Source organism: Micromonospora sp. MGP-C2 (assembly GCF_057766525.1).
The window spans coordinates 4,992,489-5,106,048 of sequence record NZ_JBYMEN010000002.1; the positions used below are offsets into that span (position 1 = coordinate 4,992,489).

The 113,560-nt window shown below is 71.4% G+C and carries 101 protein-coding genes, 2 tRNA genes and 3 pseudogenes (1 of these 106 running past the window's edge); 57 read left to right on the plus strand and 49 right to left on the minus strand.

Going from position 1 to position 113,560, the window contains the following annotated elements; translation table 11 throughout:
* Positions 1–335 precede the first annotated feature (335 nt).
* Positions 336–412, plus strand: a tRNA-Ala gene (locus tag AC3CF1_RS23020).
* On the opposite strand, the gene AC3CF1_RS23025 is transcribed toward AC3CF1_RS23020, so the two are convergent.
* The 3 genes from AC3CF1_RS23025 to AC3CF1_RS23035 form a co-directional block, all read right to left on the minus strand.
* The gene (locus AC3CF1_RS23025; RefSeq protein WP_354983632.1) at positions 391–660 is read right to left on the minus strand and encodes a hypothetical protein; all 270 of its coding nucleotides are present in this window, start codon (positions 658–660) and stop codon (positions 391–393) included. The genes AC3CF1_RS23020 and AC3CF1_RS23025 overlap by 22 nt on opposite strands.
* Before the next feature lie 145 nt (positions 661–805).
* Positions 806–1,369: an NADPH-dependent FMN reductase gene (locus tag AC3CF1_RS23030; protein WP_354983598.1), complete on the minus strand. Its 564-nt coding sequence runs from the start codon at positions 1,367–1,369 to the stop codon at positions 806–808.
* A gap of 85 nt (positions 1,370–1,454) precedes the next feature.
* Positions 1,455–1,943, minus strand: a complete 489-nt coding sequence (locus AC3CF1_RS23035) for an SRPBCC domain-containing protein (protein WP_354983599.1) — start codon at positions 1,941–1,943, stop codon at positions 1,455–1,457.
* 124 nt (positions 1,944–2,067) lie between these two features.
* Between AC3CF1_RS23035 and AC3CF1_RS23040 the strand changes: the two genes are divergently transcribed.
* Entirely contained in the window at positions 2,068–2,508 is a 441-nt protein-coding gene (locus AC3CF1_RS23040; RefSeq protein ID WP_355160781.1) for a winged helix-turn-helix transcriptional regulator, read from the plus strand.
* Between the two features lie 183 nt (positions 2,509–2,691).
* Here AC3CF1_RS23040 and AC3CF1_RS23045 read toward each other — a convergent pair whose 3' ends face one another.
* The 3 genes from AC3CF1_RS23045 to AC3CF1_RS23055 form a co-directional block, all read right to left on the minus strand.
* Positions 2,692–3,432: a hypothetical protein gene (locus tag AC3CF1_RS23045; protein ID WP_488451243.1), complete on the minus strand. Its 741-nt coding sequence runs from the start codon at positions 3,430–3,432 to the stop codon at positions 2,692–2,694.
* A gap of 267 nt (positions 3,433–3,699) precedes the next feature.
* On the minus strand, positions 3,700–4,086 hold the full coding sequence (locus AC3CF1_RS23050; RefSeq protein WP_355160783.1) for a hypothetical protein: 387 nt from the start codon (positions 4,084–4,086) through the stop codon (positions 3,700–3,702).
* A 3-nt stretch (positions 4,087–4,089) separates the two neighbouring features.
* On the minus strand, positions 4,090–4,389 hold the full coding sequence (locus AC3CF1_RS23055) for a hypothetical protein (RefSeq protein WP_488451244.1): 300 nt from the start codon (positions 4,387–4,389) through the stop codon (positions 4,090–4,092).
* 505 nt (positions 4,390–4,894) lie between these two features.
* On the opposite strand from AC3CF1_RS23055, the gene AC3CF1_RS23060 reads away from it, so the two are divergent.
* The 3 genes from AC3CF1_RS23060 to AC3CF1_RS23070 all read left to right on the plus strand — a co-directional run bounded on the left by AC3CF1_RS23060 (position 4,895) and on the right by AC3CF1_RS23070 (position 8,445).
* Positions 4,895–5,980 (plus strand): Gfo/Idh/MocA family protein, encoded by a 1,086-nt coding sequence (locus tag AC3CF1_RS23060; RefSeq protein WP_488451245.1) that lies wholly within the window; start codon positions 4,895–4,897, stop codon positions 5,978–5,980.
* A gap of 32 nt (positions 5,981–6,012) precedes the next feature.
* On the plus strand, positions 6,013–7,293 hold the full coding sequence (locus AC3CF1_RS23065; protein WP_488451246.1) for a ferritin-like domain-containing protein: 1,281 nt from the start codon (positions 6,013–6,015) through the stop codon (positions 7,291–7,293).
* A gap of 132 nt (positions 7,294–7,425) precedes the next feature.
* Entirely contained in the window at positions 7,426–8,445 is a 1,020-nt protein-coding gene (locus AC3CF1_RS23070) for a hypothetical protein (RefSeq protein ID WP_355160787.1), read from the plus strand.
* Positions 8,446–8,508: 63 nt separating this feature from the next.
* Here the strand turns inward: AC3CF1_RS23070 and AC3CF1_RS23075 are convergent, their stop codons facing one another.
* On the minus strand, positions 8,509–9,396 hold the full coding sequence (locus tag AC3CF1_RS23075) for a DUF4352 domain-containing protein (protein ID WP_354983607.1): 888 nt from the start codon (positions 9,394–9,396) through the stop codon (positions 8,509–8,511).
* Between the two features lie 148 nt (positions 9,397–9,544).
* Positions 9,545–10,201, minus strand: coding sequence for a 4'-phosphopantetheinyl transferase family protein (locus AC3CF1_RS23080; protein WP_354983608.1), 657 nt, complete (start codon positions 10,199–10,201; stop codon positions 9,545–9,547).
* A 202-nt stretch (positions 10,202–10,403) separates the two neighbouring features.
* On the opposite strand from AC3CF1_RS23080, the gene AC3CF1_RS23085 reads away from it, so the two are divergent.
* Positions 10,404–10,673, plus strand: coding sequence for a hypothetical protein (locus tag AC3CF1_RS23085; protein ID WP_099850366.1), 270 nt, complete (start codon positions 10,404–10,406; stop codon positions 10,671–10,673).
* Positions 10,674–10,718: 45 nt separating this feature from the next.
* Here the strand turns inward: AC3CF1_RS23085 and AC3CF1_RS23090 are convergent, their stop codons facing one another.
* The 3 genes from AC3CF1_RS23090 to AC3CF1_RS23100 form a co-directional block, all read right to left on the minus strand.
* Positions 10,719–11,501, minus strand: coding sequence for a peptidase (locus tag AC3CF1_RS23090; protein ID WP_488451247.1), 783 nt, complete (start codon positions 11,499–11,501; stop codon positions 10,719–10,721).
* The gene (locus tag AC3CF1_RS23095; RefSeq protein ID WP_355160789.1) at positions 11,501–12,784 is read right to left on the minus strand and encodes a VWA domain-containing protein; all 1,284 of its coding nucleotides are present in this window, start codon (positions 12,782–12,784) and stop codon (positions 11,501–11,503) included. The genes AC3CF1_RS23090 and AC3CF1_RS23095 overlap by 1 nt, the downstream gene beginning before the upstream one ends.
* 402 nt (positions 12,785–13,186) lie before the next feature.
* Positions 13,187–14,848, minus strand: coding sequence for a dolichyl-phosphate-mannose--protein mannosyltransferase (locus AC3CF1_RS23100; protein ID WP_435794870.1), 1,662 nt, complete (start codon positions 14,846–14,848; stop codon positions 13,187–13,189).
* Positions 14,849–14,980: 132 nt separating this feature from the next.
* Between AC3CF1_RS23100 and rsmI the strand changes: the two genes are divergently transcribed.
* Entirely contained in the window at positions 14,981–15,829 is an 849-nt protein-coding gene (rsmI, locus tag AC3CF1_RS23105) for a 16S rRNA (cytidine(1402)-2'-O)-methyltransferase (protein ID WP_354983612.1), read from the plus strand.
* A gap of 41 nt (positions 15,830–15,870) precedes the next feature.
* Here the strand turns inward: rsmI and AC3CF1_RS23110 are convergent, their stop codons facing one another.
* A complete protein-coding gene (locus tag AC3CF1_RS23110; protein WP_488451248.1) occupies positions 15,871–16,602 on the minus strand; it encodes a hypothetical protein in 732 nt (243 codons plus the stop codon).
* 581 nt (positions 16,603–17,183) lie between these two features.
* Here AC3CF1_RS23110 and metG point away from each other — a divergent pair.
* Positions 17,184–18,986 (plus strand): methionine--tRNA ligase, encoded by a 1,803-nt coding sequence (gene metG, locus AC3CF1_RS23115; protein WP_099856996.1) that lies wholly within the window; start codon positions 17,184–17,186, stop codon positions 18,984–18,986.
* A 45-nt stretch (positions 18,987–19,031) separates the two neighbouring features.
* On the opposite strand, the gene AC3CF1_RS23120 is transcribed toward metG, so the two are convergent.
* Complete coding sequence (locus tag AC3CF1_RS23120) at positions 19,032–20,279, minus strand: hypothetical protein (RefSeq protein WP_488451249.1); 1,248 nt, start codon at positions 20,277–20,279, stop codon at positions 19,032–19,034.
* A gap of 235 nt (positions 20,280–20,514) precedes the next feature.
* Here AC3CF1_RS23120 and AC3CF1_RS23125 point away from each other — a divergent pair, with 235 nt between their 5' ends.
* The 6 genes and pseudogenes from AC3CF1_RS23125 to AC3CF1_RS23150 all read left to right on the plus strand — a co-directional run bounded on the left by AC3CF1_RS23125 (position 20,515) and on the right by AC3CF1_RS23150 (position 26,544).
* Positions 20,515–21,414 (plus strand): TatD family hydrolase, encoded by a 900-nt coding sequence (locus tag AC3CF1_RS23125; RefSeq protein WP_488451250.1) that lies wholly within the window; start codon positions 20,515–20,517, stop codon positions 21,412–21,414.
* A 46-nt stretch (positions 21,415–21,460) separates the two neighbouring features.
* Positions 21,461–22,330, plus strand: a complete 870-nt coding sequence (gene rsmA / locus AC3CF1_RS23130) for a 16S rRNA (adenine(1518)-N(6)/adenine(1519)-N(6))-dimethyltransferase RsmA (protein WP_099850378.1) — start codon at positions 21,461–21,463, stop codon at positions 22,328–22,330.
* 87 nt (positions 22,331–22,417) lie between these two features.
* On the plus strand, positions 22,418–23,368 hold the full coding sequence (locus tag AC3CF1_RS23135; RefSeq protein ID WP_354983615.1) for a 4-(cytidine 5'-diphospho)-2-C-methyl-D-erythritol kinase: 951 nt from the start codon (positions 22,418–22,420) through the stop codon (positions 23,366–23,368).
* 120 nt (positions 23,369–23,488) lie between these two features.
* Complete coding sequence (locus AC3CF1_RS23140) at positions 23,489–25,297, plus strand: ABC-F family ATP-binding cassette domain-containing protein (RefSeq protein ID WP_488451251.1); 1,809 nt, start codon at positions 23,489–23,491, stop codon at positions 25,295–25,297.
* Between the two features lie 100 nt (positions 25,298–25,397).
* The gene (locus AC3CF1_RS23145; protein WP_088951422.1) at positions 25,398–25,853 is read left to right on the plus strand and encodes a DUF4383 domain-containing protein; all 456 of its coding nucleotides are present in this window, start codon (positions 25,398–25,400) and stop codon (positions 25,851–25,853) included.
* 213 nt (positions 25,854–26,066) lie between these two features.
* Positions 26,067–26,544 (plus strand): annotated as a pseudogene (locus tag AC3CF1_RS23150) (DUF4383 domain-containing protein).
* A 32-nt stretch (positions 26,545–26,576) separates the two neighbouring features.
* Here AC3CF1_RS23150 and AC3CF1_RS23155 read toward each other — a convergent pair.
* Positions 26,577–27,284 (minus strand): TetR family transcriptional regulator, encoded by a 708-nt coding sequence (locus AC3CF1_RS23155; protein ID WP_354983633.1) that lies wholly within the window; start codon positions 27,282–27,284, stop codon positions 26,577–26,579.
* A 224-nt stretch (positions 27,285–27,508) separates the two neighbouring features.
* Complete coding sequence (locus tag AC3CF1_RS23160; protein ID WP_088951424.1) at positions 27,509–28,474, minus strand: acyl-CoA desaturase; 966 nt, start codon at positions 28,472–28,474, stop codon at positions 27,509–27,511.
* Between the two features lie 370 nt (positions 28,475–28,844).
* On the opposite strand from AC3CF1_RS23160, the gene AC3CF1_RS23165 reads away from it, so the two are divergent.
* From AC3CF1_RS23165 to AC3CF1_RS23200, 8 genes are all read left to right on the plus strand, one after another.
* Positions 28,845–28,916, plus strand: a tRNA-Gln gene (locus AC3CF1_RS23165).
* Between the two features lie 110 nt (positions 28,917–29,026).
* Positions 29,027–30,586 carry a bifunctional UDP-N-acetylglucosamine diphosphorylase/glucosamine-1-phosphate N-acetyltransferase GlmU gene (glmU, locus tag AC3CF1_RS23170; protein WP_354983616.1) on the plus strand — a complete coding sequence of 520 codons (1,560 nt, stop codon included), beginning with the start codon at positions 29,027–29,029 and terminating at the stop codon, positions 30,584–30,586.
* 58 nt (positions 30,587–30,644) lie between these two features.
* A complete protein-coding gene (locus tag AC3CF1_RS23175) occupies positions 30,645–31,625 on the plus strand; it encodes a ribose-phosphate diphosphokinase (protein ID WP_030329105.1) in 981 nt (326 codons plus the stop codon).
* Positions 31,626–31,969: 344 nt separating this feature from the next.
* Positions 31,970–32,653 (plus strand): 50S ribosomal protein L25/general stress protein Ctc, encoded by a 684-nt coding sequence (locus AC3CF1_RS23180; RefSeq protein WP_099850390.1) that lies wholly within the window; start codon positions 31,970–31,972, stop codon positions 32,651–32,653.
* A 71-nt stretch (positions 32,654–32,724) separates the two neighbouring features.
* On the plus strand, positions 32,725–33,339 hold the full coding sequence (pth, locus tag AC3CF1_RS23185) for an aminoacyl-tRNA hydrolase (protein ID WP_488451252.1): 615 nt from the start codon (positions 32,725–32,727) through the stop codon (positions 33,337–33,339).
* 135 nt (positions 33,340–33,474) lie between these two features.
* A complete protein-coding gene (locus AC3CF1_RS23190) occupies positions 33,475–34,305 on the plus strand; it encodes an inositol monophosphatase family protein (protein WP_099850392.1) in 831 nt (276 codons plus the stop codon).
* A 75-nt stretch (positions 34,306–34,380) separates the two neighbouring features.
* Positions 34,381–35,292, plus strand: coding sequence for a sulfate adenylyltransferase subunit CysD (cysD, locus tag AC3CF1_RS23195; protein ID WP_354983618.1), 912 nt, complete (start codon positions 34,381–34,383; stop codon positions 35,290–35,292).
* On the plus strand, positions 35,292–36,620 hold the full coding sequence (locus AC3CF1_RS23200) for a sulfate adenylyltransferase subunit 1 (RefSeq protein WP_435794867.1): 1,329 nt from the start codon (positions 35,292–35,294) through the stop codon (positions 36,618–36,620). Before cysD ends, AC3CF1_RS23200 begins: the two co-directional genes overlap by 1 nt.
* Before the next feature lie 151 nt (positions 36,621–36,771).
* Here the strand turns inward: AC3CF1_RS23200 and galK are convergent, their stop codons facing one another.
* Entirely contained in the window at positions 36,772–37,941 is a 1,170-nt protein-coding gene (gene galK / locus AC3CF1_RS23205; RefSeq protein WP_488451253.1) for a galactokinase, read from the minus strand.
* Positions 37,938–38,920 (minus strand): annotated as a pseudogene (gene galE / locus AC3CF1_RS23210) (UDP-glucose 4-epimerase GalE). The gene galK and the pseudogene galE overlap by 4 nt, the downstream one beginning before the upstream one ends.
* Positions 38,921–39,115: 195 nt before the next feature.
* On the opposite strand from galE, the pseudogene AC3CF1_RS23215 reads away from it, so the two are divergent.
* From AC3CF1_RS23215 to AC3CF1_RS23240, 6 genes and pseudogenes are all read left to right on the plus strand, one after another.
* A pseudogene (locus AC3CF1_RS23215) lies at positions 39,116–40,090 on the plus strand (hemolysin family protein); the annotation flags it as partial.
* Positions 40,091–40,342: 252 nt separating this feature from the next.
* Positions 40,343–41,368 (plus strand): tryptophan--tRNA ligase, encoded by a 1,026-nt coding sequence (gene trpS / locus AC3CF1_RS23220; RefSeq protein WP_088951433.1) that lies wholly within the window; start codon positions 40,343–40,345, stop codon positions 41,366–41,368.
* A 24-nt stretch (positions 41,369–41,392) separates the two neighbouring features.
* A complete protein-coding gene (locus AC3CF1_RS23225; protein WP_172862155.1) occupies positions 41,393–41,962 on the plus strand; it encodes a 2'-5' RNA ligase family protein in 570 nt (189 codons plus the stop codon).
* 79 nt (positions 41,963–42,041) lie between these two features.
* Positions 42,042–42,968 carry a YhjD/YihY/BrkB family envelope integrity protein gene (locus AC3CF1_RS23230; RefSeq protein ID WP_179782083.1) on the plus strand — a complete coding sequence of 309 codons (927 nt, stop codon included), beginning with the start codon at positions 42,042–42,044 and terminating at the stop codon, positions 42,966–42,968.
* Entirely contained in the window at positions 42,968–43,354 is a 387-nt protein-coding gene (locus AC3CF1_RS23235; RefSeq protein ID WP_099850400.1) for a GntR family transcriptional regulator, read from the plus strand. Before AC3CF1_RS23230 ends, AC3CF1_RS23235 begins: the two co-directional genes overlap by 1 nt.
* An 81-nt stretch (positions 43,355–43,435) precedes the next feature.
* A complete protein-coding gene (locus tag AC3CF1_RS23240; RefSeq protein WP_030486628.1) occupies positions 43,436–43,873 on the plus strand; it encodes a hypothetical protein in 438 nt (145 codons plus the stop codon).
* 43 nt (positions 43,874–43,916) lie between these two features.
* Here the strand turns inward: AC3CF1_RS23240 and AC3CF1_RS23245 are convergent, their stop codons facing one another.
* The 3 genes from AC3CF1_RS23245 to AC3CF1_RS23255 all read right to left on the minus strand — a co-directional run bounded on the left by AC3CF1_RS23245 (position 43,917) and on the right by AC3CF1_RS23255 (position 47,184).
* Positions 43,917–44,288 (minus strand): VOC family protein, encoded by a 372-nt coding sequence (locus AC3CF1_RS23245; protein WP_354983621.1) that lies wholly within the window; start codon positions 44,286–44,288, stop codon positions 43,917–43,919.
* A 182-nt stretch (positions 44,289–44,470) separates the two neighbouring features.
* A complete protein-coding gene (locus AC3CF1_RS23250) occupies positions 44,471–46,105 on the minus strand; it encodes a glycoside hydrolase family 13 protein (protein WP_488451254.1) in 1,635 nt (544 codons plus the stop codon).
* 32 nt (positions 46,106–46,137) lie between these two features.
* Positions 46,138–47,184, minus strand: a complete 1,047-nt coding sequence (locus AC3CF1_RS23255; protein ID WP_141907846.1) for a LacI family DNA-binding transcriptional regulator — start codon at positions 47,182–47,184, stop codon at positions 46,138–46,140.
* 199 nt (positions 47,185–47,383) lie between these two features.
* Between AC3CF1_RS23255 and AC3CF1_RS23260 the strand changes: the two genes are divergently transcribed.
* From AC3CF1_RS23260 to AC3CF1_RS23295, 8 genes are all read left to right on the plus strand, one after another.
* A complete protein-coding gene (locus AC3CF1_RS23260) occupies positions 47,384–48,631 on the plus strand; it encodes a sugar ABC transporter substrate-binding protein (protein WP_328849358.1) in 1,248 nt (415 codons plus the stop codon).
* On the plus strand, positions 48,631–50,274 hold the full coding sequence (locus tag AC3CF1_RS23265; protein WP_488451255.1) for an ABC transporter permease subunit: 1,644 nt from the start codon (positions 48,631–48,633) through the stop codon (positions 50,272–50,274). Before AC3CF1_RS23260 ends, AC3CF1_RS23265 begins: the two co-directional genes overlap by 1 nt.
* Before the next feature lie 52 nt (positions 50,275–50,326).
* A complete protein-coding gene (locus AC3CF1_RS23270) occupies positions 50,327–51,214 on the plus strand; it encodes a sugar ABC transporter permease (RefSeq protein ID WP_088951442.1) in 888 nt (295 codons plus the stop codon).
* A 79-nt stretch (positions 51,215–51,293) separates the two neighbouring features.
* A complete protein-coding gene (locus tag AC3CF1_RS23275; protein WP_210795406.1) occupies positions 51,294–51,635 on the plus strand; it encodes a hypothetical protein in 342 nt (113 codons plus the stop codon).
* A gap of 277 nt (positions 51,636–51,912) precedes the next feature.
* Positions 51,913–52,980 (plus strand): BMP family lipoprotein, encoded by a 1,068-nt coding sequence (locus tag AC3CF1_RS23280; RefSeq protein WP_088951443.1) that lies wholly within the window; start codon positions 51,913–51,915, stop codon positions 52,978–52,980.
* Positions 52,981–53,229: 249 nt separating this feature from the next.
* Positions 53,230–54,777, plus strand: coding sequence for an ABC transporter ATP-binding protein (locus tag AC3CF1_RS23285; protein WP_307871553.1), 1,548 nt, complete (start codon positions 53,230–53,232; stop codon positions 54,775–54,777).
* Entirely contained in the window at positions 54,774–56,144 is a 1,371-nt protein-coding gene (locus AC3CF1_RS23290; RefSeq protein WP_088951444.1) for an ABC transporter permease, read from the plus strand. The genes AC3CF1_RS23285 and AC3CF1_RS23290 overlap by 4 nt, the downstream gene beginning before the upstream one ends.
* A gap of 3 nt (positions 56,145–56,147) precedes the next feature.
* Positions 56,148–57,428 (plus strand): ABC transporter permease, encoded by a 1,281-nt coding sequence (locus AC3CF1_RS23295; RefSeq protein ID WP_099850414.1) that lies wholly within the window; start codon positions 56,148–56,150, stop codon positions 57,426–57,428.
* 54 nt (positions 57,429–57,482) lie between these two features.
* On the opposite strand, the gene AC3CF1_RS23300 is transcribed toward AC3CF1_RS23295, so the two are convergent.
* Positions 57,483–57,977, minus strand: coding sequence for a nitroreductase/quinone reductase family protein (locus AC3CF1_RS23300; protein WP_488451256.1), 495 nt, complete (start codon positions 57,975–57,977; stop codon positions 57,483–57,485).
* Positions 57,978–58,224: 247 nt separating this feature from the next.
* Here AC3CF1_RS23300 and AC3CF1_RS23305 point away from each other — a divergent pair, with 247 nt between their 5' ends.
* From AC3CF1_RS23305 to AC3CF1_RS23315, 3 genes are all read left to right on the plus strand, one after another.
* Entirely contained in the window at positions 58,225–58,929 is a 705-nt protein-coding gene (locus AC3CF1_RS23305) for a cytidine deaminase (protein ID WP_354983626.1), read from the plus strand.
* 137 nt (positions 58,930–59,066) lie between these two features.
* Entirely contained in the window at positions 59,067–60,347 is a 1,281-nt protein-coding gene (locus AC3CF1_RS23310) for a thymidine phosphorylase (protein ID WP_354983627.1), read from the plus strand.
* Positions 60,348–60,457: 110 nt separating this feature from the next.
* The gene (locus tag AC3CF1_RS23315) at positions 60,458–61,138 is read left to right on the plus strand and encodes a DUF4272 domain-containing protein (protein ID WP_088951449.1); all 681 of its coding nucleotides are present in this window, start codon (positions 60,458–60,460) and stop codon (positions 61,136–61,138) included.
* Between the two features lie 2 nt (positions 61,139–61,140).
* Here the strand turns inward: AC3CF1_RS23315 and AC3CF1_RS23320 are convergent, their stop codons facing one another.
* Positions 61,141–62,010, minus strand: a complete 870-nt coding sequence (locus tag AC3CF1_RS23320; RefSeq protein WP_355160777.1) for a putative RNA methyltransferase — start codon at positions 62,008–62,010, stop codon at positions 61,141–61,143.
* Positions 62,011–62,114: 104 nt separating this feature from the next.
* On the opposite strand from AC3CF1_RS23320, the gene AC3CF1_RS23325 reads away from it, so the two are divergent.
* The gene (locus tag AC3CF1_RS23325) at positions 62,115–63,188 is read left to right on the plus strand and encodes an adenosine deaminase (RefSeq protein ID WP_088951450.1); all 1,074 of its coding nucleotides are present in this window, start codon (positions 62,115–62,117) and stop codon (positions 63,186–63,188) included.
* A gap of 24 nt (positions 63,189–63,212) precedes the next feature.
* Here the strand turns inward: AC3CF1_RS23325 and AC3CF1_RS23330 are convergent, their stop codons facing one another.
* Positions 63,213–63,506 (minus strand): hypothetical protein, encoded by a 294-nt coding sequence (locus AC3CF1_RS23330; RefSeq protein WP_231927210.1) that lies wholly within the window; start codon positions 63,504–63,506, stop codon positions 63,213–63,215.
* Between the two features lie 502 nt (positions 63,507–64,008).
* Between AC3CF1_RS23330 and AC3CF1_RS23335 the strand changes: the two genes are divergently transcribed.
* The 4 genes from AC3CF1_RS23335 (at position 64,009) to AC3CF1_RS23350 (ending at position 69,092) form a co-directional block, all read left to right on the plus strand.
* Complete coding sequence (locus tag AC3CF1_RS23335) at positions 64,009–67,620, plus strand: sensor histidine kinase (RefSeq protein ID WP_488451257.1); 3,612 nt, start codon at positions 64,009–64,011, stop codon at positions 67,618–67,620.
* Positions 67,617–68,021 carry a roadblock/LC7 domain-containing protein gene (locus AC3CF1_RS23340; protein WP_030329023.1) on the plus strand — a complete coding sequence of 135 codons (405 nt, stop codon included), beginning with the start codon at positions 67,617–67,619 and terminating at the stop codon, positions 68,019–68,021. Before AC3CF1_RS23335 ends, AC3CF1_RS23340 begins: the two co-directional genes overlap by 4 nt.
* A gap of 101 nt (positions 68,022–68,122) precedes the next feature.
* Positions 68,123–68,497, plus strand: a complete 375-nt coding sequence (locus AC3CF1_RS23345; protein ID WP_354983630.1) for a DUF742 domain-containing protein — start codon at positions 68,123–68,125, stop codon at positions 68,495–68,497.
* Position 68,498: 1 nt separating this feature from the next.
* Positions 68,499–69,092, plus strand: a complete 594-nt coding sequence (locus AC3CF1_RS23350; RefSeq protein WP_007455465.1) for a GTP-binding protein — start codon at positions 68,499–68,501, stop codon at positions 69,090–69,092.
* A 243-nt stretch (positions 69,093–69,335) separates the two neighbouring features.
* On the opposite strand, the gene AC3CF1_RS23355 is transcribed toward AC3CF1_RS23350, so the two are convergent.
* Complete coding sequence (locus AC3CF1_RS23355; protein ID WP_488452121.1) at positions 69,336–71,906, minus strand: transposase; 2,571 nt, start codon at positions 71,904–71,906, stop codon at positions 69,336–69,338.
* A 39-nt stretch (positions 71,907–71,945) separates the two neighbouring features.
* Positions 71,946–72,902 carry a DNA primase gene (locus AC3CF1_RS23360; protein ID WP_488451258.1) on the minus strand — a complete coding sequence of 319 codons (957 nt, stop codon included), beginning with the start codon at positions 72,900–72,902 and terminating at the stop codon, positions 71,946–71,948.
* Between the two features lie 160 nt (positions 72,903–73,062).
* On the opposite strand from AC3CF1_RS23360, the gene AC3CF1_RS23365 reads away from it, so the two are divergent.
* Positions 73,063–73,404 (plus strand): PadR family transcriptional regulator, encoded by a 342-nt coding sequence (locus AC3CF1_RS23365; RefSeq protein ID WP_488451259.1) that lies wholly within the window; start codon positions 73,063–73,065, stop codon positions 73,402–73,404.
* 51 nt (positions 73,405–73,455) lie between these two features.
* Here AC3CF1_RS23365 and AC3CF1_RS23370 read toward each other — a convergent pair whose 3' ends face one another.
* The 10 genes from AC3CF1_RS23370 to deoC form a co-directional block, all read right to left on the minus strand.
* The gene (locus AC3CF1_RS23370; RefSeq protein ID WP_488451260.1) at positions 73,456–74,160 is read right to left on the minus strand and encodes a permease prefix domain 1-containing protein; all 705 of its coding nucleotides are present in this window, start codon (positions 74,158–74,160) and stop codon (positions 73,456–73,458) included.
* A 69-nt stretch (positions 74,161–74,229) separates the two neighbouring features.
* Entirely contained in the window at positions 74,230–76,020 is a 1,791-nt protein-coding gene (cydC, locus tag AC3CF1_RS23375) for a thiol reductant ABC exporter subunit CydC (protein WP_488451261.1), read from the minus strand.
* Positions 76,017–77,693, minus strand: coding sequence for a thiol reductant ABC exporter subunit CydD (gene cydD, locus AC3CF1_RS23380; protein ID WP_354983430.1), 1,677 nt, complete (start codon positions 77,691–77,693; stop codon positions 76,017–76,019). Before cydD ends, cydC begins: the two co-directional genes overlap by 4 nt.
* A 145-nt stretch (positions 77,694–77,838) precedes the next feature.
* On the minus strand, positions 77,839–78,696 hold the full coding sequence (locus AC3CF1_RS23385; protein WP_488451262.1) for a cytochrome d ubiquinol oxidase subunit II: 858 nt from the start codon (positions 78,694–78,696) through the stop codon (positions 77,839–77,841).
* Positions 78,697–78,714: 18 nt separating this feature from the next.
* On the minus strand, positions 78,715–79,968 hold the full coding sequence (locus AC3CF1_RS23390; protein ID WP_354983432.1) for a cytochrome ubiquinol oxidase subunit I: 1,254 nt from the start codon (positions 79,966–79,968) through the stop codon (positions 78,715–78,717).
* Between the two features lie 201 nt (positions 79,969–80,169).
* The gene (locus tag AC3CF1_RS23395; protein ID WP_099850442.1) at positions 80,170–81,075 is read right to left on the minus strand and encodes a M56 family metallopeptidase; all 906 of its coding nucleotides are present in this window, start codon (positions 81,073–81,075) and stop codon (positions 80,170–80,172) included.
* Between the two features lie 10 nt (positions 81,076–81,085).
* A complete protein-coding gene (locus tag AC3CF1_RS23400; RefSeq protein WP_488451263.1) occupies positions 81,086–81,556 on the minus strand; it encodes a BlaI/MecI/CopY family transcriptional regulator in 471 nt (156 codons plus the stop codon).
* 337 nt (positions 81,557–81,893) lie between these two features.
* Positions 81,894–82,718: an aldehyde dehydrogenase family protein gene (locus AC3CF1_RS23405; RefSeq protein WP_088946159.1), complete on the minus strand. Its 825-nt coding sequence runs from the start codon at positions 82,716–82,718 to the stop codon at positions 81,894–81,896.
* On the minus strand, positions 82,711–84,141 hold the full coding sequence (locus AC3CF1_RS23410; RefSeq protein WP_088946160.1) for an aldehyde dehydrogenase family protein: 1,431 nt from the start codon (positions 84,139–84,141) through the stop codon (positions 82,711–82,713). The genes AC3CF1_RS23405 and AC3CF1_RS23410 overlap by 8 nt, the downstream gene beginning before the upstream one ends.
* Positions 84,142–84,147: 6 nt before the next feature.
* Positions 84,148–85,107: a deoxyribose-phosphate aldolase gene (gene deoC / locus AC3CF1_RS23415; RefSeq protein WP_088946161.1), complete on the minus strand. Its 960-nt coding sequence runs from the start codon at positions 85,105–85,107 to the stop codon at positions 84,148–84,150.
* Positions 85,108–85,230: 123 nt separating this feature from the next.
* On the opposite strand from deoC, the gene upp reads away from it, so the two are divergent.
* Positions 85,231–85,863: a uracil phosphoribosyltransferase gene (upp, locus tag AC3CF1_RS23420; protein WP_088946162.1), complete on the plus strand. Its 633-nt coding sequence runs from the start codon at positions 85,231–85,233 to the stop codon at positions 85,861–85,863.
* A gap of 74 nt (positions 85,864–85,937) precedes the next feature.
* Positions 85,938–86,615, plus strand: a complete 678-nt coding sequence (locus AC3CF1_RS23425) for a GOLPH3/VPS74 family protein (RefSeq protein ID WP_088946163.1) — start codon at positions 85,938–85,940, stop codon at positions 86,613–86,615.
* 162 nt (positions 86,616–86,777) lie between these two features.
* Here the strand turns inward: AC3CF1_RS23425 and AC3CF1_RS23430 are convergent, their stop codons facing one another.
* A complete protein-coding gene (locus AC3CF1_RS23430; RefSeq protein WP_488451264.1) occupies positions 86,778–88,445 on the minus strand; it encodes a phospho-sugar mutase in 1,668 nt (555 codons plus the stop codon).
* A 48-nt stretch (positions 88,446–88,493) separates the two neighbouring features.
* On the minus strand, positions 88,494–90,563 hold the full coding sequence (locus AC3CF1_RS23435; RefSeq protein ID WP_354983435.1) for a serine/threonine-protein kinase: 2,070 nt from the start codon (positions 90,561–90,563) through the stop codon (positions 88,494–88,496).
* A 206-nt stretch (positions 90,564–90,769) separates the two neighbouring features.
* On the opposite strand from AC3CF1_RS23435, the gene AC3CF1_RS23440 reads away from it, so the two are divergent.
* Together AC3CF1_RS23440 and AC3CF1_RS23445 are read left to right on the plus strand one after the other, a co-directional pair.
* Entirely contained in the window at positions 90,770–92,353 is a 1,584-nt protein-coding gene (locus tag AC3CF1_RS23440; protein WP_088946165.1) for an acyl-CoA mutase large subunit family protein, read from the plus strand.
* A gap of 439 nt (positions 92,354–92,792) precedes the next feature.
* The gene (locus AC3CF1_RS23445; protein WP_088946166.1) at positions 92,793–94,052 is read left to right on the plus strand and encodes an amidohydrolase; all 1,260 of its coding nucleotides are present in this window, start codon (positions 92,793–92,795) and stop codon (positions 94,050–94,052) included.
* Here the strand turns inward: AC3CF1_RS23445 and AC3CF1_RS23450 are convergent.
* Positions 94,009–94,971 (minus strand): DUF4349 domain-containing protein, encoded by a 963-nt coding sequence (locus AC3CF1_RS23450; protein WP_488451265.1) that lies wholly within the window; start codon positions 94,969–94,971, stop codon positions 94,009–94,011. The genes AC3CF1_RS23445 and AC3CF1_RS23450 overlap by 44 nt on opposite strands.
* A gap of 93 nt (positions 94,972–95,064) precedes the next feature.
* On the opposite strand from AC3CF1_RS23450, the gene AC3CF1_RS23455 reads away from it, so the two are divergent.
* The 4 genes from AC3CF1_RS23455 to AC3CF1_RS23470 all read left to right on the plus strand — a co-directional run bounded on the left by AC3CF1_RS23455 (position 95,065) and on the right by AC3CF1_RS23470 (position 98,589).
* A complete protein-coding gene (locus AC3CF1_RS23455) occupies positions 95,065–95,697 on the plus strand; it encodes an MBL fold metallo-hydrolase (RefSeq protein WP_088946168.1) in 633 nt (210 codons plus the stop codon).
* Between the two features lie 4 nt (positions 95,698–95,701).
* A complete protein-coding gene (locus tag AC3CF1_RS23460; protein WP_488451266.1) occupies positions 95,702–96,730 on the plus strand; it encodes a hypothetical protein in 1,029 nt (342 codons plus the stop codon).
* Between the two features lie 104 nt (positions 96,731–96,834).
* Positions 96,835–97,569 carry an SCO6745 family protein gene (locus AC3CF1_RS23465; protein ID WP_488451267.1) on the plus strand — a complete coding sequence of 245 codons (735 nt, stop codon included), beginning with the start codon at positions 96,835–96,837 and terminating at the stop codon, positions 97,567–97,569.
* A 108-nt stretch (positions 97,570–97,677) separates the two neighbouring features.
* Entirely contained in the window at positions 97,678–98,589 is a 912-nt protein-coding gene (locus AC3CF1_RS23470; RefSeq protein WP_354983440.1) for a GNAT family N-acetyltransferase, read from the plus strand.
* A 75-nt stretch (positions 98,590–98,664) separates the two neighbouring features.
* Here AC3CF1_RS23470 and AC3CF1_RS23475 read toward each other — a convergent pair whose 3' ends face one another.
* A complete protein-coding gene (locus AC3CF1_RS23475) occupies positions 98,665–99,120 on the minus strand; it encodes a gamma-glutamylcyclotransferase family protein (protein ID WP_088946172.1) in 456 nt (151 codons plus the stop codon).
* 106 nt (positions 99,121–99,226) lie between these two features.
* On the opposite strand from AC3CF1_RS23475, the gene AC3CF1_RS23480 reads away from it, so the two are divergent.
* Positions 99,227–100,630: an NAD(P)H-quinone dehydrogenase gene (locus AC3CF1_RS23480; protein WP_354983441.1), complete on the plus strand. Its 1,404-nt coding sequence runs from the start codon at positions 99,227–99,229 to the stop codon at positions 100,628–100,630.
* On the opposite strand, the gene AC3CF1_RS23485 is transcribed toward AC3CF1_RS23480, so the two are convergent.
* The 3 genes from AC3CF1_RS23485 to AC3CF1_RS23495 form a co-directional block, all read right to left on the minus strand.
* Positions 100,587–101,228, minus strand: coding sequence for a DUF998 domain-containing protein (locus AC3CF1_RS23485; protein ID WP_354983442.1), 642 nt, complete (start codon positions 101,226–101,228; stop codon positions 100,587–100,589). The genes AC3CF1_RS23480 and AC3CF1_RS23485 overlap by 44 nt on opposite strands.
* Before the next feature lie 140 nt (positions 101,229–101,368).
* On the minus strand, positions 101,369–101,701 hold the full coding sequence (locus tag AC3CF1_RS23490; protein WP_141907871.1) for a helix-turn-helix domain-containing protein: 333 nt from the start codon (positions 101,699–101,701) through the stop codon (positions 101,369–101,371).
* 121 nt (positions 101,702–101,822) lie between these two features.
* Positions 101,823–102,446, minus strand: a complete 624-nt coding sequence (locus AC3CF1_RS23495) for a DedA family protein (RefSeq protein WP_088946175.1) — start codon at positions 102,444–102,446, stop codon at positions 101,823–101,825.
* Between the two features lie 523 nt (positions 102,447–102,969).
* Between AC3CF1_RS23495 and thrS the strand changes: the two genes are divergently transcribed.
* Complete coding sequence (gene thrS, locus AC3CF1_RS23500) at positions 102,970–104,187, plus strand: threonine--tRNA ligase (protein ID WP_488451268.1); 1,218 nt, start codon at positions 102,970–102,972, stop codon at positions 104,185–104,187.
* Positions 104,188–104,226: 39 nt separating this feature from the next.
* Here the strand turns inward: thrS and AC3CF1_RS23505 are convergent, their stop codons facing one another.
* The 4 genes from AC3CF1_RS23505 to AC3CF1_RS23520 all read right to left on the minus strand — a co-directional run bounded on the left by AC3CF1_RS23505 (position 104,227) and on the right by AC3CF1_RS23520 (position 109,034).
* Positions 104,227–106,152 (minus strand): ABC transporter ATP-binding protein, encoded by a 1,926-nt coding sequence (locus AC3CF1_RS23505; protein WP_488452122.1) that lies wholly within the window; start codon positions 106,150–106,152, stop codon positions 104,227–104,229.
* 200 nt (positions 106,153–106,352) lie between these two features.
* Positions 106,353–108,086 carry an ABC transporter ATP-binding protein gene (locus tag AC3CF1_RS23510; RefSeq protein WP_488451269.1) on the minus strand — a complete coding sequence of 578 codons (1,734 nt, stop codon included), beginning with the start codon at positions 108,084–108,086 and terminating at the stop codon, positions 106,353–106,355.
* Positions 108,080–108,562 carry a MarR family winged helix-turn-helix transcriptional regulator gene (locus AC3CF1_RS23515; protein ID WP_088946177.1) on the minus strand — a complete coding sequence of 161 codons (483 nt, stop codon included), beginning with the start codon at positions 108,560–108,562 and terminating at the stop codon, positions 108,080–108,082. Before AC3CF1_RS23515 ends, AC3CF1_RS23510 begins: the two co-directional genes overlap by 7 nt.
* A gap of 25 nt (positions 108,563–108,587) precedes the next feature.
* The gene (locus AC3CF1_RS23520; RefSeq protein ID WP_488451270.1) at positions 108,588–109,034 is read right to left on the minus strand and encodes a DoxX family protein; all 447 of its coding nucleotides are present in this window, start codon (positions 109,032–109,034) and stop codon (positions 108,588–108,590) included.
* A gap of 83 nt (positions 109,035–109,117) precedes the next feature.
* Here AC3CF1_RS23520 and AC3CF1_RS23525 point away from each other — a divergent pair, with 83 nt between their 5' ends.
* Positions 109,118–109,675 (plus strand): TetR/AcrR family transcriptional regulator, encoded by a 558-nt coding sequence (locus AC3CF1_RS23525; protein WP_488451271.1) that lies wholly within the window; start codon positions 109,118–109,120, stop codon positions 109,673–109,675.
* A 114-nt stretch (positions 109,676–109,789) separates the two neighbouring features.
* Here the strand turns inward: AC3CF1_RS23525 and AC3CF1_RS23530 are convergent, their stop codons facing one another.
* Together AC3CF1_RS23530 and AC3CF1_RS23535 are read right to left on the minus strand one after the other, a co-directional pair.
* Positions 109,790–111,229: a GuaB1 family IMP dehydrogenase-related protein gene (locus AC3CF1_RS23530; RefSeq protein WP_099850479.1), complete on the minus strand. Its 1,440-nt coding sequence runs from the start codon at positions 111,227–111,229 to the stop codon at positions 109,790–109,792.
* An 82-nt stretch (positions 111,230–111,311) separates the two neighbouring features.
* Positions 111,312–111,908, minus strand: a complete 597-nt coding sequence (locus AC3CF1_RS23535) for a LysE/ArgO family amino acid transporter (protein ID WP_099850481.1) — start codon at positions 111,906–111,908, stop codon at positions 111,312–111,314.
* A gap of 69 nt (positions 111,909–111,977) precedes the next feature.
* On the opposite strand from AC3CF1_RS23535, the gene AC3CF1_RS23540 reads away from it, so the two are divergent.
* A complete protein-coding gene (locus AC3CF1_RS23540; protein WP_354983447.1) occupies positions 111,978–112,871 on the plus strand; it encodes a LysR family transcriptional regulator ArgP in 894 nt (297 codons plus the stop codon).
* A gap of 75 nt (positions 112,872–112,946) precedes the next feature.
* Here the strand turns inward: AC3CF1_RS23540 and AC3CF1_RS23545 are convergent, their stop codons facing one another.
* Positions 112,947–113,560, minus strand: the final stretch of a protein-coding gene (locus AC3CF1_RS23545) for an acetyl/propionyl/methylcrotonyl-CoA carboxylase subunit alpha (RefSeq protein WP_210793275.1). Its footprint extends 1,138 nt past the window's final position; only the last 614 of its 1,752 coding nucleotides appear in the window; the start codon falls outside the window, past its right edge; the stop codon is at positions 112,947–112,949.

The window sequence follows — 113,560 nt, forward strand, 5'->3', positions numbered from 1 at the left end:
CGTGCGCGGCGTGGCCTGGCCTGCTGTGGTCGGGCGCGGCCTGGCGTGGGCGGGCCTGGCGTGGCCTGGTCGGGCGTGGCGTGGCGTGGTCGGGCGCGGCCTGGCCCGACTCGGCCTGGTTCGGTCGTGCTCCCGGCTTGATCGACTTGGGTTTCTGGAAGTCGAGGTGTCGTGGCGTCCCGGATGCCCCGATTTTCGGGAAGGCGAGTGGATCAAGCCGGGGGGTCGGAGCGCCGTGCCGGGGGCGGATTCGCGGTGGGGACCGACGACCTGTTAGCCTTGCTGCCGGCCCGCCCGGTGTAAGCCGGGTGGGACCGAAGCCGGCTCGCCGGTGGGGGGCTGTGGCGCAGACTGGTAGCGCACCTCGTTCGCATCGAGGGGGTCAGGGGTTCAAATCCCCTCAGCTCCACCACGAAACAGCAGGTCAAACGGTGGGTTCTCGTTCAACGGGAACCCGCCGTTGATCGTTTGACCGTCGTTTGACCGCCGGACGGAGCCCCGGACCGTGGCACGGGGCAGTGTCGAACGACGCCGCGACTGGGCCAGGCCCAACTCGACGGTCAGGTCCACCTCCCGCGCCTCCCCGGCGGCGAGCCGCTGCACGATCCGCAGCCGGGTCTCATCCGCCAACGACCGGAACAGGGCCACGGCCGGGGTCATCCCGGCCACGACAATCGCGGTCACGCACTCTCCGTCATTCATCGCCCTGTTGGTCAAGCATCTGGATCCGTCTGCGGAGGCTGTCGGGACGGTCAGGCCATCGCCTGGGCGGCGGCCTGACCGTCATCGTGAGCGGTCTGAGTGGTCAGGGTCGGCGCAGTGGTGCGAGCGCGTCGGCCCAGGCGGTCACCTCGGTGAAGAGTTGGTGGAGCATGGTGTTGTGGCGGCCGTCGGGGGTGAACGTGGTGAAGCCGGCGAAGTCGGTGGCGAGTGACAGGCTGACCTGGGTGCGTACGCCAGCGAGTTGAAGACCTGCCGTGATGAGGCGCAGGTGTTCGACCGCGCGGGCGCCGCCGACGTTGCTGCCGTAGGAGACGAAGCCCACCGCCTTGTTGTTCCACTCGCCGTAGAGGTAGTCGATGGCGTTCTTCAGCGCCGCGGGGATCGATCGGTTGTACTCCGGGGTGACGAAGACGTATCCGTCGAACTCGGCGATCTTGTTGCTCCACTTCCTTGTGTGTGCGTGGGAGTAGGAGCCGAGTAGCGGTGACTGGGGCTCGTCGAAGATCGGCAGACCGTAGTCCTCGATGTCCACCAACTCGACATCGATGCCGTCGTGCTGGCCGCCCTGCTCAGCTACCCACTCGGCCACTTGGTGACCGACCCGGCCGGGCCGGGTACTGCCGAGGATGATCCCGATGTTCGTCATGCGTCGTCCGTTCCTGCTGATCCGATGATTACTGACGGTCGAGAACTTGTGTTGCGCGAATCAGTACCTCCATCCGACACGCGCTTCACTGCCGTTGCGGAGGCCGACGTCCGGATCGCAGCGCGGCGTCGAGGCCGTTCAGCCGCAGCACACTTGCGCCGCGCAGGTGCGCCAGGTCCACACTGCCGTCGCCCTCGTATCTGAGAAACGTCACCTGTTCGGTCCATTCCAGGCGGGTTCCGTCCGTTTCGGCGTCGAGCCGAACGGTGACCAGCGAGGTCCATCGCAGTTCGCCGTCGACGACGGCCTCGTAGCCGTAGACGATCCGGTGGGTGCCCTCGATGTCGATGTATCGCGACCGGTACTCCAGCCGTTCGGGCGCTGTGTCCAGCCCGGTGTAGGTGCTGCGCGCCGTCTCGCCTCCGCCCACCCGGAAGTCGTGTTCGTAGGAAGCTTCGCTGCCGGGAAGCCGAAACCACCGCCGCCTGATCGCGGTGTCGGCAAACGCGGTGAAGACCTCGCCCGGTGGAACGTCGAGGTGCCGCGAGATCGTGAAGGTGTCGTGCCGGACCATGCTGTCCTCCCGCTGTCACGACCACGAAGGGGTGGCCGCACGTCAGTTACGATCAGTAAGAAACGTGCGCCCACGGGTTTTAGTCCGGCTCTCCGATACGCACTTAAAAGTCAGGTACCGACGCATGAGGAACAAAGCCATGACGCGCTTGCGTGGTGCCGAACTCGCGCAGCGCGGGGTCGCGCCGGACTGCGTCCAGACGATCGAGCTCGTCCGCGACGTGCTGGCGCGGGTGGGCGACAAGTGGACGCTGCTGACCATTACGGTCCTGGCGTCCGGCCCGCTGCGCTTTACCGCGCTGCACGAGCAGGTCGCCGGCATCTCCCAGCGGATGCTCAGCCAGACACTGCGCGCCCTCACCCGCGACGGGTTGGTGACCAGGACCGCGTACCCGGAAGTACCTCCGAGGGTTGAATATGCCCTGACACCGCTCGGCGGCTCACTGAGCGAGGCCGTGGACGGACTCGTGCACTGGGTTCGTAGCCACCAGGGCGACATCGTCCGCAACCGCGACGATTTCGACCAGACGCCGGCCGCGAAGACAACCGCCTCGCCCCACGTATAGCCGCGACCTGACATTCGCGACCGCCGCATCGCGAATCCAGTCGACCGTTCGCATCGAGGGGTCAGGGGTTCAGATCCCCTCAGCTCCACCCCAGTTCAAAGGCCGTTTCCGCTAGTCGGAGACGGCCTTTGCCGATCTTGCGTGGCAACGGGTCGGCGGGTCGGGGCCATCCAGCTCGCCAGGTCAGGTCCACCTCAGCCTGGCGAGTTCTGCCCGGAACTCCTTCAGGCTGAAAGTCCCGCCCTCGGTGGGCGTCAGCCTCAGCGAGTACGTCACGTCCCCGACCTCCCACCGCACCTGCCAGGAGCGTTCCGGGCTGCCGGTGATGGTGCCCTCGCGTGAGCCGATGGAGACGGTGCCGACGGCTGCCGAGGATTCCCCTCCGACCGTTCGGCCCGCACCCGCGAACAGCGTCGAGCCGTTCGGGCCGTTGTAGCCCTGACACAAGCCCTCGTCGCATTGACTCGAATGTGGACTCCATCTCTTGTCGGAGGCCAGGTCCGGCAGCTCGCGTTCGGAGAAGGTCGGTGGTGGCAGCGCACTGGCGGCGTCGCGGAGGAGCCGACCGCCGAGGGGCTTCTGAAGCGACACGACGAGGGGCATCCTGGTGCCGCTGATCGAGCAGTCGGTGGCGTCGATGATGCGGCCGTTCACCGCGACGACGACCTGGGTGTCCGTCTGCTCGGTGACAGTGGCCTGTGGTTGCACGAGATCCTTGCAGCGTGTGTCGCCGAGGCTGGCGTACACGGTGATGGTGGTGTCGTCGCGGGCGACCAGCGCCGCATTCCAGCCGATGGCCGACGTCACGGGCGGCGCTGCGGCCGGCACCGTGTTCGCGCCCGGGGGTTGGGTCGTGGCCTGGTCGGGCACGCGGCGGCTGAGGAGGATGCCGCCAACGAGCGCGAGGGCGACGGTGACGCCCACCGCGGTGCCAACGACCCTCCGGTGACGGCCGACGTGATGCTCGCTGCCATTGCTCTTGGCGGGCCGTTCGTCGGTCTGCACAGCTTCCGTACCCCCCTGCCGGAACACGCGGAAACGGATCGTACGTGAGCATCCGCTGCTCCCGGGTCCCCTCGGATCGGCAGGTGGTCGACCACCCCTACTGTCGGCTCGGTGACCTGCGGAAGCTGTTGCTCGTGGCGGCCTGGATGGTCCCGGTGGTGGCCGTCCTGGGCGTCGTCACCGATATCAGGCCCTGCGCTCCATTGACACGTCGCGCGGCCACCCGCCGAGATGCGCGAACTGGCGAAGGTAGCGCTCGCACCTCTGGGCAAAGTCCCCCGACTCCGGTGGTAGTCGAGTCGCCGTGACCATATGGCGCGGGTGGGTGTGGCCTGGCCGCAGCAGCTGGATCTGGTCGTCGGTGAACTCGCCGCCGGTGAGGTCGGCGACGGCAAGTGCCATGGCCAGCGCTACCACGACACTCACACACGTGCGGTAGGGGCTGAAGACGGCCTCCGGGACACCGCCGGTCTCGGTCTCGTGGTCGATGACCAGGAGCCAGGCACCGTCCGCGAAGCCCGAGACACCGATCTCAAGGTGGATCGAGGCCGGCAGTCCGGTGGTCGGTGCCACGCGCTAGGAGAAGCGTTCGGTCGTCACGGGTATCAAGCCGTGCTGCCGTAGGACGTTGGTCAGGTCGCTCAGAGTCACGCCCACCGCCTCGGCCGCATCGGTGGTCAGCAGGACGGTCACGTCGAGACACCAGGCGAGGTGATGGCCGACCCGCCGCAGTTCCCAGGTGATCTGGTCCGCACCCTTGTCGAGACGACCGCTCGCGGCGGACGCGCTCGTGCCGCCCGCCGGTGTCCGCCAGGCTGTCCGCAGGCTCCTCAGCTGCTCGGCGTGGAGATCCTTGGCGAAGAGGACGCGGTACACCCGCCGCTCGTGGAAGCCGGCCGGCGGGTGTGCGGGGCCGAGCCCGCAGCGGTGGGGCGCTGGCTATCGGGTGATGGTCGAGAAAGTGCGTACGGAGCACCGACTCGTCCGGCAGTCGCGCACCACCGAGCGAGTGGTAGGCCTCCTCGGCCTCCCAGCGGGAGGTGGGGACCACCCGCGACAGCAGCTCGGGGTCGGTGCGCATGGCGCGGCTCAGCGCGGCGGATCTCCACCAGCCGGCCTCCGGCGTCCAGCCTGCGCTGTCCAGCCCCGTCGTGCTGAAGTCGTGGTGGCGGGTGAACTCCTCGACGAGGACGCCCTCCACAGCGGCCGTCGGTACGCGGCCGTCGGGTCGAGGTAGGACGAGGTAGTAATCCAGGGGCGGTCCCGCATCGGGCACCAGCACGGGTGCGGCGCGCAACGGGTCGATGGTCATCAGCACAACCGTAGCGAAGAAGGTGGCCCCGGAACGGTTAGCATCCGGACCTCTACGTGAGGAGCCCAGATGACTTCGGTGGCCCAGACCCGGTTCGGCGTCGTCGGCAGTGGCTGGCGCGGTGAGTTCTTCCTGCGACTGGCTCGACTGCTGCCCGATCGGATGCGGGTGACCGGGGTGGTGACGCGTACCGAATCGCGTGGTGCCGAGGTGGCGGCCGAGTGGGGCGTGCCGACCTTCCGCACGACGGCCGACCTGCTGGCCCACGAGCGACCGGACTTCGTCATCGTGTCGGTGCCCTGGCCGGTGACGCCCGACGTGACCCGCGAGCTGGTCGTGGCCGGCGTGCCGGTGCTCGCCGAGACGCCGCCCGCCCCCGACCTGGCCGGGCTGCGCTCACTCTGGGCGGACGTCGGCGGCAGCGGTCTGGTGCAGGTCGCCGAGCAGTACCTGCTGATGCCGGGGCACGCGGCCCGCCTGGCGGTGCTCCGTGCCGGGGTGCTCGGCGAGCCGACATCGGTGCAGATCTCCTCCACCCACCTGTACCACGCGGTGTCGCTGATCCGTGGCCTGCTCGGGGTTGGTCACGAGAGCGCCGAGGTCAGCGCGCGCGCCTTCGTCGCGCCGCTGGCCAACCCGCTGTCGCCGGCCGGCTGGAGTGGTGACGACACCCCGCAGCAGCTCTCCACGACCCTCGCGACAATCGACTTCGGCGGGCGGATGGGTTTGTACGACTTCACCGACAACCAGTGGTGGAACCCGCTGCGGACCCGCCGGTTGGTGGTGCGGGGTTCGCGCGGTGAGCTGGTGGACGACCGGGTCGTCCGCCTGGTCGACCCCACCACGCCGGTGGAGTCGTCGCTGAGCCGACGCCAGACCGGTCTCGACCTCAACCTGGAAGGGCTCGACCTGAAGCACATCAGCTTCGACGGCGACGTGGTCTATCGCAACCCGTTCGTCGGCAGTGGGATGTCCGACGACGACATCGCGGTGGCCGACATCGTGGCCCGCACCGGTGCGTGGACACGGGAGGAGGGCCCGGCCCCGTATCCCCTCGCCGAAGCCTGCCAGGACCACCTGATCAGCCTCGCCATCGAAGAATCCGTACGCACCGGCCGGCCGGTCGTCACCGACGCCGAGGCGTGGGGGCGGTAGCTCCACGATTGTGGAAGAACGGGGGAAGCGACATGGGATTCGAGACCTGGGTAAGCGAGTTCACCGAGAACGCCGAGCGTCGCCGAGAGGAGCCGGATCCACCGTGGGACGAGGGGAGTCCACTGTCGCGAGCACTCATTCGCAGCCTGCAGAGATTCCAGGCCGGAGAGGACGGCGACGGCGCGAACCTCATCCGGAAGAGCGCCCGTGCTGGTGATCCGAGCTACCTGGCGGCGGTGCGACTGTTCGTCGCCGAGGAGCAGAACCACGCCCGTCTCCTCAAGCAACTGCTGCTCAGCACGGGCGGGGATGTCATTGACGGTCACTGGACCGACCGGGTCTTCGTGGCGATTCGGCGCGCCCTGGGGTTGCGGCTGGAACTGATGACGCTGATGGTCGCCGAGGTGGTCGCGTTGCGCTACTACCGATCCGTTCGTCACGGTACGGCCGATCCGCTGCTCACGGACGTGGGCGCCCGCATCCTGACCGACGAGCAGAGGCACGTGCCGTTCCACACCGAGCGGTTACGCGAGGCATGGGACGGGCGCAGCCGACCGGTACGGGCGGCGTTGGCCGCAGGGTGGTGGGCGTTGCTGCTCGGCGCCGTCGTCGTGGTCGCTTACGGGCACGGCGCCGCGCTGCGTCTGCTCGGTGTCGGCCGGCTCCGGTTCATCGCCGATACCGCGACGCTGTTCCGGCCGGTCGTACGGGAGGTGCTGTTCGTTCCTCGCCGAGAGGTTCGCCTGACCACCCCCACGACCGAGGCCGAGCAGCCCGAGATGGCTTCGACGGTTCGGAGAACCAGGACGCGGCTCTGGCGTTGGGGCACGATCCTGCTGGTGATCGCCGGATTGGCGGTGGCGCTCTACCCGCCCGCGCACTTCTGGGGTCCGGGGCCCTATCGGCACCCGGACGGGCTGTTCGGTGTGACCCGGGGCGACTTCGAGGACGACATACTGCCGCACTACGAGGTCAGCCTGCCGTGTGACGTGGACGGCCTCCGGTACAGCAACGCCGAGGACATGACCGGACCGATGGGCCAGCTGTACCTGCACTTCACCACGTCCCAGGGATGCCTGGACCGGATCCTTGACGGCTGGGCCGCCGTACCGGCAGAGCCATCGACGATGGCGCCGACCGATCCGGGTTTCCCGCTTCCCGCCGCGGCAATTCCGGGCACGATCGGGTGGCGCTTCGACGCGCCGTCTTACCAGGTCTACCGACGCAAGGGGGACGTCGTGACCGGAGACGTGGTGGTGGTGCGCGACGGCAGGCAGCTCAGCGTGTACCTTCTCGCCCGCTACGCCTACTGAGGACGCCGGCGGCAGGTCCGGCGGCTCCACTTTGTCGCTTCGGCGACAGTGCGCAACCGTGAAGCCCATCCGGCTGTGCAACCCGTATCAGTCAACGCCCGGAAGCACTCGGGCCCATCACGGGGAGCAAGGATGAATCGAAGCACTCGACGCAGGATGCTCGCAGCCACCGCCACCGGTCTGCTGGCCGCCTCTCTCGGTGTAGCGGTCTCGGGGACGGCGACCGCCGCGCCCGGCGGGACGGCTTTCCGCGCCTGCAAGATCAGTACGCTGCCGTACCCGGCCGACACCTATCGCGCCGATGCGCACGCGGTCGACCCGACGGGTCGCTACGTCGCGGGCACCGCCCTTCGACGTGGCGAGATCGACAACCAGTACCTGCTGCTGTTCTGGGACAGGCAGCGGGTCACCGAAGTCGAGGTGCCGGCCATGGCTGAGCCGGTCGACATCAACGCCGACGGCGTTGTGATCGGCAACGGTTCGGCGCCGGGCACCGGCATCGGCCAGCCGTGGATCTATCGCGACGGCAAGCTCGAGCAGTTGCCGGTGCTGCCGTCCACCGGCATCGTCGTCTCCGCCATTAACGCTGCCGGTGACATCGTCGGCTACGGCTCGGACATCGTCGACGGGCAGTATGTCGGGTTGCGCTGGCCGGCTGCCCGTCCGGGCACGGTCGAGGTGCTCGACGCCCCGGTCGACGCCCAGCCCAGTGGGATCACGGACAACGGGACCATCGTCGGTAGCGCCGGGCCGTTCGGAGACTGGAACGGCTGGGTCCGCCGGCCGAACGGCCGGATCGACGCGCTCACGATCCCGGGTGCCGACTGGAGCTTGGCCAGCGCGGCGGCGGGCCGTTGGGCGATCGGCCAGGCGTGGCTGGACGACACCGGCTCGGCGAGGGTGCGGTGGGACCTCCGGAACGGCTCGTACACGTTGCTCGACCCGGAGATGTCGGCACTGACCGACGTCAACGCCAAGGGCGTCGTGGTGGGCGATGACCGCGTTGCCAGGGGTACCACCTCCCGGGTCCTGCCGGGCGGCGGCGAGGGGGTGGGCGTCGGTGCCCGATCCATCTCCGACAGTGGCACGATCGTCGGGTTCCGCAACGTCCTCGCCGACCGGGTGACCCCGGTGCGCTGGACCGGCTGCTGACCCACCGACTCGCGACAGCGTGAGGCCGGCCCGTCGGGGCCGGCCTCACGTCGTGTCAGCGCGTCACGGCTTCCAGGAGCCGGCGGTCTCGAACCTGTGCTGGTACTCCAGCACCCCCGAGGTGTCGGGTACGTCGAACACCACGCTGCCGGTGCGCCTGGTGCCGGCGGTCAGGTCGTCGGCGGGGGGCATCGGTTTGCCGCACCCGGAGAAAGCCCCGGCGATCGCGTTGGCCGCGGTGCCGTCGGCGGCCACCCACTCGAAGAAGAGCGGGTTCGCCGAAGCGGTGCCCTTGGTGACGGTCAGTGTCACGTCGGCGATCACGTACATGCCCTCGTCGGGCTTGAGGCCGTAGGGAGCGCACGGCTTGGTGGCGGTGCTGAACTTCGTCACGGTGATCTCGATGGTGCCGCCGTCACCATCGATGACCAGGGTGTCTCCGGGTGCCATGTTGCGAGTGTCGCCGCTGGCCGTCGACGAGGGAGCTTTGGCCGACGGCTGTGCGGTGCCCCGTGTCACCGCGGGGGTGGGACGTGCCTCGGTCACCTTGTCCGCGGCCCGGTTGGCGCCGATGACGACCGCCACGATGCCGCCGGCGCAGCTGAGGAGGGTGAAGACGGCTGCGGTGATGGCGACGGCCACGACTGTCCTCTTGGAGCCCTGCGTCGGCGCCGCCGGCGGTGCGAGGAGTGGATGACCCGGCCCGCCGGTTGCCGGGTGACCTCCGCCAGCGCCGACGTACCCACCGCCGGCCGTCGGGTACGCGGTGCCCGAGAACGGCGGCTGCGACGCGCTCCCCGCCGCGGACCACGGGCTGGGCGGCAGTGGTGTCTGCGAAACCGTCGACTCGACAGTGGACTGCGGCTGTGTCGCGGGGGACGGCTGCGTCGGTGGCTCCGGGTTCGGGTGCTGGGGGTCCTGCGGCCCGGTGGGGGGCTGGGGGTGGGTCACCGTACTCCTTGACGCCTCGGTACGTGCGGTTCGGGAACCCGCCGACGCTACCGTGCGTGGCCGATCGCCCGGTCGCCGCGCCGGATTCCGTCCCACCGTCGGCGGCGGCCCTCGCTTCGGTCCGGTCAGCCTGGACGGTGTCCGGGAATCAGCCCAGCGGGAGCACTGCGGCGGTGCGGACCAGCCCGCCGGCGACCACGAACCGGCCGACGATGGTCGTCGGCGGAGCCTCGACCGCCGCAGCGTCCACCCGGGCCGGTGCGATGCGGGCCGTGAACGTGCCGGCGTCCGGGTCGACGTCGAGCTGGGCGTCACGGAAGCCGAGCCACGTCCCGACCACCGGGTGCCACACCTTGTAGACGGTCTCCTTGGCGCTGAACAGGACGACCGGCCAGGAGATGCCGCCGGGCAGCCGTGCGCAGAGGGCCTCCTCCTCGGGCAGCAGCACCATTCTGCGTACTCCCGGATCGACCTCGTGGTGCTGCTCGGCGTCCATTCCGACGGATCGGACATCGGTGGTGAGCGCCGCCGCGGCGGCGCAGTAGCCGGTGGTGTGGGTGATGGTGCCGACCACCCCGGCCGGCCAGACGGGCGCGCGGTCGGGGGCGGCCGGCACGGCGGTCGGTGGCAGGCCGAGACCGGTCATGGCCCGACGGGCGCAGGCCCTCCCAGCGGCGAAGTCCCGCCGACGGGTCTGCACGGCCCGCTCGCTGAGGCACGCCTGCTCGGCGGGGAGCAGTTCGCCGACCCAGTCGTCCGGCCCGGCCACGGCCACGGCGACTGTCGACGGCAGCAGGTCACGCATCGCGGCAGCCTATTGGTCGGTGGGAGCAGCGGCTCCTGTCAACCGTCAGATTTCCGACTCCCACGACGGGAGAAGGTACCGCAAAGATGTAACACCGGAGGGACGTGCAGCGCGCCCTCCCTGATGGCTCCGGGGGGACCACCATCAAGAACTGGTCGGGCAGGGCAGCCGCCAGTCCCGTGGACATCTGGAAGGACGTGCGATGACCGATGGTGCGGAACGGTCGGGGGTGCGGGTGGACGATCACGCCCCGAAGACCCCCTGCTGGAGCTGCGGCTCCTGCGGCGACGAGTGGCCGTGCGCGACGAAGCGCAGCCGGCTGCTGGCGGAGTACGGGAGTGACCGCGCGATGCTCAGCGTCTATCTGGGTTCCTGTCTCGCCGCCGCCACGGAGGATCTGCGCGCCGCGCCGGTGATGTCGCTCCAGAATCGGTTCATCGGCTGGTTGCCACGCGGCTCCCGCCGGGGTTGACCCGCTGGTGGCCCCACCTTCGGTCGGGGCCACCAGCGGGGCGGTTCAGCGACGCCGGGGCCGCCTGGTCACCGCGAAGCCGACGACGCCGGCCACCGCGGCGAGCACGCCGCCGATGGCGGTCCAGACCCACCGCGAGCCGAGGTCCGGCAACCAGTCCGCCGGCGAGTCACCGTCGTCGCCAGCTTCCGGGTCCGCCACGGGTACGGCGTTGAGCACCGTGCCCGCCTTGGTGTTCGGCACCAGCGGCGCTGCCAGCTCACCGTCGTCGGCCGAGGCGCCCCGGTCGGCGACCGTGCCGACCAGCAGGTCCACGTCGATCGGTGCGCCCAGATCCGGCTCGGGCAGATCGATCACGGAGAGCCTGATGACGTACGTGCCGGGCAGTGGATCGGCCGACCAGGGCTCCGCCCACGGTCGTACCTCGCGCAACGTGCAGCCCAGCGCCACGCTCGACGCCTTCGCGTCCACGGTCGGGGTCTGTGCCCCGGCGGTGCACGCCTGCCGCCGGCGCAGCCCGTCGAACACGTCGACCGTCCAGGTGGAGGCGCCGCTGCGCCCCTTCGGGAAGGTGACGGTGGCGGTGATCTCGTGCACCTGGCCGGCTTTCGCCGGGAACGCCCAGTAGAGGTGGTCGCCGATCGACGCGTCCACCCGTACCGGTTGCCCCGCGGCGATCGGGGTGGCGCTGAGGAACGACGTGCCGGCCCGGTTCACCGGCGTGGCGCCCGGGGAAGGGCTCGGGGCGGCGACGGCCGAGGCGGGGAGCAGCGCGGCCCCGCCGGCGGCGAGCAGCGCCGCCAGCGATCGGTTCAGGGCGGTACGCATCAGTTCTCCCTCCAGGTGGCGACCCACCAGCGGGTGAGCAGTCCGGCGATCAGGCCGGTGAGCAGACCGGCGACGGTGAGCAGGGCGAGCAGCACCCAGCCTCGACCGAGGTCCGGGCCGTCCGGTGCGGGTGCGGCGGCGACCACGTCGATGGTCAACTCCACAGGCATGCCCGGGGTGGCCGCGGTGCCGGGGCGCGGGGCGAACGAGTTGCTCACCACCAGGCAGACGGTGGTGGGTTCGACGACCGGCGCGGAACTCTCCTCGGCCTTCGCGGCATCCTCGTCGTCGGCGCTGGCCGACCATCGCAGCCCGGCGGAGAGCACATCGGCCCGCCCGCTGCCGGCGTCAGCGCCGCGAACCAGTTCCCGGCCGTCCGCTGCGGTGGCCCTCAGCAGGACCCCGTAGTCCCGGTTCACTCCTCGGTCCAGCGCCATGCTCACCGACGCGCGCAGCTCCTGCCCGGGGCGTACCGGCACCCGGTAGTAGCGGTGCTCGGAGAAGGCCTCCCGGTCGGCGTAGACGCCGGGGGCGAGCAGCGGCGCCGAGTCGCAGACGCTCGTGCCGCCGACCACCGTCGGGGCGCGGGTGTTCGTGTCGCCGGCCCGCTCGACGAGCTGTTTGATCCGTCCGGTCAGCTCCTCGGCGCTCTGCGCGGCGGTGTAGGTGCCGCCGGTCGCGCTGGCGATGCAGAGCAGCTGCTTTCGGACCTTCTCGTCGGGGGCCAGACCGAGGGTGTCGACGACCAGGCTGGTGCCCTGGGCGGCCAGCTCCCGGGCCACCTCGCACGGGTCCGGCGGGGCGCAGGTGTCCTCACCGTCGGTGATCAGCACGATCCGTCGGGTGGTGGCCCCTTGGCCCAGGTCCTCCGCGGCGGAGCGCAATGCGAGGCCGACCGGTGTGAATCCGGTCGGCCGCAGCGTCGCCACCGCAGCCTTGGCCGCGGACCGGTCCACCGGGCCGACCGGCACGATCTGCTGAGTGTCCTGGCAGCCCACCTTCTTGTCCTTGCCGCGGTAGGTTGCGCCGAGCACCCGGATGCCGAGCTGGGTCTCCGCCGGCAGCGCGTCGACGACCTCGTTGAAGGCCTGCTGGGCAACGGAGATCCGGCTGCGCCCGTCGATGTCGGCGGCACGCATCGAGCCACTGACGTCGAGCACCAGCTCGACCCGGGGCGGCTCGGGCACCGGCTCCTCGTCGGCCTGCGCCGGGGCGGGCCCGGCCAGTGCGGTGGTCGCCAGCAGCCCGAGAAGGGCCGCCGTCGATCGTCTGAAGTTGATCACGGCCCGCAGTGTAGTGAGATCCACTTTGGATGATCGTCTGGGTGGGCGTGGATCGGACCCCGGCGCCTCCGGCCAGGTCGGTGACCGCCTCCGACCTTGCGTTTCCGCGCTCTGGGTCCACGCCAGGTCACCCTCGGTCAACTGCAGGCGGGTACTAGTCGGCCCGGCCACCATCCGTCGGAAATCTGACCCAAGTTGACCCGTTGTGCCGGTGGTGCGCGGTGGTTAAGCTCTTCATGCGCGCCCCAATCGCCCGCTTCCCCCGTGGCAGGCGATCGGGGCGCGCGTCTTTGTCGAAAGGCCCCGCACGGTCACAGTGCCCGCAGGGTCACAGAAGGGCCCGCACGCTTCGGCGTGCGGGCCCTTCTCCGTCGCGCTGTGCGGCGCGTCGCCTGTCGGTGCTTATATCCACCGACCGTCGAGCCACATCCGGGACAGCCAGTCCGAGTACGGAATCACCTTGCCGACGAAGATCGGATAGAAGTACGCGAAGCAGAGCCCCACCAGCAGCACGTACGCCCCGGCCGCGATGCTGCCCACCAGTCGACGTTCGTAGCTCGGGTCGCCGGGCACCAGCGGTGCCACCTCACCCACGTCACCCCCGGCGGGCGCGATCAGCGCGCCGAGCACGTACACCACGGCAAGCACCAGGAACGGCAGCGCCGGCGCGGCGTAGAACGAGAACATCGTGCGGCCGTCGAGGGCGAACCAGAACCAGGGCAGCAGCCCGGCCGCCACGGTCAGCAGGATCGCGCCGGCCCTCCAGTCGCGGCGGGCCAGACCCAGCCAGGCCAGCGCCGCCAGGGCGGGCAGGAACGACCACCAGAGCAGTGGGGTGCCGAGCAGCAGGATCTCGGAGGCGCAGGTCGGTGCGCCGCAGGCGCCGTCACCGGACCAGTGGAACGCCACCGGCCGGCCGAGCAGCAGCCACTGCCACGGCCACGACTGGTATTTGTGCGCGTCGTCGAGCTGGGCGTGGAAGCCGTACGCCGCGCGGTGGTATTCGAAGAGGTTGATCAGCGGCCCGATCACCGGGCGGTCGCTGAGCGGGGCGCTCGGGTAGGCCGACGCGAGCCGGTAGTAGCCGTCGTCGGTGAGCAGCCAGCCCGACCAGGTGGCGACATAGGTGGCCAGCATGAGCACACCGGCTAGGACCAGCCAGGGCAGCTCGTCGAGCACTGTGTCCCGCCAGGGCCGGCGGACCCCCGCCGAGCGGCGGACGCCGACCTCCCAGAGGATCACCAGCAGCGCGAAGACCGGCACGAAGTAAAGAGCGCTCCACTTGACCGCGCAGGCGCAGCCGATCAACACCCCGGCTGCCAGCCGCCACCACGGCCAGGTGCGCCAACCGGTCGGCGGCCGGCCGGCACGGCCCGGTTGGCTCGGGTCGAGCCCGTCGTCCAGGGCCCGCGCCCAGCGCCTGCGGCGGGCGTCCCGATCGAGCACCAACGCGCCGAACGCGGCCAGCACGAAGAAGAGCAGGAAGATGTCGAGCAGCGCCGCGCGGGACAGCACCAGGTGGAAGCCGTCCAGGGCGAGCAGCAGGCCGGCTGCGCAGCCGAGCACCGTCGAGCGGAACATCCGCCGACCGATGCGGACCAGCAGCAACACCGACAGGGTGCCGATCACGGCCGCCGAGAACCGCCAGCCGAACTCCGGCGCGGTGGTCATCAGGTGCCCGGGAACGGAGACCTTCGAATCCGCGTCCTGGTAGCCGAAGGCCCACTCGCCGAGGCCGATGAGCCACTTGCCCAGCGGCGGGTGCACCACGTACGACGGGACGTTGTCCTTGTAGTTCCACTCGACGCCGCGGGAGATCAGCCCGTAGCCGTCCTTGGCGTAGTAGGTCTCGTCGAAGATCTTGCCCTTCGGGCTGGACAGCCCGACGAAGCGCAGGATCGCCGCGATGGCCACCACCACCGCCGTGGCAAGCCAGGAGAACCGGTCCACCTGGCTGTCGACGGTGGCGAACCTTCGCCGGAGCGCGGCGGACGCGCCACCGCCACCGGCACTCGGTGCCGCCGGCTCCTGGTTGGGGCTGGGCTCGCCCGTCACCTCGACCATCTTGGCAGGCTCGGCGCTCGGGCTCTGCGCTGTCGACGCACTCGTCACCCGGCGATCGTAGGCTGCCAAGGTGTCCTGTGGCGCCCGTCGTCCCTGATACCGGTATTCGCTGTCGATGAAGGAGACGAATTCGTGGGTGAAAAGTCCGAAGCTGGGCGCCTGATCCTGCTCGGTGCCCCGCTCGGCAACCCCGCCGACGCCTCGGCCCGGCTCCGGGAGGTGCTGAGCACCGCCGACGTGGTCGCGGCCGAGGACACTCGCCGGCTGACCCGGCTGGCCCGCGACCTCGACATCACGGTCGGCGGCCGGATCGTCTCCTACTTCGAGGGCAACGAGGAGCGGCGAACCCCCGAGCTGGTCGAGGTCATCCTGAGCGGGTACGTGGTGGCGCTGGTCACCGACGGGGGGATGCCGAGCGTCTCCGACCCCGGCTACCGGCTGGTCCGGGCCGCACTGGACGTCGGGGCGCCGGTCACCGTCGCCCCCGGGCCCAGCGCGGTCACCACCGCGCTGGCGGTCTCCGGGTTGCCCTGTGACCGGTTCTGCTTCGAGGGCTTCCTGCCCCGCACCCCCGGCGCCCGGCGAACCCGCCTGCGCGCGCTCGCCGCCGAGGAACGCACGCTGGTCTTCTTCGAGGCCCCGCACCGGATCGGTGCGGCTCTCACCGACCTCGCCGACACGTTCGGCGCGGACCGGCCAGCCGCACTCTGCCGGGAGCTCACCAAGACCTACGAGGAGGTGCTCCGCCGTCCCCTCGGCGAGCTGGTTCGGTGGGCCGCCGAGGGAGACCCGCGCGGCGAGATCACTCTGGTGGTGGCCGGTGCGCCGGTGATCGCCCCGGAACGCCCCGACGACGACACCCTGCGCGCGGCCGTCGCCGAGCGGGAGGCCGCCGGCCGGTCCCGCCGGGACGCCATCACCGACGTCGCCACCGAGTACGCGCTGCGCCGGCGCGACGTCTACACCATCGTGCACAGCTGACCCGGGCGCCCGGCCGTGCCGGGGTTCACCGGGCGACGCGCTCACCAGGCGAAGGCCAGGAAGCCGACGGTGATCAGCACGGGGCCGGCGATGGCCGCTGTCACGGCCCAGCGACGGTGCCGACGGCCGGGCAGCCGGGCCGACCCGGTCCACCGGACGATGCCGGCCGTGCAGGCCAGCACCACCAGCAGACCGGGCAGCCAGAGCAGGTGCCGGCCCACGCCGGTGTCCGCGTACGCGGTGCCGGCGTCCGGGCCCGTCATCCGTGCCGGCACCGGCGTACCGCTCGCGTTCTCCCCGGCGGGTACGCCGCTGACCCGTACGCCGTGCGCGATGAACCGCCCGTCGTCGGCCGTGAACGTCCCCCGACACCGTTGGGTGAGCCCGTCACCGGTGCAGCCGTCGAGCACCACGGTGCCCACCCGGGCGTGCCCGACGGCGAGCCAGAACGGGCCGACGCTGACCCAGGCGAAGAAGGCCGCCACCAGGCTCAGCGTCACCAGCGCGGCCAGCCCGGGCAGCGGATCGGGCGGTGGGGCCGTACGGCTCGGTGCCCGGCGGCCCACCGGGCGGAAGCCGCGGTCCCCCGACGGCGCCGGGTCCTCCCGCACCGGGGTGCCGTCCCAGTGCACCTCCTCGATCGGCGCCCAGAAGGCAGCGACGTCGTCCGGCGTGTCACCGTCGGACCGGCCCTCCCGTTGCAGGCGGCTCTGCTGGCGGACGGGCACTCGACGCGGCACCGCGTCCACCGGCGCGCCGGTGGTGGGTTCCATCTCGACGGCCTCCGTGGCGGCGGGTGCCGAGCCGACCGGGGGGCCTGGTGAGCCGGGTCGGGCCGGGCTCGGTGCGGGTGCCGCCGGGGTCGGCCGGGCCGGCGTGGGTACCGGTGCGCCCGGCGTGGGCCGGGCCGGGGTGGCGGTGCGCTCCGCAGCCTCCTCCCGCCCCGATGTGACCGCCTGCCCCGACGGCCTGGCCTGCTGCTCCTCGGGCCGGTCGGCCCCGGGCCGCGGGGCGGGGCTCGGTCGCGGGCTGGGACTGGGGCGCGACGCGGAACCCGCGTCGGCTCCGGGCACCAACCGGGGCTGGGGTGCTACCCCGGCACTCCGAGTCGAGGCGGAGTCGGGGCCAGGGTCGTCGCCGACCGTCGGGCCGGTGCGAGGGTCCTCGTGGTCCCGTGCCGCTCGTCTGCCAGTCACGACGTTCATTGCACACCGGTCCGGGAGGCGGAACGGGCAGCTCGACCGCGTGTCGGCGACAAATCGGACCAATGGTGGAGGTGGTCCGGCCGGTCCGCCGGCCCGGCACCCCCCATTGGTTCGCGGTCGCCCCTGGCGGGTCACTAGGCTTGCTGCTCATGAGTCACGTTCTCGCGGCAGTGGCCTGGCCGTACGCCAACGGCCCCCGCCACATCGGCCACGTCTCCGGTTTCGGCGTTCCCTCCGACGTCTTCGCCCGGTACATGCGGATGGCCGGCCACGACGTGCTCATGGTCTCCGGCACCGACGAGCACGGCACCCCGATCCAGGTGCAGGCCGACGCCGACGGGGTGACCCCGCGCGAGCTGGCCGACCGGTACAACAGGGTGATCGTCGAGGACCTGCACGGCCTGGGTCTCTCCTACGACCTGTTCACCCGCACCACCACCCGCAACCACTACGCGGTGGTGCAGGAGTTGTTCGAGGGGATGTACCGCAACGGCTACATCGTGCCGAAGACCACCATGGGCGCGATCTCCCCGTCCACCGGCCGCACCCTGCCCGACCGTTACATCGAGGGCACCTGCCCGATCTGCGGGTACGACAGCGCCCGGGGCGACCAGTGCGACAACTGCGGCAACCAGCTCGACCCGATCGACCTGATCGACCCGAAGTCACGGATCAACGGGGAGACCCCGAAGTTCGTCGAGACCGAACACTTCTTCCTGGACCTGCCCGCGCTGGCCGAGGTGCTGCGGCAGTGGCTGGACACCCGGGAGGGGTGGCGGCCCAACGTGCTGCGGTTCTCCCGCAACCTGCTCGACGACCTCCAGCCCCGGGCGATCACCCGTGACCTGGAGTGGGGCGTTCCGATCCCGCTGGACGGCTGGCGGGACCGGCCGGACAAGCGGATCTACGTCTGGTTCGACGCGGTGATCGGCTACCTGTCCGCCTCGATCGAGTGGGCCCGCCGCTCCGGCGACCCGGAGGCGTGGCGGCAGTACTGGTCCGCCGACGGTGCCGGTAAGGACTCCCAGTCCTACTACTTCATGGGCAAGGACAACATCGTCTTCCACTCGGTCATCTGGCCGGCGCTGCTCTCCGGATACTCCGGCGAGGGCTCCCGCGACGGTGCTCCGGGCGAGCTGGGTCGGCTCAACCTGCCCACCGAGGTGGTGTCGAGCGAATACCTGACCATGGAGGGGCGCAAGTTCTCCTCGTCGCGCAAGGTGGTCATCTACGTTCGTGACTTCCTGGAGCGTTACGACGCCGACGCGCTGCGATACTTCATCGCCGCCGCCGGCCCGGAGAGCAACGACACCGACTTCACCTGGGCCGAGTTCCTGCGCCGCAACAACGACGAGCTGGTCGCCGGCTGGGGCAACCTGGTCAACCGGTGCGTCTCGATGGCGGCGAAGAACTTCGGCGAGATCCCGCCGGTCGACCCGGCCGGGCTCACCGAGGCCGACGAGGCGCTGCTCGCGACCTCTCGGGCCGGCTTCGCCACCGTGGGCGACCTGATCGGCCGGCACCGGCAGAAGCAGGCCATCGGTGAGGCCATGAGGGTGGTCGCCGAGGCCAACAGATACCTCTCCGAGCAGGCCCCGTGGAAGCTCAAGGGCGAGGCGGACAAGCCCCGGATGGGCACCATCCTGCACGTCGCCCTCCAGGTGATCAGCGACGCGAACACGCTGCTCACCCCGTTCCTGCCGCACTCGGCTCAGCAGGTGCACGAGTTGCTCGGCGGCACCGGTGTGCACGCGCCGATGCCCGTCATCGAGCAGGTCGACGACCTGGACGGCGGGCCGTCGTACCCGGTGCTCACCGGGGACTACACCGTCGGCGCGCGCTGGGAGTCGGTGTCGATCGAGGCGGGCCGGCCGCTGGCGGCGCCGAAGCCGGTGTTCCGCAAGCTCGACCCGTCGATCGTCGACGAGGAGCTGGCCCGACTGGCCGACTGAACGCACGACGCCCCCGGCGGCAGGGCATCCGGCCGCCGGGGGACGTCACGTCACGTACCGGGTGTCCATCACCTGGTCGTCGCTCACCTCGGCGCCCGGTGCCCAGGTCTCGTAGATGCCGCGGTCGTGACACTGCGCGCCGGTGGCGACCACGGTGTCCGGGTCCGGGAAGCGCAGCCGCAGCCGCAGCCAGCCGGCCTCCTCGCGCAGCACCAGGCACGGCACGCCCCGCCACTGGGCGAACCGGAGCCGGCGGGCCACCGCGTCCACCGGGTAGCGGGCCGCCCGGGTCATCGCCAACACCCGGAACCCGCCGGGCAGGTCGGCCACCGCCTCGTACTCGGTGTCGCCGTAGAGGCCCACCAACTGGGTGGAGCGCAGAGCGTCGCCGGTCGGCACGTACTCCTGGTCGGGGGAGAGGCCCGGCACCGCGGCGAGCAGGTGCCGCCACTGCGGACCCACCATCCGCAGCCAACCGCGCTGCTCCGCCTGGTACGTGTAGAGCACGACCTCCACCCCCTCGGCGGGGTAGGCGAGCAGGGTGGCGTTCGCCGGCATCGGCAGGTCGGCGAAGTCCCGGGTGATGAACTCGGGGATGAGCTGACCATTGCTCGGCACGAAGCCGGTGCCCAGCACCGGTGGGCCCAGCCGGTCCCGGGCAGCCAGCGCGGTCAGACCGCGGTGCGTCTCGCCCACCGGCACGTCGTAGTCGCCCGGGTCCGCGGCCCGCCAACGCAGCGCGTACGCGACGTCCGAGCCTTCCCGCCCAACGTCACCGTCGGTGCGCAGCACCGTGGTCGCGGTCGGCGTACGCAGGTGCGCCACGTCGTGTTCCCGGAAGCAGAAGCCGTGCGGCAGCCAGCCCCGCACGTACCCGGCGAGCTGCCGAGCGGAGAGCACCTTCACCATCCGGGTGCCCCTCCGCACCACCGCCGAGGCACGCACCGCGGTCAGGACGGGGTCGCCCGCCGCGGACGGCTGCTGGCTGAGCTGGTGTACGTGCGTCCAACCGCGTTCCCGGTGCGCCGGCATCATCAGCGGCGTCTCCGGCTCCTCGGCCGGCTCGGTCGCCCCGTGCACCGCGCTCGCCTCGGTGACGTGCACGAACCGGCGCCACGGCAGGGCGCTGCCCGGTCGGGGCGCCCGCTCGAAGCCGGCCACCTCCTCGGCGCTGAACAGCTCGTACGCGGCGCCCCGGGCGATCTCCTCGGCCGGGTACACGCCGCCGTCGAACGCCACGCGCAGCCCGGTACCTTCGCCGGCCGCGCCGCTCGCGTGAGGTGTGACGCTCACGCCACGGCCTCGCTGCGCTCGGCAGCGGCGTGAGACGCCTCGCTGCTGTGCCTCAGGGTTCGCTCGCTGCGCTCGCTCACGCCACCGCCTCGCTCCGCTCGGCAGCGGCATGAGACGCCACGCTGCTGTGCCTCAGGGTTCGCTCGCTGCGCTCGCTCACCCGGCGACGGTAGAGTCGCGCGGCGTAGTCGAGGTGAACGTCGGGTGGCGGGCAGATGGCCAGGCCCGGTGTGTGATGCTGTCGCTGATGAGCGAGCCCACTGAATCCCGCCGAGAGCGTGCCGCCCGGCGGGCCGGAGAGTTTCCGCCTGCCCCCGAGCCGCTGCCCCGGCCGGTGCTGGACAGCCACACCCACCTGGACATCACCGTCAGCGAGGCCGGCGTGCCCGGCGGCGGGCCATCCGACGACCCGGTGGGCACGGCGATCGCGCTGGCCACCAAGGTCGGCGTGGACCGGCTGGTCCAGGTGGGCGTGGATGTCGCCTCCTCACGGTGGGGCGCGGACGCCGCCGACCGGTACCCTGCGGTGCTGGCCACCGTCGCGCTGCACCCCAACGAGGCGCCCCGCCTCACCGACCTCGACGAGGCGCTGCGGCAGATCGAGTCGTTGGCCGCCCGCGACCGGGTCCGGGGGATCGGCGAGACCGGGATGGACTTCTTCCGGACCGGCGACGACGGGCGTGCCGCGCAGGAGCACAGCTTCCGGGCGCACATCGCCATCGCCAAGCGGTACGGCAAGGCGCTGGTCATCCACGACCGGGACGCGCACGCGGACGTGCTGCGGATCCTCGACGACGAGGGCGCTCCCGACCGGGTGGTGCTGCACTGCTTCTCCGGTGACGCCGACTTCGCCCGCGAGTGCGTCCGCCGGGGCTACCTGCTCAGCTTCGCCGGCACCGTCACCTTCGGCAGCGCCACCGCGCTGCGCGAGGCCGCAGCACTCACCCCGGTCGACCAGATCCTGGTGGAGACCGACGCCCCGTACCTCACCCCGACGCCGCACCGCGGCCGGCCGAACGCCTCGTACCTGATCCCGCTGACCGTCCGCGCGCTCGCCGCGACCACCGGCAGTGACCTGGACGAGCTGTGCGCGGCCATCTCCGCCACCGGCGACCGTGCCTTCGGGTCGTGGTGAGACCGGGCCGGCGGTCGGCGCCGACGTCGCCGCTACGCTGCCAGGCATGACCGGTCTCCTCGGCCCGGCGGAGATCCGGGAACTCGCCGCCCGGCTGGGCGTCGCGCCCACCAAGAAGCTGGGCCAGAACTTCGTGCACGACCCGAACACCGTGCGCCGGATCGTCACGGCCGCCGGGCTGACCCCCGACGACGTGGCCCTGGAGGTGGGCCCCGGCCTCGGTTCGCTGACCCTGGGGCTGCTGCCGGTCGCCGGGCACGTGCACGCCGTGGAGATCGACCCGGTGCTCGCCGGGGCGCTGCCGGAGACCGCCGCGCGACACGCCGGGGCGGACGCCGACCGGCTCACCGTGCACCGCGCGGACGCCCTGCGTATCCACGCCGCCGAGCTGGCCGATCCACCGCCGACCGCGCTGGTCGCGAACCTGCCCTACAACGTGGCAGTGCCCGTGGTGCTGCACCTGCTCGCCGTGCTGCCCACCCTGCGGCACGGCCTGGTCATGGTGCAGAAGGAGGTCGCCGACCGGCTGGTCGCCGGTCCCGGCTCCAAGGTGTACGGCATCCCGTCGGTCAAGCTTGCCTGGTACGCCCACGCCCGGGGCGCCGGCAAGGTGCCTCCGAACGTGTTCTGGCCGGTGCCCAACGTCGACTCCGGTCTGGTCGCCTTCACCTGCCACGAACCGCCCCGAACCGACGTACCCCGGGAACGGGTCTTCGCCGTGGTCGACGCGGCGTTCGCGCAGCGGCGCAAGACGCTGCGCGCCGCGCTCGCCGGTTGGGCCGGCAGCGCGGACCGTGCCGCCGCCGCGCTCACCGCGGCCGGCGTCGACCCCGGCGCCCGGGGGGAGTCACTGACCGTCGAGCAGTTCGCCGCCATCGCCGCGTCGGCTCCGGTCGGTACGCCGGCCGCGAAGTAGGCTGACGCCCGTGCCCGCCGAGGACGCCGAGGAGCAGATTGTGGCCAACCCCTTCGACATCCGCCTGCGCGTACGGGACCTCACCCCGTGACCGAGGCCTGGCGACCGGACGGCGAGGACGAGCGACGCGGGTCCATCGGGCCGGTGAAGGTCCGGGTGCCCGCGAAGGTCAATCTGCACCTCGGGGTGGGCCCGTTGCGCCGCGACGGCTACCACGAGCTGAACACGATCTACCACGCCATCTCGATCTACGACGAGCTGACGGCCCGTCGGGGTGACACCCTCGCCCTGACCATGGAGGGTGAGGGCACCGGCGAGCTGGCCCTGGACGACACCAACCTGGTGATCCGCGCGGCGCACGCCCTCGCCGGGTACGCGGGCGTCCTGCCACACGCTCGGCTGCACCTGCGCAAGCAGATCCCGCTCGCCGGTGGGTTGGCCGGCGGCAGCGCCGACGCCGCCGCCGCTCTGGTGGCCTGCGACGCGCTCTGGGGCACCGGGCTGTCCCGCGACGAGCTGGCCGGGATCGCCGCCGACCTCGGCTCCGACGTGCCGTTCCTGATCTACGGTGGCACCGCGTTGGGCACCGGCCGGGGCGAGGCGATCAGCCCCGTGCTGGCCCGCCCGACCTCCTGGCACTGGGTGGTGGCGATCGCCGACGGGGGCCTCTCCACTCCGGCCGCGTACCGCGAGTTGGACCGGCTGCGCGACTCCGGCGCCGCCGGCACCCCGCTGGGCTCCACCGACGCGTTGCTGGGCGCGCTGCGTCAGCGCGACCCCCGGGTGCTCGCCCGGACGCTCGGCAACGATCTTCAGGACGCCGCGCTGGCCATGCGCCCGGCGCTGGCCGACACCCTCAAGGCCGGCGAGGCGGCCGGCGCGCTCACCGGGATCGTCTCCGGTTCCGGCCCGACCTGTGTGTTCCTCACCGCCGACGCGGCCGACGCGGAGCGGATCGCCGCCGAGCTGAACGCCGCTGGTGTGTGCCGGGAGGCGCGGGTCGCGCACGGCCCGGTCGTCGGCGCCCGCGTCGGCTGACGGGTCGTCCCACCCGGCCTGCGGGCGCGCGGCGCGGGTGTCCGGGGCGTCCGCGTACCCTTGAGGCAGGCGTCCAGGTGCCCGCCGGCACCGGGACGCCTTGATCATGAAGGGTGGAACGTGGCGAACATCGTCAATCTGGACCGGGTCTCCAAGGGGTACGGCGCCGCCGGGCGGCTGCTCACGGACGTCTCGCTCGGTCTGGACGACGCCGACCGGATCGGCGTGGTCGGCCTCAACGGCGCCGGCAAGTCCACCCTGCTGCGGCTGCTCACCAAGCAGGAGGACCCCGACGACGGCCGGGTGACCCACCGCCGCGACCTGCGCGCGCTCTGGCTGCCGCAGCAGCTCACGCTCGCCCCCGACGCCACCGTCCGGGACGTCGTGCTCGGCACCGCCTGGCTCAACGAGGGCATGGGCGCCGAGCACGAGTGGGCCGGCGACGCCGGCGTCCGCGGCATCCTCGACGGCCTCGGCATGCCGCACCTCGGCCTCGACCAGCCGGTCGGCCCGATGTCCGGTGGCGAACGCCGCCGGGTGGCGCTCGCCGCGCTGCTCGTCCGCGACTCCGACCTGCTCATCCTCGACGAGCCCACCAACCACCTCGACGTCGGCGGTGTCGACTGGCTGGCCCGGCACCTGGTCGGCCGCAAGGGCGCCCTGGTCGTGGTCACCCACGACCGGTGGTTCCTGGACGCGGTCTGCACCAGCACCTGGGAGGTCGCCGACCAGACCGTTCGCGCCTACGAGGGTGGATTCGCCGCCTGGACCCTCGCCCGCGCCGAGCGCGAGCGCGTCGCCGCCGCCACCGAGGCCCGCCGGCAGAACCTGCTCCGCAAGGAGATCGCCTGGCTGCGCCGTGGCCCGCCGGCCCGGACGTCCAAGCCCCAGTTCCGCATCGACGCCGCGAACGCGTTGATCGCCGACGTGCCGCCGGCGCGGGACACCATGTCCCTGCAGCGTATGGCCACCTCGCGGCTCGGCAAGCAGGTGTACGACCTGGAGAACGTCGAGCTGCACGCCGGCCCCAAGGAGATCCTGCGCGACGTCACCTGGCTGGTCGGCCCCGGTGACCGGATCGCCATCCTCGGTGCCAACGGCGCCGGCAAGACCACGCTGTTGCGGATGCTCGCCGGCATCACCCGTCCCGACGGTGGCCGCCTCGGGACCGGCTCCACCGTGCGGCCCGCGTTCCTCTCCCAGGAGCTCACCGAGCTGCCCGGGCACCTGCGGGTGCTGGAAGCCGTCGAGGAGGTCGCCCGCCGGGTCCAGCTCGGTGACCGGGAGGTCTCCGCCGCGCAGCTCGCCGAGGTGTTCGGCTTCGACGACCGCCGACTCTGGACCCCGGTCAGTGACCTCTCCGGTGGGGAGCGCCGCCGGTTGCAGATGCTGCGGCTGCTCGCCGGCGAGCCCAACGTGCTGCTCTTCGACGAGCCCACCAACGACCTCGACACCGACACCCTCGCCTCGCTGGAGGACCTGCTCGACTCGTGGCCCGGCACGATCATCGTGGCGAGCCACGACCGCTACCTGATCGAGCGGGTCACCGACACGGCGTACGGGATGTTCGGCGACGGTCGCCTGGTGCACCTGCCGGGCGGGGTGGACGAGTACCTTGCCCGGACGGCCGAGCGGGCCGGCTCCGCCCCCCGGGTCGGCGTGAACCCGACCGCCGCGCCCACCGGCCCGAGCGCGGGTGGCATGTCCGCTGCCGAGGTCCGTCAGGCCCGCAAGGAGCTGAGCCGGCTGGAACGGCAGCTCGGCAAACTCGACCAGCGCGAGACGACGCTGCTCGGTCAGCTCGCGGCGGACGCCACCGACTATGCCCGGGTGGCCGAGTTGGACACACAGCTCAAGGATCTGCGCGCCGAGCGGGAGCGGATCGAGGAGAGCTGGATGACCCTCGCCGAGGACCTGCCGGAGAGCTGACCGGGCCGGGCACGCCGGGCGAGGACCGTGTGCGGCGTCACACCGCCACATGCGAGACAATCGTCGGTGACACCTACCCCACGGCGTTGGAGACACAGACATGGCACACACCCCCGTCAACCACCCCGCGCGGCCGATCTACCGGGCGATCGGCGGGCTGACCGGTCTGTACCTGGTGGTCTTCGGTGTGCTCGGCATCATCGCGAGCATGGGCGACGAGATCCTCGCGCAGGACGACACCCGGGTCCTCGGTCAGGGCACCAACCTCGGCTTCTCGCTGCTCAGCGTGCTGCTCGGGATCATCGTGCTGGTCGGCACGGCCCTCGGCCGCAACATCGACGTGGCGATCAACCAGTGGCTGGCGTACGCCCTGATGGTGATCGGCCTGGCTGGTCTCGCGTTCATCCGGACCGACGCCAACATCTTCAACTTCAGCATCACCACCGTGGTCGTGGTGCTGGCGGCGTCCCTGGTGCTGCTGATGGTCGGCATGTACGGCAAGGTCGGGTCCGAGGATGAGGCGGAGGCGTTCCAGAAGGCTCGTCTCGTTCTCTGAGCTTTCCCTGGTTGCGGTGGTGGTTTTCGCCGGAGCCCGAGCTGCTCCGGGCGGTCAGGCTTGATCCCTGCGCAGCTCGGTCTCCGGCGAAAACCTGACCTGGTCCAGCCTTTGGCGGACCCTTTCCGGCTTTGTGGTTCTTCGGACAGTCACCTCTGCCTTGGGTGACAATCCTCCTGAAACGGTCTAACTCGGGTGGACGGGGTCAGGAGCATGCCGCACTTTCCGGTGAACCATCCGGCACGGCCGCTCTACCGGGTCCTGTCCGGTCTGATCGGCGTCTACATCCTGGTCTTCGGCGTCTGGGGCGTCGCGGAGACGATCGGTGACCCGCTCTTCGCCCGGACCAGCACCTGGGCCCTCGGACTCCGGACCAACCTGGCCTTCTCGCTCGCCTCGGTGATCTTCGGTGTCGTCCTGATCATCGGGGCGTCGCGGCGCAGCAACCTCGGCCACTACATGAACCTCATCGCCGGTGTCGTGTTCCTGGTGACCAGCATCCTGATGATGTCCGTGCTCCAGACCGAGGCGAACTTCCTCAACTTCTCGATGTCGACAGTGGTGGTGTCGATGCTGTTCGGCCTGATCCTGCTCGGCACCGGCCTGTACGACAAGATCGGCCCACCGGAGCACGCGGAGGCGGAGCTGGAGCGCCGCAGAACACCCGGTGGCCGACGCGCACCGCCGCTGATCGGGCTCAACGGCGCCGGCCGTTCATCGGGCTCAGCGGCGCCGGCTGGTGATCAGCGTCGGCTTCGCCTCCAGGTGCGACAACCCGTTCCAGGCCAGGTTGACCAGGTGCGCTGCCACCGTCTCCTTGCGCGGCTTGCGGACCTCCAGCCACCAGCGCCCGGTCAGTGCCACCATGCCGACCAGCGCCTGCGAGTACAGCTCGGCGAGCTTCGGGTCGTACCCCCGGCTCTTGAACTCGGCGCCCAGGATGTGCTCGACCTGGTGGGCCACGTCGTTCATCACGCTGCTGAAGTTGGCAGTGCCGGCCATCAGCGGCGACTCGCGGACCAGCACCCGGAAGCCGCTGGCGTCCTCCTCGATGTAGCCCAGCAGGGCCAACGCCGCCTGCTCCAGGAGCTCTCGGGGGTGCCCGGCGGTCAACGCCGTGGTGATCCGGTCCAGCAGGGCGCGGACCTCGCGGTCCACCACCACCGCGTACAGGCCTTCCTTGCCGCCGAAGTGCTCGTATACCACCGGCTTGGAGACCTTGGCGCGGGCCGCCACCTCCTCGATCGAGGTGGCGTCGAACCCGCGCTCGGCGAAGAGCTGCCGGCCGGTCGCGATCAACTGCTCCCGCCGCTGGGCCGCCGACATGCGGACCCGGGAGGCGGGTTTGGCCTTGGGTGCCGCGGCCGGGGCCGGCGGCGTCACCCGTCGGCCGCCGGCACCGGCAGCATCGCCGTCACTGACCTCGGGCATGTCGCCGCCTCGCTGGCGCTCGGTGACGCCCTGCCGTGGAATGGTGCCTCCGCTGTGCCCGTTCACGTCGTCGCCTCACTGTCGGGCGGTGCGACCGCCCTGCCGCGCCGTCCGACCGTACCCGGATCGGGCCCGGCTCCCCGTCTGCCGAGCCGTCCGGTCCCCCCGCGTGGCTCGGTCACCCGGCCATCCTGCCAGGCGGCATGTCGGAGCACCGCCCGGTTTTAGTGGGGTGCGACCGGCTTCACCAGCTTCGCGGCGAGGCGCTCCGGCTTTGGCCAGCGCACCTGCGTCGCGGCGCCGACCTTCTCGAACAGCCAGATCACCCGGGCGGAGATGTCCACCTGACCCCGCAGGACACCGTGCCGGGCGCTGGTCGGGTCGGCGTGGTGCAGGTTGTGCCAGCTCTCGCCGAACGACAGGATCGCCAGCGGCCAGAAGTTGGATGCGCGGTCGCCCTGGCGCATCGCGAACGGGCGCTCGCCGTAGACGTGGCAGACCGAGTTGATCGCCCACGTGACGTGGTGCAGCAGACCGATCCGGACCAGCCCGGCCCAGAAGAACGCGGTCAGCGCGCCCTGCCACGACCAGGTCACCAGGCCGCCGATCAGCGCGGGGCCGAGCAGCGAGACGGCCACCAGCGCAGGGAAGAGCTTGTCGACCCGGCTGATGTCGCGGTCGGCGATGAGGTCCGGAGCGAAGCGCGCACGGTTGGACAGCTCCCGGCGGAACAGCCAGCCCACGTGTGCGTGGAACAGGCCTCGGGTCAACGCCCAGAAGCTGGTGCCGAAGCGCCACGGCGAGTGCGGGTCGCCCTCCATGTCGGAGAACGCGTGGTGTCGGCGGTGGTCGGCGACCCACTGGATGATCTCGCCCTGCACCGCCAGGGAACCGGCGACCGCCAGCGACACCCGCAGCCACCGCTTGGCCTTGAACGAGCCGTGGGTGAAGTAGCGGTGGAACCCGACGGTGATGCCGAGCCCGGAGACGACATACCAGACCAGGCCGATGACCACGTCGGTCCAGCCCAGCCAGCCACCCCAGGCCACCGGCACGGCGACCAGCAGGGCGACGAAGGGGATCACCACGAAAGCCCAGAGGGCGGCCAGGATGCCGGTGGACTGGCTGCCGTCGGTGAGTGGCTTGGGGCCGGATCCGGCGGTGTTGGGATCGAGCAGAGCAGTGGACATGGGACCTCGCAGGGGGATGGTTACGATCACAAAGCTACGCCTACGTCACCGTAACTTACGGCACCGTAGATCGCACGAGGAAGTTCGAAAGCTCCTCACGTGGCCGTCGAAAGCCGCAGGTCAGGTGCCGTCGGGCCGAGTGGGGCGGCGTCGTCCACCGACGCGACTCGCGTGCGCTGTCCCGGCACCCGCGAATCCCCGACATCCGGGGAACCGGGTTGATCAGCGCGCCCCCGTCGCAGGCTCTCACCCCGCGCTCCCGCGTCGCTCCCGCTCTGCGGCGGGATGAGCGATGGCGTCCGACGGCAGGGACGCTAAGGTGTAGCGGCGGGATGTTCATCCCCCTGATGCGACGTGCTCGCGTCGCTGATCGGCCGTGGTGTAATTGGCAACACCCGGGTCTTTGGTACCCGTATTTCAGGTTCGAACCCTGGCGGCCGAGCTGCCCATCTACGTCCTGTTTAAGGGCTGGTGGGGGTAAGAGGAAGACAGGCCGGGCCTCGCGGTTAGCATGACCGCGAGAGTGTCCGCCGTCCCGACGGGAGCCACGTCGTGCCCCAGCCCCACCTTCGTACCGTCGTCGTTCTCGCCGCCGGTGAGGGCAAGCGGATGAAGTCGACACTGCCCAAGGTGCTGCACCCGCTGCTCGGTCGGACGCTGCTCGGTCACGTGCTGAGCGCCGCCGCGCCGCTGGCCGCGGACCGCACAGTCGTCGTGGTGGGGCACGGCGCCGACCAGGTCCGGGCCCACCTGGGCGAGGTCGCCCCGGACGCCACGCCGGTGCTCCAGGCCGAGCAACTCGGCACCGGGCACGCCGTGCGGATCGCCCTGGACGCCGTCCCGGACGGCGCCGGCACCGTCGTGGTGATCAACGGGGACGTGCCACTGCTGCGACCCGAGACGGTGGGCGCGCTGGTGACCGCGCACGAGCAGGCCGCCGCGGCAGCCACAGTGCTGGCCGCCGAGGTGCCCGACCCGACCGGGCTCGGTCGGATCGTCCGAGACGCCGACGGCCGCCTGGAGCAGATCGTCGAGGAGCGCGACGCCGACGCGACGCAGCGTGCGATCCGGGAGATCAACGCCGGCATCTACGCGTTCGACGCGGTACGGCTGCGCGAGGCGCTGAGCAAGCTCTCCACCGACAACGACCAGGGCGAGGAATACCTGACCGACGTCTTCGGCCTGCTCCGGTCGGTCGGTGAGCCGGTCGCGGTGCACATGGCCGACGACCACGTCGAGACGTTGGGCTGCAACGACCGGGTGGAGCTGGCGACGCTGCGCCGGCTGCTGCGCGACCGGGTCAACGAGGCGTGGATGCGTACCGGGGTGAGCCTGCTCGACCCCGCGACCACCTGGATCGACGTGACGGTGGCTCTGGACCGCGACGCGGTGGTCGACCAGAACACCCAGCTGCGCGGCGGCACCGTGGTCGGCGAGGGCGCATTGATCGGGCCGGACGTCACGCTGGTCGACACGATCGTGGGCCCCGACGCATCGGTGGTCCGCAGCCACGCCGTCGGCGCCGAGATCGGCGCGGGCGCGAGCGTCGGGCCGTACGCGTACCTGCGGCCGGCGGCCCGGCTGGCCGAGAAGGCGAAGGTCGGCACGTTCGTCGAGGTGAAGAACTCGCAGATCGGCGCCGGCTCGAAGGTGCCGCACCTGACCTACGTGGGCGACGCGACGATCGGCGAGCAGACCAACATCGGCGCCGCGTCGGTCTTCGTGAACTACGACGGCGTCAACAAGTACCGGACCGTGATCGGCAGCCACGCGCGCACCGGTGCGGACAACATGTTCGTGGCGCCGGTCGAGGTCGGTGACGGGGCGTACACCGCCGCCGGCTCGGTGATCGTCGACGACGTCCCGGCAGGCGCGATGGGTGTGGCGCGCGCACGTCAGCGCAACATCGAGGGCTGGGTCGTGAAGCGTCGCGCCGGCACGGCTGCGGCCGAGGCGGCGCAGCGGGCCCAGGACGCGAAGGGCGCGCAGCCGAACGGCGACGCGAAGGGTGCGTCGGCTGCACCCGGCACCGCAAGCGACAGTGAGGCAATCCACGGGGTGACCGAGACGGTGGGCGGCGCATCCGGCACGGGAGATACTGCAACCGAATAGTCCCCGACCCACCACCACCGGGTCGGGTACCGCCGACAAAACGGGAGCAGACGGGCCCATGGGCAGCATCGTCGCCGAAAACCGCAAAAGCCTGATGCTCTTTTCCGGACGTGGCTTTCCGGAGTTGGCCAAGGAGATCGGCGAGGTGCTCGGCGTCGCGCCGACCCCGGCCGACGCGTACGAGTTCGCCAACGGCGAGATCTTCGTACGGTTCAAGGACTCGGTGCGTGGTTCGGACGCCTTCGTGGTGCAGTCCGTCACGCACGGGGTGAACACCTGGGTCATGGAAACCCTGATCATGGTGGACGCGCTGAAGCGGGGGTCGGCCAAGCGGATCACCGTGGTGCTGCCGTTCTACCCGTACGCGCGGCAGGACAAGAAGCACCGGGGTCGGGAGCCGATCTCGGCCCGGCTGGTGGCGGACCTGCTGAAGACCGCGGGCGCGAACCGCATCCTCACCGTCGACCTGCACACCGCACAGATCCAGGGCTTCTTCGACGGCCCGGTGGACCACCTCTTCGCCATGGACATCCTGGCCGAGTACGTGGAGCACAAGTACGCCGGCCGGCCGATGACCGTGGTGGCCCCAGACTCGGGCCGGGTGCGGGTGGCCGAGCGCTGGACCGACCGGCTGGGCGGCTGCCCGCTGGCGTTCATCCACAAGACCCGTGACCCGATGAAGCCGAACCAGGTCGTTGCGAACCGGGTGGTCGGCGAGGTCGAGGGCCGGGTCTGCCTGATCGTCGACGACATGATCGACACCGGTGGCACGATCGCCAAGGCCGCCGACATCCTGAAGGAGTCGGGGGCGGCGGAGATCGTGGTCGCGTCCACCCACGCGCTGCTGTCCGACCCGGCCACGGAGCGGCTGAAGAACAGCTCGATCAGCGAGATCGTGGTGACCAACACCCTGCCGCTTCCGCCGGAGAAGCAGTTGGACAAGCTGACCGTGCTGTCGATCGCGCCCCTGCTGGCGCGGGCGATCCGGGAGGTCTTCGACGACGGCTCGGTGACGACCCTCTTCGGCGGCCTGAGCTGAGCATCGCGCGTCGGTGAGCCCCGCTTCCGCCACTCGCCGCGCCGGTGGGAGCGGGGCTGTCAAACTGGTGGAAACGGGGCCGGCGCGCTGGTGGGAGCACCACCGGCGCGCCGGTCTGGAGCCGTGAACGGGGACTGCCGGAAACCCTGGAAACAGCTCGGGTAGACTGGTGCGGTTGCCACGGCGAGGGTGCCCGGCGGGCCGCTGAAAAGCGCCGCACGGAGGCACCGTCATCGACGCGGTGCTCCGGGCAGTCGTTCATGACGCATGAGCCCCAGCGAGCCCCTCGCCCCAGCACCGCAAGACGACAAGCCGCCGCAGCGAAAAGCATCAGGAGTTTCCCCGTGTCCGAGGTAAAGATCAGCGCCGAGCCCCGCACCGAGTTCGGCAAGGGTGGTGCCCGCCGTACCCGCCGGGCCGGCAAGGTGCCCGCAGTGCTGTACGGCCACGGCGAGAAGCCACAGCACATCTCGCTGCCGTCCCGGGAGTTCGCCGCCGCGATCCGCAAGGGCGGTGCCAACCAGCTCTTCGCTATCGACATCACCGACGGCACCCAGGTGCTCGCGCTGCCGAAGGCGATCCAGCGGGACCCGATCCGAGACACCTTCGAGCACGTCGACCTGATCCTGGTTCGTCGGGGCGAGCAGGTCACCGTCGACGTTCCGGTTCAGCTGACCGGCGAGGCCGCACGGGACACCCTGATCGTGCACGACCACGACACCCTCTCGGTGACCGCCGACGCCACCAAGGTTCCGGACCACCTCGAGGCCTCGATCGACGGCTTGGAGGCGGGCACCCTGGTGACCGCCGGTGACGTCAAGCTGCCGGCCGGCGTCGAGCTGGCCGTCGACTCGGACCTGACCGTCGCGTCGATCACCGCCGCCCCCACCGCCGAGCAGCTCGAGGCGACGCTGCCCGAGGTCGAGGTTGCCACCGACGAGGCCGAGGCCGAGGTCGGCGAGACCACCGAGGGCTCCGAGGGCGCGGACACCGCTGCCGAGACCACCGAGGCGCGCACCGAGGCCTGATCGGTTCGTACTGTGCGACAGGCGTCCCCGGATGTTCGGGGGCGCCTGTCGGCGTATCGGGAGTCGGTGGGATGGACGTCGGGAGGGGCAGGGTCGTGACGGACGAGGCGTGGCCGTGGTTGGTGGTCGGCCTGGGCAACCCCGGTCGGGAGTACGCCGGGAACCGGCACAACGTCGGGTTCATGGTGGCTGACCTGCTGGCCGGGCGGGTCGGCGCGCGGTTCGGGCGGCACAAGCGGGCGGTGGCCGAGGTGGCCGAGGCGCGGCTGGGGTTCGGTGGAGCGAAGCTGGTGCTGGTCAAGCCACTGACGTACATGAACCTGTCGGGTGGGCCGGTGGCGGCTCTGGCCCAGTTCTACAAGGTGCCGACGACGCAGGTGATCGCGGTGCACGACGAGCTGGACATCGAGTTCGGTCAGGTGCGGATCAAATTCGGCGGCGGTGAGGGCGGGCACAACGGCCTGCGTTCGATGTCGAAGTCGTTGGGCACGAAGGACTACGTCCGGGTGCGGTTCGGCGTCGGCCGACCGCCGGGGCGGCAGGATCCGGCGGACTACGTACTGTCGGATTTTGGCCCGGCAGAGCGCAAGGAAGTGGATTTCCTGGTGGACCGGGCCGCCGACGTGGTGGAGTCGGTGATCGTCAAGGGCGTGGAGCCGACGCAGAACCTCTACCACGGCAGCTGAGCCGGGCGGGGCGTACCGGATCGGAAACGGCGGGCCGGTAGTCTGCGCCTTTCGGCGTGCAGCGACCGGCGACGCGGGTCGCGGCGAATCGGTCCGTGCGGGCACGGGTCGCGGCGAGGCGACGGGAGCGGACAGATGACGAGTCCTCCGATGATCGATGGCGCGTTCGCCCGATGGTTGGCGTCGCGGGCCGGGCAGGCGTTGCTCGACCTGCGGACGGAGATGGGTTTCGCCGACGCCGGCGCGCTGAAGTCGGCCGGGGACAAGGTGTCGCACGACCTGATCCGCACGGAGCTGGCGAAGTGGCGGCCGGGTGACGCGGTGCTCTCCGAGGAGGACGAGGGCTCGCGGTTGGCCTGGGCGGCGGAGGTGAACACCGGAGCGGTGTCGCGGTTGACCGCGGACCGGGTGTGGATCATCGACCCGTTGGACGGCACCCGGGAGTTCTCCGAGGAGGGCCGCTCGGACTGGGCGGTGCACGTGGCGCTCTGGGCGCGCCGCGCGCCGAGCCCGCACGGGCTGGTCGCCGGGGCCGTGGGGCTGCCGGCGCAGCACCGGGTGCTGGGCACTGACTACCCGCCGGCGTACCCGCCGATGACGGTGGAGGCGGCGACGGCCGGCGAGCGGAAGATTCGGCTCGCGGCGAGCCGGAGCCGGCCGCCGGTCTTCCTCACCGATCTGGCCGAGGACGTCGGGGCGCACCTGGTGCCGATGGGCTCGGCCGGAGCGAAGATCGCCGCCGTCGTCACCGGTGAGGTGGACGCGTACATCCACGCCGGTGGGCAGTACGAGTGGGACTCGGCTGCCCCGGTGGCTGTGGCGACGGCCACCGGACTGCACGCTTCCCGGATCGACGGATCTGCGCTGAGATACAACGAGGCGGATCCGCGCCTGCCGGACCTCCTGGTCTGCCGCAAGGATCTCGCCACCCGGTTGCTTGCAGCGCTGCAGAGACATTCCGGGTAGCCTGAGCGCACTTTCTTGACATGCCCGACCGGAAAGGTCTGGAAATCGGATGAGCGAGCGAATCGAGCCGGCGGCATGACCACCCCCGCGGCGTACCGGGTCTCCCACCTGGACGCCCTGGAGGCGGAGAGCATCTTCGTGATGCGCGAGGTCGTGGCCGAGATGGAACGCCCGGTGCTGCTCTTCTCCGGCGGCAAGGACTCGATCGTCATGCTGCGCTTGGCGCAGAAGGCGTTCGCCCCGGCCAACATCCCCTTCCCCGTCATGCACGTCGACACCGGGCACAACTTCCCCGAGGTCCTCGAATACCGCGACCAGCGGGTCGCCGAGCTGGGGTTGCAGCTCGTAATCGCGAGCGTGCCGGAGGCCCTGGCGAACGGCATGGTCCGCGAGTCCGGCGACGGCATGCGCAACCGGATCCAGACACCGGTGCTGCTCGACGCGGTGGAGAAGCACCGCTTCGACGCCCTGTTCGGTGGCGCCCGCCGCGACGAGGAGAAGGCCCGGGCGAAGGAGCGGGTCTTCAGCTTCCGCGACGAGTTCGGCCAGTGGGACCCGAAGAACCAGCGACCGGAGCTGTGGTCGCTGTACAACGGCCGCCACCACCCCGGCGAGTCGATCCGGATCTTCCCGCTGTCCAACTGGACCGAGCTGGACGTCTGGCACTACATCGCCCGGGAACGCATCCCACTGCCCTCGATCTACTACGCGCACGAGCGTGAGGTGATCGAGCGGGACGGCATGTTCTACGCGGTCAATGAGTTCTTCCGACCCCGGGCGGGCGAGGAGCGGTTCAAGGCGCAGGTGCGCTATCGCACTGTGGGCGACGCCTCCTGCACCGCCGCTGTCCGATCCGACGCGGACACCGTGGAGAAGGTCATCGAGGAGGTGGCGGCCACCCGGATCACCGAGCGCGGCGCGACCCGTGGTGACGACCGGGTCAGCGAGGCCGCCATGGAGGACCGCAAGCGGGAGGGCTACTTCTGATGAGCACCGAGATCGTGGCGTCCGCGAATGCGGAGGCCCGGGCTGTTACCGGGGCCGGTCCGGAGGCCCGGGCTATGGACCTGCTGCGGTTCGCCACCGCGGGCAGCGTGGACGACGGGAAGTCGACCCTGATCGGCCGGCTCCTCTACGACACCAAGTCGCTCTTCACCGACCAGCTGGCGGCGGTCGAGGCGGTCAGCGCGGCCCGTGGCGACGAATACACCAACCTGGCCCTGCTCACCGACGGTCTGCGCGCCGAGCGGGAGCAGGGCATCACGATCGACGTGGCATACCGGTACTTCGCCACCCCGCGCCGCAAGTTCATCATTGCCGACACTCCGGGGCACATCCAGTACACCCGCAACATGGTCACCGGGGCGTCCACCGCCGACCTGGCGTTGATCCTGGTGGACGCGCGCAAGGGCCTGGTCGAGCAGTCCCGCCGGCACGCGTTCCTGTGCTCGCTGCTGCGGGTGCCGCACCTGGTCCTCTGTGTCAACAAGATGGACCTGGTGGACTGGTCGCAGGAGGTCTACGAGCGGATCGCCGACGAGTTCACCGCGTTCGCCGCGAAGCTCGACGTGCCGGACCTGACAGTGGTGCCGATTTCCGCGTTGCGCGGCGACAACATCGTCGCCCGCTCGGAGAACATGCCCTGGTACGAAGGCCCGTCGCTGCTGCACCACCTGGAGCGGGTGCACATCGCGAGCGACCGCAACCTGGTCGACGTCCGGTTCCCCGTGCAGTACGTGATCCGCCCGCAGTCGACAACTGTCACCGACTACCGCGGTTACGCCGGTCAGGTCGCCTCCGGCGTGCTCAAGCCGGGTGACGAGGTGATGGTGCTGCCGTCCGGCTTCACCAGCCGGATCGCCGCGGTGGAGACCGCGGACGGGCCGGTCGCGGAGGCCTTCCCGCCGATGTCGGTGACGGTACGACTGGCCGACGAGATCGACATCTCGCGGGGTGACCTGATCTGCCGCCCGAACAACGCGCCGGCGGTGGCCCAGGACATCGAGGCGATGGTCTGCTGGATGGACGAGACGACACCGCTGCGGGTCGGCGCCCGGTACGCGATCAAGCACACCACCCGGTCGGCGCGGGCCATCGTGCGCGGGCTGCACTACCGGTTGGACATCAACTCGCTGCACCGTGACGAGTCGGCCGACGAGTTGCGGCTCAACGAGATCGGCCGGGTGCGGCTGCGGACGACGGTGCCGCTGCTGGCCGACGAATACCGGCGTAACCGCACCACCGGGGGCTTCGTCATCATCGACGAGACCACCAACCGCACGGTGGGCGCCGCCATGATCGTCGAAGCCAGCTAACCGAACCCCACCCCACCCCACCCCATCCCCTGTCCATCCCGTCCGGTGATCAAGAGGTTTGCGTCAGAATCCGGGCCCGGACTGACGCAAACCTCTTGATCAACCCCGGCGGGGTGGGTGGGAGGGGGTGGGGAGGGGGTGGGGGTGGGGGTTAGGGGAGGCGGGTTGCGCCGGGGGCGGGGACGACCGTCAGGGTGCCGGGGGCGGTGAAACCGCGCTCGGCGTACGCGGCCGTGACGGCTGCGGCGACCTCGTCGGCTCGGTCGGCCTCGACCAGGGCGAGAACGCAGCCGCCGAAGCCGCCGCCGGTCATCCGGGCACCCAACGCGCCGGCCGCCAACGCCGCCTCGACCGCGGTGTCGATCTCCGGCACGGTGATCTCGAAGTCGTCGCGCATCGAGACGTGCGAGGCCGTGAGCAGTGGGCCGATGTCGCGGACCCGGGCGGCGCGGAGCAGCGCCACCGTGTCCAGTACGCGTTGGTCCTCGGTGACCACGTGCCGGACCCGCCGTCGGGTCTCCTCGTCGTCGAGTTGGGCCAGCGCGGTGTCGAGCTGGTCGACGCCCACGTCCCGCAGCGCGGTGACCCCGAGTGCGCTGGCCCCCGCCTCGCAGGAGCGGCGGCGGGCAGCGTACTCACCGTCGGCGTGCCGGTGCGGCGCTCGACTGTCGATGACCAGCACCGCCAGCCCGGCCGCGTCCAGGTCGAAGGGAATCTGCTCGACCGACTCGTCGCGGCAGTCCAGGAAGAGGGCGTGCCCGGCGCGGCAGCGGATCACCGCAGACTGGTCCATGATGCCGGTCGGCGCGCCCACGTAGACGTTCTCCGCCCGCTGCGCCAGCCGGGGTTGCAGCTCGGGGGAGAGCTCCAGCCCGCCGAGGTCGAGCAGCGCGGCCAGCACGGCCGACTCCAGCGCGGCCGAGGAGGAGAGACCGGAGCCCAGCGGCACGTCCGAGGCGATCGCCAGCCGGGCACCGGGCACCGGGTGGCCGGCCTCGCGGAGCGCCCAGACCACCCCGGCGACGTACGCGCCCCAGCCGGTCACCCGACCCGGCTCGGCGATGTCGTCCGCGCCGAAGGTGATCGTCTCGTCGGAAAGCTCGGACCAGACCGTCCACTGGTCGCCGTCCTGTCGGTCGGCGGCGACCACGGTCCGCAGCGGCAGCGCGAAGGGCAGCACGAACCCTTCGTTGTAGTCGGTGTGCTCGCCGATCAGGTTGACCCGGCCGGGAGCCGCCCAGCGGCCGGTTGCCTTGCCGCCGTACTGCTTGGTGAAACCCTCGGCGGCCCGCTCGGCGACGTCGCCGGTGGGGTTGGTCATGACTGCTCCAGGACGTGCGCGCGGTAGAACGCCCAGGCGTCGCCGACCATGTCGTGCAGGGTCGGCTTCTCGGGCACCCAGCCCAGCTCGTCGCGGGCCAGCGCGGAGGAGGCGACCAGCTCGGCGGGGTCGCCCTCGCGGCGCGGCGCGACCTCGACCGGCACGGGTTGCCCGGTGACCTCGCGGACCACGTCGACCACCTGGCGGTTGCTGAAGCCGTTGCCGTTGCCGAGGTTGTAGATGCGGTGCTGGCTCGCGGTGGCGGCGCCCAACGCCAGCAGGTGTGCCCGGGCGAGGTCGGCGACGTGGATGTAGTCGCGGACGCAGGTGCCGTCGACGGTGGGGTAGTCGTCGCCGAAGAGCTGGAGCTTCTCCCGCCGGCCGGCGGCGACCTCCAACGCGATCGGAATGAGGTGTGTCTCCGGGTCGTGCCGCTCGCCGAGCGAGACGTCACCGTCGAGGTGGGCGCCGGCCACGTTGAAGTAGCGCAGCGAGACGGCGGCCAGCCCGTGTGCGACGGCCTCCGAGGTGAGCGCCATGTCGGCGGCGAGCTTGGTGGCGCCGTACGTGTTGGTGGGTGCCTTGACCGCGGTCTCGCCGATGGGCAGCTCGGTGGGGTTGCCGTAGACGGCGGCGGTGGAGGAGAAGACCATCCGGGGCACCCCGGCGGCCCGGACCGCGTCGATCAGGGCGAGCGTGCCGACGGTGTTGTTCTGCCAGTACAGCTCCGGCTTGACCATCGACTCCCCGGCGGCGATCAGGGCGGCGAAGTGCAGCACCCCGTCGAAGCCGGCGTCCGGGGTGACGATGCGGGCGGCGTCGTGGATGGACGCCTGCACGTGGGTGGCGTCCGGCGCGAGCGCCTCGCGGTAACCGGTGCGCAGGTCGTCCAGGACGACGACCTGGTGGCCCGCGTCGAGCAGCATCCGGGTCACCACGCTGCCGATGAAGCCGGCGCCCCGGTGACGAGCAGTTTCACGTCGTTGCCTCCTGCCTGGCCCGCGCGGGACGTGGCCCTTCGTGATCACCCTAAGACGACGGCCGGCACCGTCGCCGACGCCGTCGTCATCCCCATCCCATCATAATCTCTCACAATTAAACAGAGCCGAACATCTGTGGTCCGCGCCGCGTGATCCCCCGGTGCGACGGGCCAACGGTGTCTACCATCTCTGTCATGCGGGAAGCGGCCCGTACCGGGCTCCGGCGACGCGTGCGGGTGCCGCCCCGCCGCGACCCCGGTCCGCTCGCCCGGGCCGTCGCCCGGGTGCTGGTCCGCGCCGCCGATGGTGCCACCCGACTCGTCACCGATCTGCTCGGGGCGGGGCCGGCAGCCGGCCGGGAGCGCATCTCCGAAGCCGAACTACGGGACCTGGTCGCTGCGAACACGGTGCTCGACCCGGACGAGCGGCACATCATCGACGAGGTCCTGGTCGCCGGTGCCAGCCTGATCCGCGAGGTGATGATGCCGCGCACCGAGGTGGTCTTCCTCCCGGCGCGGCTGACCATCGCCGAGGCCGCCCGGTTGGTCCGCGCCGAGACGCACACCCGTTACCCGGTCACCGACGGCACCCACGACGACGTGGTCGGCTTCGTGCACCTCCGTGACGTGCTGCTGCGCCCGGACGCCGACCCGTGCGTCACCGTCGGTCAGCTGGCCCGCGAGGTGAAGCGGCTCCCCGGCAGCAAGCGGGTGCTGCCCGCACTGACCGAGATGCGTCGAGAGGGCCAGCACCTGGCCGTGGTGGTCGACGAGTACGGCGGCACCGCCGGAATCGTCACCCTGGAGGACCTCATCGAGGAGCTGATCGGCGAGATCCACGACGAGTACGACGCCACGCCGGACCCGGTGCGCGCCGGCCTGCCCGCCGTGGTGGACGGCCGTCTCAACCTCGCCGACTTCGCCGAACGGACCGGGGTGGCACTGCCCGCCGGCCCGTACGAGACGGTTGGTGGGTTCGTGATGGCCGCGTTGGGCCGGCTTCCGGTGGACGGCGACGAGGTCCCGGTGCCCGGTGAACCCGACGAGGTCGACGTGCCCGACCCGGTTGGCACGACGGGCGGCTGCCTGCTGCGGGTGCTCGCGTTGGACGGCCGCAGGGTGGCCCGGCTCGCGGTCTCCGCCGTCCACCCAGCCGAGCAACGCCAAGAGCCCGACAGCGGGCAACGCCACCAGACGGACGCCGGGCAGCGCCACGAGCCGGACAGCGTGGCGGCTCGGGAGTGCGGCTCCGGGCCGGCGCGGGAGGCCGTGGGCGGACAGCAGCGCCGGGTCGCGGTCGGTCCGACGCGCCGGGTCGGCGCGGGCGAACCACGCGAGGTCAGCAGCCCGACATCGGCGGGCCGCGGCCGACCCGCCGGCCCGTCATGACGGACCCGGTTGGTTGCTGACAGAATTATCGCCATGTCCGACGTTCCCGCCCGCCCCCGCGTCTTCTCCGGTATCCAGCCGACGGCCGACTCGTTCCACCTCGGCAACTACCTGGGCGCGGTACGGCACTGGGTGGCTCTCCAGGAGACCCACGACGCGTTCTACTGCGTGGTGGACCTGCACGCCATCACCGCGGGGCACGACCCGGCGCTGCTGCGCCAACGGACCCGGGTGGCCGCCGCCCAGCTCTTCGCGGTCGGGCTCGACCCGGATCGCAGCACCCTGTTCGTGCAGTCGCAGGTGCCCGAGCACCCGCAGCTGGCCTGGGTGCTCGGCTGCATCACCGGCTTCGGTGAGGCCAGCCGGATGACCCAGTTCAAGGACAAGTCGCAGAAGCACGGCAACGACAGGTCCAGCGTCGGGCTGTTCACCTACCCGATCCTGCAGGCCGCCGACATCCTGCTCTACCAGGCCAACGCGGTGCCGGTCGGCGAGGACCAGCGGCAGCACCTGGAGCTTTCCCGGGACCTTGCCCAGCGGTTCAACTCGTTGTTCGGCCAGACGTTCACGATCCCGGCGCCGCACATCGTGAAGGACACCGCCAAGATCACCGACCTTCAGGACCCGACGGCGAAGATGTCCAAGTCGTCGTCCTCGCCGGCCGGCATCATCGACCTCCTGGAAGATCCGGCCCGATCCGCCAAGAAGATCAAGTCGGCGGTCACCGACACCGGTCGCGAGATCGTCTTCGACACCGAGACCAAGCCGGGTGTGTCCAACCTGCTGACCATCCACTCGGCGCTGAGCGGTCGGAGCATCGACGAGCTGGTGGCCGCCTTCGCGGGCCGCGGCTACGGCGACCTGAAGAAGGAGTTGGCCGAGGTCGTCACGGACTTCGTCCGCCCCATCCAGGAGCGCACCCGCGGCTACCTCGACGACCCGGCCCAGCTGGACAAGCTGCTCGCCAGCGGCGCGGAGAAGGCCCGCGCGGTGGCCGCGACGACCCTGCGGTCCGCGTACGAGCGGGTGGGGTTCTTCCCGCCCGTCCGTGGCGAGTAGCTCGCGGGACAGGTGGACGGGTCGGTGGCCGGAGGGGCGGCGCGAAGCGTGGATCGCAGTGGCGGGGTTTCGCCGACCGGCGACACCATCCAGATCGGCATCGCGGTGGACATTCCCGAGCCGTGGGGTGCCCAGCTCACCCGGCGGCGCGTCGAGGCCGGCGACCCGCTCGCGGTGCCCGCGCACGTGACGTTGCTCGGGCCCACCGAGATCCAGACGGCCAACCTGCCCGCTGTCGAGCGGCACCTGGCCGCCGTCGCCGCCGGGCACCTGCCGTTCGCGCTGCACCTGCGGGGCACCGGCACGTTCCGTCCGGTCACCCAGGTGGTGTTCGTCGCGGTCGCCGCCGGGATCAGCGAGTGCGAACTGCTGGCCGCCGCGATCGCCGCGGCACCAGGTCTACAACGGCAGGCGCGCTTCCCGTACCATCCGCACGTCACCGTGGCGCAGGACGTGCCGCCGGAGGCCCTGGACAAGGTGTACGAGGACCTGGCCGACTTCTCCGCGATGTTCGAGGTCGACGCGTTCACCCTCTTCTCGCACAGCGGGGAGGCCCGGTGGCAGCCGCGTCGGGACTTCCGCCTCGGCGACTGAACCGTCGGCGACGCGCCGATCGGTGAGCTTCGGGAGCCGGTTGCCACGACGGCGGTGGGAGATCGGCGAGGATGATCGCGTGAACGTGATCGGCCGCATCGAGGCGGGCATCGACCGCTGGGTGAGCGCCGCGCGCCGCCGGTCGGGCCTCTTCGACCACGTCTGGCGGGCCGGCGCCCTGTACGCCGAGGTGCTGGCCGGGCGGTTGGCCGCAGCTATCGCCTACTACGGCTTCTTCGCGGTGTTCGCTCTCGCCCTGGTCGCGTACTCCATCTTCGGCGCGATCCTCGAGGACAACGACGATGTCAGCGCGGCGGCGGCCGACTTCCTCAAGGAGAATCTGCCGTTCCTGGACGCCCAGCAGATCGCCAACTCCAGTGGCACGGTCGGGGTGGTCGGCCTGGTCATCCTGGTCTTCACCGGGATCGGCTGGGTGGAGGCGATCCGGTCCTCGCAGCGGTTGATGTACTCACTCAACCAGCAGCCGGGCAACCTGGTGATCCGGCGGCTGGTCGACCTGGGCGTGATGATCGGCATCTTCGTGCTGCTCGGCGTCTCGGTCGCGGCGGTGGACGCGTTGGAGTCGGTGCTGCGGTTCCTGTTGCGCAGCACCGGGTCGGTCGGTCTGACCACGATCAGCGCGGTGCTCAGCGTGCTGGTCAACGCGGTGCTCGCCACCGCGTTGCTCCTCGCGGTGCCCCGGCTGCGGATGAGCCGGTCCCGGCTTCGTCCGGTGGTGCTGGTGGTGGCGATCGGCATCACGCTGTTGAACACGGTCGGGCGCTACTACGTGGTGCGTACCGAGCGGAATCCTGCGTACACCGTTGTGGCTGGCGCCGTTGGTCTGCTGCTCTACCTCTACCTGCTCAATCAGCTGGTGTTGTTCGGCGCGGCGCTGCTCGCGACCAGCTCGAACGGGCGGGTGGTGGACCTGGCGGAGGCCGCAGCCCCGCCCAAACCGGCCGACGAGGACACCGACCCCGGTACGCCGGGCGGTGGGGGCTGATGACGGAAGGTGCCCACGTGCTGATCTCGGTCGACCCGGACTCGTCGGTCCCCCCGTACGAGCAGGTACGCGGGCAGCTCGCCGAGATGATCGGCGACGGTCGGTTGCCGGTCGGCAGCCGCCTGCCCACCGTCCGGCAGCTCGCCGCCGACCTGAGGCTGGCCGCGAACACGGTGGCCCGGGCGTACCGGGAGTTGGAGGTGGCCGGGCTGCTGGAGACCCGGGGGCGCAACGGCACCTTCGTCGCCCCTGGCCGGGACGACGCCGTCGACCGGTTGCAGCGGGCGGCGGCCGGGTACGCGGCCGAGGCGGCCCGGCTCGGCGTGGCGCCGGCCACCGCGCTCGCTCTGGTCCGTGCCGCCCTGGATGCCGCCCGCCCCGGCTGACCGGCCGCTGATCGACCGCCGGACGGGCGGTAACTGAGCCGAAAGGCGTCGTGGCTCGCGTTTGCGGACCATGATGAGCCGGTGGGCGCACTCATGACACTGGACCTGCCGGCGGACTCACCGCTTCTCGGCCTGCCGTGGATCATCACCTTCGGTCCGCTCGGTGACCTCGACGAGTGGGAGCCGGTGGTCTGCGGGCCGTACGAGCGGCCGCACGCGTTGGCGCTGGCCGAGGCGGTGGTGGCCGAGGAGCAGCTGATGGCCGTGGTGGAGCCGCTGCTGCCGGCGCTGTCGGCCGACGAGATCCGCAGTGAGATCGCCGCTGCGCAGGTCGCTGCCGAGGACGAGGCCCGTCAGGTGGAGGGGGCCGACCTCTACGGTGACTTCGAGGACGTGATCGACGAGGAGTTGGACGCCGCCGCCGACGAGGCGGGGCACGGCGAACCCGTGGAGCCGCCGGACGAGGCCGAGGTGCGCGCCGGCTTCACCCGGATCGCGGCGCTGCTCACCGCGAAGTGACCCCGGGAACGGTCAGCGGGTCGCGGCGACTCCCGGGAGACGGTCAGAGGGTCGGTGCCGAGTCCAGCACGCAGAACTCGTTGCCCTCGGGGTCGGCGAGCACCGTGAACTGTTCGGATCCGGTCTGACCGATGTCGACATGGCGTGCGCCGAGGTCGATCAGCCGCCGTACCTCGGTCTGCGGGTCGGTGTCGGCGACCAGGTCGAGGTGCAGACGGTTCTTGCCCCGCTTGCCGGTGCCGGACCCCTGCAACCAGAGGGTGGGCGCCGTGGCGGACGGGCCGCCCGGGGGCCACAGCTTGGCGCTGCCGTCGTCGCCCTGCTCGATGTCGTAGCCGAGGGCCGCCGACCAGAACGACACCATCAGGTCAATGTCCTCGACGTCTAGTGTGCACTGCGCAATCCGTACGCCCATGGGTTTCCGGTACCCACGGCGGCGGCGGTGAACACGCCGGGCCCGGACGGACACCGGCGCCACGCGGAGCGGACTCCGCGTGGCGCCAGCGCCACCTCACCCCCCACCACAAGGGGTTGGTAGCCCAGTCGCCCGTTGGCGCGGGGCACGACGGACGACCAGGTCGAAAACGAGTTACCCGCTCAGCGCCGTTCCAACCAGGCTGCCGCGTCGACCGGCAGCAGGTGACCGGGGCCCTGCTCGGTGAGCGTGTCGCTGGCGACGAGCGGCTGACCGTACCCGTCGATCAGGACCGGCGCGCCGCTGAGGTTGACCACGCAGGTCAGCACGGTTTCGCCGGCGGTGCGGGAGAAGGCGAGCACGTCCGGCCCGCTCTCCAGCCAGGTGACCCCGCCGGCGTCGACAGCCAGCGCCGGGTGGTCGCGGCGGATTCGCAGCGCGGCCCGGTACAGCTCCAGCGTCGAGCCGGGTACGCCGCTCTGCGCGTCGACGGAGAGGGCCCGCCAGGTGGCGGGGGTGGGCAGCCAGCTCGCCTCGCTGCCGGCCGGTCCGAAGCCGTACGGGGCCAGGTCGCCGCTCCACGGGAGTGGCACCCGGCAGCCGTCGCGGCTCTCGCCGGTGCGCAGGAACGCGGGGTCCTGGCGCAGCTCGTCGGGAAGGTCGAGGACCTCGGGCAGGCCCAGTTCCTCACCCTGGTAGAGGTAGGCGCTGCCGGGCAGGGCGAGCATCAGCAGGCTGGCGGCGCGGGCTCGGCGCAACCCCTCGACGCCGTCGCCGTAGCGGGTGACGTGTCGCTGCTTGTCGTGGTTGGAGAGCACCCAGGTGGTCGGTGCGCCGACCACCGTCGACTCGGTCAACGCGGTGTCGATCACCTTGCGGAACGAGTCGGCCGTCCAGGTGGCGTCGAGGAAGTCGAAGCTGAACGCCTGGTGCAGCTCGTCCGGGCCGACGTAGCGGGCGAGCCGTTGCGGGATCTCGGCCCACGCCTCGGCGACCGCCATCCGACCGCCGGGGTAGCTGTCCAGGATGGGCCGCCAGGCACGGTAGATCTCGTGCACCTCGTCCTGGTCGAAGTAGGGCAGCCGGCCCTTTCCGAGCAGTTCGACCTGGCGCTGGCCGGTGGTCATCGTGCTGAAGCCGACGTCCGGCAGCCCGTCCGCCTTGATCATGCCGTGTGCCACGTCGACGCGGAACCCGTCCACGCCCCGGTCCAGCCAGAACCGCAGCACGTCCTCGAACTCGGCGCGGACCTCCGGGTGGCGCCAGTTCAGGTCCGGTTGGGCCGGGTCGAACAGGTGCAGGTACCACTGACCGTCGGCGGTCCGGGTCCAGGCCGCGCCGCCGAAGATGCTTTCCCAGTCGTTCGGGGGCAGCTCGCCGTGCGGGCCCTGGCCGTCGGCGAAGAGGTAGCGGGCCCGCTCCGGCGAGCCGGGGCCGGCGGCGAGGGCGGCGGTGAACCAGCGGTGCGCGCTGGAGGTGTGGTTGGGCACCAGGTCGACGATGATCCGCAGGTCGAGGGCGTGCGCGTCGGCGATCATCGCGTCGAAGTCGGCGAGGGTGCCGAACATCGGGTCGACGTCGCGGTAGTCGGCGACGTCGTACCCGCCATCGATCATCGGGGAGGTGTAGAACGGGGTCAGCCAGAGCGCGTCCACCCCGAGGTCGCGCAGGTACGGCAGGCGTTGCCGGATGCCCTGGAGGTCACCGACGCCGTCGCCGTCACTGTCGGCGAAGCTGCGGACGTACACCTGGTAGACGACCGCGGAGCGCCACCAGTCGTCCTCGGTGGTGTGCGGCGGGGTGGTGGTGCTGATCATCCGAGCAATATGCCGGCCCGTCCTTGCAAGAGTCAAGCAGATCTTGCGTAAGACAGTCGTGCGGAAGTCGAAACGACTGCGGTGGAGCCGCGCACCACCAGCTCCGGCCGGAACAGGTACTCCGAGTGCGGGGCGCCGTGCCCGTTGATCTCGTCGACCAGGGCCCGGACGGCGGCGACCGCCATCGCGATGACCGGCTGCCGCATGGTGGTCAGCGGCGGGTCGGTGAAGGCCATCAGCGGTGAGTCGTCGTAGCCGACCACGGAGAGATCGCCGGGCACGCTGAGGCCACGTTGGCGGGCCGCCCGGACCGCTCCGAGAGCCATCAGGTCGGAGCCGCAGACGACGCCGGTGACACCGCGGTCGAGCAGTCGACCGGCCGCCGCCTCGCCACCCTCCACACCGAACAGCGACAGCTCGGCCAGGGGGCCCAGATCCGATTCGGCGACACCGGCCAGGCGCGTCATCGCCGAGCGCCAACCGGCCACCTTGCGCTGCACGGGAACGAACCGGTCCGGGCCGGTGATCAGGCCGATCCGCCGGTGCCCGAGCGCGACCAGGTGGGCGACGGCCAGCTCGGCCGCCTCCCGGTCGTCGCAGGAGACGAAGGGTGCGCCGATGCCCGGCACGTACCCGTTGATCATCACGACCGGCAAGGGTCGGGCGAGCAGTGCCCGGTAGCGGTCGTGGTTGGCGGCGGTGTCGGCGTGCAGCCCGGAGACGAAGGCGATCCCGGAGACCTGCCGGTCCAGCAGCATCTCCACGTACTCGTCCTCGGTCACCCCGCCGGCGCTCTGGGTGCAGAGCACCGGAGTGAAACCGCTCTGTGCCAGGGTCGACTCGATGACCTGGGCGAAGGCGGGGAAGATCGGGTTGTCCAGCTCCGGCACCACCAGGCCGACCAGCCCGGCGCTGCGTTTGCGCAGTCGGGCCGGGCGCTCGTAGCCGAGCACGTCGAGGGCGGTCAGGACGGCCTGCCGGGTCTCCGGGGCCACGCCGGGGCGGTCGTTGAGCACCCGCGACACCGTGGCCTCGCTCACTTCGGCCTGCTGGGCGATGTCGGACAGTCGAGCGCGCATGGCGGCACTTTAGCCCACCGGCAAGTTCTTGCGGGGTCCTTTGCAAGCGCTTCCATTACTTGCAACCTCTTGCTAACGTGCCCGCAACATGCGAGAGCAGCGGCGCAGCACCCCTGCGCCGGATGGCAAGAACTTCCAGAGGTTCCCACTGGCGGGCCGCCCTTCCCCCGGCGGACCCGCCATGACGACAGGAGTACCGATGCGCATCCGTACCGCGGGTGTGGTCGCCCTCTTCGCCCTGGCGCTCGCCGCCTCCGGCTGTGGCGGCGACAGCGACGAGCCGGCCGCGAAGGAAACCCCCAAGGCCGCCGGCGGCAAACTGGTGATCTGGGCGGACGACAAGCGCACCGCCGCCCTCAAGCCGTTCGCCGAGAAGTTCGGTCAGGAGAACGGCGTCACCGTCGAGGTCCAGGCAGTCAGCAAGGACCTCCAGACCAACTTCGTCACCGCCTCCCAGCAGGGCAGTGGCCCGGACGTGGTGGTCGGCGCGCACGACTGGATCGGCAACCTCGTGCAGAACGGCGCCATCGATCCCGTGCAGCTCGCCGCCGAGCAGAAGAGCGCGTTCAACGAGACCGCCGTCAAGGCCGTCACCTTCAACGGGCAGCTCTACGGCGTGCCGTACGCGCAGGAGAACCTGGCGCTGATCCGCAACACCGAGCTGGCCCCCGAGGCGCCGAAGACCATCGAGGACCTGGTCGCCTCCGGCAAGAAGCTCAAGGCGGCGAAGAAGGCCACCGAGACGCTCTGCCTCCAGGTCGGCCAGAACGGCGACGCGTACCACATCTACCCGCTCTACAGCTCGGCCGGCGGTTACCTCTTCGGCACGGCGGCCAACGGGGACTACGACCCGAAGGACCTGGGCGTGGGCAAGCCCGAGTCGGTCGAGGCCTTCAAGAAGATCGGCGCGCTGGGCGAGAAGGGCGAGGGTGTGCTCAAGCGCTCCATCTCGGACACCAACTCGATCTCCACGTTCACCGGCAAGAAGTGCGCGTACCTGGTCTCCGGCCCGTGGGCGGTGGCCGACGTCAAGAAGGCCAACATCTCCTACGACATCTCGGCCATCCCCGGCTTCGCCGGCGGCAAGGAGGCCCAGCCGTTCGTGGGTGTGCAGGCGTTCTACGTCGCCGCCAAGGGCAAGAACAAGGCGCTGGCCCAGGAGTTCGTGGCCAACTACACCACCACGCCCGAGCTGGCCGTCGCGCTCTACAACGCCGAGCCCCGGCCGCCGGCGCTGACCGCAGCCCTCGACCAGGTCAAGGGCAACGACCCGGATCTGGCCAAGTTCCAGGAGGCCGGCAAGAACGGTCAGGTCCTCCCGGCCATCCCGGCGATGGCCGCGATCTGGGACCCGTTCGGCAAGGCCGAGGCCGCCGTCATCGGCGGGGCCGACCCGACCAGCACCATCACCACCGCCGGCAAGACCATTTCCGGCCAGATCAAGTAATGAGTACGCCGCTGTCCGGCCCGGAGTCCGCCACGCGGACTCCGGGCCGGGAGCCCGCCGGCTCCCCACCCCCGCGCCCACGTGCCTCGCGCTCGCGCGACGACGCCCCGATCACAGTGGCCGGGCTCGCCGGCAAGGTGCTCCTTCTCGGTCTGACCGCCGGCATCGCGGTCTGGGCGGCCTTCCCGCTCATCGCCGCCGAGATGTGGACCGGCCTCGCCCTGCTGGCGGCGTCCACTGTCGGGCTGTTCTACCTGTACCTCACCCGCCGGCACGTCCCGGCCAAGTACCTGGTCCCGGGCACCCTGTTCCTGATCGCCTTCCAGGTCTTCCCGGTGCTCTACACCGCCAGCACCGCCTTCACGAACTTCGGGGACGGGCACCGGGGCAGCAAGGACGACGCGGTCGTCGCGATCCAGACCTCGTCGGTCACCCAGGTGCCGGGGTCCGCCGAATACGCCCTGTCGATCGCCACCAAGGGCGACCCGGCCACCGGTCCGCTGGTCTTCCTGGTCACCGACCCCGACACCGGCGCGGTCTCCGTCGGCGACACCGGAGGGCTCCGCCAACTCGACGCCGCCGACGTCACGGTCGCCACGGGCGGCAAGGTCACCGCCGCCGACGGCTACACAGTGCTGACCTTCGGCCAGGCCAGCGCCCGCAGCAAGGAGATCACCGACCTGGTGGTCCCGACCGCCGGTGGCGCGGTGCGCTCCAGCGGCCTGTCCCGGGCGTACGAGGGCAAGGCGGTGCGGGCGTACGAGGCTGGCTGCGACTGCGTACGGGACACCGAGACCGGGCGCACCTGGACCGCCGACGAGGAGGCGGGCGCCTTCGTCGCCGCCGACGGCGAGCGGCTGGCCCAGGGCTGGAAGGTCAACGTCGGGCTGAACAACTTCACCCGGGTGCTCACCGACGAGAACATCTCCGGGCCGTTCCTCGGCACCCTGGTCTGGAACTTCGCCTTCGCCATCGGCTCCACCGGTGGGACGTTCCTGCTCGGCACGCTGATCGCGCTCGTCCTGCACTCGCCCCGGATGCGCGGCACCAACTTCTACCGGGTGCTGCTGGTCCTGCCGTACGCCATGCCGTCGTTCGCGATGCTGCTCGCCTGGCGGGACATGTTCAACGCCGACTTCGGCCTGATCAACAGTCTGTTCGGCCTGGATGTTGACTGGTTCGGTCAGGAGTGGACGGCCCGCTTCGCCGTCATCCTCGTGCAGCTCTGGCTCGGCTACCCGTACATGTTCCTGGTCGCCACCGGTGCCTTGCAGGCCATCCCGCGTGAGCTCACCGAGGCCACCTCGGTCGACGGGGCGTCGCCCTGGCAGTCCTTCCGCGCGGTCACCCTGCCGCTGCTCCTGGTCGCCCTGTCGCCGTTGCTGATCTCGTCGTTCGCGTTCAACTTCAACAACTTCAACGCGATCTACCTGACCACCGAGGGTGCGCCCTTCCCGGCCGACAACCCTGCCAACGGCGCGACCGACCTGCTGATCACGTACACCTACCGGCTCGCCTTCGGCGGGCAGGGCGCGCAGTTCGGCTTCGCCGCCGCGATCTCGCTGTTCATCTTCGCCATCGTCGCGGTGGTCTCCGCGATCAGCTTCCGCCGGACCCGCAAGCAGGAGGAGGTGTACGCGTGAGCGCGAGGAGTGAGCTTGCGAGCCCCGCAGTCGCGAACAGGAGGAGGATCGCGTGACAACGGTCAACCACATCCGGACCGGTCGGCGGCGTGGCCGCTGGTTGGCCGAGGTCGGCTGGCGGCACGTCGTCGCCGTGCTCGCCGTGCTGTTCAGCCTGTTCCCGATCCTGTTCGTGCTGTCCGCCGCGCTCAACCCGCTCGGCACGCTGTCCACCACCGAGCTGGTGCCCACCGGCGGGGTGTCGCTGGACAACTTCGGCGAGCTGTTCGATCGCACCGCCTTCGGACGGTGGTTCCTCAACTCGTTGCTGATCGCCGGGGTGGCGTCGTTCGCGTCGGTGTTCCTGTCCGCGCTGGCCGCGTACGCCTTCTCGCGGATGCGGTTCCGCGGCCGCCGGGTCGGGCTGCTCTCACTGCTGCTGATCCAGATGTTCCCGCAGTTCCTGGCGATCGTGGCGATCTACCTGATCTTCGGCACGATCACCGACCTGTGGCCGTCGATCGGCTTCAACACCCCGTGGGGCCTGCTGCTGCTCTACCTGGGTGGGGCGCTCGGGGTGAACACCTGGCTGATGAAGGGCTTCTTCGACACGCTGCCGCGCGAGCTGGACGAGTCGGCGACCATGGACGGCGCGTCGCACGCCCAGGTCTTCTTCCGGATCATGCTGCCTCTGGTGGCGCCGATCCTGGCGGTGGCCGGGCTGTTGGCCTTCATCGGCACGATCAACGAGTTCCTGATGGCCAACGTGTTCCTCACCAGCAGCGACTCCAAGACCCTCGCAGTCGGGATGTACGGCCTGGTGCAGGGCAACCAGAGCAACAACAACTTCGGGATCTTCGCGGCCGGCACCCTGCTCACCGCCATCCCCACCGTGCTGGTCTTCCAGCTTCTCCAGCGCTACATCGTCTCCGGCCTGACCGCTGGCGCGGTCAAGGGCTGACCGTGCCGCGGCCGGAGTCGACGCGCCGACCGCCAGACCCCCTACTACAAACCGTCGTTGATGGGAGAGGATGGGCGGCGTGGAAGCGCTGCGACTAATCCTCCTCTACGTCCATCTGATCGGCTTCGCCCTGCTGCTCGGCGGATCGATCGCCCAATACATCAGCGGTCGGCTACGGATCAACCCGGCCATGCTCTGGGGGGCGGTGATCCAGTTGTTGACCGGGCTCGGCCTGTCCGCCCCGCTGCGCGACGGGGACGAGCCGGCGCCCGCGAAGCTTGTGACAAAGTTGGTGATCGCGCTGCTGATCTTTGTCATGGTCTTCTTCTCCCGGAAGCGGGACGCGGTGAACCGTGGTCATTTCCTGACGATCGTCGGCCTGACCCTGGTCAACGCGGCGGTCGCGGTCTTTTGGCGGTAACGTCCGGGGAGAGGGCCGACCCCGGGAAAACGGACGTTTCGGACGGCACGTCGCTTGCTTACCAGCACGAAGAGTGACGTGCCCCACGCAAGGGTTACACCCGGGTAACAGGCGCTCAACAGTCGTGCACGATTGTCGGCCGGTGGGTGGGCGCGGGCGTACGCTCCCGTCCGTAACGTGGGACAGCCGGCGGCACACCGCAGGTCGGCTGATGGGCTGCCACCGCACTAGGCGCGGTGTGCAATGGGAAGGAGACGTCTTGCGCTCGGTGCGTGGGATGCGGATCGCCTCGATCGTCGCGGCAGGTGGGCTTGTGCTCACCGCCGCCGCTTGTGGCGAGGCCCCCGATGATGACAACAACGCCGGCAGTGGCGGCAAGAAGTTCAGCGCCTGCATGGTGACCGACGTCGGTGGCATCGACGACAAGTCGTTCAACACCTCGGCCTGGAAGGGTCTCGAGGAGGCCAAGGCCGCCAACAGCAACATCGAGACCAAGTTCGTGGCGTCGAAGGCCGAGGCCGACTACGAGCCGAACCTGACGCAGTACGTCAACCAGAAGTGCGACTTCATCCTGGCGGTCGGTGGTCTGATGGCCAACGCCACCTCGAAGATCGCCAAGGCCAACCCGAACCAGGCGTTCGGCATCGTCGACGCCAACCCGGGTGACGCCAACGTCTACCCGATGCAGTTCGACACCGCGCAGGCCGCGTTCCAGGCCGGTTACCTGGCCGCCGGGATGAGCAAGTCCGGCAAGGTGGGCGCGTACGGCGGCCTGCCGATCCCGCCGGTGACCATCTTCATGGATGGCTTCGTCGACGGCGTGGCGTACTACAACAAGACCAAGGGCAAGAACGTCCAGGCGCTGGGTTGGAACAAGGAGACCCAGAAGGGCTCCTTCACCAACGACTTCGCCAAGCAGGACGAGGGCAAGAAGGTCTCCGACGCGCTGGTCGCCCAGGGTGCGGACATCATCATGCCGGTCGCCGGTGGCGCAGGCCTCGGCACCACCGCCGCGGCCAAGGCCTCGGGTGGCAAGTACAGCACCATCTGGGTGGACGTCGACGGCTGCGAGAGCACCCCGGACTGCTCGGCCATCATCACCACGGTGGTCAAGAACATCCCGGAGGCCGTCAAGGAGGCCGTGCTCAAGGCCGCCGGTGGCGAGAAGCTGCAGGCCAACCCGGGCTTCGTGGGCACCCTGGCCAACACCGGCGTCTCGATCGCCCCGTACCACGACTTCGACAGCAAGGTTCCGGCCGAGCTGAAGGCCGAGGTCGACAAGATCAAGGCGGACATCGCCGCCGGCACCATCACCGTCACCTCGAAGGCCCAGCCGACCAAGTGACAACCGCCCGGCTCCTCCGGTGAGATCATCGGGGAGGTCGGCGGGGGACAGGTACGACCGATCGGCCGCTTCGGCCCTGCGGGTGACCGTGGGGTCGGAGCGGCCGATCGCGCACCACGTCAACCGGGCCGCTCCGGCCAGGTTGACGGCAGCTAGGCTGCACCATCGCTCGCACTCCAGGAGGTTGCGCTGAGACTCGAACTGCGCGGCATCACCAAGCGGTTCGGTGATCTGGTCGCCAACGACCACATCGACCTGACGGTGGAGCCTGGAGAGATTCATGCCCTGCTCGGCGAGAACGGCGCGGGCAAGTCGACCCTGATGAACGTGCTCTACGGGCTCTACCAGCCCGACGAGGGCGAGATCCTGGTCGACGGCAAGCCGTTGAAGCTGAAGGGCCCGTCCGACGCGATCGGTGCCGGGATCGGCATGGTGCACCAGCACTTCATGCTGGTGCCGGTCTTCACCGTCGCCGAAAACATCATGCTCGGCGCCGAACAGGTCCGGGGCGGCATCGCCGGTTTCCTGGACCGCCGACGTGCCCGGCGCGAGGTCACCGAGGTGTCCGAGCGCTACAACCTGCGGGTCGACCCGGACGCGGTGGTCGAGGACCTGCCGGTCGGCATCCAGCAGCGAGTCGAGATCGTCAAGGCGCTCACGCGCGACGTCGACCTGCTCATCCTGGACGAGCCGACCGCCGTGCTCACCCCGCAGGAGACCGAGGAACTGCTGACAGTCATGCGGTCGCTCAAGGCGGCCGGCAAGTCGATCGTCTTCATCACCCACAAACTGGGCGAGGTCAAGGCCATCGCCGACCGGATCACGGTGATCCGACGGGGCAAGACCGTGGGCACCGCCTCGCCGGACGCCAGTCGGGACGAACTGGCCGCGATGATGGTCGGGCGCAACGTCCGACTCACCGTGGACAAGGGCCCGGCCACTCCCGGTGAGCCGGTGCTGGAGGTGACCGGGCTGGTCGTCGACGACGACCGGCAGATCCGCGCGGTGGACGGGGTTGACCTGACCGTGCGCGCGGGCGAGGTGCTCGGCGTGGCGGGCGTACAGGGCAACGGTCAGACCGAGCTGATCGAGGCGATCATGGGCCTGCGGCCGGTGCTCGCCGGCACGGTCAGCCTGGTCGGCGACCGGATCGACGGCTGGAAGCCCAAGAAGGTGCTCCGCGCGGGCGTCGGCTACGTGCCCGAGGACCGCAGCGTGGACGGCCTGGTCAAGGAGTTCAGCGTCGCGGAGAACCTGGTGCTGGACATCTACGATCGGCCGCCGTTCGCTGCCGGGCTCGCGCTCAAGCCGGACGCGATAGCGGCGTCGGCGAAGGAGCGGATCGAGCAGTTCGACGTCCGCACGTCATCGGCCGACGCGTCGGTGGGCACCCTCTCCGGCGGCAACCAGCAGAAGGTCATCGTCGCCCGGGAGCTGTCCCGGCCACTGAAGCTCTTCATCGCGGCCCAGCCGACCCGTGGCGTCGACGTCGGGTCGATCGAGTTCATCCACAGCCAGATCATCCGCGAGCGGGACATCGGCACCGCCGTCATGGTGGTCTCCAGCGAGCTCGACGAGGTGATCGGGCTGGCCGACCGGATCGCGGTCATGTACCGCGGTCGCATCATCGGCATCGTCGGCCCGGACACCCCGCGTGAGGAGATCGGCCTGCTGATGGCCGGCATCAGCCCGGACGCGGCACACGAGCGCAACACGGACGCCGTGCCCAGCGACGGGCCGGCCACCGACGGGAGCCCGGCGAGCGGCCCGGGTTCCGCGAGCGAGGACGAGGCATGACCAACCCCCCAACCCCGCAGTCCGGCTCGCCGGACAAGGAGCCGGCGAGCGAGGCGCAGGCCGCGCAGAACGCGCTCGGCAACACCGAACGGGCCGAGGTGGCGACCGAGCCGGGCGGCCCGGCGTCCAAGCCGGAGCCGGAGCAGAAGCCGAGTCTGGGCCGGTTGTTCATGGACAACCTCTGGGCGGCCAACACCTTCACTGTGACCCTGCTGTCGCTGGTGCTGGCGATCGTGGTCGGCGCGGTGCTGATGATCGTTTCTGATCCGGCGGTGCTGTCCACGTACTCGTACATCACCTCCCGCCCGTCCGACGCGATCAACTCCAGTTGGACGCTGGTCAGCGAGGCGTACGCGAACCTGTTCAAGGGCTCGGTCTTCGACCCCGAGGCGTTCTCCGGCTGGGTGAACGGCACCGGTAGCTGGCAGGCCGTTCTCGCGCCGATCTCCGAGACGCTCACCTACGCCGCGCCGCTGGTCTTCACCGGTCTGTCGGTGGCGCTGGCCTTCCGCGGCGGCCTGTTCAACATCGGCGCCCAGGGTCAGGCCACCATCGGCGTGATCATGGCGGCCCTGGCCGGCTTCCTGCTGCCCCTGCCGCCCGGCCTGCACCTGCTGGTGGCGGTGCTCGCCGGCGCGCTGGGCGGAGCGATCTGGGGTTTCATCCCCGGCATCCTCAAGGCCCGGGCCGGCGCGCACGAGGTGATCAACACGATCATGCTCAACTACGTCGCCACGTACTTCCTCACCTGGTTGATCGTGCAGAACGGTGTGCAGGACCCGAACCGCACCGACGCGATCAGCAAGGCGGTGGACACCTCCGCCCAACTGCCCCGACTGCTCGGCGACAACCTGCGGGTGCACGCCGGCATCCTGCTCGCCGTGCTGGCCACCTGGGCGGTCGCCTGGCTGCTCAACCGTTCGACGCTCGGCTTCGAGCTGCGGGCGGTCGGCGCCAACCCGGACGCCGCCCGTACCGCCGGCATCAGCGTCACGCGGACGTACATCCTGATCATGGTTTTCGCCGGCATCCTGGCGGGCCTCGGCGGCTCGAACATGGTGCTGGGCTCGACCGCCAGCGCGTTGACCCCGCTGGTGGTCGCGCAGATCGGCTTCGACGGCATCCTGGTCGCGCTGCTCGGGCGGGTGAAGCCCTGGGGAGTGCTACTGGCCGCCTTGCTGTTCGGAGCGTTGCAGGCCGGCGGCAACCGGATGCAGTCGTACTCCGGGATCTCGCTGGAGCTGGTGACCGTGCTCCAGGCGCTGATCGTCATCTTCATCGCCGCGCCGGCCCTGGTGAAGGCGATCTTCCAGCTCCGGGCCGCGCGCGCCGCCCGGTTGCAGACGAGCCTGGCGAAGGGCTGGTAACTCATGTCCACCATGGCTGTCCCCGACATCGCGGTCGCCCCGGTCGACGAGGGCTTCTGGACCCGTAGCCGCAAGGTCGGCCTCACGCTGCTGGGGCTCGGCCTGCTGGCCGCGGTGCTCTTCGGCGCGCTCGCCACCAACCAGCAGGCCCGGTTCACGCTCAGCGACGACGCGGCCGGTGCCGCACTGAAGATCAACGGCACGATCGGGGCGATCCTGTTCGGGATCATCGCGATCGCCGCCGGCGCGGCGTTGCTCGCCGGGGTGCCGAAGCGGTGGTTCATCACCGTGCTCGGCATCGGGCTGGTCGGCTTCGTGCTCTCGTTCCTCTGCTGGCAGGTCTCCGCCGCGCCCGCCGGGCAGAACTTCATGCCCCTGGTCAACATCATCCGGGGCACGTTCATCCTGGCCCTGCCGCTGATCTTCGGTGCGCTCGCCGGGGTGCTCTGCGAACGCTCCGGTGTCGTCAACGTGGCCATCGAGGGCCAGCTGCTGATGGGCGCCTTCAGCGGCGCGCTCTTCGGCAGCATCTCCGGCAGCGTCTGGGTGGGTCTGGTCGCCGCAGCCCTCGGCGGCGCGTTCATCTCGCTGCTGCTGGCCGTCTTCGCCATCCGCTACCTGGTCGACCAGGTCGTCATGGGCATCGTGCTGAACCTGCTGGCGGTCGGCGTCACCGGCTTCCTCTACGAGCGGCTGATGCAGACCGACGCGGCGAAATACAACAGCGCGCCCCGCTTCAGCAACTGGGAGATCCCGCTGCTCAAGGACATCCCGGTGCTCGGGCCGGCGCTGTTCCGCGGCAACATCTTCCTCTACCTCGGGCTGCTGCTGGTGCTCGTGATCCACATCGGGCTCTTCCGCACCCGGTGGGGTCTGCGTACCCGCTCGGTCGGTGAGCACCCCATCGCCGCCGACACGCTCGGCGTCAAGGTGCTGCGGGTCCGCTACCGCAACGTGCTGCTGGCCGGCGTCGTCGCCGGCATCGGCGGCGCGTCCTACACGCTGGCGCTCTACTCGTTCACCAAGAACATGATCGGCGGCAAGGGCTTCATCGCACTGGCCGCGCTGATCTTCGGCCGGTGGAACCCGACCGGTGCGCTGCTCGCCGCGCTCTTCTTCGGTTTCGCCGACCAGCTCGCCACCTACCTGGGCGCGATCAGCAGCTCGATCCCCAGTCAGTTCCTGGCCATGCTGCCCTACCTGGCCACCATCCTGGCGGTCGCCGGGCTGGTCGGCAGGGTCCGCGCACCAGCCGCCGACGGCAAGCCGTACATCAAGGGCTGACACCCGAGCTGTGCCCGGCGGGACTCCCGTCGGGCACAGCGAGGTCCGCGCCAGTCATCTCACGGGTGCCTTCTCGACACGGAACGCGGGGTACCGTGCCGCGATTGCCGCGAACTCGGACAGGGGCGCATGCCGGTCGACGGGGAGGTGCGGCCGGGCTCCGGGGACCGTCGCCAGATACCGCTTGAGAATCGGCGCACGCTCGTCGACCGGCACCTCGACCAGGCGGCAGACCCGGGCGCGCCCGTGCCGAAGGATCACCAGGCCGTCAGCCGCACGCACGTTCCGAACCCAGTTGCAGTTCTCGCCCAGCATCGGCACCAGATACCAGTCGCCCTGCCAGTCGGCCATTCCCAGCGGGAACCGGGTGATCTGGCCGGTGCGGCGTCCCACGACCTCCAGTGTCACCCACCGCCTCGGGTGCAGGCCGGCGGCGTACACGGCCGCCCACAGCCGGGCGAACCGGCGGGCCGCCGCATTACCGCGGCCCCCCGCGTACATCCGACGAAGAGTCTCCGCGGACAACGGCCAGCTCCCCAACTTCGCCATCACAGGTCCTCTCGGTCGCACGTGTCCATCTTCGGCTTCAGGGTTGGCTGTCCCGAGCGGGAGATGCAGGGCCGAACGTCCCTTTCACCCCGAGCCGTCATCCTCGGCAACGCCTCCGACTCTGGTGACGGTTGACCACTGCTGGGGGCGCGGCCGATGAGTCGGACTCATGCCCGGCACGGCTGCACCTGCCCGTGGACCCGGCCCTGCCCGCTTCTGACCTGGGCCGCTTGGGCAGAATGGCGGCATGACCGACATTGACTGGGCACGGTTGCGCGCTGCCGCCATCGAGGCGATGCGGCACGCGTACGCGCCGTACTCGACGTTCCCGGTCGGCGCGGCCGCGCTGGTCGACGACGGCCGCATCGTGGTCGGTTGCAACGTGGAGAACGCCGCGTACGGGGTGACGCTCTGCGCCGAGTGCGGGGTGGTCTCCAGCCTGCACGCCACCGGCGGGGGGCGACTCGTCGCGCTCTCCTGCGTCGACGCCACGGGTGAGCCGCTGATGCCGTGCGGCCGCTGTCGGCAACTGCTCTGGGAGCACGGCGGGCCGGAGTGCCTGATCGAGAGCAGGGCCCGCCCGCTGCGGATGGCCGAGCTGCTGCCACACGCCTTCGGTGTGGAGGACCTGGAGGCCGTCACCGGGGAGACGCCGGTGCCGGTGGTCCCGGAGCGACTGGCCGCCTGGCGCGGGCGCGGCACCGTCTTCGTGCACCCGGACATGTCCGCCGGCCAGCAGGTCTGGACGGCGTACTGGGAGCGGTCGGCCGGCGACGACGCGGGCGCCGAGACCGGGGTGCTGGAGGAGGCGCCGAGCTGGGACGACTCGGCCGAGGCGATCACCTGGGGTCTGGCCCGCACGCCCCGGGTGGTCGTGGTGGACGCCACCGGGACGATCTTCTGGGCCGGTGAGGGTGAGCCGCCGATGGAGATCCCGGTTCGCTGGAGTTGAGCTTTGGGGATTGGGCCGACCGTGCCCGGCTCCGGGCGGTCAGGCTTGATCCCTCCGCCGGGCACGGTCGGCCCGATCCCTCGGTGCGTGCGGTCCGCGGGTCGGTTTCACCATTCGACTAGGAAAGATTTTTCTTGATGAGTGCTTTTGCTGCTGTTGACGTCATTCGGGTCAAGCGGGATGGCGGGGTGCTGTCGGACGCGCAGATCGACTGGGTGGTCGACGCGTACACCCGGGGGGTTGTCGCCGACGAGCAGATGTCCGCGCTGGCCATGGCGATCCTGCTCAACGGCATGACCGGGCCGGAGATCGCCCGGTGGACCGCCGCGATGATCGCCAGCGGTGAGCGGCTGGACCTTTCGGCGGTACGCCGACCGACCGTCGACAAGCACTCCACCGGCGGCGTCGGCGACAAGATCACTCTGCCGCTCACCCCGCTGGTGGCGGCGTGCGGCGCTGCCGTACCGCAGTTGAGCGGCCGAGGTCTCGGGCACACCGGCGGCACGCTGGACAAGCTGGAGTCCATCCCGGGCTGGCGGGCCACTGTGAGCAACGACGAGTTCATCACCCAGCTGGACGAGGTCGGCGCGGTCATCTGCGCGGCCGGCACCGGGCTCGCTCCCGCCGACCGCAAGCTGTACGCGCTGCGCGACGTGACCGGCACCGTGGAGGCCATCCCGCTGATCGCCAGCTCGATCATGAGCAAGAAGATCGCCGAGGGCACCGGCGCGCTGGTCCTCGACGTCAAGGTCGGCTCGGGCGCCTTCATGAAGTCCGTCGACCATGCCCGCGAGCTGGCGCGCACCATGGTCGAGTTGGGCGGTGCGCACGGCGTCCGGACGGTCGCCCTGCTCACCGACATGTCCACACCGCTCGGGCTGGCGATCGGCAACGCCGTCGAGGTGACCGAGTCGGTCGAGGTGCTGGCCGGTGGCGGCCCGGCCGACGTGGTGGAGCTGACCCTCGCCCTGGCCCGGGAGATGCTCGACGCCGCGGGCCTGCCGGACGCCGACCCGGCGGCGGCGTTGCGCGACGGCCGGGCGATGGACTCCTGGCGGGCGATGATCCGGGCGCAGGGCGGCGACCCGGACGCACCGATGCCCGAGGCCCCCGAGGTCGAGGTCGTCCGCGCCGAGCGGGACGGACACGTCGCGGCCGTCGACGCGTACGCCATGGGGGTTGCGGCGTGGCGGCTCGGCGCGGGCCGGGCCCGCAAGGAGGACCCGGTCAGCGTGCCGGCCGGTGTGGTCCTGCACAAGCGGCCGGGTGACGCGGTGCGGGCCGGTGACGCCCTCTACGAGTTGCGCGCCGAGGACGCGACGCGGATCCCGGCGGCGTTGGCCGAGGCCGCCGACGCGGTACGGATCGCGCCGACCGCCCCCGCGACGACGCCGCTGGTCATCGAGCGCATCGGCTGATCGAACGCGGGTCGGGGCGGCGTGGTGCCGGTCACCTGGGAGCGCTATTGTCGCTGGCCAAGGGGGGAAAACCGGCCTTGCGCCGGCGCGAGCAGACAGGAAGATCCGCCGTGACCGTTGCTGCCCCGGACCCACGTGAGGTGCGCGAGGCGAGTCTGGACGAGTTGTCCCGGCTCGGCCTGCCGTTGCCGCCGGCCCAGTTTCCCCTCGTCTGGGAGCCGGGCGACCGGATCGAGCTGCGCCCCACGGCGGAGATCGAGGCGCGGATCGCGGTGCTGCACCTGATCCTGGCCCGCTGCTTCGGGATGCCCCCGCAGGCGGCGATGAGCTGGCTGCTCGGCTCACACCTGGTCGAGATGGTCACCCCGCCGGAATGGCAGTTCGTGATGGGCGGCAAGGGTGACCACCGTTCGTTCGTGCTGCACCACGACGCGCTGTTCGCGCTGGCCTGGGTGCTCGGGCTGAGCAAGCAGCTCGACCCCACCCTGGCCGTGGACGAGCGGCTGGTCGAGCGGCTGCCGCACATCGCCGAGGGGGAGAGCTTCCCGCACTGGCGCTCCCGGATCCTCACGGCGCCGCAGCACCCGGCGGACGCGGCCGCGCTGCTCGACCTGCACTACTGCCTGGACTGGGCGTACCTGGAGACCGAGCGGGACGGTCGGAGGGCACCGGGCCTGGTCGACGCGAACGCGATCGGGCAGCGGCGCTGGGCCCTGGAGTGGGCGGTGATCCTGCGCGGGCCGTACCACGACGAGCCCCCCGGCTGGGAAGAGGTCGACCTCTCCACCTGAGGTCAGCGGGGTCGGTACGCGTCCACCCGGACCGCGACGGTCACCCGGACCGGCTCGGGCAGGGCGGCCAGCCGGTCGGCGAGAGCGCCCGGGTCGGTGTGCCAGGCGCTCGGGCCCATCCCGACCAGGCTGGCGGCCTCCCGGCGGGTCAGGGCCAGCTCCGCCCGGTGCACCGCCGAACTGACCGGGGTGAAGTGCCCGCCCAGGCTGCCGGTCACCCGGTCCGCCTTGTCCGGGTCCACCCGCAGCAGGTCGAGGGCATCCACCAACTCGGCGAGATGGTCGGTGTCGGGCGTGACCACCAGCAGCGTCCCGGCCGGGTGGAGCACCCGGTGGAACTCCGCGCCGTTGCGCGGGGCGAAGACGTTCAGCAGCACGGCCGTTGAGGCGTCCGCCACGGGCAGCCGCTGCCAGGTGTCGGCGAGAGCCGCGGCGGCCCGGGGATGCGCGCGGGCCGCGCGGCGCAGCGCCGGCTTGGACACGTCCAGGGCCAGACCCACGGCGTCCGGCAACGCCGCCAGCACCGCGCCGAGGTACCGACCGGTGCCGGCGCCGGCATCCACCACCAGGGGGTACGCCCCGACGTCGGGCGCCGGCGGTTCGAGCCGGGCCACGGCCTCCGTCGCGGCGGCAGCGAGAGCGGCCGAGATGACGTCGTAGTGCCCGGCGGCCTGGAAGTCCGCGCGGGCCGCGACCATTTCGGGGGTGTCACCGACGTGCGGTGCACGACCGGTGAGCAGGTTGACGTAGCCCTGGCGCGCGATGTCGAAGCTGTGCCGGCGTGGGCAGCGCAGCGCGCTCGCGTCGGTGGCCTGCCCCAGGGGTTCGCCGCAGACCGGGCAGCGCAGCCGGTCGAGGATGCGGGGGTCCACGTCAGGCGCACTCCATCCGCTCAGTTTAGACGTGCACCGGATCGGAGGCCGTGACACCAGCGGCCCTGTCCCGGTCCGCCCGGGGCGCTGACTAGGGTCTGAGCATGGTCGCAACTATCCGGTACGAGGACATTGTCAAGGTTCCGAAGGCCCTGCTGCACGACCACCTCGACGGCGGGCTGCGGCCGGCGACGATCGTCGACCTGGCCGCGGAGGTGGGCCACGAGTTGCCCGCCACCGATCCCGACGCGCTCGGACGCTGGTTCGCGGCCGCGGCCGACTCCGGCTCCCTGGAGCGCTACCTCGAAACGTTCGCGCACACCGTCGCGGTCATGCAGACCGCGCCGGCGCTGCGGCGGGTCGCCCGCGAGTGTGCGCTGGACCTGGCTGCCGACGGGGTGGTCTACGCCGAGGTGCGCTTCGCCCCCGAGCAGCACCTGGAGCAGGATCTCAGCCTGGACGAGGTGGTCGAGGCGGTGCTGGCCGGGTTCGCCGAGGGCACCGCCCAGGCCGTCGAGGCGGGCCTGAGCATCCGGGTGGGCACCCTGCTCACGGCGATGCGGCACGCCGCCCGCTCCCAGGAGATCGCCGAGCTGGCCGTGCGCCACCGGGACGCCGGGGTGGTCGGCTTCGACATCGCCGGCGCCGAGGCGGGCTTCCCGCCCACCCGTCACCTGGATGCCTTCGAGTACCTGCAACGGGAAAACTTCCACTTCACCATCCACGCCGGTGAGGCGTTCGGTCTGCCGTCGATCTGGCAGGCGATCCAGTGGTGCGGAGCGGACCGGCTCGGCCACGGGGTGCGGATCGTCGACGACATCGGCCCGGACGGCACCCTGGGCCGGCTGGCCGCGTACGTCCGGGACAAGCGGATCCCCCTGGAGCTGTGCCCCTCGTCGAACGTGCAGACCGGCGCGGTGGCCTCCATCGCGGACCACCCGATCGGCCTGCTGCGTGACCTGCGCTTCCGCGCCACAGTCAACACCGACAACCGGCTGATGAGCGGCACCTCCATGTCACGGGAGATGTCGCTGCTGGTGGAGACGTTCGGCTACGGCTGGAAAGAGTTGCAGTGGTTCACCATCAACGCGATGAAGAGCGCCTTCATCCCGTTCGACGAGCGACTGCGGATCATCGACGAGGTGATCAAGCCGGCGTACGCCAAGCTGATGGCCTGACGGTCAGCCGTGCTGACCTGACCATCAGCCGTGCGGGTGGCCGGCGAGCAGGCCGGCCACCCGGCGCAGCACCTCCCTGGCGCGGGCCGCCTCCGCACCCAACCCGGTCTGCCGACGCAGGATCGCGGGCTCGGCCCGGAGCAGCGCCACGCCGCGCCGGACCAGCACCCGGGGGGCCTTGCGCTGCTCGGACAGGTCCCGGGCGAGCCGGCGCAGGAAGGTCGCCCCGCGCGGACGGCGCAGCGCGTACGCCCCAGCGAGCAGCCCACGACGACGGCATTCCTCGACGATCTCGGCGGCGAAGATCCCTTCGGCCACGAAAAGTGGCGATCCGGCGACATCAAATGTCCGGGTGGCCACCCGTCGGTCTGCGCCGATCGCATAAACCGGCACATCGGCGCGGCCTTCCCGAGCAAGTCGGGCAATGATTTCCACAGCGGTGGGGGCATCCCAGGACTGCGGCGATTCCCAATCCACCTGGCCGTTTCGTCGCGGCAACGTAGGGTCATCGCCGTCTTTGTAGAAGTCGTCCAGACAGAGCACCGGTAAACCGGTTTGCTGCGCTATGTACGACTTTCCGGAGCCGGAAGGACCGGCGAGCAGGACAACGCGGTGCGGATGTTCCATTACCTTCAGTTACTCCGGCCAGACGGACTGCTATCAAATCGCATCAACATCTCATCACACCTCCGGCCGGTGACAACCTGGGCTTTCTTCTTGTCGACCGGCGTGATGGAATCTCGGGGGTCCGACCCGCCGGGTCGGTCGCTGGGCGTTGCCCGGGGCAACGCGTTGAAGCTGTAATCGCGAGGGCGGTGTTGTGAGCAAACGGCCAAAGACGGCGGGCTCCTTCCTGTCGCGGCTGCGCCGGCCGGCCAGCCGGCTCCGGGACATGCCGATCTGGTCCAAGCTCGGTCTCATCATGATCGTGCCGACCATCGCCACGGTCGTGGTGGGCACCAGTGGTCTTGTCGACCACGTGGAGACGCTCAACAATGCCAACCGAGCCGGCGACCTGGCCAACCTGTCGAGCTATTCCGGCAGCCTGGTCGACAGTCTGCAGGACGAGCGGACCGCCGCCGTGCTGCTGCTGGGGGCGGACGGGACGCAGCCGACGGCGCAGTACCAGGAGGCCTACAACCGGGTGACCTCCCGGGTGGACCGTGAGACGTCCCCCTACCGGCAGCAGCGTGCCGAGATCGAGGACCTGCCGGGCAGCCTGGAAGGTCTGCTCGACGGCATCGACCAGAACCTGCAGGACCTGTCGGGCATCCGCAGCCAGGTCTTCAGCGGCAAGCTCGCGCTCACCGAGACCGTGCAGGTGTACGAGGGTCTGATCAGCGACCTGCTCGCCATCCGCGACTCGGCCACGCAGCTCGCCGGCAACAACGAACTGAGCGACCGGATGCGCGCCGCCGCGGCGGTCGCCCGCGAGAAGGAGTTCCTCGCCGCACGCCGGGTCGTGGTGCACCGCGCGCTGGGTGTGAAGGGCGGCAAGAAACTCACTCCGGCGCTGCGCACCGACTACATCGCCAGTGGCACCGGCCAGCAGCAGGCGCTGCAGAGCTTCAAGGCCGTCGCCACCCCGGACGACGCGAAGTTCCACGACCAGACGGTCGCGGGCGGCGACCGCCGGGAGGCACAGAACTACACCGGCTGGATCGACGGCAACACCAACGGCGACATGCGCAACGCGCCGTTCGGGCCGGACCAGTGGGAAGCCGCCATGACGGCCAACGCCAAGCTGATCCGCAACGTCGAGACCAAGCTCGACGGTGAAGTGGTCGACGAGGCCAACAGCCTCCGCTCGGACGTGCAGCGCCAGGTCTTCCTGGAGACCGGCCTGCTGCTCAGCATGCTGTTGCTGGCCATCCTGTTCGCGTACCTGGTCGCCCGCTCCATGGCCCGTTCACTTCGTGAGCTGCGGCAGGGTGCGCTCTCCGTCGCCCAGTACGGCCTACCCCAGGCGGTTGCCCGACTGCGTGACCCGCAGGTCGTCGGGCAGCTCTCCCCGATGCAGCTGGCCAACCAGATCGCCGAGCCACTACCGGTCCGCAGCCGGGACGAGTTCGGCCAGGTGACCGAGGCGTTCAACGCCGTCCACCTGGAAGCCGTCCGTACGGCCGCCGAGCAGGCGGCACTGCGCGCCTCCGTCGCGACCATGTTCGTCAACCTGGCCCGCCGTTCACAGATCCTGGTCGACCGCCTCATCGGGCACCTCGACCGGCTGGAGCGCGGCGAGGAGGACCCGGACCGGCTGGCCGAGCTGTTCCAGCTCGACCACCTGGCCACCCGGATGCGCCGCAACGACGAGAACCTGCTGGTGCTCGCCGGTGCCGACTCCACCCGTGTGCAACGTGAGCCGGCCGCGCTCATCGACGTGCTGCGGGCCGCGCAGTCCGAGGTCGAGCACTACACCCGGATCGAGTTCGGCGTCATCGACCGCGACATCGAGGTCGCCGCGCACGCGGTCAACGACCTGGTGCACCTCGTCGCCGAGCTGTTCGACAACGCCACCGCGTTCTCTCCGCCCGACTCGCAGGTGATGGTCGAGGCCCGTCGGGTCGGCGACCGCTCCTCGCTCTACGTCGAGGACCGCGGCATCGGCATCAGCGCCGAGCAGTTGCACGACCTCAACGAGCGGCTCGCGACGCCGCCGCAGGTGGACGTCGCCGTCTCCCGGATGATGGGCCTGGTCGTGGTCGCCCGACTGGCGTCCCGGCACGGCGTCCGGGTGGAGCTGCGCCCCGGCTCCGACCGTGGCACCGTCGCGGACGTGACCCTGCCCACCTCGGTGCTGGTGCCCCGGGCGCTCTCCGGTCGGGTGCAGCAGCCGCCGGCCCTGCCCGCCGCCGGTGGTCCCCAGCAGAACGGGCCCGCACCGGCCTTCGGCGCGCTGCCGGCGCTGGGCAACGGCCCTCGTCCGAGCGAATCCGGCAACCAGGTCACCCTCGGCGGTCGGCCGTTCGAGCCCGCCTCGCGCAACGGTGCCGGCACCCCCGCCAACGCCGGTGGCTACCGCTCGATGCCGGCCTGGTCCGACCTGACCGGCGCTGCCGGGACGAACGGCGTCAACGGTGGTGACGGGTTCACCCCGCGGACCGCCAACGGCCAGCCGATCGACCCGCTGCCGCAGCGTCGCGGCGGGGACGACAGCCCGACCTCCGGCCAGCAGCCGTCGATTCCACGGCAGCTGCCGAGCAGCCCCGAGGCAAACCCCTACTCGGCGCCGCCGGTCTCCGCGCAGCCCTACTCCGGCGCGCCGGTCTCCGCCTCGCCGGCCTCCGGCCAGCCGTACTCCGGGCAGCCCTACTCGGGTGCCCCGTACGGCGGCCCGCCGGTCTCCGCGGCCCCGGCCTCCGGGCAGCCGTACGCCGGTCCGCCGGTGTCCGCGTCGCCCGTGTCGGCCTCACCGGCGTCCGGCCAGCCGTATTCGGATCAGCCCTACTCGGTGCCGCCCGCCTCCAGCCAGTCGTTCGCCGGGTTCGCACCCCGGTCGGCCCCGCCCGCGCAGGCGCCCAGCACCCCCGCGCCGCCGGCCTGGCCGCCGGTGCCGGGTGCCGACCGCGACGCTTCGGCGCCGCCGGTGCCCGAGCGGCTCGCCGCTGCCCTGGACATGACGACGGAGCTGCCGCGGGTGCCGCGACCCGGCGAACAGCCGGCCGCAGCAGCCCAGCCTCCGAGTCGGCCCTCGGCTCCTGCTCCGGCTCCGCAGAATCGGCCGGCACCGCAGAATCGGCCGGCACCGCAGCAACCGCAGGCGCAGAACCGCCAGCGCTACGCGGACGAGACGATGGAGCTGCCGATCTTCCGGGAGCTCGAGTCGGCTTGGTTCCGTACCCGCCGTCCGGGTTCGGAGGAAGCGGGACCCGGCGCGCAGCCGGCGACGAACGGCGACTCCGCGACCCAGCAGTTCGCTACGGTCGAGGCCACCGGTCGGGCAGTCCACAAGACACCACCCGGGACGACAGGTAACACACCGATGGCAGACACTCCGACGGCCGGAGGAGCGCCGCGGGACAACGGCTCCACAGCGAACGAGGGCGGTCGCCCGAGCCTCGCTGAGAGCCTGCCGAACCGCCGGCCCCAACCGCAGACCAACGGCTGGCAGACCGCTGCCGACGACGGCTGGCGTGCTGCCTCGGCGGCGGCCGGCGCGGCGCCGGTGAGCGAGACCACCACGACCGGCCTGCCGAAGCGCAAGCCGATGGCGCAGCTGGTGCCGGGCGCGGTGGAGAAGCCCACCACCTCGGTCCAGCGGCGCTCCCCGGAGGCGGTCCGTGGCCTGCTCTCCGCCTACCACCGGGGCGTGCAGCGAGGGCGTAGCACCTCGGACAACCCGACCAGCCCGGAGGCAACTCCGGGAGGGCAATCCTCGCAGTCTGGCTCAGGCCCGGTGGCCGGGAGCGGGCAGAAGGAGCAAGAAGGATGACAACTACGCAGGATCTTGGTTGGCTGCTGGCCAACTTCGCCGACCGGGTGCCCGGTGTCGCTCATGCGGTCGCCGTCTCGGCCGACGGCCTTCTCCTGGCGTCGTCACGGGACCTGCCGCGCGACCGGGCCGACCAGCTCGCCGCGATCTCCTCGGGTCTGGTCAGCCTGACCCAGGGGGCAGCCCGCTGCTTCGAGGGAGGCGCGGTGTTGCAGACCGTCGTGGAGATGGACAATGGCTTCCTGTTCCTGATGTCCATCTCGGATGGCTCGTCCTTCGCCGTGCTGGCCGCCCGCAGCTCCGACGTGGGCCAGGTCGGCTACGAGATGGCGCTGCTGGTCGACCGGGTGGGCGACGCACTGACTCCGCAGCCGCGTGCGGCTGCGGGCATGCTGGGCTGACGCCTCGCCGTCGATCGTGAGGTCGGCACCAAAGCAACAACGACAACGACGGGCTTCACCGGTGGGAGCCGGTAACGGGTACGAAGGAGGTGAGCGGCGAGATGGCCGATCGTGACGAACCGACCGGAGCGTTGGTCCGTCCATACGCCGTGACCCGTGGCCGTACCCGTCCCCGGCTCGACATCGCGCTGGAGGCGCTCGTCGAGACGACGGTGCGCGGCCGCACCGCTGCCAGTGGCAACGGTGGTGGCCGCGAACACCAGTACATCGCCGCGCTGTGTGACGGACGCGTGCAATCGCTCGCGGAGATCGCGGCGCGGATGCAGCTCCCGCTCGGTGTGGCCCGGGTGCTCATCGCCGACATGGCGACGGACGGCCTGGTCGCGGTCCACGAGCCGACCATCCTGGACGACTCCGACGACGCGGTGGGCACTGAACTGCTGGAGAGGGTGCTGAGTGGACTTCGCAGGCTCTGACATGTCGCACCGCCCGCCGAACCCGAGCGGCCGCGTGACGTCGGCGAAGATCGTTATCGCCGGTGGATTCGGCGTCGGTAAGACGACGCTGGTCGGCTCGGTCTCGGAGATCACGCCGCTGACCACCGAGGCCATCATGACCTCCGCCGGCGTGGGCGTCGACGATACCCGGCAGGTGCCGGGCAAGACGACGACCACGGTGGCCATGGACTTCGGCCGGATCTCGATCGACCGTGACCTGATCCTGTACCTGTTCGGTACGCCGGGTCAGACCCGATTCTGGTTCATGTGGGACGAACTGGTTCGGGGTGCGATCGGCGCGGTCGTGCTGGTGGACACTCGCCGGCTGGCCGACTGCTTCGCGGCGATCGACTTCTTCGAGCACCGACGCCTCCCGTACCTGGTGGCGATCAACTGCTTCGACGGGATGCAGTACCACGACCCGCAGGACGTTCGGGACGCCTTGGCGATCTCGAGCGACGTGCCGGTGGTGGCCTGCGACGCCCGTAACCGGGAGTCGACGAAGCACGTGCTGATCTCGCTGGTCGAGTACGTGCTCACCATGCGCCGTACGCGCGCCGTCGCCCCGGCCTGATCGGGACGCCGCACCCCGGTGGTGGCTCAGGCCGCCACCGGGAGCACCACCCTGCTCGCCGACGCCCCTACGTCGGCGCGCGCCCTACGCCGTCTCCTGAGGCCCTGGAAACCACCGGCCCCCGCACCCTGGGCCGTTGAGCTGCGGGCTTCGAGAGGCGGCGTTGCCGCGTCCAGGGGCACGTCTCCACACGCGACAGCGCCCTCAGTCAGCTGACTGAGGGCGCTGTCGCGTGTAACGAGGTCAGGACTGGTAACCGGCGGAGCGGTACTCGTACTCCCGGTCGTCGTCGCGGTCGCCGTGGTCGCGGCTGAAGTCCCAGCCGCCGGCCGCCTCGCGGCCGGGTCGACCACCCACCGCGAAACCGCCGATCTCCTGGCCGCGACGCCAACCACGGAAGTAGCCGGTGGTGTTCTCCGCGAGGCTTGCCGCATCGCGCACTATCCGCAATGGACGCTCCTCGCGCAGCGGGGAACCAGGGACCAGGTTGGCCTGAGGCACGCGCTTCGGCAGCCCGGCGTTGGTCTCGGCGCCGACCGCGGGGCGGGCGGCCTGCTCTGCGGCCTGCCAGCCGGTGTCGGCCGTGGTCGACCAGTCCAGGTCGGACTCCTCGGCCTGGCCGACGAACCAGGCCGACTTGGCCTGCGCGAAGATCAGCAGGTCGCCGTCACCCTCGTCGGCGACCGGTGGCGGACGGTGCTCGACCGGCGGCGTCCGGCGCTCCAACGGAGGGGTCCGGCGCTCCATCGGCGGCGTCCGCTGCTCCAGCGAGGGCGTGCGAGGCTCCAATGAGGGCGTGCGAGGCTCCAGCGAGGGCGTCCGGTGCTCCATCGGCGGCGGTGGACGGTGCTCGGCGGCACGGTCGGGTCGAGCGGCCGGTCGGCCGCCGCGAGCAGCCAGCTCCCGCTCGACCAACCGCAGCGGCGGGGTCTCCAGGTGCGCGTCCGCAGACGGGTTGAGCCCCTCACGCAGCGCCCGGTCAGCCAGTGGAGGTGGCTCCACCAGTCGCAGCATGGGTGGCTCCTGCGGCAGGTCGTCCGCCAACCAGGGCGGGGTGACCCGACCGTCGGCCCGACCCGGGTCGGTCGGGGCCTCGATGCCGCGGCTGCCACCGTACGGGTAGGCCACCGGGTTGTTCGGCGAGCTGTCGGCCGGGTCCTCCGGGTTGTTGACCAGCGGCCAGTTGGCGCGGGAACCGGGGGGTGTGGCGGCCTCCTGGCCAGGACGGGGGGTCGGCACCGGGATGCTGAGATCGGTGGCGCTGAACCCGCCCGTGGGTGGCTCGTCCACCGGGCGTTGCAGGTGGCTCGGCCGGGGCTCGCCGTTCGTCTTGGGGCGGGGAGGAATGACCGTCCGCTGCCGTTCGGCCCGCGCGTTGTTGATCGCGGCGGTGGTCAGCGTCGGCCGGAACGGCTCGCCCGCCTCGGCCGGAGGCACCATGCCGCGCTGTGCCGGTGCGATCGGGGTGATCCCGGGCGGCGGGGGAGGTGGCGAGGAGACCGGTCGGTTGGTCGGACCGTCGATCCGGCTGGGCGCCGGCTCGGTGCGGCCGGGAAGCGTGGACGACGGCGGCTTGGCCATCGCGGCCGGGGCCATCGGTGCGGGCGCGACCGGCGGCGGCGTGACCGGAGCCGGGGCGACCGGGGGCGGCCCGAGTGGGCGGGGCGACGCGAGCGGCGCGTTACCGGGGATCGGCTCGGGGCGGCTGCGTCGCCCGACCGCGGGTGCGGGGTCGGCGGCCGGGGTGGGCCGGAGCGACCGCAGCCCGGCGCCGGTGCCGGCCAGCCCGGTCGGCTCACCGGCTGGCTCGCCACGGCGGGCGCCGTTGCCGGCCATCCCGGTCAGCTCGCCGACCGACTCGCCACGGCGGGCGGCGGCACGGCGGCCGGGTGCCTGGGCAGGCGCGGTCACCCGCGAGCCGAGAGCGCTGACGAGGGCCTCGCAGCCTGCGTCGCAGGCCCGCACCGAAGCGACGGCCTGGCGGACCGTCTCGGCCACCGCGGAGGTGAGCGCCCGGTTGACCGCGGCGCGCCGCGGCGTTTCGGAGATGGCGACCCGCAGAGCGGTGACCGCCTCGTTGATCTCGTCGGCGTCGGCCACCCCGTCGGCGGCGAGGTGCGCGGCGATGGCGTCCGCCGCGACCGACACCTCGCGGCCCCGGGCGACGGTGCCGCCGAGCATGCCCGGTTCGGGCAGCGCGTCCAGCACCGCCAGCGAGACCGGCTCGGCCGGGTCCGGGTATGCACGCAGGGCTGCCGGGTAGAGCTCGCGCAGGACTTCGCGCAGCGCCACGGCGGCGGAGTGTCGGCCGGTGGCCAGCGCGGCGTGCGCGGCGAGCACCTGCTTGTAGCCGGCGAGATCCCGGGGTGCCGGCAGGGTGACCGCGGAGAGCGCGCCCGCCTGTAACGCGCGGGCCAGGCCGACGGCCCGTCGTTCGGCCGGAGGTGACTGCATCTCCTCCAGGGAGTCGTCGTCGGCGAACCGCTCGGCGAAGTCGTCCACCGAGTCGTCGTCGGCGATCGCCAGGGGCCGACCCGCCGCGCTCAACAGCGAGATGACCGTGTGGTCGTCGCTGTCGGCGGCGATGGCCGCACCGCTCGGCCCGCCCGACCGCTCCACGAGCAGCGCGACGAGCTGGGCGTAGCCAGCGGCCTCGTCGCTGATCTCGCAGACATGCAGCAGACGGCCTGCGTCGTCGACCACAGCGGACGTCAGCGTCGAACCGGCGGAGGCCGGTCGGTCAGCCGGATCCGCCGAGGCCAGACCGCAGTAAACGCGCACGAGCGCCACGGCGTCGTCCTCCTCCCGGGACAGGTCTTTCCTCTGCCAGCAACTGATGCTCCCCGGTACGGGTCAGTCGCGCCAGTCCACCACCGCAGAGATCTTGCCGACAATGGTGCGCCAACCCAAACTCGCGGTCTGCGCACCGATCTTCTTCAGCCGCCGCCGACCCATGAAAGCGCCGATCCCACCGTTGGCGGTGGCACGCAGCGCCTCGTCCAGGTCGTCGAGGCTGGAGCCGGCGGAGAGCATGTCGAGTACCGCAGGCAGCCGCAATGCGTACGAGAGGTCACGCGCGACCTCGCCGGCCTCGATCAGCAGGGTCGAATCCCAGGAGTCGTGCCCGCCGCGCAGGTTCTCCACGACGAGGTCGAGCTCGTAGGTGTCCTCGTCGAGGGGCGCGATATCCGCGGGCTCCACCCGTTCGGACAATTCATTCCAGCTGTCCAGTTGGGACAGATCGTTTGGCGCACCGGACCGGATGAAACTGACCAACGACTCGGGGGTCTTGAACAGCAGCAGCTTGCCCTGGTTGCTGAGGAAGACCGGCACCTCCTCGTCGTCCGCCTCGTCCGTGGCGTCCTCGTCGGCGTCGTCGTCGTCCGCGTCGGTGTCGGTGTCGGTGGCGCCGTCGCGTCGGCGGCGCTTCGACTCGTCCTCGTCGTCGGCGAACTCCTCGGCCAGGTCCTCGTCGAGGATGACGACGGTCTCGTCGTCCTCTTCCTCCTCGATCACCTGACGTCGGGCGAGGAACGGGTCGTCCAGGTCGCGCTCGGTCACGTCGGTCGGGGTCAGCGAGCTGGCCGGCCGGTATGCCCGCAGCGTGAAGCCGGTGCCGGCGGGCAGGGCGATTTCCACCGGGTCGATGCGCAGCTCGTCCCAGAGTGCACGGTCGACCGAGGCCGAAGGGCCGTCGGTCTCATCTGGCTCGACCGCGCCGGTGGTGTCGTCGAGCTCGGGCTCGTCGGCGTCGGGCCGTTGGGGCGACTGGCGGGCCACGCTGACCTCCGTGTGCTTCGGGTTGCCCACCCGCCGGGGTCTCTGACCGGCGAGTGACTCTGGGCACATACCCTAGTCGGCGGCCCTGGGTGACCGATGCCCGCACCCCGGTGGCCGGCTGGCGCGCGGATTCGACCTGCTGGTGGTGGGCGCTGGCGATCTGGCCGTTCGACAAGTAGCGTAGCTACGTATGAAGGCCCAGGCGTTGCACGGCCATCTCGACGCTCTGCTGCTCGCGGTTCTCGAACAGGGCGCGCTGCACGGTTACGCCATCATCGAGGCGTTGCGCGCCCGCAGCGACGGCACTCTGGATCTGCCCACCGGCACCATCTATCCGGCGTTGCGTCGGCTGGAACGCGCCGGGCACGTGGCGAGCACCTGGAGCACCGTCAACGGCAGGGAACGGCGGACGTACGAGCTCACCGATTCCGGCCGGGGAGCGTTGGCCGGGGAGCGCGCGGGTTGGCGTGACTTCCAGTTGACCGTCGGCCGGTTCCTCGACCCCGGCAGCCCGCCCAGCACCCCGGCCTGATCCCGGTCGAGCTGGCGACCACCGGCGGGACCGGGGCACCGGCGACGTGGCTCAGTGGGCCGTGCTGGCGAGCGACTCCGCTCGGCGGGCGGTGGCCTGCAGCCAGCCGCGCACCGCACGGGCCAGTGAGAAGTACGCGCCGCCCACCAGCACCGCGCCGATGATCATCGGTGGCCAGCGCAGCGCGTCGTCCCAGAGAGTCATCGACCAGGCGAACAGGGCGCAGCCGGCGATCATGGCGAGAGCCAGCATGGCGGTCAGGCCGGCGCCCACCGCGCGTTGCACCAGGGCCAGACCCGGACGTGTCGAACGGGCGCTCGCCGTGACCACCAGCAGACCGGCCACCGCGAGCAGCAGCGAACCCATCCAGATCCAGTCGACCGAGCTGGCGAGCAGCTGGTAGCCGGCCGGTGGACGGGGGCCGCTGCTCCAGCTCGACCCCCGCCAGGTCAGATCCCCGGCGACCACCCCGACCCCGGCGATCGCCAGCATCCGCAGAGAGAGCCCGCGCAGGGCGCCCACCGCCAGCTCGGCCTGCCAGGAGGGAAGGACCTGCGCCGGCGAGCCGAACTCGACCACGGCCCGGCGCTGCGCCTCCGTGGACGGCACACCGCTCTCCCGGTACGCCTCCACGGCGTCCAGCAGCCCGTGCCGGGCCTCGGTGAGCAGGTCGGACTTGAGTCGCGCCGGCCCCTGCAACCGGGCGGCCAACTCCCGCAGGTGCTCGTCGACCAACACGTCCTCACGGTGCGGCATGGCACCACCCTGCCACGGGTCAGGGAGCCCTGACGTCGGGGAGAACCCTGGTCCGTCCCCGAGCCCCGGTCAGGGGGCGAGGGCCAGGTAACCCCGCTCGGCCGCAGCCTGGAGCAGCCACTGGTCCCGGTACCAGCCTGGGGCGGCGACCAGGTCGGCGTGCCGGCCGCGCTGGATCACCCGGCCGCCGTCGAGGACGACGATCTCGTCCAGCTCGGCCAGCCCGCTGAGCCGGTGGCTGATCAGCAGCACCGAGTGCCCGGCGGGGGTGGCGGCGAGAGTGGACGCGAGCACCGCGTCGGCGGCGGCCGGATCAAGACCTTCGGTGGGCTCGTCGAGCACCAGCACCGGCGGCGCGGCGAGCAGGGCCCGCGCGAGTGCCAGCCGCTGCCGCTGGCCACCGGAGAGCTGCCCGCCCTCCTCTCCGACCAGCGTGTCCCAACCCGCCGGCTGGGCGCGTACCCAGTCCAGCAGGCCCGCGGCGGCGGTGGCGGCCGTCAGCGCCTCCTCGTCGGCCCCGGCCCGCCCGAGCAGCAGGTTCTCCCGCACCGTGGCGTGAAAGACGTACGCCTCGGCCAGCAGGCCGCCGACCGCCCGCGGCAGTGCCTCCTCGGCGTACGCCGAGAGGTCGTGACCGTCGAGGGTGACCCGCCCGGACACCGGTTGGATGGTGCCGGTCAGGACGGCGGCCAGGGTGCTCTTGCCGGCGCCGCTCGGGCCGACCACCGCGATCCTCCGCCCCGGCGGCAGGTCCAGGCTGACGCCGTCGAGGGCGGGTGCCGCACCGGCCCGGTACCGCACTGTCACGTCGACGAAGCGCAGCTCGTGGGGGCCGACCAGGTCCGTCATACCGGCCGTGGGCGGGGAAGGCGGCGTGCCGGCGTCCAGCAGGTCGGCCACCCGGGCCAGACCGGGCCGCAGCTGCGTCCACTGCCGGGCCGCCGTGACCAGTGCCAGCGTCACCTCGACGGCAGCCAGCGCGCCGACGGCCAGGACGCCCACCAGCACCCCCGACACGCCGGCGGCCAGCGCTGCCAGCACCACCGCCGCGGCGGTCAGCCCGGCGGTCAGCACTCCGGCCGCGTCCACCGCGAACCCGGTGGCGGCCAGCCGACGTTCCAGGCGGGCCAGCCGGCGGGCCCGCTGCGCTGCGGCACGCAGCGTGGCGTCGGTGGCTCCGAACGCGGCCAGGTCGGCTGCGCCGTGGGTCAGGTCGATCGCGTCGGTGGCCAGTGCGCCGCGCAGGGGTGCCACCTGGGCCGCGCTGCGGCGGGTGACAGCGGTGGCCAGCGCGGGCAGTGCCACCCCGGCGACCAGCAGCCCGACGGCGAGCGCACCGGCGGCAGGTGGTGAGATCAACGCCGCCACGCCGACCGCCAGCACACCGACCAGGGCCGCCGCCGAGCCGGGGACCAGCACACGCAGCAGCAGGTCCTGGACGGCCTCGACGTCGGAGACCAGCCGGCTCAGCACGTCCCCCGACCGGTGCGCGGCGCCACGCCGGGCGGCGAGGGTGGCGAAGACCCTGGCCCGGACGTCGGTGATCATGCGGAGCACCGCGTCGTGCCCGGCGAGCCGTTCGGTGTAGCGGAACACGCCACGGCTGATCGCCAGCGCACGGACAGCGACGATCGCCACTGTGAGCCGGTCCAGCGGAGGCTGGCCGGCGGCGCTCATCAACAGCCAGGTGGCGGTGGCCATCAGGGCGAGCCCGGCGAACTCGGTGGCGGCCGCGAGCAGCCCGGCACCGACCAGCCGACCCAGGTACGGGCGGGCCAGTCGCAACACGGCACGCTCGGCGGCGGTCCGCCCGGCCGATGCCACGCCGGCGACCGCGTCCGGCCCGTGTTCCGCGCTCATCGGGTCGCCTTCCCGGTCGGTTCGGGCGTCAGCTCGGTGACCCGACCGTCCTCGACCCGCAGGATCCGGTCGGCGTCAGCGAGCAGCGCCGGTCGGTGCGCGACCAGGAGCGCGGTGCGCCCGGCGACCAGGCGGCGGGTGGCGTCGAGCACCACCGCCTCGGCCGCGGTGTCCAGGCGGGCGGTGGGTTCGTCGAGCAGCACCACCGGGGCGGACCGCAGAAACGCCCGGGCCAGCGCCACCCGCTGCCGCTGCCCGCTGGACAGCCCGTGGCCGCGTTCGCCGAGCAGGGTGTCCAGGCCGTCCGGCAGACCGGCCACCACGTCGTCCAGGGCGGCGTCGTGCACCGCCGCGGCGAGCGCGTCGGGCGTGGTGTCCGGTGCGCCGAGCCGGATGTTGTCGGCCAGCGAGGCGGCGAAGAGATGGGCCCGCTGCGGCACCCAGGCGAGTTGCCGACGCCAGGCGTCCGGGTCGGCGGTGGCGAGGTCGACCCCGTCCACCGTGATCCGGCCGCTGGTCGGGGTCACGAAGCCGAGCAGCAGGCCGAGCAACGTGCTCTTGCCGGCGCCGCTGGGCCCGATGATGGCGATCCGTTCGCCGGCTCGGATGGTCAGGGTCACGTCACGCAGGGCGGTGGTCCGCTCGTACGCCACGGTCACCCCCTCGAACCGGATGTCACGTCGCGCGTCCGGGACGGTGGCGCCCTCGGCGGCCCGGGGAGCGGTGGGCGCGGCCGAGATGGTCAGCGCCTCGTCCAGCGCGGCGAGCCCCTCCATGCTGGCGTGGAAGCGGCTGCCGGCGGCCCGCAGCGGCAGGTATGCCTCCGGGGTGAGCAGCAGCACCAGCAGCGCGGTCTGCAGGGCCAGCCCGCCGCCGAGCAACCGGATGCCGACCGGCACCGCGACCAGTGCCACCGAGAGGGTGGCGACCAGCTCCAGCACCAGCGCGGAGAGGAACGCGATCCGCAGCGTCTTCATGGTGGCGACGCGGTGCCCGTCGGCCATCCGGCGCACCACCTCGGTCTGTGCCCGGGCCCGCCCGAACGCGCGCAGCGTGGGCAACCCGGCGACCATGTCCAGGAAGTGCCCGCCGAGCAGCGAGAGTCGCCGCCACTGCCGTTCGGTGGCGGCCTGGGCCTGCCAGCCGAGCAGCGCGCCGAAGACCGGGATCAGCGGCAGGGTCACCGCGATGATCACCGCCGAGCTCCAGTCGGCGAAGACGACCCGGGCGAGCACCGCCAACGGCACGGTGACGCTGAGCACCAGTTGGGGCAGGTATCCGGTGAAGTAGGCGTCCAGTGCGTCCAGCCCGCGCCCGGCCAGGGTGGCGATCTGACCGGCCCGCTGCCCGGCCACCCAGCCGGGGCCGTGTCGGCCGACCGCGCCGAGCAGGTCGGCCCGCAGCGTCGCCTTGACCGTGGCGGCGACCCGCGCCGAGACCGTGCCCTGTGCCCAGACCAGCGCCGAGCGGGCAGCGACCGCGACCATGAAGGCGCCCAGCGCCGGCCGATCCAGTCGACCGTCGATCGCCGTGGCCAGCACCGCCGCGAGGGCGGTGGCCTGCGCCACGATCAACCCGGCGGCGAGCACACCCAGGAACGCGAGCACGGCAAGATCGCGCCGGGCCGCAGGGACCCGGCGCAGCAGACGCGGGTCGAACGGACGGCGTTTCACCAGTACACCGGTGCCCTGCCGTCGGTCCGTCCTCGGAAAACCCACCAACACATCGCCTGGAAGCCTAGTAGGGCCGGAAGTAGCGGCAGCGCCACCCAGCCGAGGAGCCGCAGCGTCGGTGCGCTCGCAGCGGCGTCGGTCACTGTCAGCGAGGCGCCCGGGTCGGTCGTGGACACCAGCACATAGGGCCGAGAGCCGCCCCGACCAGCACCACCGGCAGCGCCAGGGCCGCGCCGGTTGCGGCCAGAGCCCACCCCGGCCGCCGCCGCGCCAGCGCCGCGCGGGCCGCCAGCAGCGCCACCGCGAGCAGCACCGGCAGGAGTACGGCCACCGCCGGCCGCTGGGCGGCGTCGCGTACCCGGGAGGAGAGCAGGCCCACGACGGTGGCCAGGGCGACCGCGGTGAGCGCCACCGGCACCAGCCGGCGGGCCGTGCGGCCCACCACGGCGGCGGCGTCGGTCGACAGGCGCAGCGCGAGGAAGGTCGCTCCGTGCACCGCGACCAGTGCGACCATGGCCAGCCCGACGGTGGCCGCGAACGGGGTGGCCAGGTGCGACACCCCGGCGACGTGCCCGTCGGCCTGACGGGGCACGCCCTGGAGCAGCGCGGCGAGCACCACCCCCCAGCCCACTGCGGCGAGTGCGCTGCCGATCATCACGACGCGGTCCCAGCGCGCGCGGATCCGTTCGTCAGCGGGCCGGCTGCGCAGCTGCACCCCGACGGTAACCAGGATGACGCCGACCAGAGCACCGGCCACGGCCGGATAGCAGCCGGAGAGCAACTCGCCCTCCAGCACCGGGAACGCGCCGAAGAGGATGCCCACGGCGGCCACCAGCCAGACCTCGTTGCCGAGGAAGAACGGGCCGAGCGCGGTGAGCGCCTCCCTCCGCAGAGCGGGGCCGCCACCGCGGGCGAGCAGCAGCCCGACGCCGTAGTCGTAGCCGGCGAGCACCAGGTAGCCGGTGAAGAAGAGGCCGAGCAGGGCGTACCAGGCGAGGTCCACGGTGTTCTCCTCTGTGCCTCAGACGAGCGCGGGTTCGGGGTGGGTCGACTCACTTGGAGGCGCCGGTGGGCGGCCGAGTGCCGGATCGGCCGCGCCCCGCGCCGCGTGCCGGGCGAGCAGCACCCAGTTGGTGACGGCGAGGGTGCCGAGCAGCAGGCTGAACCCGATCAGCGAGGCGAGCATCACCGGTGCGCCGACCGGGGAGACGGCCTGCTCGGTGGGGAGCAGCCCGTACGCCACCCAGGGCTGGCGGCCGACCTCGCGGGCGATCCAGCCGAGGATCACCGCGACGAACGGCAGCGGCAGGGCGAGCAGGACCAGCCAGAGCGGGAAGCGCAGCCGGATGATCCAGTCCCGGAAGAGCAGGGGGAGCAGCAACCAGACGCAGCCGAGGGTGAAGCCGATCAGGATCATGAAGCCCAGCCCGACGCTGGCCAGCACGGGTGGCGTGTAGTCGCCGGGGCCGAACCGGGTGGTCCAGTCGGCGATCAGCGCCTGCGCCTCCGGGCTCTGGCCGCCGAACTTGGTCGGCTGCACGCCGCCGACCGGGCCGAACTGGGCGAAGCCGAAGCCCTGCACCATCGTGATGGCCAGTGCCGCGGTGACCAGGCCGATCCGCAACGAGGTGCGGAAGAGCACGAAATCGGGAGTACGCCGGATCAGGTGCCAGGCGCTGACCGCCGCCATCAGCATCCCGCCGACCAGCAACGCGGCCGAGACCACGTGCCCGAACGCCATGCCGAGGCTGGGGTTGGAGAGCAGCGCGCCAAAGTCGGTGAGGTGGGCGATGCCGTCGCGTACCTCGTAACCGACCGGGTGTTGCAGCCAGGAGTTGGCCACCATGATCCAGAACGCCGAGGCGTACGCGGTGATGGCCACGCCCCAGAGCAGCGCGAGATGGACACCCTTGCCGAGCCGGTGCCAGCCGAAGATCCACATCCCGAGGAACGTGGATTCGAGGAAGAACGCCACCAACGTCTCGATGGCCAGCGGCGCGCCGAAGACGTTGCCGACGTAGCGCGACAGGCCACTCCAGTTCAGCCCGAACTGGAACTCCATCACGATGCCGGTGGCGATGCCGAGCACGTAGTTGATCACGTAGAGCTGACCCCAGTAGCGGGTCAGCCGCTCCCACTTCGGGTTGCCGGTGAGCACCCAGGCGGTCTGCATCCCGACCAGCAGGGTGACCAGCCCGAGCGTGACGACCACGAAGAGGAAGTGGATCGAGGTGGTGGTGGCGAACTGCAGGCGGGCGAGGAGCAGGGTGTCCATGACCGGCTCTCCGTAGTGTTGGCTCCCTTGTCGTAGCCACCCTACACGTAGTTTCTCTACACGTCCGCCTACTACGTAACGTCGTAGAAAGGATTACTACATCACGTAGTAGTCATGGGTTTGGAAGATCGCGCTCTTGCGGCGGGACACGGCGGCGCGGCGCCCATGCGGGGGCGCGGCGTGTGGCGTGCTGGGGTCAGGTCAGGACAGGAAGAGGGTGATCGGGAGGGCGACCAGCGTGCTGGCCACCGCGAGGGCGGTGGCGCCGAGCACCCGGGGCGGCCGGTCGGTGACCAGGAGGCGCTGGACCCGTACGTCGAGATCCCGGTCGCCCATGCCCAGCGCGCCGGCCGGGGTGATCCGGTGACCGGCGGCGGCGAAGCGGCGCAGCGCTCCGGCCAGCGGCGCTTCCGCGTGCAGCTCACGGGCCTTGTCGTCGGCGCGCATCTCGACCAGCAGGGCGACCCGTTCGTGGGCGTCGCGGACCCAGCCGAACCACGGCAACGCCCGGCACAGCGCGGTGAACGGCAGCAGCACCAGATCGTGCCGCTCGTGGGCGTGCGCGCGCTCGTGGCTGAGCACCGCGGCCAGCTCGGCGCGGTCGAGCAGGCTCAGTGTGCCGGCGCTGACCACCACCTGCGGCTTCACCCCGGGCAGGCAGTATGCGGCGGCGCTCGGATGATCCAGCACCAGCGCGCCGGGAGCGGCCGGATCGTCCCGGGCGACCAGGGAGAGCAGGTCCCGGTGCCGGCGCTGGGCGCGTACGGTGCCGTGGATGCTGCGGACGGTCGTGGCGACCAGCACCGCGCCGATGCCGAAGCCCACCCCGACGCCGGCGAGGTGGAAGGTGTTCACCCCGATCGGCAGTGTGCCGTGGGCGAGGTCGTTGGCCAGGGCGAGCAGCGCGCTGCCTGTCGGCAGGTCGTACGCGCTCAGCCCGAGCGCCATGGGCAGGCCCATCGCCGAGAGACCCACCGCCAACCCGACGGCCTGCCAGCAGATGATCGCCACCCGGGGGCTGCGCCACGTCCAGGTGGAGCGGGCCAGCACCTGAGCCGTCAGGTAGCAGGCCAGCATGGTGGCGGCGAAGTGCACGGCGTACGCCATGGCGTGGGTCCTACCGCTCCGCTGCCTCGCCGGCGGTTCGCCGGCCCGTCGGCCCGTCGAGGCGGTCGGTCAGCTCGGTGTCGCCCGGGTTGCCGCTGGTGGAACCCGGACCGGTCAGACCGGCCTCGCTCCCCAGGGCCGCCCGCAGCACCTCGGCCTCGGTGCCGGTCACCGAACGGGCGAACCGCACGAGTGCGGCGTCCCGGCTGCCGCCCAGGTCGAGGGCGTCGAGCATGAGCTGGGCGATGTGCGCCTCACGGCTCGCCGCCGGCCGGTAGCGCCAGGCCCGACCCTCGCGCTCCCGCTGCACCATGCCCTTGCCGGCGAGCCGGTCCAGCACGGTCATCACCGTGGTGTACGCCAACTCGCGGCCGTCGAGCGCGTCGGCCACCTCGCGCACGGTCACACCGTCCGACGTGCCGGGGACCACGTCCCACAACACGTCCATCACCGCACGCTCAAGATCGCCCAACCGAGTCACGAAGCAATCCTACCCCCGGTAGTAGACCCCCCACGCCCCCGAGCCCACCCCACCCCGACCCCGACCAGGACCGCCGGACCGCCGGACCGCCGGACCGCCCGAAGATCCGCACAAGAACAGGGATGTTGCTGCCTCCAAGGCGCTGGAGGCAGCAACATCCCCGAAGTTGCGCAGATCTTGACCGCGCTCACCGACCCGAGGCAGGACCCGTGTGCTGGCCCACCCGACGATCCCGGCCCACGTCAGGTTTTCCGGGGGAGCCCGCCCACGCAGGGATCAAGCCTGACCGCCCGGAGTGGGCGGGCTCCCCCGGAAAACCCAAAAGGCCGAAAAACGATCACACCCCCTTGGGATGCCACACAGTCTTCGTCTCCAGCAGCGCGGTCATCCGAGCCAAACCCGGATCGACGGACCAGTCGTGGTCGGCCGGGGCCGGTCGGAGCACCCGCTTGAGGTTCTCCGCCGCCCTGACCTCCAGGTCCGTGGCGAGCGCGGTGTCGGTCACCCCGGTCAGGTCGATCGCGTTGACGTCCATGTGCGCCGCCAACGCCGGCGCGGTCTCGGTGATCGCGCCAGTGAGGATGTTGACCACCCCGCCGGGCAGGTCGGAGGTGGCCAGCACCTCGGCCAGCGTCACCGCCGCCAGGGGCTCGGAGGGCGACGCCGCCACGACCACCGTGTTGCCGCTGACGATCGCCGGGGCGATCACGCTGACCAGGCCGAGCAGCGCCGGGCGCTCGGGGGCGACGACGGCGATCACGCCGGTCGGTTCGGGCGCGGAGATGTTGAAGTACGGGCCGGCGACCGGGTTGGCACCGCCGTACACCTGGGCGAGCTTGTCGGCCCAGCCGGCGTACCAGACCCAGCGGTCGACGGCGGCGTCCACCTCGTCGCCGGGCACGCCCAGGGCGACGAACTGCTCGCGGCGGCCCTCCAGCATCTCGGCGGCCCGGTAGAGGATCTGACCCCGGTTGTACGCGGTCGCGCCGGCCCAGCCCTTCACGGCGGCGCGGGCGGCGACCACCGCGTCCCGGGCGTCCTTGCGGGAGGCCAGTGACACATTCGAGGACTGCACGAGATACGACCGTCCCGACTCGCTGCGCGGGAACTTCCCGCCGATGAAGAGCTTGTACGTCTTACGTACCGCGACCCGCTCAGACATTGAGGTAGCCCTCCAGCCCGTGCCGGCCGCCCTCGCGACCGTAACCCGACTCCTTGTAGCCACCGAACGGCGAGGTGGGGTCGAACTTGTTGAACGTGTTGGCCCAGACGACGCCGGCGCGCAGCCGGTCGGCCATCCACAGGATCCGGGAACCCTTGTCGGTCCAGATGCCGGCCGACAGCCCGTACGGCGTGTTGTTGGCCTTCTCCACGGCCTCGGCCGGGGTGCGGAACGTGAGCACCGACAGCACCGGGCCGAAGATCTCCTCGCGGGCGATCCGGTGGGCCTGGGTGACCCCGGTGAAGATGGTGGGCGCGAACCAGAAGCCACGGTCGGGCAGCTCGCACGGCGGTGACCAGCGCTCGGCGCCCTCGGCGGAGCCGGCGTCGGACAGCTCGCGGATCCGCTCCAGCTGGGCGGCCGAGTTGATCGCGCCGACGTCGGTGTTCTTGTCCAGTGGGTCGCCGACCCGGAGCTGGGCCATCCGCCGCTTCAGCGACTCCAGCACGCGGTCGGCCACGTTCTCCTGCACCAGGAGTCGGGAGCCGGCGCAGCAGACGTGCCCCTGGTTGAAGAAGATGCCGTTGACGATGCCCTCGACGGCCTGGTCGATGGGCGCGTCGTCGAAGACGATGTTGGCGGCCTTGCCGCCCAGTTCCAGGGTGAGCTTCTTGCTGGTGCCGGCGACGGACCGGGCGATGGCCCGGCCGACCTCGGTGGAGCCGGTGAAGGCGACCTTGTCGACGCCTGCGTGCTCGACCAGTGCGCGGCCGGTGTCGCCGGCGCCGGTGACGATGTTGACCACACCGGCCGGCAGGTCGGCCTGCTGGCAGATCTCGGCGAAGAGCAGCGCGGTGAGCGGGGTGGTCTCGGCGGGCTTCAGCACCACCGTGTTGCCTGCGGCGAGCGCCGGGGCGATCTTCCAGGCCAGCATGAGCAGCGGGAAGTTCCACGGGATGACCTGCGCGGCCACGCCGATCGGCCGTGGGTTGGCACCGAAACCGGCGTGCGGAAGCTTGTCGGCCCAGCCGGCGTAGTAGAAGAAGTGCGCGGCGACCAGCGGCAGGTCGACGTCCCGGGACTCCCGGATCGGCTTGCCGTTGTCCAGGGATTCCAGGACGGCCAGCTCGCGGGAGCGCTCCTGGATGAGTCGGGCGATCCGGTACAGGTACTTCGCCCGGTCCCGGCCCGGCATCGGACCCCAGACCTTGTCGTACGCCTTGCGGGCGGCACGCACCGCGCGTTCCACGTCCTGAGCGCCGGCCTCGGCGATCTCGGCCAGCACCTCCTCAGAGGCGGGGTTGATCGACTTGAAGCTGCCACCGTCGGTCGGATCGACGAACGCGCCGTCGATGAACAGCCCGTACGAGGGTTTGAGGTCCACCACCGAGCGGGACTCGGGGGCGGGGGCGTATTCGAACATCGGCTATCAGTCCAGGGTGAAGTAGTCGGGACCGGAGTAGGTGCCGGTCGTCAGCTTGGTGCGCTGCATCAGCAGGTCGTTGAGCAGGCTGGACGCGCCGAAGCGGAACCAGTCCGGGTCGAGCCAGTCCGGGCCGACGGTCTCGTTGACCATCACCAGGTACTTGATCGCGTCCTTGGTGGTCTTGATGCCACCGGCGGGCTTCACGCCCACCTGCCGCCCGGTGGCCGCCCGGAAGTCACGGACAGCTTCCAGCATCACCAGGGTCACCGGCAGTGTCGCCGCGACCGGGACCTTGCCGGTGGAGGTCTTGATGAAGTCGCCGCCGGCCAGCATGGCCAACCAGGAGGCCCGCCGCACGTTGTCGTAGGTGGCCAGCTCGCCGGTCTCCAGGATCACCTTGAGGTGGGCGTCCCCGGAGGCCTCCTTGGTGGCCACGATCTCGTCGTAGACCTCCTTGTAGCGCCCGGCCAGGAACGCACCCCGGTTGATCACCATGTCGATCTCGTCGGCACCGGCCGCGACGGCGGCCCGGGTGTCGGCCAGCTTGATCTCCAACGGCGCCTGGCCGGACGGGAACGCGGTCGCCACGCTGGCCAGGTGCACGCCACTTCCGCGCAGCACCTCCGCCACGTGCGGGACCATCGCCGGGTAGACGCAGACCGCGCCGACGTGCGGGCAGGACGGGTCGGCCGGGTCCGGGCGCAGCGCCTTCGCGGCGAGCGCGCGCACCTTGCCCGGGGTGTCCGCCCCCTCCAGGGTGGTCAGGTCGACCATCCGGATCGCCAGGTCGATCGCCTGGGCCTTGGCGGTGGTCTTGATGGATCGGGTGCCGAGCTGTGCCGCCCGCTGCTCCGCGCCGACCTGGTCCACGCCGGGAAGCCCGTGCAGGAAGGTCCGCAGAGCGGTCTCGGATCGTCCCAGCTCGGAGAGCTCCGACCGGGCCGACGTCGTTGTCGCCGTCATGCAGAGAAGTCTACGCACCAGACGGCTGAGTGATCTTGGTCACGGCGGGCTCGGCGTGAGCGGCGTCGCTGGTCCGACCGCACCGTCACCACCGCGCCGAACGGACCGGTAGGTTGAGCGATCGTGGACGTACACGTCATTGACCACCCGCTGGCCCAGTCTCGGCTGACCGCCATGCGGGACGCGCGCACCGATTCCTCGACGTTTCGGGCGGCGCTGCACGAACTGACCACCATGCTGGTGTACGAGGCGGCGCGCTCCTTCCCCGTCGAGCGGTACGAGGTGCAGACGCCGGTCACCGGCACCGAGGGCACCCGGCTGGCCAACCCGCCGCTGCTGGTGCCGGTGCTGCGGGCCGGCCTCGGCATGGCGGACGCCGCACTCGGCCTGCTGCCCGAGTCTTCGATGGGCTTCGTCGGTCTGGCCCGCGACGAGGAGACCTACGAGCCGCGCGCGTACATGGAGTCGCTGCCCCGCGACCTGTCCGGGCTGCCGGTGCTGGTGCTCGACCCGATGCTCGCGACGGGTGGCTCGCTGGAGCATTCCTGCCGGTTGCTCGCCGACCGTGGCTGCACCGACATCACAGTGCTCTGCGTGCTCGCCGCCCCGGTCGGCATCGAACGGCTGGAACGCTCCGGCCTGCCGTTGCGCCTGGTCACGGCCTCGATCGACCAGGGGCTCAACGACAGCATGTTCATCGTCCCCGGGCTCGGGGACGCCGGCGACCGCCAGTTCGGCGGCATGCCCCGGTTCTGAGTTCGACACCCGGTGGGTGCCGGGTCTGGCGGGTCCGTGCGCGGTGGTGCGCGGACCCGCTACCGTCTCGGGCCATGACTGGTGTTGCGCTCGCCGAGGAGTTGCTGCTCCTCGCCTACGACGACACGACCGGCAAGGCGACCATGCCGCGGATCAGCCTGGACCTCGGCATGGCCGCCGCGGTGCTGGTCGAGCTGGCCATCGCCGGCCGGATCGCGTACGCCGAAGGGTCGTTGACCGTGGCCGACCCGACGCCGACCGGCGAACCGGTCGCCGACGAGGTGCTGAGCCGGATCGCGGCCGACACCCCGCACACCCCGGCCTCCTGGGTGCAGCGCCTGCGGCACGGCCTGCGGGACCGGATCCTCGGTGACCTGTGCAGCCAGGGTGTGGTCCGCGACGTCGACGAGACCGAGCTGGGCTTCATCCACGTGCACCGTTACCCGGTGGTCGACGCCTCCGTCGAGGCGGAGACCCGCCAGCGCCTGGCCGAGGCCCTGACCGGCGCGGCGGCTCCGGACGAGCGGACCGCCGCGCTGGCCACTCTGGTGGTGGTACTGCGGATGGAGTCGGCGCTCGGGGTGGACGGTGAGACCGCCGCCGACGCGCGCCGCAGGCTGGAGGCGATCGCCACCGGCGCCGGCTTCTCCGGCGAGGTGAGCACCGACGACTCGGTGGTCCGCCCGTCGGTCGGCCTGGTCGTCGCGGCCCTGGGCCGCGCCGTCGACCAGGCCCTCGGCCCTCGCCGCTGACTCTCGGGCCCCGCTCGACGGGCCCTTTGCTCTGCACCCACCCAGGCACCACGGTGCCGGGCCCCCGGCAGGAGTCGGGCGCGGAGGACCGCTGTTCATTCGATGGCGCTTCCGCGGGTGCAGAGCAAAGGGCGAACCTGTCATGGGTGGGCGCTGCGGGGTTCAGATGCCAAGGGCCGCGCTGACCTCAGCGCGGAGCGCGGCGACGGCCGATGCCGCCCTGCTGCGGGCCGTCTGGACGTCACCGTCCACGACCGGTTCCACCACCTCGAGGTACGCCTTGAGCTTCGGTTCCGTCCCGGAGGGCCGGATCACCACCCGGGCGGCCGCGGTACGCAGGATCACCACGTCCGACTCGGGCAGGAGGTCCCGGACGCTGTCCACCGGCTGCCCGAGCAGGGTCGTCGGGGTGTCCGCCCGGATCCTGGCCATCGCGTCGGTGATCACCCGCAGGTCGTCCACCCGGGCGGAGAGCTGGTCGGTGTGGTGCACGCCGAACTCGGCGGCCAACTCGTCGAGCCGGTCGGTCAGCGTCCGACCCTGTGTCTTCAGGCCGGCGGCCAGCTCGGCCACGGTCAGCGCCGCCGTGATGCCGTCCTTGTCCCGCACGTGCGCCGGTGCGACGCAGTAGCCGAGCGCCTCCTCGTAGCCGAAGACCAGGGGCGTGCTCCCGCCGCCGGCCCGCACGATCCACTTGAAGCCGGTCAGCGTCTCGTCGTAGGGCAGGCCCCGGGCCGCGCACATCGCGCGCAGCAGTGACGAGGACACGATGGTGGTCGCGTAGAGCCCGGTCACCCCGCGCCGCATCAGGTGGTCGGCGAGCAGCACCCCCACCTCGTCGCCGCGCAGCATCCGCCAGCCGTCGCGCCCGTCACGGACGACCACCGCGCAACGGTCGGCGTCCGGGTCGTTGGCGATGGCGAGGTCCGCGCCGGTGGAGTCGGCCAGGGCGATCAGCCGGTCCACCGCCCCCGGCTCCTCCGGGTTGGGGAACGACACGGTCGGAAACGCCGGGTCCGGCTCGGCCTGGTCGGGGACCACGCCGGGCACTGGGAAACCGGCGCGGGCGAAGGCGGCGGTGAGGACCGCCGCGCCCACCCCGTGCAGAGGGGTGTACGCCACCGTCAGGTCCCGTGGCCCGTCCGGGTCGATCACGGCGGTGGCCTGTTCGACGTACGAGGCGGTCAGGTCGTCGCCGAGCACCTGCCCGGGTGGGCCCAGCGGCACCTCAGTCAGTGGGCCGACCGATCGGATGGCCGCCTCGATGCCGGCGTCGGCGGGCGGCACGATCTGCGCGCCCCAGCCCAGTTCACCGCCCAGCTCCGCGCCGAGATAGACCTTGTAGCCGTTGTCCTGGGGTGGGTTGTGGCTGGCCGTGACCATTACACCGGCGACTCCGCCGAGGTGGCGCACCGCGTACGCCAGCACCGGGGTGGGCAGCGGGCGGGGCAGCAGCAGCGCCGGTCGACCCGCCCCGGTGGCCACCTGGGCGGTGCGCTCGGCGAACTCCCGGGAGCCGTGCCGAGCGTCGTACCCGATCACCAGGGGGCCGCTGCCGCCCTGGGCCGCGAGCCAGCCGACCAGGCCGGCAGCGGCCTGGGTGACCACGGCGAGGTTCATGCCGTTCGGGCCGGCGCGCAGCGGGCCGCGCAGGCCCGCGGTGCCGAAGGTCAGCGGGCCGGCGAACCGGTCGGCCAGCTCCGGCGCGCTCGCCGGCAGCCGGTCGAGCACCGCCGTCAGCTCGTCCCGGCTGGCCGGGTCGGGGTCGTCGGCCAGCCAGCGCCGGGCTTGCTCGCGAATGTCGTCGATGTCAGTCGTGTCCGCCGCCATGCCCCTTGATAGCACGGCGGCGGATCACCGCTGTCGGTTCCCTCCGGCTCAGCCGTCCCCGGTGAGCTGGAACGTCCGCACCATCTCGTCGAAGATCGGCTTGCTCTCCGCGAACTTGGTGTCCGTCGAGGTCAGGTAGAACGAGTAGGCCTTGCCGCCCTCGGCCACGCCACGCCAGACGCCGTGCCGCATGGCGTCGCCCTCGCCGCAGGTGTATTCGAACTCGGCGGCCGGCTTGCTGGCCAGCTCGGTCTCGGTGGCGCTGACCTGCTGGTACGGCTTGACGCAGGAGGTGCTCCTGGTCTTGAGGCCGTTCTCCGCCGTCTCCGCCCAGCGGTTGGAGTCGCTGGACCACTTCTCGGTGATGATGCGCACCTTGCGGCCGCTGTCCTCCGGGTCGATGTAGTCGGTGTAGGAACCGCCGGTGGCCTTCTTCCAGCCCTTCGGCACCATGAGCTGGATGCCCCGGGCGGTGTGTTCCTGCATCTCGACGCTCGGCACCGCTGCGGCGGACGGGGTGGGCTGCGCCTGGGGAGTGCTCGGCGGGGCGTCGTCGCCGCCGGAGAGCGCCACCACGGTGAGCAGCAGCACGACGGCCAACCCGCCGGCCGCGGCGAGCTGCACCTTGCGCGGCCAGCCCTTGACGGTGCTGACGAGCTGGCCACCGGTGGCGCGGACCTTGCCCAGAGCGCCGCCGCCGTCACCGGCGGAAGCGGCGGGCGACGTGGCCCAGGGCTGGCCGGTGCCCGGCACCGACCACTGGTTGCCGCCGCCGTAGGTGCCGCCGATGCGCTGGGTGGCCTCCGGTGCGCCGCCGTAGCCGACCTGCTGGGTGGCACCGGCCGGGGTGCCGTAGGTGACCCGCTGGGTGGCGTCCGGGTGCGCGCCGGCGTCCACCCGCTGGGTGGCGTCCGCGTTGCCGCCGTAGGCGCGCCCAGCGGACTGTCGGCCGGGCGGGGGCATCGCGCCGGTGGGTGTGTGCAGCGGGCCGGCCAACGCGTCGGCGCTGGTCTCGTCGAGCCCGGTGGCGCCGGCAGTGCCGGTCGGCTCCGGCCGTTCGCCCCGGCTCAGCGCCGCCAGCCGGTCGGTCAGGGACTCACCGGGGGCCAGCATGGCGGGCCCGCCGATCTGGCTGTCCGGCTTCGGCTCCGGCTGGGGCGGCGGCAGGACGGGCGCCGGGCGCTGCTGCACCGGCACCACGTTGTACGGGTCGGTGACCGAGTGCACGGCGGTCGCGGTGCTGCCCAACGGGCCGGCGAGCAGCTCGCGCAGCATGGCCCGGGCGGTGTGCACGTCCAACCGGCGCGCCGGGTCCTTTTCCAGCAGACCCATCAGCACCCGGGTCAGCGGGCCGCTGCGCTGCGGTGGGGCGGGCGGGTCCTCGACCACGGCGTGCATGGTCTCGATCGGGTCGCCCTTGTCGAACGGGGGGCGTCCCTCGACTGCTGTGTAGAGCGTCACACCCAGCGAGAAGAGATCGCTCGGTGGCCCGAACTCCTGGCCCATGGCGCGCTCGGGCGAGATGAAGTGTGGTGAGCCGAGCACCATGCCGGGGGTGGTGAGCTGGACGTCGGTGGGCATCCGGGCGACCCCGAAGTCGGTCAGCACGCAGCGCCCGTCGGTGCAGATCAGCACGTTGGCGGGCTTCACGTCCCGGTGCAGCACACCGATCGCGTGTGCGACCTCCAACGCGCCGAGCAGCGCGATGCCGATCTTGGCGACGGCCCGGGGTGCCACCGGACCGTCCTCGATCACCATGTCGGCGAGGCTGCGGGCGTCCAGCAGCTCCATCACGATCCACGGCCGGCCGGCCTCGGTGACCACGTCGTACACCTGCACCACGGCGGGGTGCTGGATGGCGGCGGCGGCGCGGGCCTCGCGCAGGGTGCGTTCGTACATGGCGTCGCGGTCGCTGGGGGCCAGACCCGGAGGAAGGACGACCTCCTTCACCGCCACGTCACGGCGCAGCAGGGTGTCTGTGGCACGCCACACCGTGCCCATGCCGCCGTTGCCCACCGAGGACCGCAGCGAGTACCGGCCACCAATGGTGGTGCCGGGCGCCGCTCGTCCGTTGGCGGGACTAACTGGTCCGCCGCTCCACGTCGGGATCTGAGTCACAGAAAAGCCACCGGGGGAATTCGAGGGGGGCTGGGACACAACCCCCCTATCTTGCTGGTTCCGACGCCGGATGCGAAAGCCGACGCGGCGGACGTTTATCGAAGTCGACAGAACGTGCCCTGTCGTTCACCTGGTGTCGACCGGTCGGGACGCACTGTGCGGTATCCCTCACGCGAGGGTGTGGCCAGGCGTCCTACCATCCGGGGATGAGTGAACGGCGGTCAAGCGAGTCCGGTTTCCCGATCAACGGCGTCTACACCGAGGCCGACCTTCCGGAGGACCTGGACTCCCGGCTGGGCAGCCCCGGCGAGTTCCCGTACACCCGGGGGGTCTACCCCACGATGTACACCTCCCGTCCGTGGACCATGCGCCAGTATGCCGGCTTCGGCACCGCCACCGAGTCCAACGCGCGCTACCACCAGCTGTTGCGGGCCGGCACGATGGGCCTCTCGGTCGCCTTCGACCTGCCGACCCAGATGGGTTACGACTCCGACGAGCCGATCGCGCACGGCGAGGTCGGCAAGGTGGGCGTCGCCATCGACTCCATCGAGGACATGCGGCTGCTCTTCGCCGACATTCCGCTGGACAAGGTCTCCACCTCGATGACCATCAACGCGCCCGGCTCGGTGCTGCTGCTGCTCTACCAGCTCGTCGCCGAGGAGAACGGGGTGCCCGGCACCGCGCTCAACGGCACGATCCAGAACGACATCCTCAAGGAGTACATCGCCCGGGGGACGTACATCTTCCCGCCGAAGCCGTCGCTGCGCCTGGTGGCCGACACGTTCGCGTACTGCCGCAAGGAGGTGCCGAAGTGGAACACCATCTCCATCTCCGGCTACCACATGGCGGAGGCCGGCGCGACGCCCGCGCAGGAGATCGCGTTCACCCTGGCCAACGGCGTGGAGTACGTGCGGGCGGCGCTGGCCGCCGGGCTCGCCGTGGACGACTTCGCGCCCCGGCTGTCGTTCTTCTTCGTGGCCCGCACCACACTGCTGGAGGAGGTGGCGAAGTTCCGCGCCGCCCGGCGGATCTGGGCCCGGCTGATGCGGGACGACTTCGGCGCCAAGGATCCGAAGTCGATGATGCTGCGCTTCCACACCCAGACCGCCGGCGTGCAGCTCACCGCGCAGCAGCCGGAGGTGAACCTGGTCCGGGTGGCGGTGCAGGGGTTGGGCGCGGTGCTCGGCGGCACCCAGTCGCTGCACACCAACAGCTTCGACGAGGCGATCGCTCTGCCCACCGAGAAGGCGGCCCGGCTCGCGCTGCGGACCCAGCAGGTGCTGGCGTACGAGACGGACCTCACCGCCACCGTCGACCCGTTCGCCGGCTCGTACGTGGTGGAGGCGATGACCGCCGAGATCGAGGCCGCCGCCGTCGAGTTGATGGAGCGGGTGGCCGACCACGGCTCGGCGGTGGACGCGATCGAGGCCGGGTTCCAGAAGCGTGAGATCGAGCAGTCCGCGTACCGGATCGCCCAGGAGATCGACTCGGGCGAGCGGGTGGTCGTCGGGCTCAACCGGTTCACCGTGGACGAGGAGGAGCCGTACGAGCCGCTGCGGGTCGACCCGACGATCGAGGCGGCCCAGGCTGACCGGCTGGCGCGGCTGCGCTCCGAGCGGGACGCCGACGAGGTGACCCGCACCCTCGCGGATCTGCGGGCCGCCGCCGAGGGCACCGACAACGTGCTCTACCCGATGAAGGCGGCGCTGCGGGCCCGGGCGACAGTGGGCGAGGTCTGCGGGACGTTGCGCGAGGTGTGGGGGTTGTACCGGCCCACCGATCGCTTCTGACCGTCGCCGACCGCGACGGCGTGTGTCCGTCCGGTTCAGCGGGTACCCCTTCGACCACGGACGCACACAGTGTGCGCCCGTGGTCGACGCGTGCGTGTGAGCGTCCTAATCCGGTCGTCGCGGAGTGTGGTCGGCTAATTGTCGGAGTGTCAGTTCACCACCCCGACTAATGCGACAATTTGCAACAGGTCCCGGAGTGGCCCTCCGGAATCGCGACCGCCACGGTTGGTTACGCGTTGTAGGAGGTGAGGGGCGCATGACGGCATTCGAGCACGATCTACCTGCTGTCCCGCACATCTCCGAGCGCCCTCAGCAGGGCATACGTGACGCTACGCGGTCTGATCATCACCGTAACGAGGTTGCGCAGCGTCACCGCCGGAGGTCTAGGCTGTCTGCTGTCCCCGATGATCCATCCATCTCTAGTGATCGAGAATTCGACGTGACGAGTGCGTTGACGCTGCCCACTGGTGGCCAGCTGGCGTCGTCCTGGCCGGAGACGCCACCCGGGTCCCAGCCCCTTCCCCGCGACCTGGACCACCTCCTCGCCCTCCGGGTACCGGGGCTCATCGCCACGCGCCGTCACCTCCACTCGCACCCCGAGCTCTCCGGCACGGAGTTCGAGACGGCGGCCCTGATCGCCCGGGAGCTCTCGCTGGCCGGGCTGCACCCTCGGCTGCTGCCCAAGGGCAACGGCGTGATCTGCGACATCGACGGCCGCCCCGACGGCCCGGTCGTCGCGCTGCGCGCCGACATCGACGCCCTGCCGCTGGACGACATCAAGGACGTGCCGTACCGCTCCACCGTGGAGGGCGTCTGCCACGCCTGCGGCCACGACGTGCACACCACGATCATGCTCGGCGTCGGCATGCTGCTGGCCCAGCTCGCCGACCTCGGCGAGCTGGACGGCCGGGTCCGGTTGATCTTCCAGCCGGCCGAGGAGATCCTGCCCTGCGGCTCGCTGGAGGTCATCGAGGCGGGCGGCCTGGACGACGTGGTGCAGATCTTCGCGCTGCACTGCGACCCGAACCTGCCGGTGGGTCAGGTCGGCCTGCGGGTCGGCCCGATCACGGCGGCTGCCGACAACGTCACGGTCCGGCTCTCCGGGCCGGGCGGTCACACCGCCCGTCCGCACCTGACCGTCGACCTGGTCGACGCGCTCGGCCGGTTGATCACCGAAGTGCCCGCCCTGGTCAGCCGCCGGGTGCCGGCCAACAGTGGCCTGCTGCTGGTCTTCGGCCACGCCTCGGCCGGCACCCGTTACAACGTCATCCCCTCCGAGGCGAGCGCCTCCGGCACCCTGCGGGTGATGGACCGCGACACCTGGGAGCAGGCTCCCAAGATCGTCGCTCAGGTCGTCCGGGACGTGATCGCCCCGACCGGCGCAACGGTCGACCTGGAATACCTTCGCGGCCGGCCGCCGGTGAGCAACGACTCGCGGGCCATCCAGGTGCTCACCGCCGCCACCGGCGCCGCGCTCGGCCCGGAAGGGATCGCCGAGACACCGCAGAGCATGGGCGGCGAGGACTTCTCCTGGTATCTGGAGTACGTCCCCGGCGCCCTCGCCCGCCTCGGCGTGGGCCGCTCCGGCCCCAACGTCGACCTGCACCGCGCAAGCTTCGACGTGGACGAGCGGGCCATCCCGGCCGGCGTACGCGTCATGGTGCAGACCGCGCTGCGGGCACTGGCGGCGGCGCGCTGACCGGACCGACCAGAGCCGGGATCTTCCGTCGCCGGCGCAACACCACCAGCAAGACCCCCAGGGGTACGCCGAGCGCCACCAGCCACGGCAGCAGCGCACCCAGCACGGTGAGCAGGACGGTCAACGAGACGACGAACGCCTTCCAACCGCCCTTGAGCCCGACCAGGAAGCCGGTCTCGGCCTTCTCGTCGGCGGCCTTGGCGGCCGGCCCGGCCAGCGACACGGTGATCGTGGACAGGGCGGTCAGGTCGGCCAGGCGTCGCTTCTTGGCTTCCAGCGACGCCAGGTCGGCCTCCCGGCGACCCAACTCGTTCTCCAACGACACCAGGTCGGTGATCGAGGTGGCGCGGGTCAGCAACCGGCGGGCGCTGTCCACCCGGGCCCGCTGACTGGTGATCCGGGCGTCCAGGTCGACGGTCTCCTCGGTGACGTCCTGGGTGTTGATTTCCCGGTTCTGCTGCCGACCCAGCTTCGCGACCTCCTCCACCACGCCGGCGAACTTTGGCGCCGGCACTCGCAACTGCAACTCCGCCACCGCGTCGGCGTCGGCGCTGCGCCGCTGGTCGCCCCCGATGAAGCCACCGGCCCGAGTGGCTATGGCGGTGGTCTCGCGGGCCGCCGCGTCCACATCGTCCACCTGCACGCGCATCGTTCCGGTGTAGATGATCGCCCGTTGGTCGACCCGCAGGTCCGCTGCGCCGGCTCCGGCTGCACCCGCCGCGTCCGCGGCGGTGTCCCTGTTCGCCTCGCCGGCCTTTGCTGGCGCCTCGGCCGCCGAGCCCGCGGAATCCTTCGACCCGCTGTCGTCGCCGGCGCCGCATCCCGTCAGCACCAGCGTCGCCGCCAGCGCCGTCGCCGCCAGCAGTGTGCCGTGGCGTCGTACCACCTTGCCGTCCATCCCCGCTCCCATCGTCGTCATCCGGTGTGGCGATAGCTCGGACGCTGCGCACGCGTCGGCTGGTTCCGGCAGACTGCGCTGAGGACGTCACGATTCGATAATCGAGGAGTCACGATGCGGCTCACCAAGTACGCCCACTCCTGCCTCCGCGTGGAGCACGACGGGGGAGTGCTCGTCATCGACCCCGGCATGTTCGGCGATCCAGCGGTGGCTCTGGACGGTGCGGACGCGGTGCTGATCACCCACGAGCACCCCGACCACCTCGACCTCGCGGCGGTGCGTCTGCAGCTCGACCGGCAACCGTTCCCGATCCACGGGCCCGCCTCGCTCGCCGAGGCCCTGGGCGACGCGGCCGAGGCACTGCACCCGGTCACCGCCGGTCAGTCGTTCACCGCCGCCGGGGTCGCCGTCCGCGCGTACGGAGGGCGGCACGCGGTGATCCACCCGGACATCCCGGTGGTGGACAACCTCGGTTACCTGATCAACGACGCGGTCTACCACCCGGGCGACTCACTGGTGGTGCCCGACGAGACACCCGTCGACACGCTCTTCGCGCCGATCCACGCCCCCTGGTCGAAGTTCTCCGAGGTGCTCGACTTCATTCGGGCTGTCGCGCCGCGGCGCGCGTACGCCCTGCACGACGCCCTGCTCAACGAGAACGGGCTGGGTGTGCTCAACCGGCAGTACACGGCGATGTCCGGCACCGAGTACCAGCGACTGGAGCCCGGTAGCCGGGTGGACGTCTGACCCGATGCCCGGCCCCTCGACGGAGCTGGTGCAGCAGCTCTACCGCACCCCACCGGACCGGTTCGTGGCCGCCCGGGACGCCGCCGTGGCCGACGCCCGCCGAGCCGGCGACCCGAGCACCGCGCGACAGTTGGCCCGGCTCCGTCGCCCGACGGTGGCCGCCTGGCTGGTGAACCTGCTCGCCATCAGGCGCCCCGAGCTGGTCGCCGACCTGGTCGAGCTCGCCGACGAGCTGCGCACCGCCCAGCGGGAGCTGCGTGGCCCCCGGCTGCGGGAGTTGTCCGCGCAGCGTCGGGCGGTGGTCGGTGCCCTGGTTGCCGAGGTCCGCAAGCTCGCCGCGGCGGAGCCGGACGCGCCACCGGCGGGTCGACTGCCGCTGGCCGAGGTGGAGGCGACCCTCAACGCGGCGTTCTCCGACGCCGAGGTCGCCGAGCAGGTCCGGGCCGGCCGCCTGCTCCGGGCGGCCAGCTACGCGGGTTTCGGCGAGGTGCCCCGCCCACAACTGCGGCTGGTCACCGGCGACGACGAGGAGCCGGAGGAGGAGGAGCGCCCGGCCCGCCGACCCGGTGCGCAGCGGGCGCGCCCCGAGCCGGCGACCCGCACGGACCGGGCAGCACCGGGCACGGACCGGGCCGCCTCCCGCAAGGACCGGGCAGCGGCGCGTGCCGAGCAGGCCGAGCGGGCTGCGCAGCGGGCGGCCCGCGCCGAGCGGGCCCGGCAGCGCCGTGCCCTGGAACGGGAGCTGGCCCTGGCCCAGGCCGACCAGAAGCGCGTCGAGGCCGAGCTGACCGAGGCGGCCGGGCAGGAGCGGGACGGCGTTGCCGTACTCGACGGGATCGAGGCCGAGCTGGCCGAGCTGGAGCGGCGGCGGGCGGTCGCCGAGCAGGATCTCAGCCGCGCCAAGCTGGCTCGGCGAGCCGCGGAGCGGGCGGTCACCGTGGCTCGGCGGCGCGCGGGTGAGGTGGAGGGGGCCATCGAGGCGCTGGCGGCCGAAGAGGGGGATGCGGACGGGGGCGCTGGCGCGGCAGACTGACCATCGATGGACGACTACGGGTGTGCGGACCGTCCACGGCGGGTGACCCCGGATCGGGGAGTCGTCGTGGGCGACGGGTCGGGCTGGTCGACTGTGGCGCGCGAATGACACCGGAGCAGGCCGCCGCGGCCAGCAAGCCAGTCGTGCTCGATCTCGGCGACGCGTTCAGCCGGGACCCGGTCACGTTGCGCCGGGCCCGGTTGCTCGGCATCTCCGGCTGGGCCTTCTACATCGGTGGTCGGGCCGGTGCCCTCGGCGATGTGCGGGCCGAGACGGCCGCCGCCGCTCTCGGCTTCATCGCCCCGGACGCGGTCGCCGACGGCTGGGACGCCGCAGGCCGGGTCGTGCCCCCGTTCGAGGTGGCCGCCGCGAGCCTCGCCGAGTGCTGTCGGTGGGGGGCGCAGCAGCTCGGCGCTCTGCCCGGCACCGAACGTCTGGCGACCCTCGTGGAGCGGGCGGTGGTGGCCGCGGACGCCAGCGGGATGCCGCTCTTCGCCGCGTGGCGGGCCATGCCCCTGCCGGACCTCTCCGCGGGCGCCCGCACCGCAGCCGGGCTGCGGCTGCTCCGCGAACACTTCACCGGCGCCTACCTGTTGGCGGTGCGCGCCGCCGGGATGACCCCGCTGGAGTCCGTGCTGTCCGGGCCGGAGGGGGAGGCCGGGGCGGTGGCCTGCGGCTGGTCGCCTCCGTACCCGCCGATCGGGCCGCTGGTGCGTCGGCGACTCTGGGCGGAGGCCGTGACCAACAGACTGGCCGCGCCAGCGTTCACGGCCCTCGGCCCCGCCGACGGCAACGAGTTGGTCGAGTTGCTGCACCGCACCCGGGCCCACCTCGCCTGAGCCTCCCGCCGGCGAAAAATGGGCGGCGCCCGACGAGGTCGGCTGCCAGGATGTTCTGCCGTGACTCTTCCCGCTGGTTGGACAACGCGCAGGCCCACCCTCGACGACGTGCCCGCGATCCTGGCGGTGGTGCACGCCGCCGACACCTTCGCCATTGGCCATCCCGACTTCGATGCCGAGGACGTCGCCGCGTCACTGACCGCCCCCTACTTCGACCCGGCCCGGGATTCCTGGCTGGCGGTCGACCCGGAGGGCGATGTGGTCGGCTGGGCGACTGTGGACAACCCCACCGGGGTCGGCCGGGAGTTCGTGGAGATCTACGTCGACCCGGTACGCGCCGCGACCGTCCGGGCGCCGCTGCTGGCCCGACAGCTGGACCGGGTCGCCGAGCGCGCCGCCGAGCGGGAACTGCCGTCGCTCACCGTCCGTTGCGCGGTCTTCGCGCCGGAACGTGACTGGGAACGGAGCCTGCGCGAGGTCGGGTTCACCCTGGTCAAGAGGTACGTCCGGATGAGCGGGCCGCTGACCGACCTGCCCGAGCAGCCCGCCGGGCCGTCCGGTGTGACGGTGCGGCAGGTACGCCCCGACGACGAGGCCGACCTGCGGGAGTTCCACCGCATCACCGAGACCGCCTTCGCCGACACCGCCGATCACGAGCCGGTGTCGTACGAGCGGTGGCGGGCCCGGATCGGCGACCTGAACGCCTGGGACGAGTGGTTCGTCGCCGAGGTGGACGGGGTGCCGGTCGGCGCGTTGCAGTCCTCGGACCAGTCGCTCGACCAGCAGCAGGGCTGGGTGAAGAGCCTGTCGGTGCTGTCCGCGTACCGTCGCAGGGGTGTGGGTGCGGCGCTGCTGCGCTGCGCCTTCGCCCGCTACGCCGAGAAGGGACGGCAGTCCGTCGGACTGGGTGTGGACCTCACCAACCCGACCGCCCCGCTGTCGTTGTACGAGTCGGTGGGCCTGCGCGAAACCCTGTGGATCGACATGTACGAGCTTTCCGTCCCGGCCGCCGGTGTGTGATTGACGACCCCGGTCGGGCCCGATCGACGATCCGGTCGACGGCGGTAGCAGACTGGGAGCGTGCGATACGCGCTGCTACGCCGATGCGGTGCCGGTGGGGCGGGACCGCAGCTCGGTGACGTAGTCGTCCGGGGCGCCCGCCTTCTCGGCGGCGTTCGCGATCTCGGACAGATACCACGAGGTCGGAAGGCCGCCCTCGTACCCGTTGAAGACGTAGATCCACGCGGTCACGTCCCCGTCGAGGGTGGAGACCCGGACGTGCAGCTTGCGGTACGTGCCGGCGGTCACCCCCTCGAGCTCGTCGAGCTGACCCGCGTCGTAGGGGTGGATGTCGTAGAGCGCCACGAAGACCCGGTCACCGGGAGACTCGACCAGGGTGCTCACCGCGCCCTCCCAGCCGATCACGTCAGCCCCGGCGAAGGTCAGCCGCCAGCCTTCCAACCAGCCGGTGCCCACCATCGGCGAATGCGGACAGTAGGCGCGCATCCGGGCGGGATCGAGATTTGAGCCGTAGGCGGCGTGATGACGCACGGCGATGACGATAGCCCGGCGGACGGGTGGGGGAGAATACGACAGTGCGTGTCGAATGCGCTCAGGAGAAGAAAGTCACTGTGAGCATGGACGAAGGGCGAACGCTGTGAGCCAGATCGTGATCATCGGTGGGGGGCCTGCCGGGTACGAGGCGGCCCTGGTCGCCGCCCAGCTGGACGCCGATGTCACAGTGGTGGAGGCCGACGGTGCCGGTGGAGCATGTGTGCTCTCCGACTGTGTGCCGTCGAAGACCTTCATCGCCAGCTCGCAAGTGGTGACCGGTTACCGGGACACCGAGGAGTTCGGGGTGCACTCGGACGGCCTGGAGGCGGTCACCGTCGACGCCCGGGCGGTGCACGAACGCGTCAAGCGGCTGGCGTTGGCGCAGTCCGCCGACATCCACGCCAAGCTGCTCAAGGCGGGCGTCACCTTCGTGGCCGGCACCGCGCGGCTCGGCGAGGATTCCCTCGGGCACACCCACCGGGTCGTCGTCACCCCCGCCGACGGGGGCGCGGAATACTCCATCGCCGCGTCGACAGTGCTGGTGGCCACCGGCTCGACACCCCGCCAGTTGCCCACCGCCGTACCGGACGGTGAGCGCATCCTGACCTGGCGCCAGGTGTACGACCTGCCGGAGCTGCCCGAGCACCTGATCGTGGTCGGCTCCGGTGTGACCGGCGCGGAGTTCGCCAGCGCGTACCTGGCGATGGGGGTCCAGGTCACCCTGGTCTCCAGCCGGGACCGGGTGATGCCGCACGAGGACGCCGACGCCGCGTCCGCCATCGAGCGGGTGTTCCGCAACCGGGGCATGGAGATCCTCAACAACTCCCGGGCCGACGCGGTCCGGCGTACCGCCGACGGTGTCGAGGTGGAGCTCTCCGACGGCCGCAAGGTGACCGGTTCGCACGCGCTGATCACGGTCGGGTCGATCCCGAACACGGCCAACCTGGGCCTCGCCGAGTACGGAGTGGAGCTGGGCCGGGGCGGCTACGTGACAGTCGACAGGGCCTCCCGGACCAACGTGCCCGGCATCTACGCCGCCGGCGACTGCACGGGCGTGCTGTTGCTGGCCAGTGTCGCCGCCATGCAGGGCCGGATCGCCATGTGGCACGCGCTCGGCGAAGCCGTTCGCCCGCTGCGGCTGCGTACCGTCGCGGCGAACGTCTTCACCGACCCGGAGCTGGCGACCGTGGGTGTCTCGCAGGACGAGGTGGACGCGGGCAAGGTGCCGGCCCGGCAGGTGATGCTGCCGCTGTCCGGCAACGCCCGGGCCAAGATGGACGACCTCTCGGACGGGTTCGTGAAGCTGTTCTGCCGGCCGGCGAGTGGTCAGGTGATCGGCGGTGTGGTGGTCGCCCCGAAGGCCAGCGAGCTGATCCTGCCCATCACCATGGCGGTGGAGAACAACCTGACGGTCAACGAGCTGGCCCAGACCATCACCATCTACCCGAGCCTCTCCGGCTCGATCACCGAAGCAGCACGCCAGCTGATGCTCCACGAGCTGGAGTGACCCGCCGGGTCTGGGTTACCGCCACCGTGGCAAGGACGGCTACCTCGGCGAGGATGAGGAGGCGTTCGGCCAGGCCGATGAGCATTCGGTCGCCGGGGTAGGCGGACCAGATCATCGCCGCCGCCAAGGCGAGGCTGAGCAGGACGAGAGTTCGTAGCGTCCGGGCGGCGGGGGTCAGGGCCGGCCGGCGGGCGAGCAGCCAACCGCTGACCGGGAGTGCCAGGAAGGCGACGACCGAGGCGTACCGGTGCAGGTAGGCGGCGGTGGTCATGGCGGTGCCCGGCTCGTTGGTCGGCACCACGGCGGCCAGCAGCAGTCCACCCACCCATGCGCCGAGCAGCAGCTCGGCCGTTCGAGCCGAGCGCGATCGGGGTGGGTCGGCGCGGCGCAGCCCGTACAGCAGCGCCACAGTGGCGAGCGCGAGCACCACCATGGCGACGTCGATGACGCCGCCTCGGTCGGAGACCGCGAAGTCGCTGATGGTCAATGCCCACGGGTTGAGGTCGTCGTTGACTTCGAGGTGGCCGATCACGGTGAGCAGCGCCGCCAGGGCGATCCCGCCCAGGGCCAGCAGGCCGGTACTCCGGGTAACAGGCATGCCTCAGCCTGTCGCCGCGGGCACCCCAGCCGAATCCGGGACAGCCACCGAAATCGTCCCCCGGGACCACCCCTAGAGGCAACGGCGTCATTGGTCCCGTACGGCGGCAAGCTCCGAGCCCTGAGATGACCTACACCAGGTCAAGCGACGTTCAGGTGGATGTTCCCGATGCGGGCGACGATGTCGAGGTGACCGCCCAGGCCGGTGACGTAGGCGCGGAGGGTTTCCAGGCTGGTGTGCTCGCCATTCTCGATCTGGCTGATCCTCGCCTGGGACAACCCCGCCGCTTCAGCTAGTTGGGTTTGCGTCATCCCCAGCTGCTTGCGGATCTCTGCCAGCTGCGCGCCGCTGACCGATGCCAGCATCTGCTCACGCTGCTGAGCCCGCCGGGCAGCCCGGTCCGGATGTTCCCAGGACGGATCGAGCTCCCGGGCCTTCGCCTTGACGTCCCGCCAGTCAGCTCCACCGGTCATCTTTGCGTTTCCTTCAGGCTGGAGAGGTGCTCCTGGAAGCGGTCATCCGCCAACGGCACCGCCGTCTTGTACCACATGCAGTCGATATAAGCAGAGCTTATACCCGTTGGTCTGGCGACACTCAGTCGATGGGGACTTTGACGACTGCGGCGGCGGCGCGGGCGTGGCGAGCGCTGACCAGTGTCATCGCCCATCCGGCTGCGGCGAACCCGCCTGCGGCGGCGGTGGCGATGATGGCCAACCGCCAGGCCGACTCGGTGAGAGCGGTGCCGCCCAGGTGCCCGACCATCGCGCCGTAGGTGGCCCAACCCAGCGCGGCGACCGCCTCGTAGAGCACGAACAGGCGGTACGGGTAGCGGCTGCGCCCGGCCGAGAAGCAGGCCGCCATCCGGCCGCCGGGCACGAACCGGCAGAGCAGGATGACCAGCGGCCCGGGTTGTCGCAGCCCCTGGGTGACCCGACTGGCCACTCGGCGGGCGCGGCTCAGCTCGGCGTGCCGGGGTGGCCGCCGGTCCGGTGCGCTGCGCCCGAGCAGGTAGCAGGCCAGGTCGCCGGCGAACACGCCGAGCGCGCCGACGGCGATGGTGACCGGCAGGCTGAGCCCGCCGTAGACGGTGAGGGCGCCACTGGTGATCATGACGATCTGGGTGGGGATCACCGGCACGAAGGCGTCCGCGATCAGCAGAGCGAGCAGCACCAGGTACGCCCACGTCGGCGATGCGACGTCAGTCAGTAGTTCGGGCACGCCTGCCACCTCGCCGGATGCGGCCGATTGGGTGTCTTGAGCCTGACGGCGTGTCCGCCGTCACCGTGGACGGCCCTGGCCCGTCGTGACCGTCGACACGGCCAGGCCACCCAGGTACAACGAGGCGAACCGGCCCCGGGTGACGGGTCCGGTGGCCGTCCCAACCGTCTCGGAGCGGTCGGCGGATCGGCGTTCGTCGGCGTACCGTTGTCGGCGCGGCCACGCCCGTCGGGTCCCCCGTTCCTGACGTTTCGGGCCGCCAGGGCCGCCGGCGGGTCCCGCGCCGGCGGCCCACCCCCTGCCCGCTCTCCCACTGTCGTAATTCAGGTGCGTCCTCGACCGCCTGAGACGTAGCATCGCGGCATGCGCAGTGCGGTAGTGGTGACCACGACGCCGGGTGTCCCCGGCGCGCCGCTCTGACGTAACCACCGTCGACCAGGCCCCGGGGCGATCCGCCCCGGATGGCCGCGCGGCGTTCGGTGTCCAGGTCGCCTCCGGGTCGTACCCGATCCAGGAGCCCGACATGATCGACCACCGCAGGCTCGGCCGTGAGCTGGACCTCTTCGTCTCCGATCCGCTGGCCGGCGCCGGCCTGCCGATCTGGCTGCCGGCCGGCGCCGCCGCCCGGCACGCCGTCGAGGAGTACGTCCGGGAGTTGGAGCGTCGCTCCGGCCACCAGCACGTCTACTCGCCGCCGCTGGGCAAACGCGAACTCTTCGAACTCTCCGGGCACCTCGGCTACTTCGCCGACGACATGTTCCCGCCCATGCGGCTCAGCGCCGACGACGAGTTCGTGCTCCGACCGGCGCTCTGCCCGCACCACGCGCTGGTGTTCCGGGCTCGGGGCCGCTCCTACCGGGAGTTGCCGCTGCGGATCGCGGAGCTGGGCGGGATGTACCGCTCGGAGCGCTCCGGGGTGCTCGGTGGGCTGTCCCGGGTACGCGCCATCTCGCTCAACGACGCGCACACCTTCTGCGCGCCCGAACAGGTGGGCGCGGAGGTCGCGGAGATCCTCGGGCTGATCCGTGCCGCGCACGCCGCGCTCGGCGTCCGACCGGCCGGGTTCCGGCTGTCGTTGCGCGGACCGGGCGAGAAGTACGTCGGCGACGACGCGCAGTGGGCCCGTGCGGAGGACCTGCTCCGCGCCGCGCTGGCCGGGATGGCGTACGTCGAGGCGCCCGGGGAGGCTGCCTTCTACGGACCGAAGATCGACATTCAGATCGTGGACGCGGCCGGCCGGGAGTCGACCATCTCCACCATCCAACTCGACTTCGACAAACCCGAGCGGTTCGACCTGTCGTACACCGGTGCCGACGGCAACCGGCATCGGCCGGTCATGCTGCACCGCAGCCTGGTCGGCAGCATGGAGCGGCTGTTCGCGTACCTCATCGAGGTGCACGAGGGCGCCTTCCCGGCCTGGTACGCGCCCGTCCAGCTGGTGTTGCTGCCGGTCGACGACGGTCAGGCGGACGAGGCGGCGGACCTGGCCCGGCGGGCCGCCGACGCCGGCCTGCGGGTCGAGGTCGACGCCGCCGGCTCGCTGGGTGCCCGGATCCGGGACGCGGCCCGCCGCCGCGTCCCGTACCTCGGGGTGTTGGGCGCCCGGGAGGCCGCCGATGGTTCTCTCGCGCTGCGCCTGCGCGGCGGCCGTGCCCTGGACCCGATGCCCGCCGAAGCCGCGCTCGCCCTGATCGGCGGGCAGGTCGCCGCTCGCGCGACCGACCTGCTGCCGTCGGACTGACCCGCCCACCGATCGTCTCGCGCGCACGGCCGCCCGACCTCAGACCGACGCCGGTTGGGCGGCCGGTTCCTCGTCGACCACCGCACCGGTGAACTGGGAGCGGTAGAGCCGGTGGTACGCGCCCTTGGCGGCGAGCAACTGCTCGTGGGTGCCCTGTTCGACGATCCGGCCGTTCTCCATCATCAGGATCAGGTCGGCGTCTCGGATGGTGGAGAGCCGATGCGCGATGACGAAGCTGGTCCGGTCCGAACGCAGCGCGGCCATCGCCCGCTGGAGCAGCACCTCGGTGCGGGTGTCCACCGAGCTGGTGGCCTCGTCGAGGATCAGCAGGGACGGTTCGGCGAGGAACGCGCGGGCGATGGTGATGAGCTGCTTCTCGCCGGCGCTGACGTTGCTGCCTTCCTCGTCGATGACCGTGTCGTAGCCGTCGGGCAGGCTGCGCACGAACCGGTCCACGAAGGTGGCCCGGGCCGCCGCGAGGATCTGCTCCTCGGTGGCGTCCGGCCGCCCGTAGGCGATGTTGTCCCGGATGGTGCCGCCGAAGAGCCAGGTGTCCTGGAGCACCATGCCGATCCGGCCGCGCAGGTCGTCGCGGCGCATCGTCGTGATGTCCACCCCGTCGAGCGTGATCCGGCCGGCGTCCAGCTCGTAGAAGCGCATGACCAGGTTGACCAGCGTGGTCTTGCCGGCGCCGGTCGGGCCGACGATGGCCACCGTGTGCCCCGGCTCGGCGACCAGCGACAGGTCGTCGATCAGCGGCTTGTCCGCCTCGTAGCGGAACGAGACGTGCTCGAACTCGACCCGACCGTGCGGGTCAGCGACCCGGGCGGGTTCGACCGGGTCGGGCGTCTGCTCGTCGGCGTCGAGCACCGCGAACACCCGCTCGGCCGAGGCCACCCCGGACTGGAGCAGGTTGGCCATCGACGCGAGCTGGGTGAGCGGCTGGGTGAACTGGCGGGAGTACTGGATGAACGCCTGCACGTCGCCGAGGCTCATCGTCCCGGAGGCGACCCGCAGCCCGCCGACCACGGCGATCGCCACGTAGCTCAGGTTTCCGATGAACATCATCGACGGCATGATGATCCCGGAGACGAACTGCGCCCCGAAGCTGGCGCGGAACAACTCGTCGTTCTTCGCGTGGAACGCGGCCTCCACCTCACGCTGCCGGCCGAAGACCTTCACCAGCTCGTGACCGGTGTACGCCTCCTCGATCTGACCGTTCAGCTCACCGGTGTGCGTCCACTGGGCGATGAACTGCTTCTGCGAGCGCTTGGCGATGCGCTGGGTGACCAGCACCGACAGGGGCACCGCGACCAGGGCCACCAGGGCCAGCAGCGGCGAGATCCAGAACATCACGGCCAGCACGCCGACCACGGTCAGCAGCGAGGTGAGCAGCTGGCTGAGGGTCTGCTGGAGGCTGGTGGAGATGTTGTCGATGTCGTTGGTGACCCGGCTCAGCAGCTCGCCGCGCGGCTGCCGGTCGAAGTAGGGCAGCGGCAGCCGGTTGAGCTTCTCCTCCACCTCGGCGCGCAGCCGCAGGACGGTGCGCTGGACCACTCCATTGAGCAGCCAGCCCTGCCACCAGGAGAGCAGGCTCGCGGCCAGGTACAGCCCGAGGGCCAGCAGCAGCACCCGCTTCAGCGCGTTGAAGTCGATGCCTGTCCCGGGCACCACGTCCATCCGGGCCAGCATGTCGGCGAAGCTGTCGTTGCCGCTGGCCCGGGCCGCGGCGACGGCCTGGTCGGCGGTGGTGCCGGCGGGCAGTTGCCGGCCGATCACCCCCGTGAAGATCAGGTCGGTGGCGTGGCCGAGGATCTTCGGCCCGGCGACGCTGAACCCGACGCTCACCACCGCGAGCGTGATGATCGCGGCCAGGTGCAGCCGGTGTGAGCGCAGGCGGCCGAGCAACCGGCGGGCCGAGGGCCCGAAGTTCATCGACTTCTCGGCGGGCATCCCGGCGCTCATCCATCCCGGGCCACCGCGGTGACCGCCGGGTGGCAGCCGCTTCGGCGTCGCCGCGCCACCGCCGGTCTCCGGCGCGGTTTCCCCGCCGGGTTGCTGCGCGGGTCCCCCGCCGGGTTGCTGCGCGGTCTCATCCGGTGTCCGTCCGTCGCCGGCCGGCTTCTGACTGGGTACGGCCGGGGTACGCGTGTTGTCGGGCTCGCTCATGCCGCCACCTCCGCCGTCTGCTGGGAGGCCACGATCTCGGCGTACGTCGGGCAGGTCTCCAACAACTCGGTGTGTCGTCCCACTCCGACGACCCCTCCGTCCTCAAGAACGATGATCTGGTCGGCGTCGATGATCGTGGAGACCCGTTGGGCGACGATCACGACTGCGGACTGCGCGGTGACCGGCCGCAGTGCCGCTCTCAGCCGCGCGTCGGTGCCCAGGTCGAGCGCGGAGAACGAGTCGTCGAAGAGGTAGATCTCCGGTTGCCGGACCAGCGCCCGCGCGATGGCCAGGCGCTGCCGCTGTCCACCGGAGACGGTGGTGCCGCCCTGGGCGATCGGTGCTTCCAGACCGCCCGGCATCTGGGCCACGAAGTCCCGGGCCTGGGCGATCTCCAACGCCGTCCACAGTTCCTCGTCGGTGGCGTCGGGGTTGCCGTACCGCAGGTTGCTGCCGACCGTCCCGGTGAACAGGTACGGCCGCTGCGGCACCAGGCCGATGCGCCGCCACAGCTCGTCCGGTGCCAACTCCCGCACGTCCACCCCGTCGACCAGCACCGCGCCCCCGGTGACGTCGACCAGACGGGGAATCAACGACAGCAGCGTCGTCTTGCCGGCGCCGGTGCTGCCGATGATCGCCGTGGTGGTGCCCGGGGTGGCCCGGAAGGAGATGTCCCGAAGCACCGGGTCGACCGCGCCCGGATATTGGAAGCGCACCCCGCGCATCTCCAACTCGGCCCGGGTGGGCAGGTCGGTGACCGGCTCGGCGGCGGGGACCACCGAGGAGTCGGTGTCCAGCACCTCGGTGATCCGCTCGGCGCAGACCGCGGCCCGGGGCACCATCATCAGCATGAAGGTGGCCATCATCACGGCCATCAGGATCTGCATCAGGTATTGCAGGAACGCGGTGAGCGCGCCGACCTGGATGGCGCCGGAGTCCACGCGCTGTGCGCCGAACCAGAGCACCGCCACGCTGGAAACGTTCAGCACCAGCATGACCACCGGGAAGATCAACGCCATCAGCCGGCCGGTCCGCAGCGCGGTGGCGGTCAGGTCGGCGTTGGCGACGCCGAAGCGGTCCGTCTCGTACGGCTCGCGGACGAACGCGCGGACCACCCGGATGCCGGTGATCTGCTCGCGCAGCACCCGGTTGACCGTGTCGATCCGGGTCTGCATGAGCCGGAAGCCCGGCACCATCCGGCGGATGATCGCGCCGAGCGTGATGGCCAGCACCGGCACGCTGACCAGCATCAGCCAGGACAGCCCGATGTCCTCGCGCAGCGCCATGAACACACCGCCGACACTCATGATCGGCGCCGCGACGAGCATCGTGCAGCTCATCAGCACGAGCATCTGCACCTGTTGCACGTCGTTGGTGTTGCGGGTGATCAGCGACGGCGCACCGAACCGGGCCACCTCGCGGGCGGAGAAGCGGTTGACGTGCCCGAACAGCCTGGCGCGTACGTCCCGGCCGAAGCCCATCGCGACCCGTGCGCCGAGGTAGACCGCGGCGATCGAGCAGACGATCTGGATCAGGCTGACCAGCAGCATCCACCCGCCGGTGCGCACGATGTAGTCGGTGTCGCCGCGCGCCACGCCCTGGTCGATGATGTCGGCGTTGAGGCTGGGCAGGTAGAGCGAGGCCATGGTGCCCACGAACTGGAGCAGCACCACCGCCAGCAACGGTCGTTGGTAGGTGCGCAGTTGGCTGCGCAACAGTCGGATCAGCACGCCGGATCCTTCGGTTCGGTAGGGCGTCCGGTCATCCGCGGGTCGTCCCCGCTGCCGATGACCTCCAACAGGAACTCGCGGATCACCTGGGCCTTCACCGGGTCGGCGTCGACCGAGGTGAGCGGGCGTCCGGAGTGCATCAGTGCGCTGAGCGCGGACACTCGCTCCCGCCCGGCGGGGGTGAGGGCGAGTCGGACGCTGCGTCGGTCGCTGTCGTCGCGTTGCCGCTCGACGAGCCCTTCCCGGGCCAGCGTGTCCACGATGCCGGTGAGGGTCGCCGGGCGTACGAAGCCTTTCTCGGCGACCTCCCGGTGGGGCAGCTCGCCGTGTCGGGCGAGTGTCATCAGGGTGACCATGCCGGCCTGGGTGAGGCCGTGCTCCTCGGCGAGGTAGCGGTTCCACCGCTGCCCGACCAGGTGCCCGGCCACCACCAGCAGTCGGCCGAGCGGCACGTCCTGGAGGGTCACGAGTTCCACGACGGGTAGATTAGCTCCCTGATAGTCAGGGGCCAAACGAAATTGCCGCAGCAGTGGTGACGAACACGATCTGCAGGACCGTGCGCTGTGCGAGCGGGGTGACGGGACGCCCGGCGAGGGTGAGCCTCCGGCGGGCGGCCGAGACGTTGGCCGGGAACATCGCCAGCATGAGCAGGGCGAGCCCGGCCGCCGCCACCCGGGCGGTCGCCGGGATCAGCAGGCCGACCGCGCCGACCAGCTCCAGCACGCCGGTGAGCGTGACCAGCAGATCCGGGCGGGGCAGCTGCGGCGGGACCATCGCGATCAGGTCCGCTCGGCGCTGACCGACGAAGTGCGCGACGGCGGTCAGCGCGAACATCACGGCCAGCCCGACCCGTAGTGCGGGATGCCAACCATCCAGTGCGGAGACGCCGGCCAGGTCGGCGAGTCGGGCCAGCGCGGTGCCGACGACCAGAGCGATCAGGGGTGCCATCGAAAACCTCCTTGGTGAAACTTGTCAGTGACAAGATTGCGCGTCAGAGGAGCATCTTGTCAATGACAAGATAGGATTGGGGCATGACCGAGACGCGTGCGTACCATCACGGCGACCTGCGCCGCGCCCTGCTCGCCGCAGCTCTGGAGGCCATCGGGGAGGTCGGGCCCGCCGCGCTGAGTCTGCGCGACCTCGCCCGTCGGGCCGGTGTCTCGCACGCCGCGCCCGCGCACCACTTCGGCGACAAGGCGGGCCTGCTCACCGCGCTTGCCGCCCAGGGCTTCGACCTGCTGGCACAGAAGCTCATCGACGCGGACGACGTGCTGGAGGCCGGCGTCGCGTACGTCGATTTCGCCGTCACGCACCGCGCGTACTTCGAGGTGATGTTCCGGCCCGAGTTCTACCGGGCCGACGACGCCGAGCTGATCGCGGCCCGGGAGCGCTCCGGCGCTGCGCTCCGTTCCGGGGTGGCCACCCTGCCCACCGGTGGCGCGCCCGGTGACACCGACCGGGACGCGCTCGCCGCCTGGTCGATCGCGCACGGCTTCGCCACCCTCTGGCTTGCCGGCGCGCTGCCCGAGCGGGTGGGCGACAATCCCCGCAAGGCAGCCCGCGAAGTCCTCCGCCGCCTGGCCGCGTAAGGGCGCGGTGCCCCCGCCGGCCTCGGCCTTTCCCGGTCGATCATGAAGTTATTGCCATGACACGCCGATGTGAGAGGCAATAACTTCATGATCAACGAGGGTGGGGTGGTGGGGTTACCAGCTTGTGGGGAGGGGCATTCCTTCGGTGAAGCCGGCGGCGCTCTGCACGCCGACGATCGCCCGGTCGTGGAACTGCGTCAGGTCCCGTGCGCCGGCGTACGTGAACGCGCTGCGTACCCCGGCGATGATCTCGTCGATCAGGTCCTCGACGCCGGGTCGCGCCGGGTCCAGGTGCATCCGGGCCGAGGAGATGCCCTCCTCGAACACCGCCTTGCGGGCCCGGTCGTACGGGCTGTCGTCGGCGGTACGGGCACTGACCGCCCGGGCCGAGGCCATCCCGAAGCTCTCCTTGTACCGCCGGCCGTCCGCGTCGGTGTACAGGTCACCGGGGGACTCGTAGGTGCCGGCGAACCAGGAGCCGATCATCACGTTCGACGCCCCGGCGGCGAGCGCGAGCGCCACGTCCCGTGGGTGGCGCACCCCGCCGTCGGCCCAGACGTGCCGGCCCAACTCGCGGGCGGCGGCGGCGCAGTCGAGCACGGCGGAGAACTGGGGCCGACCCACGCCGGTCATCATCCGGGTGGTGCACATGGCACCCGGCCCGACGCCGACCTTGATGATGTCCGCCCCGGCCTCGACCAGGTCGCGTACCCCCTCGGCGGTCACCACGTTGCCAGCCGCCACCGGCACCCCCGGGTCCAACTTGCGGACCGCCTGAAGCGCCGAGATCATCCGCGCCTGGTGGCCGTGCGCGGTGTCCACGACCAGCGTGTCCACCCCCGCCTCCAGCAGCGCGGCGGCCTTGCCGGTCACGTCACCGTTGATGCCGACCGCCGCGGCGATGCGAAGCCGACCGCGGTCGTCCACGGCCGGCGTGTAGAGGGTCGCGCGCAGCGCGCCCTGCCGGGTCAGCACCCCGACCAGCCGCCCCTCGGCGTCCACCACCGGAGCGAGCCGGCGACGGCCCGCCGAGAGCAGGTCGAAACCGGTACGCGGGTCCGCGTCCGCCGGCACCGTGTGCAGCTCGGTGGACATCACGTGCCGCAGCTGAGCGAACCGGTCCACGCCCGTGGTGTCCGCCTCGGTCACCACGCCCATCGGCCGGCCGGCGTCGTCGACCACGATCACCGCGCCGTGCGAACGCTTTGGCAGCAGGTGGATGGCGTCGCCCACGGTCTCGGTGGGCCCCAGGGTGATCGGCGTGTCGTAGACCAGGTGCCGCTGCTTGACCCAGGCGACGACATTCGCCACCACCTCGATCGGGATGTCCTGCGGGATCACCGCGATCGCGCCCCGGCGGGCCACCGTCTCCGCCATCCGCCGGCCGGCGACCGCCGTCATGTTCGACACGACCAGCGGGATGGTGGTGCCGGTGCCGTCGCTGGTGGAAAGGTCGACGTCGAGCCGGGAGCCCAGGTCGGAGCGGGCCGGCGCCATGAAGACGTCGGTATAGGTCAGGTCGTGCGCGGGAGCCGCGCCGTGTAGGAACCGCACTCGGCCCATCATCCCCGCTCGTTGAGCGTCCCGCCGCCGGTGGTCGTGGAAAACACTCCCGTCGACGCCGCGTCAGAGCTGGTCAGCCCACCAGGAGCGCCACGGCGAGCCCGGCCATCACGACGGCGATGACCGCGTCCAGCACCCGCCAGGCGCCGGCACGGGCGAGCAGCGGCGCGAGGCGCTGCGCGCCGACGCCGAGGGCGGTGAACCAGACCCCGCTGGCCAGGGCGGCTCCGGCGCCGAACACCCACCGGTGCGGGTGCTGCTGGGCCACCCCGCCGAGCAGCAGCACGGTGTCCAGGTAGACGTGGGGGTTCAGGTAGGTGAAGGCGGCGCAGGCGAGCAGGGTCGCCCCCAGCGTGGCCGGCGGACGCTCGGTGGGCAACAGGGCGCCGGGACGCAGCGCGCGGCGGGCGGCGAGCAGCGCGTAGCAGAGGAGGAACGCCGCGCCGCCCCACCGGATCGCCGCCAGGAGGCCCGGCCGACCCGTCACCAGCGTGCCAACCCCGGCCACGCCCGCCATGATCAGCAGCGCGTCCGACGCGGCGCAGGTCAGCACCACGGGTACGACATGCTCGCGGCGCAGGCCCTGACGCAGGACGAAGGCGTTCTGGGCGCCGATGGCGACGATGAGGGCGATGGAGATCGAGAAGCCGGCGACGGCGGAGGTGAGCACGGGTCGACGCTAGGGCTCTCGACGTCCACCAGTCCAACTAAAGATTCTGAGGCAACTTAAGCTCTGCTTATGAACGGTCTCGACTCGGCGCAGCTGCGCACGCTCGCCGCGGTGGTGTCGGAGGGCAGCTTCGACGCGGCGGCCCGGCTGCTGCACGTCACGCCGTCGGCGGTGAGTCAACGGATCAAGGCACTGGAGGAGACCGTCGGCCAGGTGCTGGTCCGCCGGGCCCGACCGTGTGTGGCGACCGACGCCGGCCGCCCACTGCTGCGCCTGGCCGGCCAGCTCACGCTGCTCGAACGGGAGGCACTGGCCGACGCCCGCGGCCCGCTGGCCGGTGGTGGCCGCGTCCGGGTCGCCGTGGTGGTCAACGCGGACTCACTGGCCACCTGGTTCCCCGCCGCGCTGGCCAGGTTGCCGCAGGAGGCCGGGCTCTCCTTCGACCTGCGGCAGGACGACCAGGACCACACCGCCGAGCTGCTCCGGGACGGTTCGGTGACGGCGGCGGTCACCGCCCAGCGGGAGGCCGTGCAGGGCTGTCGTGTGCTGCGGCTCGGGGCCATGCGCTACCGCGCGCTGGCCACCCCGGAGTTCGCGTCGTCCCACTTCGCCGGGGGTTTAACCGCGTCCGCGCTGGCGGTCACGCCGCTGATCGTCTTCGACCGGAAGGACCGGGTGCAGCACCGCTTCATCCGTGCGGTGGCGGGCCGACCGCTCGACCCGCCGGTGCACTACGTGCCGTCGGTGCCGGCCATCAGCGAGGCCCTCCGGCTCGGGTTGGGCTGGAGTCTGGTGCCGGAGCAGATCGCCGAGGCCGACCTGGCCGCCGGTCGCTGCGTCGACCTCGTGCCGGGCCGACACCTGGACGTCCCGCTCCACTGGCAGCACTGGCGACTGGAGTCGGACGTGCTGAACGCCCTGACCGCCGCCGTCCGCGCGGTCGCTGCCGAGAGCCTGCGCTGACCGCCGGCCCCGTCTCACCCGCTACGTCGGGGCCGATCGCCCGCCGCAGCCGTCAGGGGCCTTCCGGGCAGTCGCTCAGGCGATGGTGCAGATGGGAGCGCCGGCGGTGATCACGGCGCCGACCTCGGCGCTGAGACCGCTGACCGTACCCGCCTTGTGGGCGTGCAACGGCTGCTCCATCTTCATCGCCTCCAACACCACCACCAGGTCGCCCTCGGCCACGGTGTCGCCGTCCGCCACTGCGATCTTGACGATGGTGCCCTGCATCGGTGAAGCGAGAGTGTCGCCGCCGACCGGAGCGCCGGCCTTGGCACCGCCGCCGCGCCGGCCCGCCTTGCGGGAGGCGGGTGCCGCGGTGGTCGTACTCCCGCCGAAGCTGGCGGGGAGGCTGACCTCGAGACGCTTGCCACCCACCTCGACCACGACGGTCGCGCGTTCGGCCGGCGCCTCGGCGGCGCCGGCGGCGGCGGTGAACGGCGGCACGGTGTTGTGGAACTCCGTCTCGATCCACCGGGTGTGCACGCTGAACGGCTCGGCGGTGAACGCCTCGTCCCGCACGACCAGTCGGTGGAACGGCAGCGCGGTGGCCATGCCGTCGAGGACCATCTCGTCCAGCGCGCGACGGGCGCGCTCCAGCGCCTCGGTCCGCGTCTCACCGGTGATGATCACCTTGGCGAGCAGCGAGTCGA

What these genes read in the sequence shown, in the direction of transcription:
- AC3CF1_RS23025 (WP_354983632.1), bottom strand. Translation starts at nt 660, where the DNA reads ATGACCCCGGCCGTGGCCCTGTTCCGGTCGTTGGCGGATGAGACCCGG.
- AC3CF1_RS23030 (WP_354983598.1), bottom strand. Translation starts at nt 1,369, where the DNA reads ATGACGAACATCGGGATCATCCTCGGCAGTACCCGGCCCGGCCGGGTC.
- AC3CF1_RS23035 (WP_354983599.1), bottom strand. Translation starts at nt 1,943, where the DNA reads ATGGTCCGGCACGACACCTTCACGATCTCGCGGCACCTCGACGTTCCA.
- AC3CF1_RS23040 (WP_355160781.1), top strand. Translation starts at nt 2,068, where the DNA reads ATGAGGAACAAAGCCATGACGCGCTTGCGTGGTGCCGAACTCGCGCAG.
- AC3CF1_RS23060 (WP_488451245.1), top strand. Translation starts at nt 4,895, where the DNA reads ATGACTTCGGTGGCCCAGACCCGGTTCGGCGTCGTCGGCAGTGGCTGG.
- AC3CF1_RS23065 (WP_488451246.1), top strand. Translation starts at nt 6,013, where the DNA reads ATGGGATTCGAGACCTGGGTAAGCGAGTTCACCGAGAACGCCGAGCGT.
- AC3CF1_RS23070 (WP_355160787.1), top strand. Translation starts at nt 7,426, where the DNA reads ATGAATCGAAGCACTCGACGCAGGATGCTCGCAGCCACCGCCACCGGT.
- AC3CF1_RS23080 (WP_354983608.1), bottom strand. Translation starts at nt 10,201, where the DNA reads ATGCGTGACCTGCTGCCGTCGACAGTCGCCGTGGCCGTGGCCGGGCCG.
- AC3CF1_RS23085 (WP_099850366.1), top strand. Translation starts at nt 10,404, where the DNA reads ATGACCGATGGTGCGGAACGGTCGGGGGTGCGGGTGGACGATCACGCC.
- AC3CF1_RS23090 (WP_488451247.1), bottom strand. Translation starts at nt 11,501, where the DNA reads ATGCGTACCGCCCTGAACCGATCGCTGGCGGCGCTGCTCGCCGCCGGC.
- AC3CF1_RS23100 (WP_435794870.1), bottom strand. Translation starts at nt 14,848, where the DNA reads ATGGTCGAGGTGACGGGCGAGCCCAGCCCCAACCAGGAGCCGGCGGCA.
- AC3CF1_RS23110 (WP_488451248.1), bottom strand. Translation starts at nt 16,602, where the DNA reads ATGGAACCCACCACCGGCGCGCCGGTGGACGCGGTGCCGCGTCGAGTG.
- metG (WP_099856996.1), top strand. Translation starts at nt 17,184, where the DNA reads ATGAGTCACGTTCTCGCGGCAGTGGCCTGGCCGTACGCCAACGGCCCC.
- AC3CF1_RS23125 (WP_488451250.1), top strand. Translation starts at nt 20,515, where the DNA reads ATGCTGTCGCTGATGAGCGAGCCCACTGAATCCCGCCGAGAGCGTGCC.
- rsmA (WP_099850378.1), top strand. Translation starts at nt 21,461, where the DNA reads ATGACCGGTCTCCTCGGCCCGGCGGAGATCCGGGAACTCGCCGCCCGG.
- AC3CF1_RS23145 (WP_088951422.1), top strand. Translation starts at nt 25,398, where the DNA reads ATGGCACACACCCCCGTCAACCACCCCGCGCGGCCGATCTACCGGGCG.
- AC3CF1_RS23155 (WP_354983633.1), bottom strand. Translation starts at nt 27,284, where the DNA reads ATGCCCGAGGTCAGTGACGGCGATGCTGCCGGTGCCGGCGGCCGACGG.
- AC3CF1_RS23160 (WP_088951424.1), bottom strand. Translation starts at nt 28,474, where the DNA reads ATGTCCACTGCTCTGCTCGATCCCAACACCGCCGGATCCGGCCCCAAG.
- AC3CF1_RS23175 (WP_030329105.1), top strand. Translation starts at nt 30,645, where the DNA reads ATGGGCAGCATCGTCGCCGAAAACCGCAAAAGCCTGATGCTCTTTTCC.
- pth (WP_488451252.1), top strand. Translation starts at nt 32,725, where the DNA reads ATGGACGTCGGGAGGGGCAGGGTCGTGACGGACGAGGCGTGGCCGTGG.
- AC3CF1_RS23190 (WP_099850392.1), top strand. Translation starts at nt 33,475, where the DNA reads ATGACGAGTCCTCCGATGATCGATGGCGCGTTCGCCCGATGGTTGGCG.
- cysD (WP_354983618.1), top strand. Translation starts at nt 34,381, where the DNA reads ATGACCACCCCCGCGGCGTACCGGGTCTCCCACCTGGACGCCCTGGAG.
- AC3CF1_RS23200 (WP_435794867.1), top strand. Translation starts at nt 35,292, where the DNA reads ATGAGCACCGAGATCGTGGCGTCCGCGAATGCGGAGGCCCGGGCTGTT.
- galK (WP_488451253.1), bottom strand. Translation starts at nt 37,941, where the DNA reads ATGACCAACCCCACCGGCGACGTCGCCGAGCGGGCCGCCGAGGGTTTC.
- trpS (WP_088951433.1), top strand. Translation starts at nt 40,343, where the DNA reads ATGTCCGACGTTCCCGCCCGCCCCCGCGTCTTCTCCGGTATCCAGCCG.
- AC3CF1_RS23235 (WP_099850400.1), top strand. Translation starts at nt 42,968, where the DNA reads ATGACGGAAGGTGCCCACGTGCTGATCTCGGTCGACCCGGACTCGTCG.
- AC3CF1_RS23245 (WP_354983621.1), bottom strand. Translation starts at nt 44,288, where the DNA reads ATGGGCGTACGGATTGCGCAGTGCACACTAGACGTCGAGGACATTGAC.
- AC3CF1_RS23250 (WP_488451254.1), bottom strand. Translation starts at nt 46,105, where the DNA reads ATGATCAGCACCACCACCCCGCCGCACACCACCGAGGACGACTGGTGG.
- AC3CF1_RS23255 (WP_141907846.1), bottom strand. Translation starts at nt 47,184, where the DNA reads ATGCGCGCTCGACTGTCCGACATCGCCCAGCAGGCCGAAGTGAGCGAG.
- AC3CF1_RS23260 (WP_328849358.1), top strand. Translation starts at nt 47,384, where the DNA reads ATGCGCATCCGTACCGCGGGTGTGGTCGCCCTCTTCGCCCTGGCGCTC.
- AC3CF1_RS23265 (WP_488451255.1), top strand. Translation starts at nt 48,631, where the DNA reads ATGAGTACGCCGCTGTCCGGCCCGGAGTCCGCCACGCGGACTCCGGGC.
- AC3CF1_RS23280 (WP_088951443.1), top strand. Translation starts at nt 51,913, where the DNA reads ATGCGGATCGCCTCGATCGTCGCGGCAGGTGGGCTTGTGCTCACCGCC.
- AC3CF1_RS23290 (WP_088951444.1), top strand. Translation starts at nt 54,774, where the DNA reads ATGACCAACCCCCCAACCCCGCAGTCCGGCTCGCCGGACAAGGAGCCG.
- AC3CF1_RS23295 (WP_099850414.1), top strand. Translation starts at nt 56,148, where the DNA reads ATGTCCACCATGGCTGTCCCCGACATCGCGGTCGCCCCGGTCGACGAG.
- AC3CF1_RS23300 (WP_488451256.1), bottom strand. Translation starts at nt 57,977, where the DNA reads ATGGCGAAGTTGGGGAGCTGGCCGTTGTCCGCGGAGACTCTTCGTCGG.
- AC3CF1_RS23305 (WP_354983626.1), top strand. Translation starts at nt 58,225, where the DNA reads ATGACCGACATTGACTGGGCACGGTTGCGCGCTGCCGCCATCGAGGCG.
- AC3CF1_RS23310 (WP_354983627.1), top strand. Translation starts at nt 59,067, where the DNA reads ATGAGTGCTTTTGCTGCTGTTGACGTCATTCGGGTCAAGCGGGATGGC.
- AC3CF1_RS23325 (WP_088951450.1), top strand. Translation starts at nt 62,115, where the DNA reads ATGGTCGCAACTATCCGGTACGAGGACATTGTCAAGGTTCCGAAGGCC.
- AC3CF1_RS23340 (WP_030329023.1), top strand. Translation starts at nt 67,617, where the DNA reads ATGACAACTACGCAGGATCTTGGTTGGCTGCTGGCCAACTTCGCCGAC.
- AC3CF1_RS23345 (WP_354983630.1), top strand. Translation starts at nt 68,123, where the DNA reads ATGGCCGATCGTGACGAACCGACCGGAGCGTTGGTCCGTCCATACGCC.
- AC3CF1_RS23350 (WP_007455465.1), top strand. Translation starts at nt 68,499, where the DNA reads ATGTCGCACCGCCCGCCGAACCCGAGCGGCCGCGTGACGTCGGCGAAG.
- AC3CF1_RS23365 (WP_488451259.1), top strand. Translation starts at nt 73,063, where the DNA reads ATGAAGGCCCAGGCGTTGCACGGCCATCTCGACGCTCTGCTGCTCGCG.
- AC3CF1_RS23370 (WP_488451260.1), bottom strand. Translation starts at nt 74,160, where the DNA reads ATGCCGCACCGTGAGGACGTGTTGGTCGACGAGCACCTGCGGGAGTTG.
- cydC (WP_488451261.1), bottom strand. Translation starts at nt 76,020, where the DNA reads ATGAGCGCGGAACACGGGCCGGACGCGGTCGCCGGCGTGGCATCGGCC.
- AC3CF1_RS23390 (WP_354983432.1), bottom strand. Translation starts at nt 79,968, where the DNA reads ATGGACACCCTGCTCCTCGCCCGCCTGCAGTTCGCCACCACCACCTCG.
- AC3CF1_RS23395 (WP_099850442.1), bottom strand. Translation starts at nt 81,075, where the DNA reads ATGGCGTACGCCGTGCACTTCGCCGCCACCATGCTGGCCTGCTACCTG.
- AC3CF1_RS23405 (WP_088946159.1), bottom strand. Translation starts at nt 82,718, where the DNA reads ATGTCTGAGCGGGTCGCGGTACGTAAGACGTACAAGCTCTTCATCGGC.
- AC3CF1_RS23410 (WP_088946160.1), bottom strand. Translation starts at nt 84,141, where the DNA reads ATGTTCGAATACGCCCCCGCCCCCGAGTCCCGCTCGGTGGTGGACCTC.
- deoC (WP_088946161.1), bottom strand. Translation starts at nt 85,107, where the DNA reads ATGACGGCGACAACGACGTCGGCCCGGTCGGAGCTCTCCGAGCTGGGA.
- AC3CF1_RS23425 (WP_088946163.1), top strand. Translation starts at nt 85,938, where the DNA reads ATGACTGGTGTTGCGCTCGCCGAGGAGTTGCTGCTCCTCGCCTACGAC.
- AC3CF1_RS23430 (WP_488451264.1), bottom strand. Translation starts at nt 88,445, where the DNA reads ATGGCGGCGGACACGACTGACATCGACGACATTCGCGAGCAAGCCCGG.
- AC3CF1_RS23440 (WP_088946165.1), top strand. Translation starts at nt 90,770, where the DNA reads ATGAGTGAACGGCGGTCAAGCGAGTCCGGTTTCCCGATCAACGGCGTC.
- AC3CF1_RS23450 (WP_488451265.1), bottom strand. Translation starts at nt 94,971, where the DNA reads ATGACGACGATGGGAGCGGGGATGGACGGCAAGGTGGTACGACGCCAC.
- AC3CF1_RS23455 (WP_088946168.1), top strand. Translation starts at nt 95,065, where the DNA reads ATGCGGCTCACCAAGTACGCCCACTCCTGCCTCCGCGTGGAGCACGAC.
- AC3CF1_RS23460 (WP_488451266.1), top strand. Translation starts at nt 95,702, where the DNA reads ATGCCCGGCCCCTCGACGGAGCTGGTGCAGCAGCTCTACCGCACCCCA.
- AC3CF1_RS23465 (WP_488451267.1), top strand. Translation starts at nt 96,835, where the DNA reads ATGACACCGGAGCAGGCCGCCGCGGCCAGCAAGCCAGTCGTGCTCGAT.
- AC3CF1_RS23485 (WP_354983442.1), bottom strand. Translation starts at nt 101,228, where the DNA reads ATGCCTGTTACCCGGAGTACCGGCCTGCTGGCCCTGGGCGGGATCGCC.
- AC3CF1_RS23490 (WP_141907871.1), bottom strand. Translation starts at nt 101,701, where the DNA reads ATGACCGGTGGAGCTGACTGGCGGGACGTCAAGGCGAAGGCCCGGGAG.
- thrS (WP_488451268.1), top strand. Translation starts at nt 102,970, where the DNA reads ATGATCGACCACCGCAGGCTCGGCCGTGAGCTGGACCTCTTCGTCTCC.
- AC3CF1_RS23505 (WP_488452122.1), bottom strand. Translation starts at nt 106,152, where the DNA reads ATGAGCGCCGGGATGCCCGCCGAGAAGTCGATGAACTTCGGGCCCTCG.
- AC3CF1_RS23520 (WP_488451270.1), bottom strand. Translation starts at nt 109,034, where the DNA reads ATGGCACCCCTGATCGCTCTGGTCGTCGGCACCGCGCTGGCCCGACTC.
- AC3CF1_RS23525 (WP_488451271.1), top strand. Translation starts at nt 109,118, where the DNA reads ATGACCGAGACGCGTGCGTACCATCACGGCGACCTGCGCCGCGCCCTG.
- AC3CF1_RS23540 (WP_354983447.1), top strand. Translation starts at nt 111,978, where the DNA reads ATGAACGGTCTCGACTCGGCGCAGCTGCGCACGCTCGCCGCGGTGGTG.